This is a genomic window from Paenibacillus sp. B2(2019) (genome assembly GCF_008370385.1).
Lineage (GTDB): Bacteria > Bacillota > Bacilli > Paenibacillales > Paenibacillaceae > Paenibacillus_AQ.
On sequence record NZ_VTZR01000025.1, the window covers coordinates 230,687 to 346,029 of the forward strand.

Below are 115,343 nucleotides of genomic sequence, written 5' to 3' on the forward strand. Positions count from 1 at the left end.
GCTTACTTGTACTCACAGAATTCAGCAGGAATTTGGGGTGCCGCTTGCGTGCTTCGCGCGCATGTAGTACACTCGCTACACATAACTGTAATTTGCTGGGGAGCGATGAAACATGGAACAGGTCGTACCTGTGTATATATTGTCAGGATTTCTGGGGAGCGGCAAAACAACACTGCTGCAGCGCCTACTAGATCATTGGAAAAATCAGGGTTTACGCCCTGCAGTAGTGATGAATGAGCTGGGTGAAGTGAATTTAGATGGATTGCTAGTTGAGCAAACTGTCCCTATGGCAGAACTACTTGGTGGATGCATATGCTGTTCTATCCGAAGTGATCTTAGTACAGAACTCGCAACACTGATCAAGAAGGAGACTCCAGATGTCGTAGTGATTGAGGCAACAGGTGCTGCCAATCCGCTGGAAATTGTGGATGGCGTAACTGAGATTTCATTGTATCAAAAAGTAGAACTGAAAAGCTTGATCACCGTCGTTGACGCCGCGCATCTTCTTGAACTGTATCGCGCACAGCAGGGGGCAACTTATCGTTTGATGCAGGAGCAGATTCGCTGCGCTTCTTTCTTGCTATTGAATAAAATTGACCGTGTAACCGCTGAAGAGGCGGAGGAGGTTAACGCTGTACTGCGGAAATGGAACGCTTATGCACCCATTCTGCCAACTGTGCGTTGTGAGGTGGAACCGGAGGAACTGCTGCGTGATGCAGGTGGAGTTCTTACGGATAAACAGCTGGAAGAGGTTGAGGACGCGCGCGAAAGCTTCTTGCATGATGAAGATGAATACACTATTGGTGGCACGCATACTAGCCACGATCATGTGATGGCGTACACACATTATTTTAAACGTCCAGTAAACAGTGAAGAATTCGAACAGTTCGTTAAGGAATTGCCGCGTGATGTTTATAGAGCTAAAGGTATTGTGACCTTTAATGACACCTCCAGCCGGTTTCTTTTCCAATATGCCTATCGTGAAGCTGATTTTATGAAAATCACACCACAAGGCGAAGTGCCTGACGTTGCCGTATTTATCGGCGAACATTTCTCATCAAATGAACTGCGTACTAGGTTACTGGAGATGGAGGGACGTACCTTCGTTCGTCCTAGTACAGTTAAGAGAAGTCTATAATCAGATCTCTTTGTCAGAAGTTGTAATGGTTCATTCCTAATCTTGTAGGTTAATAGTATCGCATACCCTATAAAAATACAGGAGGTTTAAGGCTATGACCCGAATTCAATATCAGGAGTGCATTGACGCTTGTTTAGAAAGTATGAATGCCTGTAATTATAGCTATGTCTCAAGCCTAAAAGAATATGATCTTGCTTCTCTGCGTGAAAGCATGCGGCTAGATCGTGAATGTGCGGATATTTGTTCATATGCCGTACAAGCGATGACTCGCCAAAGTCCGTTTGTAGCCGGAATTCTCCGTCTGTGTGCCGAAATTTGTGAAGCCTGTGCAGATGAAAGCAGCAAGCATATACATACACATTGTCAGGAATGTATTGATGCCTGCCGTAGATGTGCTGAGGCGTGCCGTTTGATTAGCGATGCGGTTGAAGTATACGCGTAAGGTTGTATACCCAACCTAACTATATAATAAGCAAATGACCAGACCATTGCTGTGGATGTACAGCATGGTCTGTTTTTCTTTTTAGCACAAGGCTAGATTAAATTTCGTTTCTAGAAGAGGAAATATGTAGGGAACTGGAGAATTAACAGTAGATATAAAGCGAACATAAACTTCTCCGAATCACCTGGATGATATCAGTTTATTATAGCTCTGGCAGGCCGAACAGAAGTGGAGGGGAAAGATGAAGCATACACAAGTACCAGAGAGTGAACAATCCAAGGAGTTATTTGCGTATTTTGGACTAGCAGTTTATTATGGTCAAGCTCTAGAACAGCAGTTGACCAATTTGTTATTGCTCACCAAATTATCACAAGGGAAGACGCCCACTGAAGCAGATCTGACTGATTTGTATCAGCGAAAACTCAGCAATTCACTCGGTCAACTCATCAAAGAAATCCAGCATCACTTTCCTTTCTCAGAGCAAGAAACCGCTCAGCTAGAAGAAGTGTGGAAGCAGCGTAACCATATCGTTCATGATTATTTCAAGGAACGGATACAAGAAACGTTCACCCCCGCTGGAAGGGCGAAAATGATTGAGGAGTTAAAACGATTCAAAAATAAAGCAAGAAGGCTAGAGATCAAATTACAAGGTTATTGTACAGAAATGTTCACGAAACTGGGGTTAGAAGAGGAGACTTTACACTAATAACCCTTCTAATCCGCACTCCTCAACAACCTCCGGTCTAAAATGAATCTTAGAAGCTCTAACGCAGCGTGACAGTGCAGATAGAGCTTCGCCTAATGCCGGAAGCATCTCTGGCGTTAGGTGTTCACCCGGTTCCCACCACCAATTCATAATGTTCAATGTTTGGCTCTTTTTATCCATCACCGGTTCAAATCTCGCAATAAAACGATCATTATATAATAAAGGCAGTACATAATAACCATACTCCCGTTCCAAGGCTGGTTTATAGACTTCCCAGCGGTAATGAAATCCAAATAATTGTCGGGTCAGCTCTCGATCCCATATCAAGTTATCGAGTGGAGCTAAGACAGCCGCAAACGAATAACTTGAATGCCTCTCAGCATCTTCAGACTCCTGCTGTATTACAGCTTCTAAAGTTAGAGCGTCCATGCTACGGATGTAGAGTGGAAGCTTAATACCCTCCACTAGAACTTCTCTGAGACTGTCTGCCATTAACAGTCTTTGAATCGCTTCAGTACGTTCCTTGCTCTTTAGACCAGAAATTCCAAGCCATCCGTCGCCAGATTTATTCCATAAAAGTCCGATGCTACCTATTCTACGCAGCACATACCAATCATGAAATTGTTCATCAGTGGGGTTAGGGTCTTCAGTGTTTAAAAGATTATGAGGAAGCAGGCGTTCAGTGAAATCGTAATACCGGCGGGTATGAACACGATGATGAACGACTACTTCCCCCCAAAAGTACATACTTTCCAAAGCGGCCCGGGTTAATCTAGCCGGAGCCCAAGCCCAATCCACCTTATCCTTACCATCTAGATCCAGAGAGGAGAGGGGACCGCGCTTTAATAGCTCTTCACGAACCTGTTCTACTGTAGCCATTACTGGCTCATTGGCCCGATGGTGTGTGGCTGATGCCTCTCTTCTACGTTTAAAATAAGGCCAGTCCTCTGTACAATAAATGGACATGTTCTTGTCCCAGCCATCTATTAGAAGTCGGTCTTGATACAGTAGCTCTTGGGCTTGCTCAGGTGTGAAACCGGGAACTCGTGCTTGGAGGACAAGCTCATGGTTATGGCCTGCGATGTTAAGTGGATCATATTGGATACAGCCTACGTGACGAACATAATCATAAATACTAAGTTTACCTGCAGGGAGAGCGCTCCTAGTTAACTTTTGGTGAGCGAGGAGAAAAAGTCGAGCTTGCTTCTTAGTTATAGTGTATGTACGCATCAAAAGCCTCCTTCACATATATGTATTATTTTTCATTTTACAGAACAAGCGTTCTAATATCAAGTATAGAAAAACCCTGAATCACTGAATGTGACTCAGGGGATCGATTACATCTTCTCTAACGATGGTTGCAAGCTGCCTAACGAAGGTCGGGAGGGTGCACCATTGTTATTATCTATGCTGTTAGAACCAGCACCTACTTGTAGCTGGTACATCCGGAAGTATCTACCGCCGAGTGCCATCAGCTCATCGTGGCTACCGCGCTCTACAATCTCACCATGATGCAGAACAAGAATCTGATCTGCACTGCGAATCGTGGAAAGACGGTGTGCGATGATGAATGTGGTGCGTCCTTTTTTGAGGACTTCTAATGCATCTTGAATGACGCTTTCTGTCTCCGTGTCGATATTGGAGGTAGCTTCATCAAGAATCAGAATAGCTGGGTCGAAGGAGAGCGCTCTGGCAAACGAAATCAATTGCCGCTGACCTGCAGAAAGGGTGCTCCCTTTTTCAATAACCGGTTCATCAAAACCTTGAGGAAGGTGGGCCAGCAATTTATCTGCTCCGACTTCCCGTAAAGCCCGTTCAACCCGTTCGCGTGAGATTCGTTCATCCCCCAGGCTGACATTGGAAGCAATAGTACCAGTGAAGAGGTAAGGGTCCTGAAGAACAATCCCCATGTGATTGCGTAGCCATTGCTTCGGAATATCTGTAACCTTCTGGCCATCAATCGTGATTTCACCTTTCTGTGGATCATAGAACCGGAATAATAAGTTGATGATCGAGCTTTTTCCGGAACCGGTGTGACCTACTAGAGCAACAGTTTCGCCTGGACGTGCTTCAAAGGAAATATCGCGAAGGACGAAGTCTTTTTTATAAGCAAAAGAGACGTTCTTAAACTCCACTTTTCCTTTATAGCGCGGCATGGAACCATCGGTAACATTCTCCCCAGGCTCATCCATAAGAGTAAACACACGACCCGCAGACACCATAGAAGTGTCGAGGTTTGCAAGCTGATTCACCATACCTGTAATCGGTTGGAACAAACGTCCAAGCACATCGACGAAGGCGTATAGAACACCTAAAGATACAAATGTAGAACCCGTAATACTGCCATGTCCGAAATACCAAAGCACCATCACAAAAGAGAGACTGCGTAGAGAGTTCACCAGGTTGTGGGAGGTGAAGGCATTCAGATTCAGCATTTTATTCTGATATTTCAAGTAGTCATCGTTCAGATGCTCAAATTCTTCACCAAGCTGCTTCTGACGGCGGAATATACGAACAATGGACATTCCTTGAATCGATTCATTAATGATAGCGTTGATCTCACTCAGACGGGAGCGGATGATCGTATTGTATTTTGTAGCGATTTTGCGGTAGAGCACGATCCAAAGAATAAGAATCGGGATGATGAACAAGCTGATCAGACCTAGCCGAACATCGAGCAAGAACAAGGCGATGTATACACCAGTAATATTAATAATACCAGTACTGAAATTAGAGAGAACGGCAATAAATAGATCCTTAATCGCCTCGGTATCATTAGTTACACGTGACACTACCTTACCTGCTGGCAAGTTGTCAAAAAAGTAAACTGGAAGTCGCTGGATATGCGCATACACATCTGTTCGTAGTTTTCGGATTACCTGATTCGCCGAAGATTGCAGCCAATAGGTTTTACCGAATTCGGCAAAGATCGAGATGACCAGGAAGATAGCGTACAAACCGACCAGCTGATAAATACCAGGGAGCTCTGGTTTGTAAAAATCAAATAGTTCATCCGCTGAAAGTTTAACCGCAGGATAGATGACTTCATCCTGGCCGCGCGTGATATGCATTTCACCATTACTGAACTTTCGCTCACCATCGGACTGTGTTACGGCTTCATTGATAAAGTAGAAACTTCGTCCCGATTGAAGAATGCGAATTTCTTGACCCTTAGCTTCCCAGGGTTCAAAACGGTCTCCGCGTTTGTAATAAGCGTTGTTATACTGAACCGCCTCATCTGGTGATGTAGTACTAAAATAAGGCTTTTCGATGGCCAACATATGATTGTCAATCATGCTTTTGGCAATAAATGGACCTGCCAGTTCAGCCGCTACCCCGATGGAGAGGAGTAGAAGGGCTGCGATAAAGGTTTTTTTTGCGGTCAATGCGTATTCAAGCAGGCGTTTGCCTGTACTCTTTGTCAACGGTGACACCTCCTAAAAGTTTTGCTTAGTCATAGCTAGTATGTCTTTTAATCATTCGATAAATTATTCTCTACTTGCTGCCGGTCATACTGCTCGCGGTACCAGCCATTCATATCCAGCAGCTCTTGATGGGTACCACGTTCCACGATATGTCCGTTATCAAGTACGACGATCATGTCGGCATGTTGAACAGCAGAGAGGCGGTGCGTAGAGATCAATGTAGTCTTTCCCGCACGCTCTTGGCGAATATTCTCAATGATCTGAGCTTCAGTACGAGCGTCAACAGCGGATAAGGCATCGTCCAGAATCAATACATCTGGATTTGCGATAAAGGCTCTGGATAAGGATACACGTTGTTTTTGTCCACCGGATAAGGATACTCCACGTTCACCAACCAACGTATCTAAACCATCGGATAATGTTCCTAAGTCATTTTGGAAGGCGGCAGCTGTGATAGCTTTCATGATCGTATCATCATCCGCGTTGTCTAGACCAAATTGAATATTCTGACGTACTGATTTGGAGAACAGGATCTGTTCTTGAGGAACATAACCCATCCAGCTGTGTAGCTGATCCAATGAAATCTGTTGAATCGGAACTCCAGAGATGAGAATTTCACCATTACCTGTCGGATATTCACGAAGCAGCTGTTTGAGGAGCGTTGACTTACCGCTTCCCGTACGACCGACTACACCTAGTGTTTGCCCTTGGTTTAAGGTCAGACTGACATTGCTTAGATTGTCAATCGTCGATGAGGGATAACGGAAGGTCACATCGTTAAGTTCAATCCGGGTAGGATTAGCAACTTGAACCGGATTGGCAGCACTTTGAACATCCGCTTTGGAGTTTAGCGTCTCATCAATACGTTCGAGAGAAGCGCCACCACGTTGCATGATGTTAATAAGCTCTCCAATAGCGAACATTGGCCAAACGATCATTCCGAGGTACATGTTAAAGGAGACAAGATCCCCTAGGGTGATCTGATTACGGAACACAAGATAAATCCCATAGGTAAGACCGATAATGTAGCTGAGCCCTACGCAGAACCGAATCGTCGGTTCGAAGAAGGCATCGACACGGGCGACGGCCATGTTCTTGTTGTATACATCTTCTGTAATATCTGAAAATCGCTTCTCATCAAGTCTTTCTTGTACATAAGCACGGATAACTCGCACACCTGAGACAGACTCGAGAACCTGATCATTCATATTTCCGAACGCATCTTGTGCTAAGCTGTAACGATCATGGATCGCTTTACCATAAAAAATCATAGCTATTGCAATTAGTGGTAATGGTAAGACAGCTGCAAGTGTCAGCTTCCAGCTGACAAGAAAACCCATTGCGAATAGTACGACAGTGAGGTAAATTGTAGAATCCACCAGGGTGAGCATCCCGAATCCAACGGTAGCTGAGACAGCTCTGATATCATTGGTTGCCCGAGCCATCAGGTCGCCGGTTCTATTGCGTTCGAAAAACGACGGGGTCATGGTCATCAAATGATTCATAAATCTCGAGCGCAGGAGGCGCTCTACGAGGTTGGAGCCTCCGAATAATTTGTGCATCCATATGTAGGTAATCCAATAAATGACTAGCAGCAAAATGAGGATCATACCGATATACTTGGCTAACGATGCGGTAGTAATAGAACCGCGTACTATGTCGTCAATGGCATTGCCTAGCAGACGTGGGGGGAATAATTCAAGAACACCTACACCAATAAGTAAGATAAGGCCAATCAGGTAACGCCTTTTTTCTCGGCGAAAGAACCAGCCGAGATTACGGAGAACGGAGAACAAGTAAATCCCTTCCTTTCGAGTTAAAGTACTAGCTGTGATGTTGGAAAAAAGCGCAAGTGGTTATCTCAACAGCCAAGAAAAAACGACGTTGTCGTCCTTCAAAGATGACAACCGACAAAAAAGGCATATCATCCGAAAACGGACGATATGCCTGTAATTTACAGCTATCATGCGCACGGTGCTATACAGCACCAGGCATGTGAGAAACCTTCAAGAACTAAAGTTATACGATCAATTACACTCGCAGGGAACTTCAGGATGGTTTCACCACTTGGGCTGCTTCGGTATTCAGTTGATTTGAAATTCCAACAATAGTGATATGATATGGCTGTAACTTCGTAAACACCGCGCTCACCCCTTTCATTGATTTAATAATAACTTTTGGTAATAACTAGTAGACCGTTAGTTATGTTCAGAGTTTATCACTCGGTTCGCAAAGTTGTCAAACTAATTTTTGAGGAGCTTGGGAAAACATTAATTGTATAAAGGTATTTGAATATCGATTCATTTTCAGTATGATTAGACTATACAAAGGAGCTGAGAGAGATGAACATGGAAATTAGTCAACCAGCGGCAGCTTGGTTTAAAAGAGAACTGGATCTTAAGAATGGAGACTATATTCGTTTATTTCCCCGCTATAGCTCGGGAGGTGGACTTCACCCTGGTTTCTCACTGGGTATCGGGACGGAGGCACCAGGACGTCCGGCAATACAAGTTGAACAAGACGGTATTGTGTTCTACATGGAAGAGCAGGACTTATGGTATATGGAAGGTTACGGCTTAACTATTGTGTATTCTGAGGCAGACGATGACATTGAATATAAGTATGAAGCCAAATCGGTGCCTGGCGGAGTACAGGTTTAAATGTCTTAATTTTGTTTTTTTTTACTAATGTGAAAAGCCCTTGCCAAAAGGCAGGGCTTTTTCTAGTGTTAATATAATCAGTGCGAATTGCGAAACGTTTCTTCCTCCATAGCAAAATCGAAATCGTCAATGTCGTATACTTGAACAGGGACTCCACCTTCAATAATGCGTTGAATCAGCTCGAATTGATCTGTAAGAATAGGCACCTTCTCACGTTGTGAGGACAATAGAAGCTCCGTTTCGATAGGATCAAACGTTTCGCCGTAGACAGCGGTATCCATGCTGTTAATGATGGTAATCTTTGATTGTCCGCCTAGTAGAATACCAGAGCTTTTTGCCCAAGGAACAGCCAGACAGCGGTTGATTTTTTTAGCATTAAGTGGCTCTTCAAAATAGGCAATGAGCTCACCAATCTTGAGTTTGACATGCTTGTCATCATCTGGACGGTTCATTAACGGATCATCACTGTCCCGCAGTTCGTATAATTCCATCACGGTCGTATAAGGCACTATATATTCTACAGGGCTGCTCGATATGAGAAGCTGGCCGTAAATCGCCATCATGACGGCTTCCGTCACAAATTGTCTAGACATCTTTATCCTCCTGAAGTTCGGGTACTGCTATCGTACTTATGGACTTAAAAATATAAAAACACTGTAGAGCGCAAAAGTCAACTGTACTTAGCAACTCAGTAAAGAGAAAGGACAGAATATCCCTGTGAAGCAATGGAAATCATATTTTACTTTTGTACGGCCTTACATGAAATGGATTGTGTTTACGCTCTTTATAGGTATGATCAAGTTCAGCATCCCGTTGACACTGCCTATGATTCTGAAATACGTAGTCGATGATCTGCTGATGAACCCTGCCATGAGTGCCCAGGAGCGGGTATCGCAATTGATGCTCATCCTCGGAGGCGCTTTTGTTTTATTCGTAATTGTAAGGGGACCGGTGGAGTATTACCGCCAGTATTTTGCCCAGCTGATCACAAGTAAGATATTGTTCGATATGCGGAATAAGCTATACAGTCACTTACAGCGGTTGTCGCTGCGGTATTATCAGAATACAAAAGTGGGCGAAGCGATTTCAAGATTTATAAATGATGTGGAACAGACCAAAAATTTAGTAGAAGTCGGAATGATGAATGTATGGCTGGATTTATTTACGCTAGTGTTTGCGCTTGGTTTTATGTTTTATTTGAATCCAGTGCTGGCGCTAGTATCTATCGCTGTACTTCCGTTTTACGCCTTTGCGGTAAGTAAACTATATAAACGTCTTAAGGTGTTAACGAAAGACCGTTCACAGGCTCTCGCTGGCATTCAAGGCTATCTTCATGAACGGATTCAAGGCATTTCGATCATCCGCAGCTTCACCATGGAAAAAGTGGATCAGAAGCAGTTCGAAGATATCAACGGTAACTTTCTCAAAAAAGCGATGGCTCAAACTCGTTGGAATGCGATTACCTTTGCGATTATTAACACACTAACGGACATTGCACCACTGCTAGTCATCGGATACGGTGGTTATCAAGTGATTCATGGCAATTTGACTGTGGGAACCTTTGTTGCTTTCTTCGGCTATCTGGACCGGATGTATGCACCGCTGCGTCGATTGATTAATTCCTCGACAGTGCTCACGCAAGCCTCGGCTTCCCTTGAACGGGTGCTTGAGCTGCTGGAAGAGCCTTATGATATCGTGGATAAACCGGGAGCAAGACCTCTGACGAATGCACGTGGTGAAATTGATTTTCATAATGTTTGGTTCAAATACAACGAAGAGAATGATTGGGTACTGAAGGATATTAATTTAAGTATCAAACCTGGTCAGACGGTCGCTTTTGTTGGAATGAGTGGTGGCGGGAAGTCCTCTCTCATAAGCTTGATCCCGCGATTCTATGACATAAGCAAAGGTAGCCTCCAGATGGATGGTCAGGATATACAGGGTTTGACGCAGGAGAGTTTGCGAAGAGCTGTTGGGATGGTGCTTCAAGATAATTTCTTATTTAGTGGGTCTGTACGAGATAATATCTTGTTCGGCAATCCTAATGCTACAGAGGAGCAAGTCCTCTCGGCGGCGAGAGCTGCCAATGCGCATGATTTTATTGAGCAGCTGCCGCTAGGCTATGATACAGAAGTGGGAGAACGTGGAGTGAAGCTGTCCGGTGGGCAAAAGCAACGGGTAGCCATAGCAAGGGTGTTTCTTAAAGACCCAAAGGTTCTTATATTAGACGAAGCTACGTCAGCACTGGATCTGGAATCAGAGCATTTAATTCAACAAGCGCTGCAATCCCTCTCGTCGGAACGAACTACACTAATTGTTGCGCATAGACTGTCTACCATTACACATGCTGATCAGATCGTGGTGCTTGAGAACGGTGAAATCACAGAACGTGGTACACATGAGGAACTAATGGGACTGGACGGAAGTTATGCGAGATTGTTTAACGTACAGCATTTGGATACATGATAAGATCTAACATTATAATAAATTACTTAGGTGGTCTTCTCGGGAGAGAGGGCCATTTTTTTAAATCCATTTGAGTCTTTTTGAATATCACGTGCGTCTAAAAAATATAAGCAACATGAAAGGTAGTGAGAACTTGAATACAACAGAGCTGGAGGAAAAGGCGATAGCGGGTGATGAAGACAGCTTTACTGCATTGATAGACGGGATGCAAGAGCGTCTTTACCGTATGGCGTACTCCTATGTGAGGAATAAGGATGATGCGCTGGAGATTGTACAGGAGACCGTCTATAAAGCGTACATCTCAATTCATAAACTGCAGCAACCTCAATATTTTAAAACTTGGCTCACAAAAATAGCCGTCAATTGTGCCTTGGACTTTATCCGAAAATCTAAAAAAATCGTGTATATGGAGAAAGATCCCGAAGGCAGCTACGCTTCAGAACCCATAGAGGATGTCATTGATCTCCAGGAGGCGCTAAGAGTCCTTGATAAAAGATCAAGAATGGTCATTGTGATGAGATATTTTGAAGACTTGCCCATAAAGGAAATTGCCGGGGTATTGGACATGCCAGAGAGTACAGTGAAAACCGTCATCTATCGGGGATTAGGGAAATTAAAAATTAATATGAAGGGGAGTGAGTACTTTGGATAATCAACTTGAACGTTTACAGAAAGCATACAACGATATTGAAATCCCCGAAGAACTATCACAAGCTTCTCGAAAAGGTATTGAAAGAGGAAAACGCTATAAACAACAGAAAAGAGGAATAAAAATGAGCGGATTAAAATGGACAGGATCAGTTGCAGCAGCAGTTATCATTTCTTTTACAGTGGGTGTAAATACGGTACCCGCCTTCGCGGATAGTATGAATCAAGTGCCCGTTCTAGGTAAGCTGGTAAGTGTATTGAAATTTACGGATGGAAGTGCAGGCGGCGGCACGATTCAGGATGGAGTAGATGTCAATTTCATTTCGTTGAAACATCAGAAGAACAGTGATCAAATGATTTTAAACTTTGCAAATTCGGACAATACACAAGACCTTGCAAGCTCTTATAACGTAAAATTCACTGACAATCCTTATACAATGACCGTAACCGTGAGTGGGGCAAGGAACTTCTCAGCTGTTAAAGATCTTGAGACATTAAAAGAAAGCAAGTATGTTCAAGATGCTTATCCTTTAATTACATTGGATGACTCGATGATACGTTTCAATGTAACCTTCAAAGAGCCAGTTGCTTATGAGGTGAAGGAATATAAGGATCCGGCACAGGTGGCGATTACATTGAAGGATAAGAAGGGTGACGTGGAAGAAGGAACTTCTATCTATTCACTTAGAACAAGCTCAGAGCCTTCCGGCGAGAGTCAAGGTATGGCTGAAGAGATGTTATACGGGTTAGAGAACGTGCGCGTATTAAAGGATCAGAAGGGATTATTTCTAGTGGAAGCTGGGTATTTCAATACGGAAGCAGAAGCTTTGGCCCAACTGAAAAAAATTCAAACAGAGCATGGGGTTGGTGATCTATTGTTTGTAGAAAAACGATCGTCTCAGGAAATTCCACAATCCATTTCTCAGGCTGAATAAAAATAAAATAGAGCAGCGATTCTCTCGATAGTGGAGAATTGCTGCTCTATTTTAGTGTTGAATGGTTGCACCACCGTTTACATTTTTCCAATCAAGAGCGACAAAATACCGGCTGCGATAAGCGGTCCTACAGGGACACCCTTGAACAATGCAACGCCAATCACTGTTCCGATCAGGAGACCCGCAACAACTGTGGGCTGGTTGGTCATAAGGATGGCTCCGCGCCCACCAAGATAAGCGACGAGAATGCCGATCGCAATCGCAAGAAGAGACTTCCAGTGGAGGAAGGACTGACCGACCATCTGTAGCGATATTTTTCCGCTGGCCAAGGGCGTCATGACCCCGATCGTAAGAATGATAATCCCAATGGTTAAACCATATTTCTCAAGCCAAGGGAAGGTCTGCTGCAGGCCAAGAACTCTTAGCAGTAGTAGGACGACCATTGCTATTGTTACAGGGGAATTACTGCTTATAATACCGAGCGCAGCAAGACCAAGCAAAAGCAAAGAGGTCATGTCCATCTTAAACGTTCAACTCCTTATTGTGAGAACTGCGCTTCGCAAGAATGTGATCTGCGATAAGTTTACCATGCCCACGTCCTGTCTCAATAAATACTTCATTCGCATTGCGACCTGAAGCGATTACTCCAGCAACATAAAGACCTGGAACATTACTTTCCATAGTTGAAGGATTAAAAGCTGGCTTATCCATATCGTCATCCATAACTACGCCGGCAGAAGTGAGAAGCACCCGGCTAGGCCGGAAGCCTGTCAAAGCAAGGACGAAATCATTATCTATGGATTTTTTGTCTCCATTATGACTCGTAACTATAACCGAACTAGCCGTAATTTCAGTAACACGTGATTCCAGATGTAGAGTGATTTTACCCTTTTGTACCATCCCTTCAAAGATTGGCCGAACCCAAGGCTTAATATTCGAGGAAATGCTCTCACCACGATAGACCATATCGACTGTAGCTCCAACGCGCATAAGCTCCAGTGCTGCATCTACCGCTGAATTACTGCCACCAATGACAGTAACTTTCATCCCTGTATATGGATGGGCTTCACCGAAATAGTGGGTAACTTTAGGAAGTTCTTCCCCTGGAATACCGATCATATTCGGTTGATCAAAATAACCTGTAGCGATAACGACATTTGCAGTGATTCGTGTGTGATGCTCACCACGCATATTGGACGTATGTACAGCATAGGTTCCATCTTCCAGAGGCTCAATGGATAACGCTTCTTCGTAAGCGGCGATATCTAGACCATACTGCTTCGCAGCCCGGCGGTAATAGACAAGAGCTTCATGGCGGTATGGTTTATCATTGGTCGAGGTGAAAGGAACGTCTCCGATTTCTAATAACTCAGCGGTACTGAAGAATTGCATATTTGTTGGATACAAATAAATGGAGTGAACGATAAAGCTTTTTTCAATAATGAGACTGGACAGTCCTTGGCGCTGGCATTCGATAGCTGCCGAGAGGCCGCAAGGACCTGCACCGATAATAATTACATCTTTCATACAGTGGGTTACCTCCTGATTGTTACTATCTTTTCTTTAAATCCTACCCTAAATTCATTCATTTTGCCATAAGCATAAGATTAAACACAATAACCATTGCAAGCATAATGTTGATTGTTATATAATTAGATATATATCTAATGTGTATCTTGCTATGAAGGTGAAGGAGTGTGATTCCAATGCAGTTAGAAAAAATAGTGAACTATCATAAAGCTTTGGCTGACCCAACACGTCTTCGTTTATTGTTGCTTCTGTCACAAGGAGAAATGCACGGACAAGCGCTGGCTGAGAAATTGAATTTATCACAACCAACGGTAACTCATCATGCAGCGAAATTGCGTGAAGCAGCTCTAATAAAGGAACGACGTGACAAAAATACAGTTTATTTTAAGTTGAATCCAGAATTCATTAGTAGTCGCGCTGAGGCTTCACTTCAGTTTATTTTTTCGAAAGGAGCGAGAAATATGGAAGAGAAATCACCTGAAAATAGTCTAAAGGAGTCTGTGCTGCGTAACTTTTTTTCGAAGGATGGGCGGCTTCGGCAAATCCCGGCACAATATAAGAAGAAACTGATCGCACTTCAGTACATGGTTGAGAAGCTAGAGCCAGGGGTAGTTTATAGTGAGAAGGAAATTAACGAGTTTATTAAGCAGTTCCATGAAGATTTTGCTACCATTCGGCGTGAATTTATTATGCATCAGTTTATGTATCGTGAGAATGATAAATATGAACTTAATCCCCAAGAAATTTGGATGCGTTGGGAAGATGTCAAATAATGATCATAAAGTTGTTAACAATTTGTGTCTGTTGGAAATATGCTGATTAAGAGGGAGGAATTCGAATATAATAGAATTGTAAGCGTTAACAAAGATAGTTTTTCGAAAGGAGACTTGTCTTATGTTTTTTAAACGCACAAAAAAACAACCCCAATCCGATCATATTACCGTTACCTTAACCCAAGTCAAGCAGGCGATCAGACAGTTTGAAGAAGATATGCCTGCGCTCATTAATAGAACAGCTTTAATCCTTGACGACAAAAGAATAGATTTGAGCAGACTAAAACGGTATTTAGGAGGAATTCCAGAGCAGAATTTCTATATGTCACGCGAGACCTATGAAGTTTTCGAGGAACAAGATAAGCTTGTTCCGTATTACCTTGATATGGTTCAGTCCGCTGTAGACAATTACATCAGTGATACAGGTCAGTTGCCACTTGTTGAAGATGCATGGTTACCTGAGGTCCATTATCGTTTGCTAGCCACAGAAAGTTATCTCAAAGAAACCCCTCCTTTCCCACTGTATATCACAGAAGAGGAAATGATGCTGACACATCGTGCGGAGCATTTTGAGTAAATGAATAAATCAAATATAAAGCCTATTAAGACTGTTCAGTAGAAGGGGAGACAGCAGTTCCTTTTTACAGAATGGTCTTTTCATTGTCTTCAAAGGCATAGTACAATAGATTTCTGTAAGTTAAATTTTTATAATCAACAGCATATAAGGGGAATCGCTTGATGAAAGAAGTACAAGCTATATTATTTGATTTGGATAATACTTTAATGGATCGTGACCATACATTTCGCAGTTTTAGTACTCAGTTTGTTCAGGATTTTCTAGGACATTTGGAAGCTGAAGAAGCGCAGAAGGTAGTAGAAGATATGATTCACAGAGATGCTGATGGTTACCGTGATAAGGACGGATTCTTCGTAGAGCTAAGCGAGGTACTGCCTTGGGAAACACCAGTTATGGCTGAACATATTCGTGCATATTATGATGCAAGTTATATCAATCATGGTGCTACGATGAAGGATGCTGTGGACGTTCTGAAGTACTGCAAAGAGCGCGGTTATATACTTGGTCTGGTTACCAACGGCAAAGTAGATATCCAGAACACCAAAATTGATACCCTTGCCCTGCGAGAGTACTTCAAGGCTATTGTCATTTCTGGAGAAGTAGAAATCGCTAAGCCCAATTCTAAGATTTATCAACTTGCATTAGACAGATTGGGAGTTACTGCGGATCAGACATTGTTTATTGGAGATCACCCGGTGAATGATATCTGGGGTGCAGGGAAAGCAGGGCTACAAGGCATTTGGCTGCAAAGAAAACATGCCTGGGACGAGCAATTGGATATACAACCTTGGAAGATAATCTGCGAGTTGAATGAGCTTAAGTCTATTTTGTAATTTTATCAAAATTTATAGTTGACATTATACGGCAGCGCCGTTTATGATAACAGCATCTTATTTCGGAAGGAGACGATGTTTTATGACAGTTTTAAATGTAATGAACTCAACTGTTGTGGATACGTGTCTTCCGGGAACAGCGGCTGCCGAATAAGTTATTCGTGCAGTTTAGCAGGTAAGCTCTATTACGCTTATTAGAGCCGCGGGAACCGTATTGGGTCCGGCGGCTTTTTTGCGTATATAGAATCGATAGGAATTGTAGTTAATTGTCTATTTCTCTATATATCGCACGGGAAAATGAACTTATCCTTGTCTTTAGGATGAGACATTTTCCTGATTATGTGTACACTTTTTGTCCTTTTCGTTCTAGAAGAGTTCATGAAGTGTGACCGCCGCCGGAGTCTTGAATTCCGACGGCTTTTTGTGTTCTCGGGAAATGCTAGCAGTACATGGTAAATAAAAACAAAAACTTAAACAGATCTTTAGGAGGATTCAAATGACTAACATACAGCAATATGGTTGGAATGAAAATTGGAGTTCAAAATGGGATGAAAAGTGGAAGGAGACGGAGGATAAACGGCTTGTTCCCGGAAGAATTGTAGGCGATTTTGGCAGTAAGTATAGGGTGATGACTGATTTGGGAGAGACATGGGGGGAGCTATCAGGCAAGCTGAGACATACGTTTGTCGCTTCAGGTGATTTTCCAGCGATCGGCGACTGGGTGTCTCTTTCAATGCAGGATGGCGGCGAGCATACGATTTTACATGGGATATTGCCTCGGCATAGTGTCATCTCACGCAAGGTAGCTGGTAACACACAAGAGGAGCAGATTGTTGCCTCGAATGTAGACACTTTATTTCTGGTCAGTGCTTTGAATGATGACTTTAATGTTCGGCGGATGGAGCGATACTTAATCATGGCTTGGAACAGCGGGGCCAATCCAGTCATTCTACTGACCAAAGCAGATCTTTGCCTAGATGCAGAGAGTAAAATTGCCGAAATGGAAAGCGCCGCTCCAGGTGTGCCTGTTCATGCGGTTAGTGCACTGCAAGATAATGGCCGTGAGAAGTTGCTGCCTTACATTGGGAGTGGACAGACAGTAGCTCTAACGGGCTCATCAGGCTGCGGCAAATCTACGATGGTCAACTGGTTATGTGGAAAGAATCTTCAGCTTACACAGGATGTAAGAGAAGGAGATAGCCGTGGACGTCATACCACTACCCACCGTGAACTGTTTATTATGCCGGACGGAGGAATCATAGTAGACACACCAGGGATGCGTGAGCTGCAGCTGTGGGAAGATGAGGGTGGATTAGATCTGGCGTTCAGTGATATTAGCAGCTTAGCTGCTGCATGTCGGTTTAGTAACTGTAAACATGAACGTGAGGAGGGCTGTGCGGTACTTGAAGCGGTTCATAACGGTGAGCTCGAAGAGAAGAGACTGCTGAACTACCGAAAGACACAGCGGGAACTGCTGTACCAAAGCACCAAAGAGGTGAAGCTCAAGAGAAAAACCACAGCTTCTTCTAAAGTTCATTCGACAAGGACTAGAGGGTACGGTTGGCGTAAAGAACTTGATGAGTATTAGAAGAACTTTATAGACAGCGACGGAGCCAAGAGTAGTGTTCCAATAGGCTAGAAAGTCAAAAAAAGGGTGACCCTGAGCTCAGGGTCACCCTTTTTTATTAAATTCTCTTATAGCTTGTATTAGAACGAAGCTGCAGTTTCCTTAGCCAATTGTAATCCGTTCTCAATGATTTCAGCGGATTGTGCAGGAAGTTGGTTGTGACCTTCGATGATTACTTGAGTAATATCTTTGATACCCCAAAGGTTAAGGTTACCAACGATGAAGTTTACAGCCATTTCAGCACTTGCTGCAGGACCTTCGGAATAAATGCCACCTCTAGCGTTCAGAACGATTGCTTTTTTACCTGTCAAAAGACCAACTGGACCTTCAGCAGTGTAAGAGAATGTTTTGCCAGCTTGGCAAAGGTAATCGACATAAGTATGCAATACAGCTGGTACAGTCATGTTCCACAGTGGGAAACCGAATACTACTTTATCAGCAGCGATAAACTGTTCCAGATATTTATTAACTACAGCAGCACCTGCTGCTTCTTCAGCTGTTAGTTCGTAACCTTGAGCAGCTTTGTACATACCAGTGATCAGGGTATTGTCGTAGTAAGGAAGTTGCTCTGCGAACAAATCAAGTTCAGTGATTTCATCTTCTGGATTGTTAAGTTTGTAGTTCTCCAAAAATTCATTGTAAAGCTTAACACTTACGGATTGTTCTGCTGGACGGTTGTTTGCTTTGATAAATAAAACATTAGACATTATGATTGCTCCCTTGGATGTGTGTATTTAATATTAACTATAAATAATATAGCATGTATTTTTTTGTTTGTAAATTATTTTTTTGTGATTTTTTTGGGGGGAAAAGAGTATTTTATAAAGGAACAAGAGTTTGAATAATAGAAATCCCGGTTAATAAACTTACAAGGAAACAGGAAAAAATTCCCTATATTCATAAGGATCTGAATGAATTAAAAGGAGCGATGGACATGTCCATTGATCGGTTTATCATTAAGAAATTGGATAGCTGTCACGAAGAGCATACACGCCAAAATTTAGTGAGACTCTTTAAACTTCGAATACAGAAAGCTGAAAAAGCAGAGAATAAGAACTATAAGATTAGCTGATATTGTCCCATACTGGTGTAATCATTCATTACTAAAGCTGCAAAACTTAAAAACAGCAAGTCTCTTTCAGAGACTTGCTGTTTTGTCTGCCAAAGGATAAAAGAAACTTTACAAAAAAACTACCCCTCTATTAATAGAGGGATAGCGCCAATGAATCATTCTCACTATAACTGTGCAATATAGCCTCAGAGCCTTTAATTTCGATACTAATTAATGAATTCAGGCATTTCTGGATAGCATTCTTGCCCTTTTGAATTTTGAGCTCCAACGTACTGTTAAGTAATCTAAGTACTTTTTGAGTGGGCTGTTTATTTTCTGTTGTGAAATACACAGGTACAAGTTTGTTCTGAAATGTGATGAGCATTCTCATTTTGAAGACACCTCGCTAAAAGTATTTCATGTTAATGATAATACCCTTTGTTTCTTAATTTTACCTTAAAATTAGCTTATGATAACATAAAGATTGTTAGATTAATATACATATATATGAAATACAGGAAGGATACAATGATGTGAATGACAATGGATTGGCCGATTTAACGCATTTTTTATTTCCAGATGAAGTAATGGGGCAAGCAGTTCTGGATCAGTTACATACAGGTTTAAACGCAGAACGGATCTGTAGATTGAAATATAAAGAGAAGGAGGAAATGAAGGATCTGTGTCTGCAAATACATAAAGACCGGATACTAGTAATCTGCAATAGTAACCCGGAAACCCTGCCCTATGAATTAAAGGATGAAAGTGAAACGGAGAGCTTTTGTCTTCAGCTGTTCGAATGTGAGAACATGAAGGAGCTCTTTAATCACGGGATTCCGGCATTACTAATGTCAAAAAGAAAATTTGAGGAGCTGAAAAAAAACTCATGCTCATCCACGCTGCAAATGCTCTCAGATTGTTTAGCAGCAGAGACAGGGGATGATGTACATTCCATCCAACTAGCACGGGTAATGAAGTGCTTCATGGCGGAAGGAGAATTACGACTCTGTACGTCCAGTGACAGTGGATGGAGCTTCCAGAAAGCACGCTTCTTAGGCGATCATTCCAGTGGCTGGTTGTTACGAATGAGCAGTGATCCATCCAAAGACTGGCTTATAGCCCTCCCGATTACAAAAGCTCAATTATGTGGGTCAGTAACAAAGTGGGTGTTACATTCTTCCGCATTTCTCACTCCACAATAGCAGTTGAATAAGGAGGGAGGGTAAGTTGATCTGAATTCAAGATCGATTTGACAGCAATCGTCTTTAGGATCTTGGAGTAAGAGAAACCCTCGACATTGGGTTGTAGTACAATAGTTTGTTCTTCTCCAGTAAGGTTATGAACGACGAGCACCTGATCCTGTGTTGTTAGTCGTTCGTAAGCCATAACCCCGGGATTGCCAGAAGCATAGTCACGGATTCCGCCATCCCGGAGCGCAGGAATCTCATTTCTTAGCGCAATAAGCTCGCGATATCTTTCTAGCATTGAACCACTGTCATTCAGCTGGCTCTCAACATCAACGTTTATCGCACCCGCATTATTACGTCCGGCCTCCCAAGTAGTCTGCCCCTCTCCTTGATCAGCTGCACTCCATCTCATAGGCTCTCGAAGTCCTTCATCTGGCTTCACACCGCGCATTCCAATTTCTTCACCATAATAGATAAAAGGATTCCCAGGCAAAGTTAATAGTAGGGCTGCTGCCATTTTTGCATGATTCGGGTTATTGTCTAATTGACTCATGACTCTGTTTTGATCATGATTCGTCAAGAAAGTAGCATCGGTAAATTGGTTATCGGATATTTTGGAATACAATTTATAGGTTCGTTCCAGCGTAAAGGCCGTTCCGCTGTCTTTTTCAGTTTTTACAGAGTTCACCAGTGTTTCTGCTAAGCCAAAGTTAAAGCTTGAGTTAAAAGCTTGATCTAAATAAGCTCCGACAGTGACAGCAGAATTCTCCCAGACCTCGCCAACTATATATGCCTCTGGATTTACTTCATTCATAGCCTTGCGGAACTCCTGCCACCAGGATACATTTTTAGCGGTAGTAGCCTCACTTTTATCACTCAAAAGATCTTCGTAGATATGCTTCGCAGCATCTAGTCGGAAGCCATCCACACCTTGCTCCAGCCAAAATTTTCCGATGTCCTTCATTTCAGTACGAACTTCTGCATTATCGAAATTCAGATCAGGCATGCCTTCCCAAAATCCGCCCAGATAATGACTGCCAAGTATAGAATGCCACGCACTGCCACCGCCAGCAGCGCTGGCTCCATTTGCGGGACGACCTTGATCTTCAGCCCAGACGTACCAATCGCGATATTTGCTGTCACTGTTTTTAGCCGAGTCTACGAACCATGGGTGTTCTTTGGAGGTATGATTCACAACCAAATCCATAATTATTTTTATTCCTCGTTTATGCGCTTCTTTAATTAGCTCCTGCATATCCTCAATCGTCCCATAATCAGGATTAATCGCACGATAATCGGTTACATCATATCCATGATAGCTTGGTGATGGGTTGATGGGCATGAGCCAAATCCCGCCAATCCCCAAATCAGTCGTGGTTTCAGGATTCCCATCATTTAAGTAATCCAGCTTTTGGGTGATCCCTTTTAGATCTCCAATGCCATCGCCGTCTGAATCATAGAAGGAACGAACAAATAATTCATAATAAACAGCGGAAGGTTGTTCATCCGTCTTATTTATCAATGCTTGAGGTGTAGCGGTGCTCTGAATGGAGTCTGCTTTAGGGGAGGGCGTGGCATTGGATGTTTTGTTGCTTTGATTACCAGAACAACCGGACAGCAGTAATGTGGTTAGACTGATGCCCACCAGAGAGCATATTGTGATTTTTTTGGTTTTGAATGTAACACCTTTATACATATGTAATAACTCCTTCTATTGCAAATTTTCTAATTCAAGAAATGGAAAGCGCTTTATTTCCTATAGTACTCGAATGCATCCCCATTGGTAAAACGTTTGCACAGATACAAAAACAGCAAATTAAACGATATTTATCCATTCTTTCAATAAAAGTCGCTAGTATCATGGTTATTCTTGGATTTCCCTAGGTTATTGGAGGTTTTAACCTTTTCGTAGGCATCTGCATATGCTTTAAGCAAGGGCGAAGGACCCGGTAAGAAAGGAGAATGAAGAATGAAGATTAGGAAAAAGCTGTCATTGTCGCTCATGATCATTACTTTATGCTTTTCAGTGCTTGCCGGTTGCGGCGGAAAGTCAGAGTTGGTAAAGGTGAAGATTGGTGAAGTCACCCGTTCTGTCTTTTATGCACCCGAATATGTTGCCTTATCACAAAATTTCTTTAAAGACGAAGGACTTGACGTAGAACTACAGACGATCCCCGGTGGAGATAAAACCATGACTGCACTCCTCTCAGGTGCCATCGATGTTGCATTGGTAGGTTCTGAAACCTCCATTTATGTGTATCAACAGGGTTCAGATGATCCGGTCATTAATTTTGCACAGCTGACTCAGAGGGATGGAACGTTCTTGTTTGCCCGTAAAGCTGACGGAGCGTTTAACTGGGATAAAGTGAAGGGTTCTACCTTCCTGGGGCAAAGAAAAGGCGGAATGCCACAAATGGCAGGTGCGTTTACTTTATCTAAAAAAGGAATAGATCCTACTAAAGACATTACCTTGATCCAAAATATTGACTTTGCTAATATTGCCGGTGCTTTTGCTTCAGGTACAGGCGATTATGTGCAGCTGTTTGAACCACAGGCTTCAATCTTTGAACGTGAGAACCGAGGTGCAGTAGTGGCTTCGTTTGGTGTGGAAAGCGGCTATTTACCGTACACCGTGTTTATGTCTAAGAACAGCTATATTAGTAAAAATGGAGACACGGTACAGAAGTTCACAAATGCGATCCAGCGTGCTCAGCTTTGGGTGAAGGAACATAGCCCTGAAGAAATCGCGGATGCGATTATGACTTATTTTGATAAGACGGATAGAGATATCGTGGTTTCTGCAGTCAAACGTTATAAGGAACAGGATACCTATGCGGTTAATCCAATTATAGATCAAGAAGAATGGAACAATTTGCTTGATGTGATTGATAATGCTGGTGAGCTTAAAGAACGCGTTCCCGCTGACAAAATAGTGAATAACAGTTTTGCTGAGAAAGCTGAGAAGAGCATAACGAGCAGCACTTCAAAATAAGAGAGAACCAAAGATCCTAAATAAGATGTGTAAATTGAAGGAGGGGCTGACAATGCTTCCAGTAGTGCAATTAAAGGGAGTAACGCATGCCTATCTTGGCGACCGTGAAGCTTCACTGGCCGTTGAGGACCTGAACCTTAATGTCGAGCAAGGAGAGTTCGTTAGCTTAGTCGGACCAAGTGGTTGCGGTAAGACGACTCTCCTATCGATTATTGCAGGACTGCTGCAGCCATCTCAAGGCGAAGTGTTCGTAAATGGCCAACCCATAATGGGACCCTCACCAGAGGTTGGGTATATGCTGCAGCAGGATTATCTTTTTCCTTGGCGGAGTATTCTGGATAATGCCATTCTAGGACTAGAGCTGACTGGAAACTTGAACGAAGAGAGCAGAAAGCGGACGTTGGAGCTACTTCGAGAGATGGGCTTAGAGGGCAAAGAGCACGCCTTTCCTACTCAGTTATCAGGTGGGATGCGGCAGAGAGTAGCTCTGGTACGCACCTTGGCAACGAATCCTGGACTCCTTCTACTAGACGAGCCGTTCTCGGCACTTGATTACCAGATCAAATTACAGCTGGAAGATTTGGTCTCTGAGACCTTACGCAGCAGGGGGACAACTGCAATATTAGTTACTCATGATCTATCTGAGGCCATTGCGGTAAGCAGCAGTGTTATTCTTCTACAACGAAATCCAGGGAAGATCCGAAAAGTATTTTCAGTGCCAGAGCAAATCCGGTCAGCACCTCCGCTATTTGCACGTGATCAGCCAGGCTTTTCGGAGCTTTTTCATGAAATATGGAAAGAGATGGAGATTGCAGGGAGGGAAAGCTAATGAAGCATACGGAGCAATCGGGGTTATTAGCTTCCCGTGAACAGTGGCTACAACAATTGCATGGCGATTATAAAAAAACGAAGCACCGCTGGCGCAATAAGGTGATTGTTGTAAGGAGCAGCCTGTTACTGCTGTTTTTTGTTCTCTGGGAAGCTGGCGCAAGAATGGGCTGGATTGATGAGTTATTATTCAGCTATCCAACAAAAATCTTCCGGCAGATCTGGGGAGATATGGTCAGTGGAAGCTTGTGGCCGCATCTGGGGATGACGGTAGGTGAGACTGCGGTAGGCTTTGTACTAGGAACGCTATTAGGGACACTACTTGCTGTGATCATTTGGTGGTCTCCTTTTTTATCAGCAGTGCTTGATCCGTATATGGTCGTATTTAACAGTATGCCGAAGGTGGCGCTGGGGCCGATTTTTATCGTCATGTTCGGAGCCGGATTCACTGCTATCGTTGTTACTACTTTATCTATAACGGTGATTATAACTACGCTTGTTGTGTACAATAGTTTTTGCAGTGTGGATCCGAATCTGGTCAAGGTGGTTCGTTCCTTCGGAGCTTCCAGAGTTCAGGTGTTCTTTAAAGTAATTCTTCCAGCCTCGTTCCCGACGGTGGTCTCCACCTTAAAGGTGAATGTGGGGATGTCATGGGTAGGGGTTATCGTAGGGGAGTTCCTTGTCGCTAAATCGGGTCTGGGTTATCTGATTATTTATGGTTTCCAGGTCTTTAATTTCACGCTAGTGATGTCCAGTCTTTTGATTATCGCGGCCGTGGCTACAGCAATGTATCAATTAGTGGTATATCTTGAGAAGCGGCTGTTATCCCGGCGATGAACCTTATGTAATATTGTGTCCGTACACAAAATCTTGTAACATGTCTATATCTTTACCTATTTATTGGGTTAGTGCTTGTAAGGAGAGATAAGGCTATGGGATTTCGTGTGATAAAAACAGCAGCAGCTACGTTATTATCCGTATTAGTTGCGTCTGCAGTGGGTATACCTAATGCGCAGAGTGCAGGCTTGCTGGCAATTTTGGGTGTAGAGGTTACTTTGAAAAGGAGTTTCCGAACGATAACGGCTCGTTTTTTAGCCTCGCTCGTGGGACTCTTTTTTGGCTGCATCCTATTCTGGCTTCTAGGGTTCCATTACTGGGTGCTCGGGCTGTATGTACTCGTGGGCTTTCCGATGATTGTAAAGTCTGGCTACAAAGAAGGAATTGTCACCAGCTCGGTTATCGTGTTTCGCGTGTTTGGACAAGCTGAACTATCGCTCCATGTCCTGTTGCAGCAAATAGAGCTTCTGGCTATTGGGCTCGGTTCAGCAGGGCTGGTAAACTTGATTTACATGCCTCAGACTGGTGGGGTCATTTATGGGATCCGTAAGGAAGTGGATCGCTATTTTTCGGTTATTTTTACCCAGATGGCCCGAACGCTTCGAGATCCTGCGTATATTTGGGACGGCAAAGAATTAATTGACGCAGATAATACAGTGCAGCGGGGATTAACGGCAGCTACCCGTGAGATGGAGAATCATGTTATTCATCCTGATGAAGCATGGAATGTTTATTTCTACATGCGGAAGGAGCAACTGGAATCGATTCAAAGTATGATGCAGTTGCTTTCTCAAGTGTACCGCCATTTACCGCATGGGGAGATGGTTGCTGAGTTATTTGACCAGCTTAGCGGGGATGTGCTTGCGGAAGAATATACTGGACGAACTGAACATTTACTGGACGAGCTAACAAGAGAATTCGAAGAAATGGATCTGCCAGAGACACGTGAGGAATTTGAAGTGCGCTCAGCTATTCTTCAGTTGTGCAGGGAACTGGCACTTTATTTAAAGATCGCTAAGCGGCATAAAATCCCGGTCAGTTACAAGCCGGAGAAACGTTTGAAGATTCGAAATAAGGCTTAAATTGAGGCTTTAATAAACTGAAGTATTAACTATCTCTGTCAAAATCACGATAAGATATGTATGAGCTAAAAGTTGATCACAGGATATGATTAACGATTTTATGGTGAGTTCAAATAATAGCAGGAAGTTCGGTAGTCGAATTTTCCGCATTGGCAGGTGAGGCGTATGGACAAAGTTATGGAATCATTTATAGGAAAACAGCTTATAGCTAACCTTTTTAATGACAAAGGAGTATTTGTTTTACCCGCATTGACTTTATTAAGTGCTGAGCATATACGATTAATCAATCAACATAAGATCACCCTAGAGTCTCATGACGTCGTACAGCTGGATAGCGCGGAATTTTTCCAACTTGCAATCGATGATTGCACAGCTGCGATAGAGAATATTTTTGAACAGCTTCGTCATAACAAAAACAAACGAATTCCTATGCTTGAAGTTAGAAATGAAGTCATTCCGTTTATTCAGCAGGTAAGCGAAAAAAATGACTTCTACGGCGTATTGGCTGCATTGCAGTCCAAGGATGATTATACATACAGACATAATGTAGCGGTTGGTATTTTATCTACATTGCTAGGTAAATGGCTAAAATTAAAGCCTGAGGATTTGAGTATGCTGACGATCGCAGCGACCCTTCATGATATCGGGAAAATGAGGATTCCGGATGAATTATTAACCCGGCCGGGCCCGTTGACCGCTGAGGAGTATCAGCTTATGAAAAAGCATACGACCTATGGTTACGAGATGATCCGGGACACTATTGGAACCAATCATATGCAAGCGCTCGTCGCCCTGCAGCATCATGAAAGAATGGACGGCAGTGGTTATCCTTTCGGCGTACTTGGGAATCGGATCACTGATTTCAGTAAAATTGTTGCAGTAGCAGACGTGTTCCATGCGATGACATCCGACCGGTTTTATCGTAAAGCTTCACCTCTTTATGAAGTGTTGCTGCAGATGGAAGAAAACGTATTTGGCAAGCTTGACCCTTATATTTGTAGAGTCTTTATTAATAAGTTAATGCAGTCAATGATAGGGAATGAAGTGGAATTGACAGATGGACGGACAGGAAAAATCATTATGATTCTTGCTACTGATCCACTGCGTCCCCTCGTGAATATTGATGACGATTTTATTGACCTGAGCAAACATAGATCTATTGGTATTGTGCGCGTAATCCCGCAATAGCGGGCTTTATAAGGTTTTTTTAACGTTCAGAATGGATATGTATGAGGCTGGACCATTTTTATAATCTACTCATATCTGTACAAATTTTGAAATAAAATGAACTATAAGTCTTCTGATAAGACCCTCTGGAGGGCTTACTCAAATTTATTTATAGACTAACAATCAACAAATGCCTAGAACCTGCATACACTTGATAGTGAATGATTGTATGGAGGAGGTTTAAAGATGTCATTAAGCCATAAACGTCAAACAAGGGAGATCATTACGAAGGCAATTTGCGGCAAAGGTCGTAAGTTCTCTACAGCAACCCATACCGTGACTCCGCCACATCACCCGACTAGTATTCTGGGGGCTTGGATTATCAACCACCAGTACGAAGCGGTTGCCGCCGGGAACGGAATCGAAGTAATTGGTACTTACGATGTAAACATCTGGTACTCGTACGACAAGAACAAGCAGACCGAGGTAGCTAAAGAAACGGTCTCCTATGTGGAGCTCATTCCTCTTTCGTACCTGGACACGAGACACCGCACTTCTACCGTTGAGGTCTCTGCGGAGGCAACGCAGGAACCCAACTGTGTAGAAGCGGGCGTATCGCCAGGCGGAGGCAGTGTGACACTTCGCGTAGAGCGCGAATTCGAAGTGGAGTTGGTGGCTGAGACCAAAGTCCGTGTGTATGTCACTGAGCAAAGCGATGATCCAGAAGACAAGGATTATGATTTTGAAGGTGATAGCTTCGATTACGATGATCTAGACCCTGACAATCTGGATGATGAACTGTAAGGAAGGATACGCCGCCGCTAACTGAGTACTGATGGGTTATGGTCCATTATATGTAGGGAGGGCGGCGGCGTAGAGGGCGAATGCCCTCCTTTTTTTTATTTATTTTTAGAATTAAAACTGGAATCAGAGTGGATGAAGAACAACTTGGTTCATATGAATGGGCAAGAAGTGCTACTGCAGGGCTTTCAATCTTGGGCTGCGATGGATGGAGGGGCAGGAGAATGAATGAGGGGTTTAAGGTGTATTGGGGATTGTCATCAGCACAGAGAGAGTCCAGATTATTTCGGAGCGGGATTGAAGCGACGCTCACTTCGTCTAGTAAGCAGGAACTGTTGCGAATGAAGGGCTCAGAAGCATCTCTGCGGAGAAACCAGACCTCTGGTGAAAGAAATCGCTTAGAAGATACATATGATACTCTGCCTTCCGATAAGGCCCATAAACAGTGCTATAACATACTCGTGTATAATTTGAGCGTTCTGCAGATCACTCCACTAGGAGCAGGCCCAGGTATGCGCGCAGCCTCCGATTTGCTAGCCGGGGCTGTGCGAATGGATAGAGTCGATAGCAACGAATCAATGGGGGCTGCACCTGGAGTATGGCGTGGAGTAATGAAATTACTTCAGCGTATTGCTGTTCGGACTTTGTACAGCTTGGGGCTGGATAGCGGTGAGGTCCTGCTGAGGGCAATGGGGAATAGGAGGTATGTCGTGGAGGGAGTCACTCCACTACTACAGAGTTCCGGCAAATCATTGCCAGAGCCTTATCGTTCCGCAGCATTAGCGCTGGAACGGAGCCTTGCTCTGGAGCAGCCAGGCCGCAGCGGCCTGCTCATGGGCATGGACCCGGAGTTTATCATCCTCCGGGAGTCCACGGGCCGCGTCGTGCCTGCGTCGCGGTACCTGCCCACGGATGGCGTCGCAGGCTGCGACGCCGGACCTCCGGGAACGCGCGGCGCGTTCCCGGTCGCCGAGCTGCGCCCCCAGCCGCGCGGGGAACCACGCGCGCTGCTGGCGCAGCTGATGTCCGCCGCGGCTACGGCGGACCGGCTCATCGCCGACCGCACGCTGCGCTGGCGGGCGGGAGGTATGCCGCTGACGGGCTGGGCCCTCGGCGGCCATTTGCACTTCAGCGGCGTGACGCTGACGGCGCCGCTCTTGCGCGCGCTCGACAACTATCTCGCGCTGCCGATGCTTTTGCTTGAGGACGTCCGCGCGGGAGCGCGTCGTCCTCGTTACGGCGTGCTCGGCGATTTCCGGATTCAGCCGCATGGCGGCTTTGAGTACCGGACTTTGCCGAGCTTCCTGGTATCCCCGGTCATCGCTAAAGGCGCGGTCTATCTGGCTCACCTTATCGTGAGCCATTATGAAGACCTGACGCTACGCCCACTCGACCGGGAAGACCTGCATATCGCCTACTACGGCGGCGATAAATCCCCGCTGCGCGACGCAGTACCCCCTCTGCTGGCGCAGCTACGCTCTCTAGGCGGCTACGAGAAGGCCGCCCAATACATAGAGCCTTTATTTCAGTATATCGCCTCTGAACGAACGTGGGATGAATCTCGCGATATCCGTGAGCTGTGGTGCAGTAAAGTTAAAGCTTGAGCTTATATTTCAAAATATTAGAAAGTATTAGTTTTTCACATATCCCTTATATCTAATATTTCTCGCATAAACGCTTACCGTCCTAATAAGGACGCCGAAGGCGTTTATGCTTGTCTACATGTACATGATGCTCCAAGAGCCGATATCATGAAATCCAAGTCGTTTATATATGACCCCAGCATGAGGGTTGTCATAAAAGAGGCATAAAGATTTCCCTTCAGAGAGTAAGTCTGTGCATAGCTGTGCAACTACGCTTGTAGCTAATCCTTGCTCTCTGAATGCCTGATGAGTGGCAACCCCTACGATCATAGCTGACATGGAATTTTCCGCTGATGTTGAGGCCGTTGTAATCACCTGATCTTCACGTTTCATATAATACGTACGGCCAGTGCCAGTCGCCAATGTTTTACGTAGGCTGGTTCTCGATCCATCCCGACTGCTTTCAAACTCTTCTATTGTATCCGTAAGCGAACAAATCGCTTCCACATCCTGGATGGTTGCTTTAATAATGTTATCAACGGAAGAAGAGTACTGTATAATTTTAGCATTCATTTCCTTTAGCTCAGCAAAGTACAATTGCTTTTCTTGTTTAAAGTTAATTACTCCGTCAAAGGCTTTTACCACTTCGGTTACACCGGAAATCATATGAATATCGTTATCTTGTCGCATGATTGTAGCGAATCCTTCCACATCAAACGGCCCATCCGCGTAAGGAAGATAGCTTCTATAGAAACGTAATAGAACGGCTTTTATCCGACCATCAGATGGATCTATCTCTCCCCACAATGCCATAAAATCCTGTTCAAACCCGAAATTCTCTACATCTCCAATGATGAACAAATTAAGAGCAGGCTCTTTCTGTAGCAATGTCATTAGAAGTTCCCGATCATCCTCCGTAAGTCTTCGTATCATTTGATATTCTCCTTTTATTTTCTTATGATCTAACGCTCTGTGTTAAGATTTTACAATATTAAAATGCAGAAGAATACACCTCTTTCTAATGAACGATGGATGCTTGTAATATATACAAAAGGTACTACCCATTGAGCTTCAGGAATAGTGTCGGATTTCGTGATTTTTTGTCTGAGGATCGAGAAGAATGAACTTCTATGCGGTTGCAGGGTGACTTTGTACGCAAATTTTCTGTTATAATGGAGGACAGCAATAAATAGGCATGGAGGTTGACCATGGCACAATATACGCCAATGATTGAGCAATATTTAAAAGTGAAGGAAGGGGCAAAGGATGCCTTCCTATTTTTTAGACTGGGCGATTTCTATGAAATGTTCTTTGAAGATGCCATTTTGGCTTCCAAGGAGCTTGAAATTACGTTGACAGGTCGCGAAGGCGGGGGCGCAGAGAAGATCCCGATGTGTGGAGTACCTTATCACGCCGCCGAGGGTTATATTCAACGCCTGATTGAAAAAGGATATAAAGTCGCTATTTGTGAGCAATTAGAGGATGCTTCTGTCACAAAGGGAATGGTGAAACGGGATATCGTACGTGTCGTGACACCTGGAACAGTTATGGATGGAAAAATCATTGCCGACAAAAGCAACAATTATCTTGTTTGTGTAACCGAAAGTGATGGGATGATGGCATTAGCTGCATGTGATTTAACTACAGGTGAATTGTATGTTACTTCAGTGTTATCTGGTGCAGAGTGGCTGCGCGATGAGATTGGCATTTATGAACCGGCTGAGATCATCGGAGACCCGACGTTATTGGAGCTTTTACGTAGTGAAACGCCTCTGTTGGCGAAACCTGTTGTGTACACACCTTGGGAGAAACGTGAGGAGGAGCTGGCACGTCGACAATTCGGTGAAGCCGCATGGGTTCGTCTGGAGAAAGAACGTGGACAATGTCTAGCGCTGCTAATCTCCTATCTAAACGAGACGCAACGGCGTTCAATGGGACAACTTAGTCAAATTTCTCCTTATGAACCAGGTAATTATATGATTCTTGATCCGTTCACACGCCGAAATCTGGAGCTAACAGAGACGGTCCGAGAACGTTCTAAAAAAGGATCTCTTCTATGGCTACTAGACCGTACCGAAACATCCATGGGTGCGCGATTGTTACGTCGTAGAATAGATAAGCCGCTGTTGCAGCGCGCTCCGATCGAACGTCGCCTAGAAGCAGTTGATTATTTGTACAATCAGTTTATTGTTCGAGAGGACCTGCGTTTAGCGTTGAAGGAAATTTATGACTTAGAGCGGCTGGTAGGTCGTATTGCCTTTGGTAGTGCGAATGGTCGTGACATGAATGCCTTAAAGCTATCACTGGCACAAATCCCTGCTTTGAAGGAATTATGTATGACTTCAGGATCTGCAACCTTACGCGAGATCGGTGCTAGTATGGATGAATGTGCCGAGATACGGGAGGATATAGATCGAGCAATTGTTGAAGATGCGCCGGTGTCCGTGCGAGACGGAGGGATTATCCGTTCTGGTTATCATGCCAGGTTGGACGAGCTGCGGGAAGCTAGCAGTAATGGTAAACGTTGGATCGCCGAACTGGAAGCGAAAGAACGGCAAGCCACAGGCATCAAATCACTGAAGATCGGCTATAACAAAATCTTCGGTTATTTCATAGAGATCACCAAATCCAATCTGGCTTCGTTGCCGGAAGGGCGTTATGAACGTAAGCAGACACTTGCAAATGCAGAGCGATTTGTTATACCTGAGCTTAAAGAGAAAGAGGCACTGATTCTTGAAGCGCAAGATAAAATGACAGATTTGGAATATAGCCTGTTTACTGAACTGCGTGATCGAATCAGCGGCCAAATTCCGCGACTGCAGAATCTTGCGGAAAAGGTAGCTGAGATTGATGTGTATCAATGTCTGGCAGCCGTCAGTGCCGAGCATCGCTTCGTAAAACCTGTCCTATCGGATGGGTACGATCTTCGACTTGAAGGTGGTCGTCATCCTGTCGTGGAGGCTGTGTTAAAGGACTCGGCATTTATAGCAAACGGAAGTACGCTTAGTAAGGAAGATGGAAATATTCTTTTGATCACTGGTCCTAATATGGCTGGGAAGAGTACCTATATGCGGCAGGTTGCACTCATTTGTATTATGGCTCAAATTGGCTGTTTCGTTCCTGCCACCAGTGCAGAAGTTCCGCTAATTGATCGAATCTTTACTCGTATTGGGGCAGCTGATGATTTGATCGGAGGTCAGAGTACATTTATGGTAGAAATGGCCGACATACAGGTCATGACAGAAAAAGCAACAGCCCGGAGTTTAATTATCATAGATGAGCTTGGTAGAGGAACATCGACGAGTGAAGGCATGGCGATTGCACAAGCGGTAATTGAGTATGTGCACGATACCATTTCTTGCAAAGCTTTAGTTTCGACGCATTTTCATGAATTGGCCCACTTAGAAGAAAGTCTTAATGGGCTTAAGAATTACTCTATGGCCGTACAGGAGAGCGGGGATAAAGTAAACTTCCTGCGTAAGCTTGTTCCGGGAGCGGCAGACAGTAGCTATGGGATTTATTGTGCACGCCTAGCAGGGCTTCCTGAAGGGATCATTGATCGTGCTTACGGTCTGCTTCAGAGTATCGAGCAGGCGGCTCATCCAGGTGGTTCCTCTATTCATTATGGGGGTGGACTAGAAAGTCAGGCCGCTGCAAAAGAGGTCGCAACTACATCTACCCAACAACCCGATAATGTCATCGCAGAAACTTCGGGGATTCCTGCAGACTCCTATTCATCAATAGCAGATGAAGTAGTTCAACTGTCTATCTTTGGCGAGGAAGAACCACGTAAGAATCGGAAAGGTAGTGCAAATCAGTCGGCTGTAGTAACTGAAGTACAAGAGAATCCTGCGATAAAAGAATTCATCACTTCTGTGCGTAACGCAGATCTTATGAATATGACTCCACTTCAGGCTATGAGTCTGCTGAACGACCTGAAGATGAAAGCAAAGGATCTTTAATTATTGATTGCCTAAATAAGAGGTGAATGAAATTGGCCAAAATTCATATATTGGACGAGCATATTGCCAACCAGATTGCTGCGGGTGAAGTTGTAGAGCGACCAGCTTCTGTTGTGAAGGAGCTGGTTGAGAATGCTATTGACGCAGGAAGCACAAGGATTGAGGTTTCGGTGGAGGAAGGCGGTTTACAGAGCATCCGAGTAAAAGATAACGGCTCGGGGATCGAGCCTGAGGATTGCGAGACCGCCTTTTATCGTCATGCCACAAGTAAAATCGCTAATGGGCGTGATCTATTCCAGATCACTAGCCTAGGGTTCCGTGGTGAGGCGCTCCCCAGTATTGCTGCGGTATCCAAAGTCTCTCTTCTAACGGCTACTGCCGATGACGGCAAAGGACGCCTGATTGATATTGAGGGTGGTAATTTAATTCGGAATGAAGATTCCCCTTCGGGCCGTGGGAGCGATCTAGCGGTGCGTGAATTATTTTTTAACACACCGGCACGGCTGAAATACATGAAGAGTATCCAGACGGAGCTTGGTCATATATCGGATGCCATGTATCGAATGGCGTTAGCCCATCCGGGAATCTCTTTTACCTTGCATCATAATGGCAATCAGCTGCTGCACACGCTTGGTAATGGTGATCTGCTGCAAGTGATCGCAGCTGTGTACGGAACCTCCGCAGCTAAGGCTATGTTGCCGATTGCGGCAGAGGACTTGGATTATCGTATTTCTGGTTATATAAGTCGTCCGGAATGGACACGCTCAAATCGAAACGCAGTGACTACCATTGTGGGAGGACGATATATTCGCAGCAATGGTCTGAACGCAGCGATCATGCGTGCTTATCATACTTTACTTCCGATTAACCGCTATCCACTGCTGGTGCTCGAACTGGACATGCATCCTTCACTTGTGGATGTCAATGTTCATCCAGCTAAGCTGGAGGTTCGGTTTAGTAAGGAGAATGAGCTTTACACGTTTGTTGAACAAGAAATTCGTAAAGTATTGTTAGGGCAAAGTTTGATACCGCGCCCGGGTAAAGAAACCATTGGGCCAAAGGGCAGCAGTTCATTTATACAGGAGCAGTTTGCTTTTTCTAAAGGGTCAGTTCCGGCACCCCCACCGTCTGAGTTGGGCAAGGATTCAGTTCCTCAGGGATCTGGTAGTTCCTTTAGTAGACAACAACCATCAAATGTTGAACAGAGCGCCAGGGAGATCAGAAAAGAGGGGCAGATTGATACTCCGATGACTCGTGAAACGGCTCCATCCTACGGGTCAGGATACCAGTCTTCCTCTTCACAAGGACGTCAAAATAATGTGAGCAACAACTATGCTAATGGATATCGTCCGCAAGAAGCTTCATCTCTGCAGAGGCAGATTCCTTCTGCCCAAGCGTTATGGGCACCGCCAGTCGATGAAGAACCTGGGCTTCCTGCCTTCCCGGAACTAAATTATATCGGACAGCATCATGGGACTTATATTATCGCTCAGAATGACGGCGGGCTGTATCTCATTGATCAACATGCGGCTCACGAACGCATAAATTACGAGTTTTTTTATGAGAAGTTCGGTCGTCCTGAAGACGCTTCTCAGGATCTGCTTTTGCCAATTACGCTTGAGTTCACGCCTTCGGAAAGTCGTCAACTTAGTGAACGTTTACATTGGTTTCAGCAGGCTGGAGTGTACCTTGAACATTTTGGAGGACAGACTTTTCTGATTCGATCTTTGCCGTATTGGTTTCCTGAAGGCGAGGAGAAGGCGATCGTTGAAGAAATGGCGGAGTGGGTCTTGAGTGAACGATTGATTGACCTAGCAAAGCTACGAGAGAAATCGTCTATTCTATGCTCGTGTAAAGCCTCCATCAAAGCCAACCAGAAACTAACAGAACAGGAAGTCGAGGCCTTGTTGTCTCGTCTGGCAGCATGCAGACAGCCGTATACTTGTCCACATGGGCGTCCGATTGTGATTTCTTTTTCATCCTATGATTTAGAGAAATTATTCAAACGGGTGATGTAATTGTACGATTAGAAATTTGTTTATAGCAAGACTGGAGGCAACATGATTATAACTACGGGTTATAGCCCGATAATGGATATTGTAGAGCGAGCTCAGAATCTCGCAGAAAGAACGGGCTGTAAATACGCTCCACGCGAGAAATTCTCTATACCCAAGATGGTGGAACACTATGGAGATGAGGATATACTAATTCTTTCTCAAGAAGCCGTTCGTTTACACCGATTAGGGATGGAGCCTATGGAGTTTCACCCAAGCATGGGTTTTGTTCGTGCGAAACGGATTCTAAAGGGTGATATAGAACCGATGCTTGTCGCTGCTCGAATGCTTCCCGGAGATAGCGTACTAGATTGCACAGCGGGTCTAGGTGCTGATTCCTTGCTATTTGCTGTGCATGGTGGTGAGTCCTCAGAGATTACCGCTCTGGAGAGCTCATTGCCGCTGTACGCACTGCTCTTTGAAGGGATGCGGCATTATACCTCTGGGCAAGTAAGGGTTAATGAGGCCTTGCGTAGAATTAATGTCGTTCATAGTGAACATTTGGACTACTTACGTGCTCTACCGGATCGAAGTGTAGATATTGTATACTTTGATCCTATGTTCCGAGTGCCGCTGACCGGTTCTGCTTCGATTTCCCCGCTGCGGCAGTTTGCTAATCGTGCAGCATTATCACTAGAGAGTGTAGCTGAGGCGGTAAGAGTGGCCCGTAAAACTGTTCTTTTGAAAGAAAAGGCTCTGAGCGGCGAATTTGAAAGGCTTGGCTTTACAGAGCTGCTCCGGAGCAACTCCAAAACATCGTACGGGGTGATACACATTGACAACTAAAGAGAGACATAAGGTTCTAGTCTTACTAGGACCAACAGCTGTAGGTAAAACCAGGTTAAGTTTGGAGCTTGCGGCTGCATATAACGCAGAGATTATTTCTGGCGATTCGATGCAGGTTTATCGTGGTATGGATATTGGTACAGCTAAGATCACTCCAGCTGAGATGATGGGAATTCCTCACCACCTAATCGACATTCATGATCCACAGGACCCATATTCTGCTGCTGAATTTCAGGAACAAGGTAGCAGACTAATCGAAGAGATAAGCAGTCGTGGGAAACTTCCATTTATTGTTGGGGGAACGGGTCTCTATATTGAGTCCTTATGTTACGGTTTTCAATTCTCTGAAGCTGTGGCTGACGAAGCTTTCCGTAAAGAACAGGATCAATTTGCAGAAGAACATGGAGCGCTTGCACTGCATGCCAGACTTGAAGCCGTTGATCCGGTCAGTGCAGCGAAATTGCATCCGAATGACCGCCGTAGAATTATACGGGCACTGGAAATTCATCACCAGACAAACACCACACTTTCTGCTTCTCATGCAGCTCAAAAGAAGGAGTCGCCCTATGACTTATGCCTTATCGGTTTGACAATGGACCGGAAAATACTATATAAACGTATTGAGGACCGAATTGATAGCATGCTTGCGGAGGGTCTTGTTGCTGAGGTGAAGGGACTGCTGGAAAACGGCTACAGCAGAAGCCTTGTGTCCATGCAGGGACTGGGCTACAAGGAAATTGCCGCTTACCTCGCAGGGGAACTGACGCTTGAGGAAGCTGTGATACTGCTTAAACGCGATACTCGCCGATTCGCCAAAAGACAGTTGTCATGGTTTCGCCACATGAAGGAAATCGAGTGGATCGATGTCGAAGGTGAGCAAAACTTTTCTGAGAATTTCTCGAAAATACGTGCTATAATAGCAGGAAAGTTTCTCTCAGGTCTTGAATATACTTCTGAACAATATAATTGAACCATTGGGGGTACGTCATATGAACAAGTCCATTAACATCCAAGATACATTCTTGAACCAACTACGCAAAGAAAATATCCCTGCTACAGTATATTTGACCAACGGCTTTCAAATCCGGGGAATTATTAAAGCATTCGACAATTTTACAATCGTTATTGACAGTGATGGACGCCAGCAAATGGTGTATAAGCACGCGATTTCCACTTTTACACCACAGCGCAGTGTGTCACTTATGCAGGACAATAGTAACGAAGAATAACATTAACAAAATTGAAGTGAAACCTTTCTTGTTAATAAATCGTTTGAATAGAGTGTGAGAGAGCAACCTGAGAAGGTTGTTCTTTTCATTCAGAGAAGTCCATACATGATTTATTCAAGGAAGGGAGTCAGGAGGCATCATGTCTAGAGATGATACATCAAGGACGAACAACAATAGAAATAGAGGATCGTCCAGTTCCAATTCAAAACCAAAACCGAAAAGTAAGAAGAAAAAGAAGTTTTTGACTAAAAAGCGTGTGCTGTGGAGCTTGTTCTTTGCTACAGCGTTGGCCATTTTCTGTGCGCTTGGCGGTTATCTGTTCATTATGCTGAATGGGCAAAAACTTCTCCTAGAGAACCAAGACAAGCTGACCGTAAATGAAACTACAAAAGTATATGACCGCAATGCTAATTTAATCGGCGAATTATCGCTTGAGAAAAGTGATCCTGTAGTGTATGAGAAGATTCCACCGTTATTGATCAATGCCTTTGTGGCCACAGAAGATAAACGCTTCTTTGAGCATTCTGGTGTGGATTTATGGTCAATCGGCCGGGCAGCGGTAAAAGATATTGCTGCACGCAGCATGGTAGAAGGTGGTAGTACCATTACTCAGCAGCTGGCCAAAAACATCTTTTTGACACGGGATAAAACATTTTTCCGTAAAGCGACTGAGGTATCCATTGCTGTAGCATTGGAGAACCAGAAATCTAAAGAAGAGATCATTACGATGTACCTGAACCGAATAAACTTTGGGGGTACGATCTACGGAATTAAAGCAGCATCTGAAAGATATTTTGGTAAGAGTGATCTGAATGATCTGAAAGTTTGGGAAATTGCGACACTGGCTGCGATGCCTAAGGGACCGTCTCGTTACAACCCTCTGCGTAACCCAGATCTTTCAAAGGAACGTCGTGCAGTAGTACTTCAGCTCATGTACGAACAAGGTTATATTACGGAGCAAGAGAGAGACGAAGCACAAGCTGTGGATTATAATTATAAGCCACCTGAAAAGAAACAGCGTTATCAAGCTTTTATTGACTTCGCAGTGGAAGAAGCAGAAGAAAAGTTTGGACTATCCGAAGATGATCTGAATATTGGTGGTTACAAGATATACACCACGATGGATAAGCACGCTCAAGAAACCGTAGAAGATGCTTTTGCAGACAGTGATAACTTCGAGAAGAGTGTAGACGACGAACTGGTACAAGGTTCTATGACCATCGTGAATCAAGAGAATGGCGGCATTGTCGCACTTCTAGGTGGACGGAATTATGAGAAAAAAGGCTACAGCCGTGTAAATGGCAGCCGACGTTCTCCTGGTTCAGCCTTTAAACCAATCGTTGCTTATGCTCCAGCACTGGAAACTGGAAAGTACGACAAGTATTCTACGTTAAGCAACGAGAAGCAGTGTTTTTCCAACTATTGCCCAACTAACCTTCACGGATATTCCAAGAGTATTAGTATGAGTGATGCTATACAGAAATCAGAGAATATTCCTTCGGTCTGGTTGCTTAATGAAATTGGAGTGAATACCGGATTTAAGTTTGCCAAGAAATTGGGGATTGGACTGGAAGACGAGGACAAGAACCTCTCACTGGCTCTCGGAGGTATGAGCAAAGGAACGAATACACTGGAAATGGCACAAGCTTACAGTGCTTTTGCAAATGGCGGTGAACTTCGAGAATCATATTCCATTAAATCGATCACTGATAGTAGTGGAGAGACCGTCTTCAAGGCTAATACAACGCCTGAGCGTGTTATGAGTAAGCAAACGGCTTATCAAATGACCGAGATGATGCAAAAGGTTGTAGAGAGTGGTACGGGTAGAAAAGCAAGGATTGATCGTCCAGTTGCTGGTAAGACCGGTACGACTCAAAGTGGATATTCTGGAATCAGCTCGAACCGTGATGTTTGGTTTGTGGGATATACACCTGAATGGACAGCTGCTGTGTGGATGGGTTATGACAAGCCAAGCAAGAAACATCTGCTTAAGAATAGCAGTGGGCTTGCCGCAGCATTCTGGGGTAAAGTGATGGAGGAAGCGTTAAGGGATGTTCCTAAGAAGTCCTTCCCACAGCTAGATAATGAAATCGCTCCTGCACCTACAGAAACACCTGAACCAGCTAAGAATGTTAGTGGACTTACTGCAGCTTATGATCCATCTACGATGACAGTAAATCTGGGCTGGCAGGCAGTTCCTGTTGCGGGTGTAGAATATCGTATTTATCGTAGAGAGACATCCGAGGCTGATTTCGGTTTACTGTTAAATACGGTCACGACTAGTGCAGGAGACTTTAGTGCAATGCCTGGTCTGGTTTACGAGTATTATGTTACTTCCTACGATCCTGCAACCCAAGTAGAAAGTGAACCATCGAATGTGGTTACTGTCTCTGTGCAGGATGAGATGCCAACACCTGAGCCAACCATTGATCCTAATCTCCCGACACCAACCCCTGAGAATGGTGGAGACAATGGCTGGGATAATGGCAACGGTGGTAATAATGGTGGTGGCAACGATGGAAGCGGGAATAATGGTGGAACAGGAACCTTGCCTGAATTCACTACGCCTCCACCGTCAGCAACACCGATACCTACCGCTCCGCCAGATGTACCTTCTGGAGGCGGAAGTTCGGGGAATGACAGTGGTAATGCAACACAAAGCCCTGATCAAGAGGCTAGCAATGTGAATGGTGATTCTTCTGTTCAATAGTGATGCTTTGAATTTATGAAGTTAGCTTTTCTTTTCCTGAGGCTGTCTCAAAAGTAGTGAATGCTACTTATGGGACAGCTTCTTTCTTTTATAACTCCATATTTTTCTAATAGGATCTGTGATAAAAATTTGCTGTATTTTGCCGGATGTTTTGAGTGTATCCTCTAAATGTGGTAAGCTGAAGAAACCATACTGGAGAGGGTAATTTCTATGAAACGTAAATTCGGAGACCGGGCCAACTGGCGCCGGATTACGCGTCGCCATTTTGCCTGCCGCTATGTGGAGAGCCGGGAATTCAGCGGATATATTACGCTTTATACCATCTACGGGCTGAAAGAACCACTGTGGAAGAGCTATGGACGGCATACATATCGTATTGCGGATAAAGGTTATTCCTGGCTGCAATATTTCCCCAAAGACAGTCACTATATTGTGACGGCTATGTTTGACGAACGGCAAAATATCATTCAATGGTACATAGACACCTGCAAGGTGCAGGGCGTCACAGACCAAGGCGTTCCATGGTTTGATGATTTGTATCTGGATGTGGTTGTGCTTTGGAACGGCGAGGTTTACTTGCTTGATGAGGATGAATTAGAGGAAGCGCTGGAGAGGGAAGATATTTCCGAGAGTGATTATAAACTCGCCTGGGAGACAGCCAATACTATTTTACGCGGCATCGATGCTCATGCTTTCCCTTATTTCTCACTATCTTTGAAGCATCGTGCCGAATTATTTCATCATGGAGAATTCAGGAGGAAATAAAGAAATGGAATGGTACGTCTACGGAAGAGGGTCTTCCCCGATTCGGATTGTTTCCAAAAAACGCAGATTCTGGACGAAACGAACGTTGCTTATCGCTTTATCGATTATTGTGATTGCTGGATTGTTGTGGTGTGCTTATGCGTTAAACAATATTAATAAAGCTGCCACGACAGATCCTATGCAAAAGGCGGATGTTGGGATCATTCTTGGTATGTCGATGTGGGGGGATGATCCTAGCCCAGGACTTAAGGAACGGCTGGATTACGGACTGAAGCTTTATCAAGAAGGAATGTTCCCACATCTTATTGTATCTGGTGGTTTAGATAAACCTGATTTACAATACACCGAAGCTCAAGGAATGCGTAATTATTTGGTTGCTAAAGGAGTGCCAGATAGCGCCATTTACGTAGAGAATGAAGCTACCAGCACTTACGAGAATCTTTTGTTTAGTAAAGAGATTATGGCACGTGAAGGTTTGTCTTCAGCAATAATCATTACACATACTTATCATGGGTGGCGGGCTCATGAAATTGCTGACGAGCTTGCATATGTGAATCCTGAGCTGGGACTTACAGAATCCACCGTTCTATCGATGACAAGACATAAAACACGTGAGATTCTAGCCTATACGAAATGGAAGCTTCAGCAGCTATTCCTGTGATTTGTCCAAAAAATCCCGAATCTTCTAATAACACTTCATTTACTGGAATAGACTTGATTAGAGAAGTCAGCCCTGGATAATGAGGTGATACCGATGAGCGGACGCGTAGCAGCGGCCAGTGGACGGGAGGAAGAAAGACCGTCTCGACAAATCAATATTGTATTGCGGAGTCAAGAGCCTCCGGCTATAACTAACCCTTCTGGAGAGAGTCGGCCGGTACCTCCAAAAAATCACGGCCACACTAGCCTGTTCCAAGAGTTAACGCAAGAATTGGAAGGTTTAGTGGGTCTGGACAATATCAAAGAGCTAGTCTTTGAAATCTACGCCTTGTTACAGATTGCTCAAATGCGAACTGAGGCAGGACTTGCAAGCGGCGGGCAAGCTTATCACATGGTTTTTAAAGGGAATCCCGGAACTGGCAAGACAACCGTGGCTAGAATCGTAGCTAAGCTGTTCCAGCGTATGGGTGTACTGACCAAAGGACATCTCATTGAGGTGGAGAGAGCCGACCTTGTAGGAGAATACATCGGTCATACTGCCCAGAAGACTCGCGATCTGGTAAAAAAGGCTTTGGGCGGTATTTTGTTTATCGATGAGGCTTATAGCCTTGCTCGCGGTGGAGAAAAGGATTTTGGAAAAGAAGCGATTGATACGCTCGTCAAGGCCATGGAGGATCATCGCAGTCAATTTATACTTATCTTAGCGGGGTACTCTGGGGAGATGGAGTATTTTTTGATGAGCAATCCCGGATTACCCTCACGGTTTCCGATACAGGTGGAATTTCCTGATTATACGATCGATCAACTGCTGCAAATTGCTGAACTCATGGCAAAAGATCGCGACTATATTTTGATGCCACAGGCGATACTCAAGTTAAAGCAGCATTTGTTAGTAGAGAAGACGGAGAGTCTTCATGCTTTCAGTAATGCGCGGTATGTTCGCAATGCCATTGAGAAAGCTGTTCGGGGTCAGGCTGTAAGACTGTTAAACCAGTATGAAAGTACCAGCCCAGGCAAGCAGGAATTAATGACGCTTCGAACTGAGGATTTCAAATTATGAATTACAGGATACTATCACCGTCATAAGGAGCATGACATACATGGCAATAACAACGCATGATACGGAAACAGATGTACAAGATCGAGCGATATTGGTAAGTCTCGTCACAGATAAAATTAAAAGAACCGGAATTGATCCAGAGCTTTCACTACAGGAATTAGTGCAATTAGCCGAAACGGCTGGTGTTGAAGTTCTGGATGTGCTGCGTCAAAACAAGGAAACACCTGATTCTAGATGGTTTATTGGTAAAGGAAAAGTAGAGGAGCTACGGATGGCTGCTGATGCTCTCGGGGCTAATACAGCTATCTTTGATCAAGAATTGTCCGGAGCCCAAGTACGGAACCTTGAGGAGGCTCTGGATCTTAAGATTATTGACCGGACGCAGCTTATTCTGGATATTTTTGCGGGGCGTGCGAAGACGCGAGAAGGAATTATTCAGGTAGAGCTGGCACAATTGTCCTATCTGTTACCCCGGCTTTCCGGCCAAGGGAAGAACTTATCCAGACTAGGTGGAGGAATTGGTACCAGAGGTCCGGGTGAAAGTAAGCTGGAAACCGATCGCCGACATATTCGTGATCGGATTACGGAGCTGAAACGCCAGCTGGATGAGGTTGTTAAGACTCGTGAGCTACATCGGGAGCGTCGCCGCAAGGCAGGAGCGGTGCAAGTCGCACTTGTTGGGTATACGAATGCAGGAAAATCAACGCTGCTTAAGCAACTAACCGATGCGGATGTCTATATTGAAAACCAGTTGTTTGCCACACTGGACCCTACTTCACGTGTGCTTGAGCTAGCAGGTGGAAAAGAGGTCGTGCTTACGGATACTGTAGGCTTCATTCAGAATCTTCCGCATGATCTTGTCGCATCTTTCCGTGCAACGCTGGAGGAAGTGAATGAGGCTAATTTGGTGCTACATGTGGTGGATGCCTCTTCACCAATGCGTGAGGAGCAGATGGAGATTGTCCAATCCATCTTGCAGGATCTTGGTGCATCTGGTACACCGCAAATCGTACTTTTTAATAAAATTGATCTATGTCAGCCTGAGCAACTGGAAATGTTGCCTACAGGTACAGGGTACTTGAAGATCAGTGCATTTAATCCTGAAGATTTAACACGGATTACCGAAATGATCGCCGATGAACTGGCTGGCGACACACTCAACTTCCGCATTCCCGGAGACCGAGGTGACATTTCTTCCTTGCTCTACAGGGTGGGAGAGGTTCTGGAAACGACATATGATGAGAACGATGTGCTCTATAACGTTCGTCTTAATAAAGAGGATTATGACAAATGGGGTTACATGCTTGCTGATTTTGTGGACCAGCAGTAATCTTGTCAGTCATTCCTAAGGTGGAAATGCTTCGTTTATAGGTATAAAATAATAGCTAATCTAGAAAGCGTCAGTTTACTGCCGCTTTCTGTCATTATGATGGCAAGTAAATGTAAGGAGCGAATAAGAACGAATGGTAGTTTTTGCAGAGGATATTTTGAGCGCGGCAGAGGCCGCAGAAGTTGAAATAGAAGGCGCTGTCAAAGCCCTTGATCGTATTGTAGATAAGAATCAGTGGAAGGTTATAGAAGCGTTCCAGCGTCATCAAGTCAGTGATTTTCACTTTGCCGGTTCAACGGGGTATGCGTATAATGACCGTGGCCGTGAAGTGTTGGATCTTGTCTATGCTGACGTTTTTGGTGCGGAATCTGCACTGGTACGCCCGCATTTCGCTTCAGGAACACACACCATATCAACAGCCCTATTTGGTGTACTGCGTCCAGGAGATGAGCTGCTATACATCACAGGACGTCCGTACGATACCTTACATAAGGTAATTGGTCACACAGGGGATGGGACAGGTTCTCTCGCAGATTTCGGAATTACTTACCGGGAGGTTGCTCTTACTGCAGATGGCAAGATCGATTGGGATGAGGTAGCTCTCGCTATTAACGAAAATACTAAAGTGATTGGAATCCAAAGGTCACGCGGATATGATTGGCGTGCTTCTTTCACAGTGGCTGAAATTGGTGAAATGACTTCGAGGGTAAAGGTGTTGAAACCGGAAGTGATTGTCTTCGTAGACAATTGTTATGGTGAGTTTACCGAAGAGCTTGAGCCTCCACAGGTTGGTGTGGATCTAGTAGCAGGATCGTTAATTAAGAATCCGGGTGGGGGTATTGCTGAGACAGGCGGTTATATTTGTGGCCGACAGGATCTTGTAGAATTGGCAGCTTATCGATTAACCGCTCCTGGCATAGGTGGTGAAGTAGGGGCTATGTTAGGAACAACACGTGGGCTTTATCAAGGGTTGTTCATGGCTCCACACACGGTCGGACAAGCTTTAAAAGGGAGTATTTTTGCTGCATCTGTATTTCAGCGTTGCGGGTTTGAGACAAAGCCAGCGTGGAACGAGCCTCGTACAGATTTGATTCAGGCGGTTTCTTTTGATGGACCAGAACACTTAATTGCCTTTGTTCAGGGCATACAACGCGCTGCGGCTGTGGACAGCCATGTGGTACCAGAGCCTTGGGATATGCCAGGTTATGAACATCCTGTTATTATGGCTGCAGGTACGTTTATACAAGGTGGAAGCTTGGAGTTATCTGCAGATGCGCCTATACGGGCTCCTTATATTGGCTATATGCAAGGCGGGTTAACCTATTCACATGTTAAATATGGCGTTTTGATGGCACTTCAAAGTATGCGTGAAAGAAAATTGCTGTAAGAATATCTCACATACCATTGACACGCTGTATTAGGAAATGTACAATGAGATCAGAAAAAGATCATTGGAAGGTTGGATGAGTCATGGGTGATGAAATCCGCAGAAATATGGCACTATTTCCTATTGGAATTGTAATGAAGCTGACTGATTTGTCCGCGAGACAAATTCGTTATTATGAGCAGCACAGTCTGATCGTACCAGCACGTACGTCGGGGAATCAGCGTTTGTTCTCTTTTAATGATGTTGAGCGCCTATTAGAAATTAAAGCTCTGATCGAGAAGGGTGTTAATATTGCTGGCATTAAGCAAGTAATGAATCCTGTCTCTAAGGAATCCGAGGAAGCTACTGTTATTACCCCTGATACAGAGGTAAGACGTAGAGAGTTATCCGATTCCCAGCTTCACCGAATGCTGAAGCAAGAACTAGTTTCCGGTAAAAGACCGGGACAAGTGTCTCTGATTCAAGGTGAGTTATCCCGGTTTTTTAATAAATAATAATATATAGAAGTTCGAAAGGGAGAGGATCACATGAGCTTTTCTAAAGAGGATATTTTACGCATTGCCAAGGAAGAGAATGTTCGTTTTATTCGTCTGCAATTTACGGATCTTTTAGGTACTATCAAGAATGTAGAGATTCCAGTTAGCCAATTGGAAAAAGCGCTTGATAATAAAATGATGTTTGACGGTTCTTCCATCGAAGGATACGTACGGATTGAAGAATCTGATATGTATCTCTTCCCTGACCTAGATACATGGGTAATCTTCCCTTGGGTGACTGATAGTCGTGTAGCTCGTCTGATTTGTGACGTCTACATGCCAGATGGTACACCTTTTGCTGGAGACCCGCGTGGTATCCTCAAACGTTGTCTGAAGGAAGCTGAAGAAATGGGTTTCACAGCTATGAACGTTGGACCAGAACCTGAATTCTTCCTATTCAAGACAGACGAAAGAGGAAATCCTACTACGGAATTGAACGACCAAGGTGGATACTTTGACTTAGCGCCAACGGATTTAGGGGAAAACTGTCGTCGTGAAATCGTACTGACCCTTGAAGAAATGGGCTTTGAAATCGAAGCTTCCCACCATGAAGTAGCTTCGGGCCAGCATGAAATTGACTTTAAATATGCTGACGCGATTACTGCTGCTGACCAAATTCAAACCTTTAAGCTCGTCGTGAAAACGGTAGCCCGTCAGCACGGCCTGCATGCAACTTTTATGCCTAAACCATTGTTCGGTATCAACGGATCTGGTATGCACGCTCACCAATCCTTGTTTAAAGGCAAAGAAAACATGTTCTACGACGAAAGCGACAAGCTGGGTCTGAGCAAAACTGCACGTTACTACATGGCTGGTATTTTGAAGCACGCTCGTGCTTTTGCAGCGATTACTAACCCAACAGTGAACTCATACAAACGCCTTGTTCCTGGTTATGAAGCACCTTGCTACGTAGCTTGGTCTGCAAGTAACCGTAGCCCAATGATTCGTATTCCGGCTTCTAGAGGTCTTAGCACACGTGTTGAGGTTCGTAACCCGGACCCAGCAGCTAACCCTTACCTCGCACTTGCTGTTATGTTGAAAGCAGGTCTTGACGGAATTAAACGTAAGCTTGATCTTCCAGCTCCGATTGATCGTAACATCTATGTGATGTCTGAAGAAGAGCGCATCGAAGAAGGCATTCCAAGCTTGCCATCCGATTTGAAAGAAGCACTTAGCGAAATGATCCGCAGTCATGTTATTACCGAAGCTCTCGGCGAACATGCTTTGGCTCACTTCTACGAGCTAAAAGAAATCGAATGGGATATCTACCGCACACAAGTTCACGAGTGGGAAAGAGCGCAATATATGACTCTTTACTAGAACTGTTAAACCCTTGACACCATTGGTGTTAAGGGTTTTTTTCTGTGTGGGTAAGGTTTGGAGGTTTTGTGGAAGGTTAATGAGCGCCCCCGTAATGCCCCCTGAAAATGTAGTTTTATTCGAGGATACTTCTCATATGAGCTTCAAATTTCTCCACACTGCTTTCATTTATTTTCTTTGAAATATGTGTGTATGTGTCCGCTGTGATTCTCATACTACCGTGACCTAAACGTTCTTGTACGTACTTCATATCGTTACCAGCCTCAAGTAAAAGGACAGCATGAGTGTGACGAAGAGAATGGATCGGCAGCGCTGAGAGACCAATACGTTTCAAAATTCGCAAAAAAAAATTGAATAGAGAGGATTTCGGCTAACCCGTGACGAAGCCACGGCATGTGTTAAGCCACTTTATATCACAGGTGGACCCGGATGGCGTCCGGAACGTCCGAAAGGCTGGGCAATTCCACCGAAATATCGATGTGCGGAACTTAAAGTTCATGTGGAAGCTACAGAACAACCTATTGCTTATCTTCATGTGCGAAACGCAATACCACCCGTAAGAAGGTGAAGAAGGAAGTATCTCCTTTGAAGCAAAAGATATTCGCTGAACACAAACCAGGAAAGAGTACGGCAGATAGAGGTGAATTTCCGCGAGATTAGATTACTTGAGTCGTTTGAGACTAACGATCTAAAGATCTTCACTGCAATGTTTACTGATGCTCTTAATGGCTATGCTGCACAGGGGGTCTTATCATCCAAATGATCGATTTGAATATTATAAAATTCGTATAACAACGAATTTATTGCATTATTGGTTATCAGGAATGCTGAACAGTTAGCTACAAGAGGCAAATAGATATGAAAAAAGAGCTGTTTTCACAGCCCCTCTGGAATAGAAAATTACTCAGGCATGATCCAAACAATCTCACATATCCGGACAAAGAACTTTCTACCTCTAGTATCTAACACAACATGGTCTGGTTTGACATCAACTACACATCCGCTGACTCCACCACGAGTAGTTTCTAACACAACTTGTTTTCCAATAACAGATTTTAAGGTTTCTACAACATATGGATCAACAGGGTATACCACGATGGATTGTGGCATTTGGTGCATTTGATGCATTGAATTCATTTGGTTCATTGGATAGTTCAACATATTACCTCCCAATTGGTTATACGTCATCGTATGCTGATGCCTAGCCAATGTACTGGGCAGTAACCCATTTTCAAAATAAGGCTAAGCCATTAATCGGTGATAGGCCCAGTAGCGGAATCTCATTTATCTTTAGGAGTTTTGGGTTTACCTGTCTGAGACAAGGCAACACCAAAAACAATTCCTAAACCAATACCTAATGCAATGTTGTGGAATGCAAATCCAAAAGCAACAGCAAAGCATATTCCTAGATCCAAGACGTAAAACTTTTTATTTTTATCCATATGTAACACTCCGATTTCAATTATTTAACATTTGTACGTGGCTTATCAAAATAAGTTTCGTTAGTCCCAGGGAGGGAAAAGACATGGAAACATGGGATAAATACCGTTATGAGTGCGGCAGGAAATACGCTGACGGATGAATAAGCAGCAGATTCTGTTCTGTATCGACTACAACCTTGAAATTATCGCTGATTTTGAACGGGATATACAAGGAGCTGAAAAGCAACTGCTTCAATGCAGGCGAGATTATAACACTCGGAGCACAGATCCGGGCTGGTGAAATGATTGAGTGGCTTGAGAAATCCGGACTGATACCGGAAGACAAAGTAATCATGCATTCATGCTACGAAGCTCGGAAGGAAAAATACAAGGATAAGGTTTGGACGGTGAAGTCGGAACCGTGGGACTTGTGCGGATCAGAGGTAGTGCTGCTGGAAGGTTTTAATGGCGGGTTTGCCACTGAATATCTAAAGAAGGTAGAGGGTTAACCACCCTCTACCATATAAAGGAGAGGACAAATAACCAGTATGTATTGAAAGAACAATTATGCAAACAAGTCGCTCAGCGCCAGGGGTTGGACAAATGTGGAGACTATAATCGGGGGATGCTTGGTGACCTTAAACGATCGATGACGAGATAAATTAAACCCAACCAAGGTATGAAAATTGTCAGTATGACAGCAATAACAATCTTCCATATTTCGGATTTCTTTTTCCACATAACTCTAGCAACAAAAATTGGAACAAGTATACGTAGTGCATATATTCCAATACCAATGAGTATATATTCCATTTCAAATTCTCCTTATGTATTATTTATTCTCTTTTTACTATCGGTTTGAAAAAAAACAATATTAACATTTCTTCAATTTATTTGAAAACACGATGAAGAAATGAGGCAAAGCCATGAAGTCAACCATCATTCAGCCGTGGGCAACACTGATAGCTCTCAATGAGAAGAAGTTTGAAACGCGCGCCCACAAAGCACAGAGGAGCACTCGCTATCCATGCAGGGAAGAAGATTGATAAAGAAGCCTGCGAGGTGCCAGAGATTAAAGTAGCGTTGACTCGGAACGGTTATACAGTGGACAACTTACCGACTGGGGCTTTGGTAGCTACTTCAGAGTTGATAGATTGCTTCAGAATCCGGCGAGATGTGCTGGGCGGAGTGATTGCCTTGGAATCAGACACTCGAAAAACTCAATTCAATACTCTTGATAAAGAGTATTCCTTCGGATGGTTTGATCAAGGACGCTATGCTTGGGAATTGGCAGAAATTAAGCAACTGCTGGCTCCGATTCCAGCCAAAGGGCAACAACGGATTTGGAACTGGGAAGGAGTGCAGTTATGAGTGTTGGTTCATGATTGAAAAGGCAGACATTGCGTATTTAATTTACTCACTAGAAGAGTCACAACAACAGAACGCGCGTTGGAAAGAAGCTGTAAACGGGTTGATGATGGCTGACACAGATGTTCAGAGGGATTTAGCAGAGGCACAGCAGACCATAGCCCGGCAACAGGCGGAGTTGGATGAATATCAAGGGCAAATGAAAATCCTGACCGAGTGGGCGAACGCAGTGGAAATGAATGTTTCTGATTTGATTTCTGAGCGAAATGATCTACAGGAAGCACTTGAAAAGATTAAATCCGCGGCGCCAAATCCTTTTTATCGCATGGCTTCGGATGCTCTGAAGTGAAATAAGGAAGGGAGCAACAAGTCTTGACACAGGTAAAGGATAAGACAAACATTTGCCCCCGAGAGAGGGCAGAGGCGGCATTTATCACGCTTAGTATTGTTAAGTAGACACATAAGGCGTAACAAATGCTATTCGTTTTTCTTCTGTATCAGCTTCTCTATATAAATCCAAACATAGTAAGTAATCCAAAATGCCATCATGGTTGCTAATAATGCATAAGACCTTTTATCGTATGGAAGAGTGAAAGCCAAGATGATCCCTAGAATGAGGAACGGTGGTGAAAGGGTGAAATATTTCTTTTTATGCAATTTATCTATCTCCTTATTATTAATTAGTTATAAGTACATTATCACTATTAACAAATTATAGGAAGTGTGGACATGATCCTATGCGATCTACCATACGGCACAACGCAGAGTCCTAGGGATTCTATCCTGCCGTTTGATCAGCTATAGAAGGCATATGAACGGATCATTAAGGATAACGGGGCAATCGTCTTATTTGCTAAAGCCCCATTTGATAAGGCACTCGCAGCCAGCAATATGAAATTATTTAAATATGAATGGATATGGGAAAAGAACAAGGCAACAGGACACTTAAACAAAGGTCTGATGCCGCTGCAAGCTCATGAAAACATACTAGTCTTTTATAAAAGGCTGCCGACCTATAATGCTCAAATGAGTTAGGGACATAAACCAATGAATGCAGCGACTAACAACCATAAATCATCTGTTTATGGTGATGAAATTCCGTGGTCAAACGAGGCTGGGAAGACTGAGAGATTGCCGCGCAGTGTCTTGTACTATCCGGTATTTAACAACGATGATCCTGAACTAATCCATCCAAATCAAAAACCAGTGGAGTTGTGCGAATACCTCATACGCACCTACACCAACCCTGGGGAAACCGTCCTAGACAATTGTGCTGGAAGTTGTACAACGGCTGTGGCTGCATCAAGGACTGGAAGAAAATATATCGCTATAGGGCGTGATGAACGACATGCTGCAGACGGAATGGAACGGTTGAAGAATATGCAATTAACGTTGTTCTAAGGGGCGAAGGCTATCGTCCGACAGCATAAACCCAGTAACGCGGGGGCCGCACCAGATCATTAAGGGAGTAGGAGTATCCCTCCTCTCCCAAAGGCACAGTAGACGCATACTGCGACATAAAAAAAGATAAAAGTGATTATGCACCCTTATCTTTTTCAAGCAATTCTATTATTCTGTCTAATTTTTTCTCTATGCTAGCATTTTTATCTGAAACCTTGTTTTTAGTAAGATAATCTCTTTTTAACAGTAAAACCAAGGGAATCGCCCAAACAAATGCCAATGGTATTAAAAAAATATATTGCAAGATAACACCTCATTAATAGTTATTGTTTTAGTATAACAAACTAAAACTAAAAAAAAGAACTTATTTGAAGTTATTTACTGCGCAGTACGAAGATACATGACATTAAGGGATAGAGGAGGTTGCAGCACTCCTCTCCCAAAGTTTATGACGCAGTAGACGCATACTGTGAAGCAAAAGTATTTACAACTTAGATTTCTCTTTATACTTTGACCAATTTATCCAAGATAAACTAATAAAACCTAACGCCATAAGCAGAATTTGTATTGGATCTCGATAAAGATCGAATACAATTCCGATGCCAACAGAGAGAGGTATTAATATAAGACAAATAATAGAAAGCCATTTATTAATATTTTGATTTTCCTTCTTTATGTTATTCATGTTTATCCCCTTTCAAAAAAAATGATAATTATTAACAAATGTATTATATCATGCCAACTTAGGTTGATGTCCACATGCTGCACAGTACGAAAATACTGGGACAGAGATGGGTTAATAGCCCTCCTCTCCCACAAGGAGGATATAAATGATGGAGTTGGCTGTACTGAACTTATAAAGGGGCTGAGACACATGGATAGCATGACATTGTATACGTTTTGATTAACATGCTGCATGGAAAGGTAGAAATGGCAACACAAAACGATTCTGAGGCATAGGCATTTAATCGGGATATGAAGGGAGTTCGAATACAAGTGTTCATGAACATGAATCTGATTGCAAGTATAGAGCGTACAGTATCAGCGCTGGATTAATTTAGGGGGCTGAGACCCCAATCAAAGGAGACGATGCACGATGAATACTTATGAAGTATGGGTCCAGTGGAGCGAATGGGATGATCCTTGGTGCAGATGAACAGTACAAGGTGAAAATGCTGGGAAGACTAAGTATTCATTTCGGGAATACCTTCAGGATGGATTGTGGGAAGAGAAGTTCGGTACAGTAGTCAAGAAATTGCGCTGCCGGAAGATCGGCGGTTTCAAGGTCAGTGACTTGTTCACCAATCCAGCGACCTTCCGGGAGATTTGCGAGCGCCGTGCAATTGACTTCGCATATCAAGGAATGAAGATCGAGGTTGACGGGTAATGTGGCGTGATGGTGGGTGGCAATAACTCGGGAAATATTGACGTTTGCTTCGAGGGGAAATACTACGCTGAGAACTGCCATCCCTGGTGGCGTACCAAATACTTTGATCGTAAAGGAAATTTGATTAAAGAATTCTTGGACTAATAGAGGTATAAGGGGGAGAAGAGGATGAAAGAAGTAAATGCAGATTTGTACCATCTGCTCAATGAAAACGAAACTGGCCTATATACTCAGGAATTTCAGAAGAACAAAACGGAATATGCCTACGTTCATCTTGATTTTTCAGACTTGGCGGACTTCGCAGAAGCCGTAGGTACCTATCCGTTTGAAGAGGGCGGCATGAAAGTCACGATGTTTGAGAGAACAATCTGCATTGACTTGAATGACATCATAGAAGGGCAAGGTCATAGCTTGAGTAGTTAAAAAAAATGCTTCGATGAAGACACTTGGGACAGGTACAAAGAGCAGATCGAAAAGATGAAACTTGACTGTTAGGCCGAAGGCCATCGAGTCAGACCGCATAATTCAAGTAAAATGGGGCCGGGTAATCATAGATCTTAACCATTAAAGATATACCAAAGTAATCCATAAGCTACTCCGAAGTAAGCAATCACACCCAGTAAAGAGATGGACAAAAGAATAATGATAACTTTCTTACCGTTCATAAAATTCACCTCTTATTTAATATAGCACGGGTTGAGAGAGGAACAAGCGACTTTGATAATCCGAAAGCGAGGAAATCATAATAAGCGATTGGTACTCAGGAATCAAAAGCAAGGAGATTGAATCTACAGGCGGTGGGCAAGGAAAGATTAAGAGATCACAACTCACGGAGGAAGAGAGAGCAAACCTAGATTCGAAATATCCCAAACCTATTTGGTAAGGCTGTTGAGAGGCCATTTGTGATTAAGGGATCCGTAGAATGAGATACAAGGACACTCAAAAAGCATTGTCGGACGGGCATAGACATTTTATCTTTACTGAAAACCCAGGAAAACCTGTAGAGGTGCTGAAGTGGGGACCGAGTTGGGTTAGATTCAAAGATGCATACAACACATATCCTATCAGTACAAACATGAAGATGTTCTCTATGTTGGTGGAATGTATTTATACAGAAAAAAGCCCTGATGCGTCAGGGCAATAGCAGCTTTTATCCTCGACCAAATTATACCACAAAGGGGAATGAGGATGAACATCGCCAATAGCAAGGCTCCTGCAGTAAAGGTAACGGACTTAGGTCCAGCAACTGCCCTAAACTATCGACTCTCCCTCAATGGCGCGGAGCGAGCATATAGGAAGGCTGATGCTGATGATAAAAAGGTGATTTCTGGAATGGAATCTGACTGTGAGTTTGTCATTGAGTGGCTGAATTCAGGACGGAGACCAGGGAATAAGCGTGGAATTGAACGGCGAGCTGGCTATGAACGGGAAATACTACTGGATCCAATACGAATGCAGGCTTTCGCTAGTGATTCAAAGGCGGGAAGCCCAGCCAATCTTTCAGATGAACAACGGTTCCAATTAGAATATGCACTTAATCAATTAAGCGAACGGGAACGAGAATGCTATACTCTGGCACATGGGCAGTGCATCCCACATTCTGAAATAGCCAAAATGCTCGGCATTACCTACGGAAGCGTTAGCGAATATATTCAACGAGCGCAGCGGAAGATTAGCGATACTGTAGAGGATTCTCTGTTTTTTGTCTAGTAAATGCCCATAATATATAAGTAGACTTCAAAATTATCAGATTATATTTTTTTAACTGAATTTTTATATGGAAATTGCTGAGAGCAATTGTTAAGATTGATTGGCTAGGGATAGCGGATAAGTTGGTCACGCGCGCTTCTCATACTTTGTAAGAGGAAATGTTAGTTCATGAAGTTGCCATATGGTTGTAGCGTCTTGAAATGATGACAGATAATTAATCATTTATGTCTTTTTAAAAATGTAAAAATTGATACTTATAAAGTTTCAGTTTTTCTCTCGAAAAGACATTCACTTTTAATGTCATCTTTTAATCGCTGCCAAACCGGGCGCGCCTATTACAACTGAATAAGCATTAAAAAGGAAAGGACCCTGAGTTTCTGCTCAATGGTCCTTTTTCTTCTCGTATTTTTGTATTGGTGTAAACCTGTGTCTAGGCACGTCCAATTTATACGTACGCACTTACCAACCACAATCAGTTCGCTTCCCTTATTTCTAGAGGGTGAAATAAGGGAATAATAGAACATCCACACCATAACGGAGGCTTGCAACCAAACTTATGTACGATGCACCTTCTAGCTTCACAGCAGATCTTATTTGTAGCTTTATTCTGTTTTTGGCTTGCTATCGGACCCAAATGCAGTTATTGGCCTGAAAAGTACCCAATATTATGCTCTAAAGAAGCAATAACGTTACTGGAGTCCGAAACCCTGCACAAAAGACGATTATTTTGTAAATAACGTCATCTGAGTCCAAAACTCGAAGAAGAGGACTCTCTCCGTTAGTGGAGAAACTAAGTAGACACCAGAAGGGCTGCAATACCAATCGCCACAAGAAATAGCACCTGAGCACATACCGATGATTCCTCGATTATGTGCATTCTCGTCATACATCATTTTAACTTTTCCAATTAGTAGTGGAGAATAATGTTAGAATATCTTATATATAGATATCCAACGCTTTCCTGGGAGGAGCACTAATATGCGCATATTCATATATATAGGACTGGCTTTTTTTGTGATCTCTGGTATATGTATTGGCGGATTTACGACAGGTACTCAGCAAAGAGGGAATTTTTATTCGGAATCCAAAGAAGGCCGTAAAATTAAAAATAAAGTAGCGAATTGGTCTGCTTTAGGAGGGGTTCTTTCCTTGGCTATAGCTGGACTAGTATATTTGTTGTGAGATTTACCACACTCAAGTTCAAGAGTGGTAAAGAGTGCAATACAAGACTTTTTACAAAAACCTTTAGACCCTTGATGTCTTTGCCGTTGAGGTGTTTTTTTATATTTATAGTTCTAGTAAAATGGAATTTAATATAACGGTCACAATTATTCTTATCATCTGACATTATTTTATATTTTTCTTGCAAAGGTATATCTTTCATAGGATAATATGGGTATATTTTCCTAGCAAAAGTTGGAAATGGATATTATCTGAGAGGAAGTAGAATATTGAAAACAAAGAAACCTTTTTTTAAAAAATGGTGGTTTTGGCTCATTATTGTTTTTGTTGTAATTGGGGTGATTGGATCACAGGGGAATGATAGTGAACCTACAGTATCAAAATCAGAACCAGCAGTGGCAAAGGTAGATGATACTGCAGCAACAGAGAAACCGGTCGAAACGGAAAAGCCTACCAGCAAGCCTACAGAAGAGCCAAAGGAAACGATGATAAATGAAGTTGGACAAACCATCACAACTAAGAATTTTAAGCTTACAGTTGAGTCTCTGGAAAAGCCTAAGGGAAATGATTATGTACAACCATCAGAGGGTAATGAGTTTGTAGAAATCGGAATTATACTTGAGAATATTTCCAGTAAAGATTATATGGTAAGCTCTATGCTAATGTTCAATGCATACCAAGACAGCTTCTCCATAAATGAAGATCTCTTGGCTCATACTTTGGATAGTCAAGTAGGAACAATGGACGGCGCTTTAGCTGCGGGAAAGAAAATTCGTGGCAAACTAGCTTACCAGCTTCCTAAGGATTGGAAAGAACTTGAAATCAATACTGATTTTACGGTTTTAAGTTTTAGTTCAGATGGAGAAATCAAAATCGTTCTTCAAAATAAATAGGATATCTCACATATAAGAGTCTCGCCAATGCTGGCGGGGCTTTTTTTATTGTTAAACCTGATAATCTGCATTTACATAAAGTACCAAACCGATTATATTGAAAGAAAAGCGTAATGGATGAGGGGTGTTATATTTGGCGAAGATTTTTAATGAAAATACTGTTTCATTTAAACAAAAGTTATCTCCGATCCCTGAGTTTGCTTGGCATACGAGTGAGAGGTTAGCTGAGATCGCTAATTCTAAACATCTTGTCTTCGACATAAGATCGCTTGATCCAGATAAGTATTCCTTTCCTTATCATTTTCATAGAAACGCTGAAGAAATATTTGTGATTTTGACGGGAAAAGCGATGTTAAGAACTCCAGAGGGTTTTAGTGAGGTTTCTGAAGGTGATGTGATATTTTTTGAAATGGGACCTGAAGGAGCGCATCAACTTTATAATCATACGGATGCCCCTTGCAAGTATCTTGATCTCCGAACGAACCAGGGCATAGATGTTTGCGAATATCCGGACTCAGGTAAAATCAACATTCTCCCCTATCAAGAAATTTATCAGGCGGATCAACAAGCGGACTATTATAAAGGAGAAAAGCAGGTAAGGGAGAAATGGAACGGAATGGAGGATCACACTTGATTCAAGATCGATGGTTCACAGTCACGAAAATTGATCCAATTACTTATGCAATCAGTGAATATGGACATTGGGAAAAGGTGCACTCTTTTTTGTTGTTAGGGAAAGAACAAGCGGTGTTGATTGATACGGGATTAGGCATCGATAATATAAAAAGAATAACGGATCAGTTAACGGATTTACCTATCACTGTCATCACTACACATGTGCATGCAGACCATATAGGCAGTCATGGACAATTTGAGACGATCTATGTTCATAAAGAGGATGAGGATTGGCTAATTAATGGAATACGAGGTTTGACCCTTGCCCAGATCAGAAAAGATATGAGCCGAGATATTACTCTTCCTGTTCCTGAGACGTTTGATCCTAATACGTATACACCTTATCAAGGGAAACCAACAGCTCTATTGCGAGAGGGAGATGTGCTTGATTTAGGCGGGCGTAGATTAGAAATTTACCACACACCGGGTCATTCGCCAGGTCATATTAGCATCTTTGATCATGCCAACGGGTATCTGTTTACAGGGGATTTGTTGTATGATGTTACGCCAATTTATGCTTTTTATCCCTCTACTAGTCCGGCAGATTTAGTGGCTTCTTTAGAAAAGATTGCGCAAATTCCAAATGTATCTCAAGTATTCGGCTCTCATAATACGTTGGGTCTAGATCCAGCTATTTTGCAAGTGGTTATGAAGGCAGTTCGTGAATTACGTGAACGGGATCTTGTTGCTCATGGTACGGGCATTCATCAATTTAACGGATTTAGTGTGCAATTTTAAAATGAATGTTGGATGCAGCGAAAACGGCCCTCTCAAAAGGACCGTTTTTTTGTCTTTCCTTAAGGTTTTCAAAATTTCTAATTGGGAAAGGTAAAGTGAAGTAATAATAGGCGGAAGGGGGGCATTCATTCGGATACGATCGACCTGAAGAACGCATGTAATTGTTGGACTTGGGAGTAAGCTTCTTTGTATTGATTATCGGATTGTTGAATGGGCAATAAGCCTGGCAAGAAGGAAATACTATACACAGGTATTTCATTGCTGTTCATATATATTTTAAGCGTAAGTTCCTCAATAACATCAGCCTCTTCGTCACCGCTATTAACCACATTAATATCCGCACTTGAAGCAGTTGATTTGCTGTTTTGTTGTCTTTTAGATACTTTTGAAAGGGTTAGTGCGTTAACAACAATCTCTGATCCCATTATATTGTCGAACGAGTATAGCTTTGCTATTGCCTTTTTGCTTGTTTTCGGATTGCTGGTACCTATTGCTATTTTTTTATAAGGTTCATTAAGGGCGATCAAGTGAGATTGATTGGGCGGAATGAATGTTTTGGTGAATATAATATTAAAAGATGAGGTTGCGTTTAACAGCTTAGAAAGTTCAGAAGAAGTAGATAGTTTTTTTAATTCTATAATAACGGCACTTAGAATTAAGACTCCTCCTACAATGGCAAACATATACATCAAGAAAATCAGCATGTAATCACACCTCCAATGATCTCAGTAGAGCAAGATTTATTGCTTATTGAAAGATATGCCTGAATTCTCTCTACTAGTATCTGTTAAGAGCGAAAATCGTGGGAATTTAGGAAACGACTACTGATTAGAAAAAGAGAAAGCACCCAGAGATCTGCCGATTTTGCAAGCTGAGTGCAAAATTGGGGCAACTGCTGGAGTGCTTTGTTGAGAGCATTTAAAATAAATATGTCAAAATCATAAGAAATTGAAGGCTGTGATTTGATCAGTATAAACAATTAGCTGTTTGTATTCGATCGGAGATTCATAGTGAGTATAGGGTCTTACAGAAACATCATTAAGGACTACAAAGTTATAGCTGAAATTTTTATCGGGATGTTCCGCACCTAAATAAGATATGTATTCATCTACAATGACATCATCCATTAGAGATTTTAAGTCAAAAACATCCTCTTTATTGGAGGTGGAAGGGGAGATGGTCCCTTGAATACTGCCGAATGAGGTGAGTAAATTTACTTTTTTTCCACTCGCTTGATCGTTATTTAACAATAAGCCAGAGAGTTTAACAAGTGCATCGACTTTAAAATCGACGAGGGTTCTAATTTTTGAGTTGTTCAAAACGAGACACTTCCTTTCAATTTGAAATCCTGTTAACATTATTCGACATATAACCACATAATTCCTATTAGGTCATCAAAAATACATAAATACAAACACGCCCCCTCCAGTGAACCATGAGTGAGGCGTGTTTATCTATAGAGATAGATTTAATTCCTGATCGTTACTCGTGTTCCAATCGGTACAATCGCAGCTAGTGCTAACACATCTTCATTGTACATACGAATACAACCGTGGGATACTTCGTGCCCTATGGATGAGGGATCATTATTTCCATGTATCCCATAGTGAGGCTTAGATAGCCCCATCCAAAAGACCCCAAATGGACCACCTGGATCGGGTTGTTTGTTGATGATTGTGAATTCACCGAGTGGTGATTGAGTTAACATTTTACCGATTCCGACTGGGAAGCCCCTGATCACAATGTCGTTATCAAGAAGATAAAGCATACGCTGCGTCAGATCAACTATAATCCGGTAATTTGGCATTGTGCAACACTCCTTTCTAATTAAGATATGAGCAGGATGCCTAAACGGTTATTCATTAAAAATGGTCATTTTAGCTTATGGGAACAAATGTTCTATGATTGATAAATAGGGTTTGATAACAGTTAAAAAGCTGTTCTGCATTTGCAGAACAGCTTTTTAAAAAATAAAAGAAAGTTTTATTTTTACGATATACCCTATCCTTATACTTCTCGTAGAAACGGATACCGTCCTTTAAAGGGCGGTATCCGTTTTCGCATGGTAGGAGTGCATACTTAGTGGATATCTCGAAATAATCCGATAACTCTGCCGAGAATGGTTACGCGATTAAGGCGAAGAGGCTCGTACGCCGGATTCTCCGGCTGAAGACGTATATGATCACGTTCTTTATAAAAAGTCTTAACGGTTGCTTCATCTTCTTCGGTCATAGCTACAACGATATCTCCGTTATCAGCCGTTTGTTGTTGACGAACAATAACATAGTCGCCATTCATAATCCCAGCTTCGACCATACTGTCACCTTGAACCGATAACATAAATACTTTGTTATCTCCAACATAGTGAGTTGGAAGCGGGAAGTAGTCTTCAATATTCTCAGTAGCAGTGATAGGAACCCCGGCGGTAACCTTACCTACGACAGGAATGCGAGCGACGGTTTGCGCGAAATGATGGACATTCTCGGAATCCTCTTGGCCAAGCAATTCTATCGCACGAGGCTTCGTTGGATCTCGACGGATAAGTCCCTTCTTCTCTAGCCGATCCAAATGACCGTGAACTGTGGAGCTGGAAGCAAGACCAACAGCTTCTCCAATCTCCCGGACGGAAGGAGGATAACCCTTGCTGCGGACTTCGCTACGTATAAATTCCAGGATCGCCAGCTGGCGACTTGAAATCTTTGACATTGGAATCAACCCCATATAGTAATGTTTGGGAAAATTATAACATAGAACTACCGTTCGCACAAACATAAGTTCTAACTATTATAAATATTAATTCGAAAGAGTTAATAAATGGTAGTCTTGTATTGATTGCGTTTCCTTCATCTAAACGATAAGAGTGATTCTTTATATGAAGAATATGGTAAATAGTAACCTCTGAAAAAAAGAGAACAATTGTTCTAAAATAGTATTGAACAAAACACATGTTCGTGTTATTATAATTTCAAAAGTAAGAACAAGTGTTTGGAGGATGATATTCATGTTAAAATACAGTACATACCGTAGCATCTACGATAAAGCCCCAGTGGTTGAATCTTTAGGACATAATCCTATTACCCGTTATTCAGCTCAGATTAAAGAGATTACAGAGTTTTTGCTTGAAGGCTTGATGCGTTTGTTCCGTAGAGATTTTGTTATTAAACTGACATTGATCATCGTGCTCGTACTATCAGGACTTACAGTAGTAGGTAATGTATTTGCAGGATCTACTACTTTAATGAAGGATGAGAAGCGCGTAGTGGTTGAACGTGGAGATACACTTTGGAGTATTGCTCTTGAGAATAAACCTTCTGATATGAAAACGGCTGTATATATAGAAGGAATTAAAAAATCCAATGGCATTAAAGGTAGTCAGATTAATGCTGGAGATATTCTCACTTTACCTATATATTAATATTCTAAGAACATAATAAGAGGACATGAAGAGCTTGCAGGGAGTAAACCTTGACAAGCTCTTTTTCTCATGGCAGAGTTAGAATTAATTTATAAGGGGAGGGAAAGTTTTGAATATTGATGAGTTGGTCGCGCGTATTAACGAATTGGCACGCAAACAGAAGAGCGTAGGCCTTAATCAAGAGGAAACGGCGGAACGCGCCAAGCTTCGTGAAATTTATTTGGGGAATATTCGCAATAACTTCCGAGCACAATTGAATACGATTGAATTGGTCGATAATGATGAGCATGAACAAGGTAACAAGGGGCGTAAGCATTAACACCCTGTTCCTTTTCATAGATATTACTGGATGACTAGGGGGAACGCATATGGCCCGTTCTTGGGAAAGAATGGTTCAACGCAACACGCAGCAAATTAATAAGCAAAGAAAGAAACAGGGGAAGGAAACGATTTACGCATCTAAATCTAAATCTCCTGGTAAGAACAGTGAAACCTTTAAAGGCCGTAACATTGCATTTCCAGTAGTGTTATTAGTGCTTGGTACTATGTTTTGGATGGTTGGTTCAGTGGACCAGGCCAAAGGTAATGGTATGCTAATGAACTGGTTAGGAGTCGTTTTGTACTACTTACTAGCGGCACTTCTGTTCTTCCGACGTCCGTACTTGAAGGTAGAGAATGCTAGACTATCTACTATAAAATTCAACCGCGAACGTTATCTGCCAGCTTCTGATATTGAGAAAATCATCCTTTCGCGTGGAGCTGTTGTAATTAAGCATAAAGGCAAACGCACGAAATGGATTTTTACCAGACTTATGAATCGTTATGATACCAATGCAATGGGGACTCGACTGGAAGCATTCGCAAAAGCTCACCAAATTGAAGTAGTTCACGAATAGAAATTAACCAGCCATGGGAGAGGGAGACCTGTAATGCCAATTTCCGCCGTACTATTTGACCTTGATGATACACTGCTCTGGGATGATCGGAGCGTTAATGAAGCATTTCGTTCTGCATGTGAAGCCGCTGGGGATACGATTGATCCACAAGAACTGGAACTTGCGGTGCGTAAAGAAGCCATTGGACTATATGAATCCTACGAAACGAACCCGTTTACAAAGATGATTGGGATTAATCCGTTTGAAGCACTTTGGGGGAACTTTACTGCAGGTGAACAGCCGGAATTCCGTCAATTGGAGCAGCTTGCACCGGGATATCGTAAAGAGGCATGGCGTCGCGGTCTTGCAGCACTTGGTGTAGAGGACGAAGCTCTTGCTGAGACATTAGCAACCAAATTCGCAGCAGAGCGTAGAAATCGACCTTACATCTATGAAGAAACGATTCAGGTGCTTGAAGAACTGAAGGGGAAAGTGAAGCTATTGCTTCTGACTAATGGATGCCCTGCATTGCAACAAGAGAAACTAGATGGCGTACCTGAAATCGTTCCTTTCTTTGATCACATCGTGATTTCTGGAAGCTTCGGCAAAGGAAAGCCGGATAAGGAAATTTTTCTGCATGCCCTAGAACTTTTAGATATTGCACCTGAGCAAGGAGTTATGGTCGGAGATAAGCTTACAACGGATATTCGTGGTGGGCTGGCAACAGGTTTGACTACAGTTTGGATTAACAGAAAAGGCAAACAGCCAGATCCGGAAATTCAGCCGGATTATGAAATCAAACATCTTGGAGAGCTTCTTTCATTAGTCCAATCTTTATAAAATTGAGTAGAAGAGGCTTTCATTCATTTAAGCTTTAAGAAGGCAGTGAGTTCCTAGGTTACTAGGAGACTTGCTGTCTTTTTTATATCTACATCATATTTAGTATGTTAGATGAGATTTACTAGTATATGATTTAAGTCACAAGAGTTTAGCTGAATTGATGCGAAATACTGAAAAACCAATAATAATGTGTATAATAGATGGAGAATGTATAACATGAATTGGTAGATTCTTAGTAATCAATTCGACTGGGAGGAATCTAAATGAAGATTTCAAAAACAATAGTTCCTTTATTATTAGGTGCAACACTTTTAGTATTGGGAGGATGTTCATCAGACCAAACTAAACATTCTGGCGTACATAATATGAACATGAACATGGACATGTCTATGGAACCTATCAAGGTCGAGTTACATTTGAATCCTGAAGAGGTTGTTGTAAATCAGAAGGTGACCTTTGAAGCAGTGGTGACGCAAGACAACTTGGCAGTAGATGATGCGAAAGAAGTTCTGTTCGAAATTGTGAGTAAAGATGATAGTGAACAGAAAATTGAATTTAAAGGGAAGCTAGTCAGTGATGGAATCTATCAAGCAGAGGGAACACTAACGAAAGAAGGACAATATATTGTTACATCACACGTAACTGCTAGAACTCAGCATTCTATGCCTAATAAAGAACTCTCTGTAAAACCATAATTAAAAGAATAGCAATTCCGTTGATTACAGATAATGCAGAGTGGAAAGGAAGGCTTTTCGAAATTCCTTTATTCTGCTAAACTTACTCTAATGTTTTACTGGGGGGACTATACGTTGGCTAAATATACACTTGAGGAAAGCTTACAACAAAGAATATTAATTCTAGATGGTGCAATGGGCACAATGATCCAACAGGTGCCTCTGACAGGTGAGGATTTTGGTGGGGAAGAATTGGACGGCTGTAATGAAATGCTAGTATTAACTCGTCCAGAAGTAATTCAGACGATTCATGAGCAGTATCTTGAAGCAGGTGCTGATCTCATTGAAACAAATACATTTGGTGCAACGTCTGTTGTACTTGCTGAATATGATATTCCGCAACGGGCTCGTGAAATTAATCTGGTTGCAGCAAAGCTAGCCCGTAATGCCGTTGATAAATATGATACACCAGATCGTCCCCGCTATGTTGTAGGTGCGATGGGTCCTACAACAAAGACACTCTCTGTTACGGGAGGCGTGACTTTCCAAGAGCTCGTTGATAGCTACGAGGAACAGGCAGTGGCATTGATTGATGGTCAAGTAGATGCGTTATTGCTAGAGACCTCTCAGGATACTCTGAACGTGAAGGCTGGAAGTATAGGTATTCGAAATGCATTTGAGAAGACGGGTATCAAACTGCCAGTGATGATTTCGGGAACAATAGAGCCGATGGGTACCACACTTGCCGGTCAGAACATTGAAGCATTCTATATTTCTTTAGAACATCTGAAGCCTATCTCTATAGGCCTGAACTGTGCGACGGGTCCAGAGTTCATGCGTGATCATATTCGTTCACTTTCTGCAATCTCTTCAGCGGCTGTGAGTTGTTATCCGAACGCTGGACTGCCAGATGAGAATGGGCATTATCATGAATCTCCTGATTCTCTTGCGCGTAAAATTGCTGCGTTTGCAGAAAAGGGATGGCTTAACATTGCGGGAGGTTGTTGCGGAACGACACCGGAACATATCCGTGCTATGTCGGAGGCACTTTCGCAATTCCCTCCACGTCCGCTTGCAGGAAATCATCCACCGGCACTTTCTGGGATTGAGCCTATTTATATTGAGAACGACAACCGTCCATACATGGTTGGTGAACGTACGAATGTATTAGGGTCGCGTAAGTTTAAACGTCTAATCGTCGAAGGTAAATATGAGGAAGCCTCAGAAATTGCCCGTGCACAGGTGAAGAGTGGTGCTCAAGTTATCGACGTCTGCGTGCAAGATCCGGACCGTGATGAGATTGAAGATATTAAGTTGTTTCTAGAATTAGTTGTAAAAAAGGTTAAAGTTCCTTTGATGATCGATACTACCGATCCGAAGGTTATTGATCTGGCATTACAGTACTGTCAAGGTAAGGCGATAATTAACTCCATTAACCTTGAAGATGGTGAAGAAAAATTTGAGCTGGTCACTCCATTGATTCATAAGTATGGCGCAGCTATCGTAGTGGGTACGATTGATGAGACAGGACAAGCAATCAAGGCTACGGACAAACTGGAAGTTGCCAAACGCTCCTACGACTTACTAGTGAACAAATACGGATTAGCTGGAGAAGACCTTATTTTCGACACGCTTGTGTTCCCTGTAGGAACCGGGGATGAACAATATATTGGCTCTGCTAAAGAAACTATTGATGGGATTCGTCTAATCAAAGAAGCACTTCCAGGTGTTCATACGATCTTGGGGATCAGCAACGTTTCCTTTGGATTACCGGAAGCAGGACGTGAAGTGCTGAATTCAGTATTCCTCTATGAGTGCACTAAAGCTGGATTGGATTATGCGATCGTAAATACCGAGAAGGTAGAACGTTATGCGTCTATTCCTGCTGAAGACCGTCGTCTTGCGGAGGAATTAATTTATAATACGAATGACGACACGCTTGCTGCTTTTGTAGCCGCCTTCCGAGGGAAAAAGGTTGAGAAAAAAGAGAAAATTTCTAACCTGTCACTAGAAGAGCGTCTGGCTTCATATGTAGTTGAAGGCACCAAAGAAGGACTTATTCCAGACCTTAATGAGGCGCTTACCAAATCAGGACCCTTGGAGATTATCAATGGCCCGCTAATGGCCGGGATGTCAGAGGTTGGACGGCTGTTTAATAACAATGAGTTGATTGTTGCTGAGGTGCTGCAAAGCGCTGAAGTGATGAAGGCTTCTGTTGGTCATTTAGAGCAGTTTATGAAGAAGGATGAGACAGCGGTAAAAGGTAAGATCATGCTGGCAACTGTAAAAGGCGACGTGCATGATATAGGTAAGAATCTGGTGGAGATCATCTTATCCAATAATGGTTATCAGATCATTAATTTGGGTATAAAAGTACCACCTGAGACCATTATCGAAGCGTTTCGTCGTGAAAAAGCCGATGCAATCGGATTGTCTGGACTACTCGTAAAATCGGCACAGCAGATGGTGCTGACTGCGCAAGACTTACGCACGGCTGGGATTGATGTGCCTATTATGGTAGGTGGTGCTGCCTTGACTCGCAAGTTCACCAAAACACGTATCCGGCCGGAATATGATGGGCTGGTATTATATGCTAAGGATGCTATGGATGGACTCGATATTGCTAATCGGCTTATGAATCCTGTTGAACGGGAGAAAATTGCCGAGGAAATTCGAGTGGAAGCAGAATCCGCAGTGGCAGTTGCTCCTAAGCAAGAGCTTCCTACGCTGACTAGAGCTGTACGCTCCAAAATATCTCCAGATGCACCTGTATTTGTTCCACCGGATTTAGAGCGCCATGTCATTCGTAATTATCCATTGGGGCATATTATCCCTTATGTGAACATGCAAATGCTGCTCGGTCACCATCTGGGGCTACGAGGTTCTGTAGAGGCGCAATTAGCTGCTGGTGATGAGCGGACTGTGGAGTTGAAAGGTACTGTCGATGATATTCTACATCAAGCGATGCTGGAAGGTACGATTACTCCTCATGCGATGTATCAATTCTTTCCGGCACAATCAAGTGGTAACGATATTATCGTGTATAATCCACAGAATACAGCCGAGATTCTGCATACCTTTACTTTCCCAAGACAAGGTGTTGAGCCTTATCTCTGTCTAGCGGACTTTTTGAAGTCGGTCGACAGTGGAATGATGGACTATGTTGGATTCCTCGTGGTAACAGCGGGACACGGTGTTCGTGAGCTCTCTACAGCCCTTAAGGATAATGGAGATTATTTACGCTCACATGCGTTACAATCTGTAGCGCTGGAAGTAGCAGAAGGATTAGCGGAGCGTGTTCATCACATGATGCGTGATACATGGGGCTTCCCAGATCCTGCAGATATGACCATGAAACAAAGACATGGGGCAAGATATCAAGGGATTCGTGTATCCTTTGGTTATCCTGCATGCCCAGATCTGGAAGATCAGGGACCACTATTTAAACTGTTATCCCCAGAGGATATCGGTGTTCACCTTACAGAAGGCTTTATGATGGAGCCTGAGGCTTCCGTTTCGGCGATGGTATTCGCTCATCCAGAAGCGCAGTATTTTAATGTAGAGAAGCTGTAATTCTTTCATTTATACACACGGTCTGTAGGGGGATTGTATCCCTTTCAACGGAACCTCCCGTAACTGGGGGGTTTTTTGCTGGAAGAAGGACGTTTAGAATAGATAAGAGATAGTTCAGTCAATAAGAAGAAGGGAGGAAGAGGGATGGAATTATATTTTTTAGGTACGAATGCAGGGGTACCAACTATACAACGCAATGTAACGTCGATTGCATTAAGACTTCTGGAAGAACGCCGTAGCATTTGGATGTTCGATTGCGGGGAAGGGACTCAGCATCAGGTTCTTCGCTCACCGATTCGCCTAGGGAAGCTGGAAAAGTTATTTATTACACATTTACACGGAGATCATCTATTTGGTCTTCCAGGTTTATTATCTAGTCGTGGTTATCAGGGAGGGACATCTCCTTTAACGGTTTATGGTCCCCCTGGATTGAAGGCATACTTAGATATATCCTTAGCTGTGAGCCAATCCCGAATTCCATACAAGATTGAGATTGTCGAGCATACAGGAGGAACGGTATTTGAGGATGATGGTTTTAAAGTGGAGGCAGCATTATTAGAGCATCGTATTGATAGCTATGGTTACCGGGTAACGGAAAAGGATAGTCCCGGGAGCCTCAATACGGAATTACTAAAGAGTTATGGCTTAAAGCCTGGACCGTTATATGGAAAATTAAAAAAAGGTGAAGATGTTCTAACGGATGACGGTGTTCGTATCTGCGCTGCTGATGTTGTTAGAGAACCTAAAAGAGGGCGTATTGTTACGATCTTGGGAGACACAAGACCTTGTTCAGGAGCTTTAGAACTCTCACTTCATGCAGACCTTATCGTTCATGAAGCAACCTTTGCTCATGATCTGGCAGAAATGGCGTATCAATACCATCACAGTACAGCACGTCAAGCTGCAGAGCTAGCCAAGGAAGCCAATGCAGGCCAACTATTGTTGACTCATTTCAGCTCTCGTTACAGTTCGTCTGAAGAGTTGATTCCTTTGCTGGAAGAAGCTGAACTCATTTTTCCAGAGACATTATTAGCGGAGGAATTCGGCACATATCCAATTTATCGAAGACAAAACGGGCAATTGGGGAAATGATTATTTTCCGGGAAAGCGCAGGAAATGACAGTGCTATGCTAAAAAATGCTGGATGAGTCTCTCGTTCGATTTCATTCGACGAAGTGTGTTAGATTTAAAGTAATTACAGCATGAAAGAGGTACGAATGGCTGGAAATCTTGCCGAAAACAATCGGGCAATACCACCAACAAAAAGTATTATTAAACATTCTAAATCCAAGCTGGGCTTAGGTTGAATGTTTATTAATACCATTATTCATTTATCACATTAATTAAATTTCTTATGGAAATAGAGGGATTTATAATGGAACAGATTAAAGGATTATTGATTGACTTAGATGGTACGTTATACCATGGGCATAAAATGATTCCTGGTGCTGATTTACTGATTAAAGGTCTGCGTGAAGCGGGCATTCCTTTTTTATTTGTTACCAACAATTCATCGCGTACAGCGGCTAATGTGGCTGCACATTTATGTGGAATGGGAATCGATGCGAAAGCTGAGGAGGTATGTACCTCATCAATGGCGGCCGCACGTTACATAGCTGAGGAATCACCTGGGGCTGCAGTGGCGATACTTGGAGAAGAGGGTTTGCATGTGGCTTGTACCGAAGCTGGGCTCCGCATCGTCACCGACTCACCCGATTATGTACTGCAAGGCATCGATCGCTCCTTCAACTATACGTCGCTCTCGCAAGCTTCGCGCTGGATTCTGGGAGGAGCAAAGTTTGTACTCACTAACCCAGACTTAATGCTGCCATCAGATGATGGCATTATGCCAGGCGCAGGTACGATCGGAGCAGCCATCGAGGCTGCAAGTGGTGTGAGTCCGGTAGTGATTGGCAAGCCGGAATCTCATTTAATCAAGTTTGCAACAGATCTTCTTAATATCGAGCCTGAACATGCTGTAGTAGTTGGTGATAATATGCGTACAGATATAGCTGCTGGAGTAAATGCGGGCTGTCGCACAGTTCTTGTATTTACCGGATTAACCAATGCAGAAAATCTTGACCACTATAAAAATCTTACCGGAATCTCACCGGATGAAATTTGTGCCGATTTAACTGAACTTAAAACGTTTCTCGGTGTATAATAGCTAGGATCTTATTACTTCACCAACCTAGAAGGGACGATGAGCTATGCCGGAATTTCCGGAAATGGAGAATTATAGAAAGCTGCTTAGTCAGCATATTATAAACGTGCCAATAACTGATGTAATCGTGAACAGAGAAAAATCAATTAATATGGAAACAGAAGCTTTTAGAAATGCATTGATCGGTGCGCGTGTTGTTTTTGTTGAGCGGCGTGCCAAGTATATTTTGTTTCATCTTCATGATGGACGAAGACTACTTTTACATTTGATGCTTGGTGGAATACTTTTTTATGGCACGGAGGAAGAACGGCCGGATCGTAACACACAAGTCGAAATTGCATTTGGAGATCATACCCTTTACTTCATAGGACTTCGCTTAGGGTATTTACATTTGCTGTCGGTTAAGGAAAGCGAAGCCACAATGGGTAAACTTGGACCTGAGCTGCTGGATCGTCGAATGACGCTGGAACGATTCACAGGATTATTAAAGGGACGGCGAGGTGCGCTCAAAAGCCTGTTAGTAAATCAGCATGTGATGGCTGGAGTCGGGAATTGCTACGCCGATGAGATTGCTTTTGAAGCTAGGCTTTTACCTTCTGTACTAGTACAGAATTTAACAACTGAATCTATAGCCCGTCTTTATGAGAGCATCCAAAAAGTACTGACTGAGGCCACTGAAATTGGTGGGTACATGGAAATGCCGTTTATGACTGGGGATACTGTTACAGGTTCATATAATAATCAATGTAAAGTGTATGATCGTGAAGGCGAGTCTTGTCTTCGTGATGGGGGAACAATTATCAAAACAGAGCTGTCTGGACGCAAAGTGTTTTATTGCCCAGACTGTCAGCATGACCAATAGTCTTCAAATAGGGGCTCATGTCAGCATTCGTGGCGGATATGGGAGAGCTGCCCGATTCGCTTGGGAGAGCGGTGCAACATGTTTTCAATATTTTCCTAAAAATCCGCGTAGTTTGAAACTTAAACAGGTAGATGTACGAGATACGAGGGATTGTGCGCTCTTTTGCCAAGACAAAGGGATTACTTCGATTGCTCACACACCCTATGGGATTAACATGGCGGCTGGTGTAGATGATGTTACTCCGCGAAAGGTTTATGTAGATTCTCTCTTAAATGATCTAGAGATTGCAGAAGCTTGTGGTTCATTAGGCATCGTTGTTCATTTTGGACATTTTGGTGGAATGGAGCCGTTACAAGGCTATCAAAATATTATACAATGTATGAATGATGTGCTTCAGTCCTGGGATGGACGTACTAAGCTGCTTATAGAGAATCAAGCGGGCAACCATGGAAATGAAGGAATTACACTTGAAGAACTCGTGAAAGTTCGAGAGCTTAGCCAATTTCCGGAGAAAATTGGATTTTGTTTGGACACCTGTCACGCTTACGCAGCTGGTATCTGGAACCCTGAGCGAACGGAAGCCTTCCTTGAACGAGGAGAGCAACTTGGATTTTGGCGACATCTTGTTGCTGTTCATTTAAATGATTCTAAGTTTCCTTTCGACTCAAGACGCGACAGACATGCTGGAATCGGACAAGGACATATTGGAGAGCAGGGGCTGAAAAGCTTATTGTCCTCCAAGCTTTTACGAAGCTCAGCTGTTGTCATGGAAACGGAGAAGGGTGCGGATGGCAGTCACCGAAAAGAAATTGCTACTGTGCGTGGTTGGTTTGAAGCGGAGGCGTAATTGTGATTCATATCTATATGGATGATCTTCGAAAGGTACCTAAAGGGTTCGCTCTGGCTCGTTCGACGGAAGAATGTCTTCTAATGCTGCGTGAATGCGAGGTGGATATTTTATCACTGGATTACGATATGGGGCCGGGTGATTATTCGGGCGGAGAAGTTGCCAGACGGATCGTACTGGAAGGACTATTCCCCCGAGAAATCTATTTGCACACTTCCAGTTTGTGGGGGCGAAAAGAAATGTATGAGATCTTATATACTGCTAAACCTGAGGGGATGCTTTTGGTAAATGGTCCCCTGAGTTCTGATAAGCTTCGCGTTATAGCTGAGGAGACGGATTTGAAATGAAGGCAATGAATGAAGTGGAATTACTAGAGGTGCTCAAGAGTTCAGGAGAACCGCTTGTAGTATTCTTACACACTCCACTGTGCGGTACTTGTAAGGCTGCTGAACGGATGTTAGAGGTGGCGGCTCATCTATTGCCTGCTGAACTTCAAATGGTTGCAGGCAATGTGAACATGCTGCCGAATTTGGTACAACAATATCGTATTACGAGCGTTCCTGCACTACTTGTAGCTTCTGCAGAACGGGAAGATGATTCGAAAGTTTATTATTCCATGGTTTCAGTTGAGCGAGTGCTGGAATACATAAGGAGTGTTATATCATAATCATTTCATTACAACATTTATCTCTCCGCAGGGAAGAAAACTTAATCTTGGACGATGTGTCGCTAGAAGTTAAAGAAGGTGAGAACTGGGTCATTTTGGGACGGAATGGCTCCGGTAAAACCACAATTTTAGAGATGATGACTGGTTATTTGTTTCCTAGCAAAGGGACTGTAGAAGTGCTGGGTTATAAATATGGACAATGTGATATACGTGAGGTTCGTAAAGAAATTGGCTATATCGGGCCTTCCTTGATGGAAAAGATGTCATTAGAAGATCCGGTGTGGGAGGTCGTAGCAACAGGTGCTTACGCTTATTTGCGTTTCTACGAGACGATCCCCTCCGAAGTAAAAGAGAAAGCAATCAGCATGCTGGAAGATATGAATCTAGGCAATATGGCATTTCATCCTTTTGGGACCTTGTCACAGGGGGAACGTAAAAAGGCTATGCTGGCAAGATGTCTTATGGCTGACCCTAAGCTATTAATTATGGACGAGCCATGTGCCGGCCTTGATCTATATGAAAGGGAAAAAATGCTGGCTGAAATAGACAAGCTGAGACAGCGTAGTGTTTCTGTAGTATACGTAACTCACCATGTGGAAGAAATTGTCCCGCTTTTCACGCATGTTGCATTAATCCGTGAGGGTAAGTTAGCTGGATCTGGACCGAAAGAAGAAGTATTAACGAAAGAAATGATCTTGGCCACTTATGATATTCCTGTTGATGTTGAATGGGATAGCGGTCGTCCCTGGATTAAAATTAGACCTGGAGGCAAAACGATTTGAACGATTTAAGACAAGATACCGAAGAGCAGAACATTGCTCCGGAAGAAGAAGTGTATTCCCGATATATTTGTACAGCTAATCACGGATTTGCGCCTTATGCGCAAGAAGAGCTTCGCCGTTTATTCGGTGCTGTGAAGAGTACCTTGTTACTACCAGGAGAAATCTTTCTGGCTACATTGCAATCTGAACCAGAGGAAGTAACGCGCCTACTCACACAGAATCTTCCCATTTTCCTGCGTCATATACAACCTGTTCAGTTTCAGGATGAAGGAACCATGGAAGCTCTACAGCGTTTGGCGGTGTATTTAAGTCGCCACACTGAGCTTGAGGGTGAGAAGGTATCCCTGAACGTTCGAAAAGGTGATCCTTCCTTCTGGCAGGACAGTCCAGGAGAACTTCGTGAATGGCTCCAAGAGCAATTGCAGAACTTAGGCGCAGAATTTACTGTGCAAGATCCAGCCTGGGTTATTTCAGTCTACGCAGACGGGAATGCCTTATATGCAGGTGTGTCCAGACCAGAAGCTAATTTATCTAGCTGGAATGGCGGTGCCATCCGTTTCCGTAAGGAAGATGGACAAATCTCACGTGCCAAGTTCAAACTAATGGAAGCCGAGAAGGAATTTGATATTCCTTTTTACAGCTTCCGTAATGCGTTAGATATTGGTGCTTCTCCAGGTGGGTGGACTTCTTTCTTACTGGAACGTGGAATGAAGGTTACAGCTGTTGACCCTGCGTTAATGCATGAGTCCCTACGTAATTATCCGGGCTTGAAAATCCTTCGTAAAAACGCAGGAGAAGTAAAATTCCGGGACAATGAATTTGATCTGCTCGTGTGCGATATGAGCTGGAGTCCTAAGCTGATGGCGAAGCTAGTAACCGGGTTACTCCACAGTCTGTCACCGGGTGGGACAGCCATTGTGACCGTAAAACTGATGCATAAGAAACCACTTGCGATGATCAAAGAAATTATTGCGATGTTTGAAGGGGAGCGCATGCAGATACAGCGTGCAAAGCAGCTATTCCATAATCGTGATGAAATTACACTTTATATGATTAAGTACTAAATCAAACATATTCTAAATACTAAGGGAAAGCATCCCGTTATTAACGTGACCGTATTTTGCGGTAAGAACGTTAATGGCGGAAGCTTTCTCTTTTTTTTTGCGAAAAGGGGGAGTTAGTTTGTATTTTGAGACGAAGCTTAAGATTGGACAGGTTATTGATGACAGATACAGAATTACGGGCCTGATTGGTTCAGGTGGGATGAGTATTGTTTATCTTGCGGATGATTTGCGTCTAAAGGGTAAACGATGGGCTGTAAAAGAAAGCTTATGCTTAGATGAGCTGCATTCTGACATCCAAGCGGAAGCCGATATGTTAATTACACTAGACCACCCACGATTGCCGCGTATTGTCGATTTCTATCTTCCAGATCGAGAAGGGTATTCCTATTTAATCATGGACTATATAGAAGGTGTGAGCTTGAGTCAGCTAATGAAGGATAATCCCGGACCTTTGCCAAGTGACTTCATCATTCAGGCGGCTAAACAGCTTTTAGAAGTCCTTCAATATCTGCATAGTCATCAACCACCGATTATCTATCGTGATCTAAAGCCTTCAAATATCATGTTGACACTGCAAAAAGAACTGATGTTAATTGACTTTGGGATCGCACGAAGCTACAAACACGGTATCTCTGAAGATACGGTTAAGCTTGGTACGGTTGGCTTCGCGGCACCTGAGCAATATGGAAGTGGGCAGAGTCAGCCGGTATCCGATTTATATGGACTAGGTGCATTAATTCTCTATATGGCAACTGGAGGGCAATGTAGTCATTGGGAGTCTGGGATGGAGGATCGGCTTTTTAACCATATGCCAGCTGGCATTATTCCAATCATAAGACGCTTATTACGACATCACGCTGAGGAGCGTTATCAGAATGCAGAAGCAGTCCTTCAGGCACTAATTCGTGTGGAATCCGAAATGGATAGAGAAAATGATTTTACTATTTCAGTCCCACGTTCTCTCGAAAAGCGAAAAGCGATGGTCATTGCCATACTTGGAGTTGCTTCAGGTCTTGGAACAACACATACTTCATTCGCAGTGAGTAGCTTACTTGCGCAGAAGGGGGCAACTGCATGGGTTGATTTTTCTCCTGATTCATCGGTTTATGAACGCATTCGCAGCATGTTACATACACAGATTACAACTGTTGCATCCGAGGATGAGATATCTGCTTTTTCATGGAAAGGGGTGCATTATTGGAAACGTCCTATTCACGGAAAAATGGCTGATTTGCTGAGAGGGGATTATCAATTTGTAGTGTTGGATCTTGGCGTTGGGGAATATGAAGGGGTGCTTGATGAGTTCAAATATAGCGATATGCCGATTATAATTACTTCTGGTGCAGATTGGCGACTCGAAGATTTACTAGTGTGGCTTAGGCGTAAAAGGTTACAGCCTGAAACGAATTGGAGGGTGGGGTTACCACTCGCAGAACCCTCAACTGTACAACTGTTGCAAACCGCTATAGGTACAGATAAGATTTATGGACTACCTTTTCAGCAAGATCCATTCAAGCCTAAGGGGAAGTTGGTAGAAGTGATCAATGAAATGTTTGAGGGAGTATTAGATGTACCCAGTAAGGGGAAAAGCCGTAGTTTTTTTCAAAAGAAAGGCTGAATAAAGCGGTTCTCTATGCTTCCTCTTTTCACTCAACTAACTTTTAGTTCAGTGTTGCATTAAAGTGTGTTAAAATATATATTTATACGTGTTTTGAAAAATATAAGAAAGTATAAGTTTTACACTATACTTTATCTTTATATTTCTTGCATGAACGCTTACCGTCCTATAGGGACGCCGAAGACGTTTCTGCTTGTTACGCATTATTTAAGTATAGACAGGAGCTTGCGGAGAATTTATGAGTTTACTTAGTGTAGAAGACGTTTCCCACAATTTTGGGGATCGGACGTTGTTTAAAAATGTTTCTTTCCGGTTGTTACCGGGTGAGCATGTAGGAATCGTAGGAGCAAATGGCGTAGGAAAATCGACGCTTATGAATATTTTGACTGGAAAACTGTTGAAGGATAGTGGAAAAGTAGAGTGGACGCCTCGCGTCCGTTACGGTTACTTGGATCAGCATACGATCTTAACGCCAGGGAAAACCATCCGTGATGTATTGAAGGACGCTTTCTTGCCACTTTTAGAGCTGGAACAGGAAATGCTAACTATAACTGAAAAGATGGGCGACGCTTCTCCTGAAGAGTTAGAGATGTTACTCGAGCAAATGGGGGACATTCAGGAACAGCTGGACATCGGAGATTTTTATCTTATTGATGTAAAAGTGGAGGAAATGGCAAATGGTCTTGGTCTTTCCGTTATTGGACTTGACCGTGATGTCGCTTCACTAAGTGGGGGTCAGCGCACAAAGGTTCTGTTGGCGAAGCTTCTGCTTGAGAAACCGAATGTACTATTGCTGGATGAGCCTACTAACTATTTGGATGTTGAGCATATCGACTGGTTAACAAACTATTTGAAACAATATCCATATGCATTTATATTGATCTCTCATGATACGGAATTCATGAATAAAGTCGTAAATGTTGTCTACCACCTGGAGTTCGGTAAACTTACTCGATACACTGCGAACTACGAGAAATTCCTGAATATGGCCGAGATGAATAAGATCCAACACATAGATGCTTATGAGAAACAACAGGATTTTATTAAGAAACAAGAGGATTTCATTCAGCGTAACAAAGCTCGTGCTTCCACATCTGGACGGGCGAAGAGCCGTGAGAAACAGCTGGATCGTATGGATCGAATTGATCGACCAGAAGAAGCTGCAAAACCTACCTTTAAGTTTAAAGAAAGTCGGGCCAGCGGGAAAACAGTTTTCGAAGGCATTGATTTCGAGATTGGTTACGACCGTCCGCTTCTACCTATGCTGAACATGACCATTGAACGTGGAGAGAAGATCGCTATAACTGGTTGCAATGGTGTCGGTAAATCGACGCTACTGAAAACTATTCTTGGCGTGATTCCAACATATAGCGGTAAAACTTATCTAGGAGATTATCTGAACTCAGCATACTTTCAACAAGAAGTGAAAGCAGCTAATCTTACACCTATTGAGGATGTCTGGAATGAATTTTCTAGTCTAACTCAGAATGAAGTGCGTGGACATCTAGCTCGCTGTGGTCTGAAAAATGAGCATATTACCCGACCGCTTAGCATGCTGAGTGGTGGCGAACAAGCTAAGGTCCGTCTCTGTAAGCTGTTGATGCGTGAGAGCAACTGGGTTCTGTTCGATGAACCTACAAATCACCTTGATGTTATTGCCAAGGCTGAGCTGAAGCGGGCATTGCAAGATTATAAAGGTACAGTCCTGCTCGTCTCCCATGAACCTGATTTCTATGAAGATTGGGTTACGAAAATTTGGGATGTTGAACAGTGGTCAGCAGTACAAGTATAGAATCATTACACTCCCGGGGAATAGCGGACGATCTGCTGTTCTCCGGTTTTTGGATACGGGGAGGGAAACCGAATGATTCATACAGATGGTCGTGAAGATCGTTATTCTCGTCAGGTGCGATTTGCGCCATTTGGAGCAGAGGGACAAGAAGGGCTCGCGCAGTCTAGTGTTTTAATAGTGGGAGCAGGTGCGCTTGGTACAGGGATTGCAGAGACGCTGGTACGCTGCGGGGTAGGTAAAATTATTTTAGCTGACCGTGATTATGTAGAGTGGAGTAACCTTCAGAGGCAACAGCTCTTTACTGAGGTAGATGCTATTGAACGTATGCCTAAGGCTGCTGCTGCGCAGAGCAGACTTCAACAGATTAATTCTGAGGTCGTTATTGAAGCCTATGTTATAGATGTTCGTGCCGAAGAGTTGGAAGGGCTTGTTTCAGGGGTTGATCTGATCATGGATGGTACAGACAATTTTGATACTCGGCTCATTATTAATGATATGGCGCAAAAGCACGGTATTCCTTGGATCTATGGTGCATGTGTAGGCAGTTATGGAATAACCTATACGATTTTGCCAGGAGAAACTCCATGTCTCCATTGTCTTCTAGGTACAGTACCGCTAGGAGGTGATACCTGTGATACCGCAGGTATACTTCCGCAAGCAGTACAACTAGTTACGGCAAATGCAACGGCAGAGGCGCTGAAACTACTAGGTAAGCGTAAAGAACAATTAAGAAACAAACTGTTAACGTTTGATGTGTGGCGGAATGAATACCATGAAATTGGAGTGAAAGCTGCCAAAAAGAAAAACTGCCCTTCTTGTGGGAGTCATCCGATCTATCCCTATCTAATGGCAGCGAATACCGAACGAGGCGATGTTCTTTGTGGAAGGGATACAGTACAAATTCGCCCTGCGAGACCACAGAAGCTTAACTTGCAGGAAACTGCGGACCGTTTGTCTCGTTTAGGAAGCGGAAGCGTGGACAGCAACGCTTATCTGGTTTCTTTTATAGAAGGGCCTTATCGGTTAGTAATTTTTGCTGATGGTAGAGCGTTGATTCATGGGACAAAAGATATTGCTGCTGCTCGGAGCTTTTATCATCGATATTTTGGATAAAGAAGCTGTAAATAGGTGTTCAGGCCATTTCTAAGGAATGGTCTTTTTGTTTTTCGGGAATTCTATACGTACCGCAGTGATGCTGGTGCAAGTCATATGGATATGGGGGAACTTTGTGATTGAGCAAATAATATGGTATATGGCTGATAGCAGTAGTAGAGAAGAAGATCGAACCGTTATAGAAAGTGTGCTACAAGATATAGGACTTGAAGCAACAAAAAGCGAAGATCCCGAGGATCTCCGCTTATCCATATCAAAAGTAGAACCGGTACTGCTGCTTGCTGAGTTATGCGAGGTGGGGACTTGGGAAGGCTGGGACATAATTTCCGCTGTAAGAGCTGAGGGGATGATACTACCGGTAATGGTGATTTCCGGTGAACAATCTGAATCTGGAACTGGGGCAGTTTCGGCGTTCTCAGCCGGGGGTAATGAATATATGACAAAGCCTTTACATACCGGTGAATTCAAACATAGAATTCTAAATTTGTTAACCCTTACTGGACGGCGTCGAAATTTAAATCAAATACTGAGAGTCGATGGTTTAATGCTCGATCCCAGCCGCAGATTTGTAAGTCGCGACGGGATCGAGTTAAAAATGACACCCAAAGAATTTGATCTATTGTATTATCTCGCTGCGAACCAAGGAATGATATGCTCTCGCATCGAGATACTTAAGGAAGTATGGGGTTACCAATTTCACGCAGATACCAATGTTGTAGATGTTTACATCAGACATATCCGTTTGAAAATGGATAAAGGTCACCGGAACAAGTTGATTCACACCGTTCGCGGAACAGGATATGTAATGAGGGCGCCCGAAGGCGGCACCACATCCTGAGACTATTTCTCTATTATAGTTAGAACTCTACTACAGAGTCGTTGTTTACAGTACGCGGCGAGCCTTTAAATATGTTTTTTTCCAAGTACCGGAGTTAAGATCGGAAATCGTAACACCAGGTTTGCCGTAAGTGTGCAGAATTTTACCATTGCCGGCATAAACAGCAACGTGAGTTACGTTTTTACCAGTTGCTCTGCTACCGCTGGAGAAGAATACAAGATCGCCTACACGAAGATTCGCTTTAGATACGGCTGTTCCTTCTTTAGATTGAGCTGCAGCCGTACGAGGCAGTGTTACGTTATATTGTTTAAAGATGTATTTTGTAAATGAAGAGCAGTCAAAAACTTTAGTAGTAGAAGTGGATGCACCGAACTTGTAAGGCACTCCCATATATTTCTTCCCGAGATTCACTACACTTTGACCTTTAGATACGGAAGCTGCTTCAACTTTCGTTGCGCCTACGCCTGTTGCCATCATTGTACCCAAGCCCATTGTAGTAACCATTCCTATAACAATCGCTTTTTTAATCCATTGTTGTTTGTTCATGTTGTATTACCTCCAAGGTGTTAGTCTTTGTTGTTGTGTTTGTCTGTCTTGCTTGCCTGATTCGTAGTATAGCAGGTTATCTATGACATAAAAATTGGAAGAGGTGCAATAAAGTGAGGCTGGGTATGGGTTGTAAGCGTTTTATTAAAAATTCATTAAAAGTTACAAAAAATTAATAATTTGATGTAATAGGATCTTAAAAAAGCCGGGAAACCCTTGGTACAAAAGAGTTTTCACGGCTTTTTCGAATTTGAGATAAAAGTTACAATGATGTTTCTAAACTATAAAAAAGTAGCATTTTTACGTTAAACATGATCTCTATGTATCTAGTCTTTACTCTGAATGATCAGCAACAATCCACTTCGAATGGTAACCGTCCCTGAGGATGAAACCAGTTTGTTACTCACACCAAGTGATTGTCCAAGCTTTAGTGTAGCGTCAGTCAATGGATATTGAAATCCTTCTAAGGTAATACCCGATACTTCTGGGGTTAAAGGCAGTAAAGAAACGTAGGTATAGCCTAAATCTTTGATAACTGCTTGGGATCCTGTAAGGGTTATATAGTTATGCGTGTCCATGACGTAGCAGTTGATTTGACGTTGTAGGGCTCTTGTCATCATTTGAATGCTAGCCAGGGAGTGGTCAATTCGAGTACCTGTAACACCTAATAGTAGAATAGAATTGGGTTGCTGATCCATCGCAATATCTAGCGCCATCTCGCTATCTGTCAAATCTTTGTTCACGGCATCACAGGTGATAGTCTTCTTACTTTTGGATTCAATATCTTGAAGCGCTTCAGGCGAAACGGAATCAAAATCACCTACTGCTATATCTGGTGTATATCCGTGTGAAATGAGAAATAGCGCTCCCTGATCCGCACCGATAATAAAATCATCTTCATCTAATAGGTTGAAATATTCTGGAGACAGTTCTCCACCTGCAAAAATTACGACTCGTTTGGATGACATAACATCCATTCCTCCTCTTAAACCTCTTGTTGAGTATCCTGTCCAGTATAATGCAGATCGAAAGGTTGCACAATTGACCTCGAGAACGCTAAAATGAGAGTGTGCGATCTTTTGAGTATAAATTCACATATAATTAGGTTTAACAACGGGAGGTGAACAAAATCGTAAGAGTACTGTTTGTATGTCTGGGTAATATTTGTCGATCACCAATGGCGGAGGCTGTTCTGCGGCATAAGATTAATGAAAGAGAACTATCTGATAAGATTCTTGTAGACTCAGCGGGAACTGGAGATTGGCATATAGGAAAAGAGCCGCATGAAGGAACAAGACGTATCCTTGATCAGAACGACATTAGCTATGAGAACATGTTAGCGCGGCTAGTCGACAGTGAAGATTTTCAAAAATTTGACTATATCGTCTGCATGGACAAGTCTAATGGAGAGAATGTTCGAAAGATTCCAGGCGGGAAAGACGCCGAGCTAATGTTCTTCATGGATTTAATGCCTGAGGAGGAGCTGCGCGAAGTGCCGGATCCGTATTTTACAGGTAATTTTGAACAGGTATATGATTTGATCAACGCGGGCTGTGACATATTGCTGGAAAGAATGATAAGAGAAAAGCTGTAACCCATTCGGATTACAGCTCTCTCTGAATGATTCATATGGTAAATCGAGGGAAATTGCTGGATTTAACTGTAAGCGCAATCAAGTAATCTACATACTGTTCTTTAGATGTTCACTATTTACTACTATCAATAGGTCATAATGCGTTTAAAAAATAGAGTAGAGATTCTGGTAGCTCTTTCTGCCAGAAGCCCCAGAGATGAAGTCCGTCTTTCTCTCGGTAGGATACGGTTGCTCCGCGTGATTCAAGCAATGTTTTTGTTTCTCGATTCATCTGAACAAAATCATAAATGCCAGTATCCGTTTTGTAGTCTGTTTCCTGCAGACCAACGACCATATTAATGTTGAGCCAGGAGAGATCCTCTTCTTTAGCCAGCATGTCGCGGGATTCAGGATAGAATGCACCGGAAAGGCTGATGATACGTGTGAAGATCGCAGGATAAGCAAGTGCAAGATGGAGCGATACACTGCCCCCAAGGGAGTCACCTGCTAAGATTCGTTCGTCCGGAGTACGGCGCACAGGATATTTTTGTTCAATGAAGGGAATAATCTCTTCGGAAAAGCAAGATAAGTACTGCTTGAATCTGCTGCCAAAAGGAGCGTATTCTTGAGTGCGAACAGCGACGTCTACTTCGACACCAACAATGATGAAGGGCTCCACGTCTTCTTCTATAATAAGACGTCCAGCGAGTGTAGCGATGCGGCCAAAGTTAAAGAACTCTTCGCCGTCTTGGCAGTACACCACTGGGTAGCTCAAGACTTCGTTGTAGCCGGGAGGGAGATAGATGCGTAATTTACGTTCCTCCTGCAGATGTTTACTCCAAAGCGTTTCTTTTACAATTGTGCGTTTCAGAAAAACAGAATCGCTCATAGTTGCCACGTCACCTTTCTTGTCGAATTTTGCAATACACAACGGTATGCTCTAAAATGAATAGCTGAGTAACTGTGTGATTAATCATTTACTTGTTCCAAAAGCTTTAAACTGTTATATAAAAATAAATCACCTGTTATACATACAAAATTTAAAGGAATATAAATTTTATAAGTATTTCTTTGACGAAAGTAACCAAACAGGTGTATAATAATATTATAACAGAGGCAGCTGATATTCAAATTTTTTTATTGAGGTGAAGATAATGAGTAAAGTTCCTTATGAAGTGTATACAGAGGACGTCGAGGCTCTAACGGTACTTTCCCCGGATGGAGAAATTATCAACAAGGATAAAATGCCTGATTTAACCGACGATCAACTGAAAGAAATTATGTATCGTATGGTATTTACCCGTACTTGGGATGATCGTGCAGTAAATCTTGGTCGTCAAGGCCGTCTTGGTTTCTACGCACCGGTATCCGGTCAAGAAGCTACTATGATTGGTAGCGAGTACGCTTTGGAGAAAGAAGACTTCTTATGCCCAGGCTACCGTGATATTCCGCAGCTAGTATGGCACGGACTTCCATTGTACCAAGCATTCTTATATTCCCGTGGACACCAACATGGTGGAGCTATTCCTGATGGCGTTAATGTATTGATGCCACAAATTATCATCGGCGCGCAAATCCTGCACGCTACAGGAATTGCAATGGGCTTTAAATTGAAGAAACAAAAGAGTGTTGCAATTACTTACACTGGTGATGGCGGTTCTTCTGAAGGCGACTTCTATGAAGGCTTGAACTTTGCTGGTCGCTTTAAACTGCCTGTTATCTTCTTTGTTCAAAACAACGGTTACGCGATTACGACTCCATTCGCAAAACAAACAGCTTCCAAATCGATCGCCCACAAAGCGGTTGCAGCTGGTATCCCGGGAATTAAAGTTGACGGCATGGACATCTTTGCAGTAATCAGTGCTGTTCGTGACGCTGCTGAGCGTGCACGTAATGGCGAAGGTGCTACATTGATCGAAGCTGTAACTTACCGTTTCCGTCCACACTCCCTTTCTGACGATGCAAGTAAATATCGTTCGAAAGAAGAAGAAGGACAATGGAGCGAAAAGGATCCAATCAACCGTCTTGCCAAGTATTTGGAGAAGAAAGGTCTTTGGACTGAAGAAGATACGCTGCGCGTGAAAGACGAAGCGAAAGCTACTGTTAACGAGCAGATTAAAAAAGCTGAACAAACCGAAAAAATGACTATACCTGGCTTGATCGACAGCATGTTCGAAGTAACACCTAAACATCTGGAAGAGCAAAAAGCCGATTTTGAATAAGGGGGATATCAGGCAATGGCACAAATGAATATGAAAGAAGCGATCCGCGACGCGATGCGCGTTGAACTGAATCGTGACCCTAACGTTCTTATCTTCGGAGAGGATGTTGGTAATGTAGGTGGCGTTTTCCGTGTAACGGAAGGGCTGCAAAAGGAATTTGGCGAAGATCGTATTTTTGATACTCCACTAGCTGAGTCCGCTATCGGTGGTCTGGCATTTGGTCTTGGTGTACAAGGCTTCCGCCCAATTGCAGAAATTCAATTCGTTGGTTTTATCTTTGAAGCACTTGATCAGATCGTTGTTCAAGCGGCACGTCTGCGCTGGCGTTCTGGCGGTAAATATAATGCTCCAATCGTATTCCGTACTCCTTTTGGTGGCGGAGTTAAGGCTGCTGAGCTTCATACAGATTCACTCGAAGGTTTGATTGCGCAAAGCCCGGGTATTAAAGTAGTAATTCCTTCAAACCCATATGATGCTAAGGGACTTCTTATCGCGTCTATCCGCGACAATGACCCTGTATTCTTCATGGAGCATTTGAACCTTTACCATGCATTCCGTGCTGAAGTGCCAGAAGGTGAATACACTGTTGAACTTGGCAAAGCTAACGTAGTACGTGAAGGTGCTGATGTATCTATCATTACTTACGGGCTGATGGTACATACAGCTACCAAAGCAGCCGAGCAACTCGAAAAAGAAGGCATTAACGTTGAAATTATTGACCTTCGTACAGTAAGTCCAATCGACATCGACACTATTGTAGCGTCTGTGAAGAAGACTAACCGTGCTATCGTAGTACAAGAAGCTCAAAAGAGCTCCGGTGTTGCTGCTGAGGTTATTGCGCAAATTAACGAAAAAGCATTGCTGCACTTGGAAGCACCTGTTCTTCGGATCGCAGGTCCGGACACAGTATATCCATTCGCACAAATTGAAGATACATGGCTTCCAAACCCTGCGCGTATTATTGCAGGCGTGAAGAAAGTTTTGGATTTCTAAAATATTTTTTCTATGAGAAACGGTTGTCATCCTTTATGGATGACAACGTCGTTTCTTCTTCTGAATTCTAACCATAAGGTCAGTCCCAATTTCACAAGGAGGTTTTCAAAGTGGCAAAGTTTGAATACCGATTCCCTGAACTAGGTGAAGGTTTGCATGAAGGTGAAATCATCAAAATGCATATCAAAGCCGGTGACAAGGTAACGGATGATGATATCGTAATGGAAGTTCAAAATGATAAGGCGGTAGTTGAGGTGCCTTGTCCAGTGAACGGTACCGTGTTGGAAGTTTTGACTAAAGATGGCCAAGTTTGCCGTGTTGGTGAAGTTGTAGCTATTATCGAAGCTGAGGGCGACGTGCCTGAGCAAGAAGGTCATGCTGCTGAAGAAGCTCCAGCTGCACCTACACCTGCTGCACCAGCTCCTGCGAATGCTAAATCAGCGAACTTTGAATATCGGTTCCCAGAACTGGGTGAAGGTCTGCATGAAGGTGAAATCATCAAAATGCATATCAAAGCCGGTGACAAAGTAACCGATGATGATATCATCATGGAAGTTCAAAATGACAAGGCAGTAGTTGAAGTTCCTTGTCCAGTGAACGGTACTGTGTTGGAAGTTCTGACTAAAGATGGTCAAGTATGCCGTGTTGGCGATGTTGTAGCTATCATTGCTGCAGAAGGTGACGTTCCTGAACAAGCAGGTCATGCTTCCGCAGAAGCAGATGCAGCAAAAGGAAGTGCAAATACCACTTCTTCCCCTGCAGCAACTAGCCCATCTGATGCTAAACAAGGTGGATCTGTTAGTGCAGCACCAGCGCCTGACCGTGATGTGTTGGCTACACCAAGCGTTCGTAAATTTGCTCGTGAGCAAAAAGTGGATATCTCTAAAGTGAACGGAACTGGAAAAGGCGGCAAAATCACTCGTGAAGACGTTGAAGCATTCTTGAAAGGTGGTTCAGCACCTGCGGCAGTGGCAACTCCTGCAGCGGCAGCTTCTGAAGCTCCTAAGGCTGCTAAAACTGAAGCTAAAGCAACATCTGCAGCAGCGAGCGGTAATGTTAGTCTTGAAGAAGAACGTGTACCATACAAGGGCATTCGTAAAGCGATCGCCAATGCAATGGTTAAATCGGCTTACACTGCACCGCACGTTACAATTATGGACGAAGTAGATGTTACTGAACTGGTAGCATTCCGTACACGTATGAAACCAATCGCTGAGAAAAAAGGCGTTAAGGTTACTTACCTTCCGTTCATTGTTAAAGCATTGGTTGCAGCTTCCCGTCAATTCCCAGCGCTTAACGCTATGATTGATGAAGAAGCAGGCGAGATTGTTTACAAGAAATACTACAACATCGGTATCGCTACTGATACACCAAACGGCTTGATCGTTCCAGTTATCAAAGATGCTGACCGTAAGAGCATCTGGATGATCGCTAGCAGCATCACTGACCTTGCAGTTCGTGGTCGTGACGGTAAATTGTCTGCTAACGAAATGAAGGGCAGCACGATATCCATCAGTAACATTGGTTCTGCTGGCGGTATGTTCTTTACTCCAATCATTAACTTCCCTGAAGTGGCTATCCTCGGAACTGGCCGTATCAGTGAAAAAGCAGTAGTTAAGAATGGTGAAATCGTAGTTGCTCCTGTAATGGCGTTGTCACTCAGCTTTGACCACCGTATTATCGATGGTGCGACTGCTCAAAACTTTATGAACTACATTAAATCGCTGCTCAATAATCCTGAGCTGCTGGTTATGGAGGTATAATTATGGTAGTAGGAGACGCTTCTCTAGATATTGACACATTGGTCATTGGTGCAGGTCCTGGTGGGTATGTGGCGGCAATTCGTGCCGCCCAGCTCGGCCAAAAAGTCCTCATCGTGGATAAATCGGAACTCGGCGGTGTGTGTTTGAACCGTGGATGTATTCCTTCTAAAGCACTGATTGCTGCTGCACATCAGTTCGAATCTGCTAAGCATGGTGAAGTTTTCGGTGTTACTGCTGAGAACGTTAAAGTGGATTTTGCCAAAACTCAAGAGTTCAAAAACGGCGTAGTTAAGAAAATGACTAGCGGTGTGACAAGCTTGATGAAAGGCAACAAAATTGAAGTATTTAACGGCGAATGCATGTTTATCAGCGACACAGAAGCACGTGTGTTCAATGATCATGAATCCCCACGTTACCGCTTCAAACACTGTATCATTGCAACAGGTTCCCGTCCGATTGAACTGAAACCTTTCCCATTCGGTGGACGCATTCTGTCTTCGACTGAAGCTCTTGAGCTTCCAGAAATTCCGAAGAGCATGATCGTAATCGGTGGTGGTTACATCGGCGCTGAGCTTGGCCAAATGTACTCCAAATTCGGTACTAAAGTAACAATCATCGAAGGTTTGGATACTGTACTTCCAGGCTTTGATAAAGATATGACTCGTCTTGTTGCGAAAAACATGGCTAAAACTGGCATCGAAATCGTAACTAACGCTAAAGCTGAAAGTGCTGTACAGAACGACAAGGAAGTTACCGTGAAATATTCTGTTGGTGGCGAATCCAAAGAAGTTACTGCGGATTACTTGCTTGTAACTGTAGGCCGTCGTCCTAACACTGATGGTGAACTTGGACTAGACCTGATCGGTCTTGAGCTCGACGAGCGTGGATTGATCAAAGTCGATCACCAAGGTCGCACAAGCATTCCTAACATCTTCGCTATCGGCGACGTTGTTCCAGGTCTGGCGTTGGCTCACAAAGCTTCTTACGAAGGTAAGATTGCCGCAGAAGCGATTGCAGGACTTACATCTGTTGTTGACTACAAAGTCATCCCAGCAGTTGTGTTTACAGATCCTGAATGCTCAAGCGTTGGTTTGACTGAGAAAGAAGCGAAAGACAAAGGCTACAAAGTGAAAGCTGGTAAGTTCCCATTTGCAGGGAATGGCCGCGCCGTATCTTTGAACAGCCCAGAAGGTTTCATCAAAATTGTTGCTAACTCCGAAAACAACCTTGTGCTTGGTGCACAAATCGTTGGTATCGAAGCTTCTAACTTGATCGCTGAACTTGGTTTGGCAATTGAAATGGGCGCAACACTTGAAGATATCGCTTTGACTATTCATGCGCATCCAACCCTTGGCGAAATCGTCATGGAAGCTGCTGAACTGGTTGAAGGTCATCCTATTCACGTAATGAAATAATTTCTCTACCCAATTGCTCTAGCAGGCACTGAAAGGCGGAACGCATTTGCGTTTCGCCTTTTTGAGTTTTCCACTTTTTTGAAAAAAGATATAATGGGAGGAGATGAAACAATTTGAGCGAATACACTATAAAATCATTCATCCGTATTTTAAAAACTTATATAGGGAGGACAAATGATGAAACCCAATAAGTTAAAGCCTGGTGATGAGTTGCGAATCATCTCACCTGCCAGAAGTCTGTCGTTAATAGCTGCTGAACAAAGGAAAATTGCCAAAGAACAGCTACAAAAATTAGGCTTTCGGATATCATTTTCTGTAAATTCCTTTGAGAAGGATGATTTTGTTTCCTCATCGATCGATTCTAGAATAGAGGATTTGCACGAAGCTTTTTTAGATCCGAATGTTAAAGGGATTCTTACGACCATTGGAGGCTTTAATAGCAATCAATTGCTACGTTATATCGACTATTCCATCATTGCAGAGCATCCTAAACGATTATGCGGGTATTCGGATATTACTGCTTTAAGTAATGCAATCTATGCTAAAACAGGATTAGTTACATATTCCGGACCACATTTTTTAGCTTCGCAATGCTTCACGACAATGAATATACCACCGAATATTTCCGTAAGCTGATGATGGACAACAAAGAAATAGTGGTGAGGCCTTCGAAGCATTGGAGTGATGATGAGTGGTATCTGGATCAGGAGAACCGTGTATTTATCAGAAATGAAGGCCCGTTTATTATCAATGATGGAGAAGCGAAAGGGACAATTATCGGTGGGAACCTTTGTACATTAAATCTTTTGCAGGGAACGGAGTATATGCCAAGTTTAAAAAATTCGATATTATTTCTTGAGGATGATTATGAGTCATCGCCTGCAACCTTTGATAGGGATTTACAATCGCTGATTCATCAACCAGATTTTCAGCATGTTAAAGGATTGGTTATTGGCAGATTCCAACAAGGATCACGTATGACTAAAGAACTGCTGATCAAAATCATAACTTCGAAAGAAGAGCTATCAGACATTCCTGTCATTGCAGACGTGGACTTTGGACATACATCCCCTATGATTACTTTCCCTGTAGGTGGACAAGCCTCACTTCGTGCTTATGGGGTTAGAGTAGAGTTAAGGATATCGGAGTAGTGAGTTCCTCAAATTATTAAATAAATTTAAAAAATATCTTACCTTCTACAAAAATCGGATTTTTCAGATATAATATATGAGGTGAAATATTACGGAGGTGCAGTAAATTGAACAATGAGTTAGAACAAACCTATTTGAATTTTTTACAATATATTTTAGATAATGGTGTAAAAAAAGAAGATCGTACCGGAACGGGTACTATTAGTGTATTTGGTTATCAAATGCGATTTGATTTATCAAAAGGCTTCCCATTATTTACAACAAAACGGACGCCGTTCCGTTTGATCGCAAGTGAATTATTATGGTTTATTAAAGGCGACACAAACATTCGTTATCTATTGAAAAATAATAATCATATTTGGGATGAATGGGCTTTCAAAAGATGGGCTGAATCAGACGAATATACAGGTCCAGATATGACTGATTTCGGGAATCGTTGTTTAATTGATGAAGACTTCAATCAAGTTTATCAAGCAGAGATGAAAGCATTTTGTGATCGTGTCTTAGAAGATGATGCGTTCGCAGCGAAGCATGGTGACCTAGGGAATGTTTATGGTAAGCAATGGCGAAATTGGACATCTTCTACGGGTGAATCCATTGACCAATTACAAGATGTAATTCATCAGATCAAAACAAATCCTGATTCTCGTCGTTTAATTGTAAGCGCGTGGAACCCGGAAGACGTTATAAATGCTGGGGCAAAAGGGAGTAAAGCAGCGTTACCACCTTGCCACGTTATGTTCCAGTTCTATGTTGCAAATGGTAAATTAAGCTGTCACTTGCTGCAACGCAGCGCTGACTCTTTTCTTGGAGCTAACTTCAATATCCCGTCTTACTCCTTACTTACACATTTAATTGCACATGAGTGTGGTCTAGAAGTAGGCGAGTTTGTATATAGCATTAGTGATGCACATATCTATTCAAACCATGTTGATCAAGTTAAAGAGCAATTATCAAGAGATTTAAGACCATTGCCAACATTGGTTATTAATTCAAATAAGAAATCACTTTTTGATATCGAGCTGGAAGACCTTATCATTGAAGGATACAATCCGCATCCTTCGATAAAAGCGCCGATCGCAGTATAAATTAATGGTTATCAAGATTTTTGATCTATATAGGTAGGAAGGAGCGTGTTTCATGAGTATTAGCTTAATATGGGCAATGGGCACCAATCATGTTATTGGAAAAGATAATGATATGCCTTGGCATTTACCGCTTGATTTTGCTTATTTCAAAGCGGAAACACTGGGGAAGAGAATGCTTATGGGCCGAAAAACGTGGGATTCGCTCGGAGGGAAGCCTCTAAAGGGCAGAACAAGCTTAATTATGACTAGAGATACTGATTATGCTCCTGAAGGTGCAGAGGTTGTACACACGCTTGAGGAAGCTCTCAGCGAGGGTAGAAAAGACGATGAGCTGATGGTGATCGGCGGTGCGGAAATTTATAAGCTGATGTTGCCGTATGCTGACAAGTTGATGTTAACGCAAATTGAACAGGATTTTGAAGGAAATACACGGTTTCCTGATATTGACTGGAGTGTGTGGAAAGAGGTTTCCAATAAGAAGGGAATTCGTGATGAAAAGAATCCGTATGATTACCGTTTTCTTGTTTATGAACGTACGGAATAGCAATAAAACGTTTTCTCTGACATAACATGTGAAATAGTACAAAAAATCAGTAGATTAATCCATTACTGTGCAAAAGTAATGAGTGCTACTATAATTAAAATTAGAAATGATAATCTACAGGTATAGAATGTGCAGGTACTTCATTGCGCTGCTCACGACCATACGAAGCCGCAATATGCTACAATGTACTATACTTCAACACGAAGAGAACGGATGGGGGAAACGTAAACATGTCTACACCTACAGGTTTTATGGAGTATAAACGGCAGCTCCCAGGTGATCGGGATCCTGAGCAGCGGGTAAAAGACTGGGAGGAGTTCCACCATCATTTATCCGAGGACGAGCTTCAGACACAAGGAGCGCGCTGCATGGATTGCGGAACGCCGTATTGTCATACAGGAATTGATATGGCTGGAGGAACCTCGGGTTGTCCAGTTCATAATCTAATTCCAGAGTGGAATAATTTGGTGTACCGCGGACTCTGGAAAGAAGCCCTGGAACGTCTGCATAAGACGAATAATTTCCCTGAGTTTACTGGAAGTATTTGTCCTGCTCCTTGCGAAGGCTCTTGCACAGTGGGTCTAATTGGACAGCCGGTGACCATTAAGACCATTGAGTTAGCTATTATTGATAAGGGCTTTGAAGAAGGCTGGGTTGTACCTAATCCTCCAGAGAAACGTACAGGCAAAAAGATTGCAATCGTAGGCTCTGGACCTGCTGGACTCTCAGCAGCAGCTCAACTTAATAAGGCTGGACATAAAGTAACTGTATTTGAACGCAGTGACCGCATCGGCGGACTGCTGACATATGGCATTCCCACTATGAAACTCGATAAGAGAGTTGTTCAACGTCGTGTAGATTTATTAGCTGCAGAAGGTATTAATTTTGTAGTGAATACAGAGATTGGCAAGGATATTCCTGCTCAACAGCTAGTGGATGAATATGATGCGGTTGTTCTGTGTGGTGGAGCTACAAAGGCGCGTCGTTTTAACGTTGAAGGCAGTGAGCTTAAGGGTGTTATGTACGCCATGGACTATTTAAATGGTACGATTAAGAGCTATTTGAATTCCAATCTTGAAGATGGCAACTATGTATCTGCTGAAGGTAAAGACGTGATCGTCTTGGGTGGCGGTGATACTGGATCTGACTGTGTTGCTACAGCACTTCGTCATGGCTGCAGCAGTATCACTCAATTTGGTACACATGAAAAAGCACCTCTTCAGCGTGATCCGATTGCTAACCCTTGGCCACAATTCCCGAATGTATATAGCCTAGACTACGCGCAAGAAGAAGCTAAAGCCATATTTGGGGATGACCCGCGTGAGTTCTCTATCATGACTACTAAATTTGTTGGTGATGATGAAGGTAACTTGAAAGAGCTGCATACTGTACAGATCCGCCGGATCGTGGATGAGACAGGTCGTAAGATCTATCAGCCTGTTCCAGGTACCGAAGCTGTATATCCTGCTCAATTAGCTTTGATAGCCATCGGTTTTGATGGGCCAGAACAAGATATTATTCAAGAGCTTGATCTTGAGACAGATCGTCGTTCCAATGTGAAAGCTCGTTATGGTAAATTCAATACGAACGTGGATAAAGTATTTGCTGCTGGCGATATGAGACGTGGTCAAAGCTTGGTTGTATGGGCCATCAACGAAGGACGCGAAGCTGCGCGTGAAGTGGATAAATACCTGATGGGTTCAACCGTTCTTGTTTAAAACGTTAAGATAATAATTGTCTAATAAGCCGTTTCAAAAGCAGTTTACCTGCTGGAGAAACGGTTTTTTAAATAAAGCGATGCTTGACGTAGATATCAGTATCATATAAATTAAATACATTATTCACATGATAAAAGCATTGACCAAGGATCTACGATTCAAGAAGCGTTAGAACAGAGAGGGAACCCACCGGGTGAAAGGTTCCTCAAACACGTGTGAGTGGTATCCTACCTTGGTAGCTGTAGCGATAGTATCTACTAACCCGCTACCGGAATCGACCGTTATCCGATTTGAGGATTGCCAAATCAGAATGGATTGTATGTTGAGCTGGCAGTTGAATAAGGGTGGTATCACGACACATTCGTCCCTGACGAATGTGTCTTTTTGCATTTAGAGAGATAATTTCTGGGGAGGGTATTTAAGATGCGACAAAGCAATTTATTATTAACAACACTGCGTGAAGTGCCTTCGGAAGCGGAGACAAACAGTCATCAGCTACTGCTGCGTGCGGGGTATATCCGTCAATTAGCTGCTGGAGTATATACCTATTTACCACTTGGACGGCGGGTTCTGCGAAAGATAGAAGCGATTGTGAGAGAAGAGATGGATCATTCCGGAACGCAGGAGATTTTAATGCCATCCATGCAGCCTGCGGAACTTTGGAAGAAATCAGAACGTTATGATGTTTATGGTAAGGAGTTGATGACTTTTAAGGATCGTCATGAGCGGGAATTCATTCTCGGTCCAACGCATGAAGAAGTAGTAACCACACTTGTGCGGAATGAGATCAGCTCCTATCGTAAGCTTCCTGTTACCGTGTATCAAATTCAGACTAAGTTTCGAGATGAACGGCGACCACGTTCTGGATTGCTAAGAGGAAGAGAGTTCTTGATGAAGGATGCGTACTCTTTTGATATAAGCTCAGAAGGACTTGATAAATCATACCACCAAATGTTCGATGCTTATCACCGGATATTTAAGCGATGTGGATTGAAGTTCAGAGCTGTTCATGCAGATTCTGGTGCAATTGGCGGAGAAGGGGGCAGCCATGAATTTATGGCACTAGCTGATATCGGGGAAGATACGATTGCGGTATGTTCCTCTTGCGATTACGCAGCCAATCTGGAACAGGCAGAAGCTGTGCGTCCTGTTAAGAAGGAAATGAATTTCGAAGTACCAGCGATAGAGAAATTCCATACTCCAAATTTACGTACAATTGATCAATTAGAGCAGGAGTTGGAGATCCAGCCAGAGCAGATTATGAAAACATTGATCTACGAAGGTAGCGGACAATTCTTTGCTGTAGTGGTTCGAGGAGATCATGAAGTTAATGAGATAAAAGTGAGTAAATATATCGGAGCAATGGAGATCAAGCTTGCTGACTATGAAGCTGTGAAAACCTTAACGGGTGTAGAGAGTGGGTTTGTGGGGCCTGTGGGACTTCAATTAACTGTACTAGTTGATGCCGCAGTTGCTGAGATGACGGAAGGTACGACGGGAGCAGGAGAAAAAGATTATCACTTCCGTAATGTTGTACCTGGTAGAGATTTTGGGCTTGAGCATGTGGGGGATTTTCGCAATGTAGCGGAAGGAGAAGCTTGTCCACATTGCGAGGATGGCGTTCTTCATTTTCATCAAGGCATTGAAATCGGACATGTCTTTAAATTAGGTACCAAATACAGTGAGAAGCTTGGAGCTTCCTTTTTAGATCGTTCAGGCAAAAGTCAGCCTATGATCATGGGTTGTTACGGAATTGGAATCTCGCGACTATTGTCCGCAATTGTAGAACAGAATCATGATGATCAAGGAATAATGTGGCCAGTTGCATTAGCACCTTATCAGGTTCATATTTTGATGATGTCCATAAAGGACTCGGAGCAACTGGAAGTTGCAGAGGAGCTTTATAATCAACTTACTAAGCTCGGTATTGAGACGCTGCTAGATGATAGGGATGAACGTGCTGGCGTTAAATTTAAGGATTCAAGTTTGATTGGTATACCCGTAACGCTAGTAGTCGGTAAGGAGGCAGCACAAGGTAGGGTGGAGTATCTAGAAAGAGCCTCCGCTGCGGGTAAAGAAGTCTTAGAAAAGTTCGAAGCAGTTTCTCGTATCCAAGAATTCTTTTCGCAGCTGAATTAAACTTCTATAACTCAAACTGAAAGCCATTGTTCAGGGCGGGAAAGTGCTGGAGGTAACTTTGTGAGATCATCACCTATTGCCGCATTAATCTGACCCTGAGTTAGAAAAATGCTCTCTGATAGATCAGCGCCCCTAAGATCAGTGTCACGGAAATCTGCACCAATAAGATCTGCACCTCTAAGATTAGCGCCTTTAAGGTCAGCGGCAATCAAATAGGCTCCCCTCAGGTTGGCACCCCTGAGATCTGCATTTTTAAGATTTACTCCGACAAGGTCAGCACCACGGCTGAAAGTTCTCGATGCTTTTTTAAGTTTACGACGAGCCTCAGTACGCACAAGTTCACTGACTTGCAGCAGTAACAGATTAATCTTTGCTCGATGAGCGTCAACATTCACCTTCTGTAGAGAATCAGGGTTAAGTAAAGTGAGTTGTTCCGTCTCATCGAGTGCTGTTTGCAGCTCAACATGTATTGAATGGGTTATATCTAAGTCCAATGATTCATTTAAGTACCATAGCAATTCGTGCAAATGCCACATCGTCGGAAATACCTCGAACATTTGCTTTGCAGTTTTTGGATTCTTCCGCCAGTCCTCACCGGTATAAGTAACCTGAGAAAGCTTTTGCCCAGCCCCAAAACAGTCATATACAGTACAACCACGAAATCCAAGCGCTCTTAAATCTGTATGTACACCACAGCGAAAGTCTGATTGTAGGTTATGGCACGGCTGGCCAGCTGCTTTATCCATAGCAAAATCCACTGAAGCTGAAAAAGGTAGTGCGGAACAGCACAAACCGAAGCAGCTCTCACATTCTGCTTTTAAATAGTGACCGTTTTTGTCCTTATAAGGTTCTGTAAATTTGTGATTTTCAGACACGTTTTGATTCCTCCGATGTATAAAACTCGTTTACCAAACTATTCTAATTCATAGAAGAGACTAAGGGAAGTCTGAATTTTACCTAGGCCTACTAACCAATCCATTAAAAAAAACCGAGGTTAATGGTATAATAGAATACTGGACGCATTTTGGACTTAAGAACGAAAAGGTAAGGAGCGATTGTTTTTGAAGACACTCATTATTGCGGAGAAACCGGATATGGGGCGGAATATCGCCGCCGCAATAGAACCGAAGGCCAAAAATTACCGTTCCTATCTTGAAGGGGAGCAGTACATTATTACTTGGGCAATAGGGCATCTAATCGGTTTGGCCGAGCCGGATGCTTATGATGTTAAATACAAAAAGTGGAATATTAATGATCTGCCCATTATTCCAGACCAGTTCAAACTGGTTCCTAATGCGCGGACAATCGACCAGCTCAAGGTAATTGGAGATCTTGCGAAACGTAGCGATCTTCTAGTGAATTCATGCGATGCCGGGCGAGAAGGGCAGCATATCTTTTCACTCATTCAACGACATTTGAAGCTGGAGCATCCTGTGAAGCGGTTGTGGATCTCGGATCTGACGCCAGAGACCATTCGCAAAGGATTCCAGGAGCTGAAGGATGGATCGGAGTACGAGAATCTAACGAAAGCAGCAAAAGCTCGCAGTGAAGCGGATTGGCTCATCGGCATGAATGGATCACGTGCTTTTACTACAAAGCATAATGTGCTGCTGTCCGTGGGTAGGGTTCAAACTCCCGTACTCGCGCTGATTTACGACCGTCAGAAGACGATTGAGGCGTTCTCTTCCCTAAAGTTTTTTGAGGTGGAGGGACATTTTACTCAGAATGAAATGACCTATAAAGGAATGTGGCAGGGGGATCGGCTGACTGACGGGGATAAGGCGGAGGCGCTAGCTGCCAAGGTCAAAGGAAAACCGGGCCGGATTGAGTCTTACGAGGTTAAGGAAACAAAAGAGTATCCAAATAAGCTGTACGATTTAACGCTGCTGCAGCGTGAGGCGAATGGAAAGTACGCTTTTTCCGCAAAAAAGACGCTTGATATTGCTCAAGCGTTATATGAAAAACATAAGGTGATCTCTTATCCGCGGACGAACTCCAACTATGTTACAGAACAGAATATTCCTGAGATGCATAAGACGTTATCTGCGCTGCAAGGGACGGCTTATGATGAGTGGGTGAAGGGTGCGAATCGCAATCTCGTTCATAAAGGGAATAAATTCATCTGCAACCCCTCGAAGGTTGAGGATCACCACGCGATTTTGCCTACATATCGTAAAGCATCAGGACTTAGTGCAGATGAAGGAAAGCTGTATGATTTAATTGTGCGGCGTTTTTTGTCTCAGTTCTATCCGGCAGCGGAGTATAAAGTGCATACGGTGATGACCGAGGTAGAAGAGGAAAAGTTCAAAACCACAGTCAAGGAATTATTAAGCCTCGGCTGGAAGGTTATTTACGCGGACCAGAAGAAGGATAAAGCGAAGACTTCCAAGGGTAAGAACAAGGATGACGAAGAGGACGAAGAGATCGAAGTCAACGAACCATTTTCTATTGCTCCGGCAGAAGAAGTGGTTTGTAGTGAGGCTATTGTTAAAGAGAAAGATACTCAGCCACCCAAGCATTACACAGAAGGTACGCTGCTTCGAGCGATGGAAAGTGCCGGAAAGCAGATTGAGGATGAAGAGCTTCGCGATGCTATGAAGGATTCAGGGCTTGGAACTCCGGCTACCCGTGCAGCAACGATAGAACGGCTGAAGAATGTCGGATACATCGAAATGCAGGGCAAAAAAATTGCCATCACACAAAAAGGACGAACAGCCATTGAGCTGATTCGTGGAGCGGGTATTGAGCTGTTGACTTCACCGGAAATGACCGGACAATGGGAACGTCGTTTGAACGAAATATCGAGAGGAACGGCGTCGGACGGGCAGTTTATGGAGAATGTAAAAAGATTCGCCTGCATGATCGTAGACAAAGTACGAGTACAATCCCGGGCGTCCAAAACCTCTTTTGAAGGGGAGACGCCTTCTGTCAATACAATTGCTAAAGGGCGAAGTGCTGGAAGTACATCTCGTAAAACCACCGACAAACCTGCCGTGCCGCGAAAGCGCAAGGCAAGTAGTGAAGAGGAATCTGCCAATTCAGGGCCTAAGGTCATTGGAAACTGTCCGCGTCCCGGCTGCGGTGGAATGATTTTTATGGGAAAAAAAGGCTACGGCTGCTCTCATTACAAGGAAGGTTGCAAATTCGTGATCTGGAAAGAGAATCATGGTCGTACACTCACGGATGCACAAGTGAAGGCGTTGATTGAGAAAGGTCGGACGGGCAAGCTAAAGCTTACTAGCGAAGACGGTACGCCTCTTGAAGGCAAGTTAGTACTACAGAATATGGATACAGGCCAATTAACGGTAGAAACATAGTCGATCAGAAAGATTGTGTGTACGGCAAAAAGGTGTCTTTAGCCATGTAGGATACGTGGCAGAGACACCTTTTTTATGCTAGTTCGCTAATTATTCAGTGGCTTTAGCCAGCTGCGCCTCAATCGCTGCAGTTAGCCCTTCGTAAGAGGAGTCTGGAAGCAGGACACCGTTCACCATAAATTTAGGTGTTCCGTTGACTCCGTACGATCCCGCGATCTTGAAGTCTTCTTTGACGTCGATCATGTAGGTATGATTCTTGAGATCTGTTTCGAATTGTGCGTAATCAATACCTTCAATGTTATCTTTGACGAAATTTTGAATGAACTTCTGTGTGGCCCATATTTTGCTCTCATCGCCTTGATTGGCGTACAGCTTATGGAGATATTCCCAGAACTTCTCGTTGCTTTGCCTATAAATGGCTTCACCTGCACTTGCAGCAAGATAGGAATCTCGATCCAGAAAGGCAAAGTTCATGAAGAAAAGCTCAACTTTTCCGGTATCCACGTAGTCCTTAACAAACGTATCCAGATATTTCTCCGTCCAGTTTTTGCAGGCAGGACATTTGAAATCTGCAAATTCGATGACTTTGATTTTGGCATCAGGACTACCAAGATGAGGTTGCTTTTCATATTTCAGCCCATCAACAACAATGCTCCCCTTCACATCAGTGTAGTTCGGTAAACCCTCTGTACTGTCCGTCTTGTCATTTAGAATGAAGACAATAACAGCGACAAGGATTACAACAACTATACCTAAGAGCATGGGAAGCATTTGTTTGTTAGTTCGAGAATAGTTGGACTTCACTTTCTTGTTCATATCTCATCTCCTACCTCATTTAGGAATTATACAAAAATAGTATAATCATCCCAAAGGTAGAGTAGATATGTCATTTGTAACAATGTCTGAGGTTACTTTGCACCTAGAGTTTCTGCAGGGTAGCAGTACGAATAACAGGAGGCACCTCATGGATGGAGGAAATGGTCTTCACTGCTTGTTGCATTTCTTGCTCCAGTTCAATAAGGTTATAGCTCCATTCATTCTGTTGCTTCAGATAGATACTGTTAATGCCTGCGGTTACTGCCGGAAGTACATCTGTACGTAAAGAGTTACCAATCATCCAGGTGCGTTTGCGGTCAAAGCCTTGCGTAGTCAAAATATTTTCAAGTGCCTCAACATTTTTATGTTGACGAATATAGATCCGGTCATCAAAGTAAGCATCTAGCTTCATTTGCTCAATTTTACGTTGTTGGATCGTATCGTCTCCACCTGTATACAGGAATAAATGGTGACCATCCTGCTTCAGAGTATCCAGCGTTTCAACCATGCCAGGGTAAGCTTCGATTTCTTGATCATAGACGCTTAATCCAAGCTTGTGTAACTGTTGCTCTTGAAAACGGTCCGTCGGACGATTATATTTGGCGCAGAAATAGCGGTAGGTAGCGATTAGGGATTTAGGGAAATTATCGCTGGCAAGACCACTTGTGTTGACCGTGTGCACGTCAATTTCTATTTGTTTGTTACGTAATTCACTGGTGCTTGGGCCAAATTCATTAAACCAATCTGTCATTAGCTCAAAATATTGCCCTAAAATCAGATCGAAATATTTGTTGCAGTGGACTAGTGTATCATCTAGATCGAAAATCACCTGTTGTGTCATGTATTTCATATCTCTCACTCCTTGGATCTGTATCTGTATAGTGTTCTATAGGTAAATATAAGACTCTAGGAACATTTGAAGCTCTGATGCACCGTCAGGGCGAATACTGAAACGTTCATCTTGTTCACCTCTAAGATGGATGCGGAGTAGGCCGGCTACTCGTAGAATCATAAGGTGATGCATCAGCATTTCTCTGGATTGATTAAGATCAGATTGCATCTCCCACAACGACTTGGGTTCATGTGCGACATAGCGAAGCAATCGAAGTCTGGTGGGGTCGGATAGTGCCTTGGTCATGCGCAAAAGCACCATAGGTGGTTCATTTTCGTCTTCTAAAGGTACATCTACAGGATATTGTACGATCACCATGGTTTTGTAGAAGCAGTAGGTGTTAATCGGACGATTATGAACAGTTGGTAGTAATACAATCGTTTTTAGATCCGTGATCTCCTCGAAAACTACACCGCCAGATGCGTATTCAATTAGAGAAATGGGGTCCATTTTGCTTTCAAGCATTTTTTTCTCAGAAGCATCTTCAATTAATAGCGGTAATATTTTGTGCTCCACATGGCGGAAGTATTGCTCGTACCAGAGACGCAAGAGTGGACTATAGCTGCTCCGAATCCGAAAAGCATCTTCAATCGTAAACTCATGAATGAGCGGAGCGATTTGCTGATAACATTCTTCTATGGAGGCTAAATCCAGATCGTCTAAGAAATGCTGCACTGAAGTTGCGGGTCCTCGAATGTAAACCCAGGCATATAGCACATCATAATCCGTAAAAGGCCACTCGGCGGCTTGCATTAAAGCTGTTACCATATGAGGAGAAATGCGATCTTCCACATCACTTATCCAGTGGGGACCAATGTCCAAATTGGAGATCCATTTTCTAGTTACATATAACATAAAACTGTCCAGCAGTTCATAAACCGGCGATACGTCGATCTTTAATTCGTACTCCATGTCTCATGCACCCCCAGGAAATCCGTAACATCTTCATATTATCTCTTGTTTTGAAGAGGGTTGTCCACTATAATGTTCGGTGTTTGCCAATTGGCGTTAGAACAAATTAGCGTTATTAATCATAGGGGGATATCATCTGTGTCAGACCGGCCAAAATTATCTATTCGAAGTAACAGCAAAATGAATTTCATGATTCTTATTACCGCTACTATAGCGGCTGGACTCAGCCAAGGAATGCTGCTTCCCGTATTATCCATTCTATTGGAGCAGAAAGGAGTTTCCTCTTCGCTTAATGGACTTAATGCAGCTGCTTTATACATAGGATCATTCGGAATGACCTTGATTGCTGAAAGAGTTCTCGGAGCGATTGGGTTCAAAAAATTGATTGCTGGCGGGATAAGCTTAGTCTTAGTAAGCTTGCTTTTATTCCCCTTTTTTCCTGGAATCAAAATATGGTTTGTGTTACGTCTACTTGTAGGTGTTGGTGATGCAGCTATCAATTATGCCGCCCAGCTATGGGTGCTGCTAATGACGCCTGCCGAGCATCGCGGACGAAATCTTTCTCTGTATGGGATGTCCTATGGTCTAGGCTTTAGCTTGGGGCCACTTGGAATTAGTCTGCTGCGCTTTGGTCAGGCAACACCCTTTATTGTTCTAGCTTTTCTTTTTTTGCTGGTCCTAATACTAGCCGTTACAATGCTTCCGGATTCACGTCCAGATAAAGTTGAGAGTGGAGAAAGTCAGGTACGCCGGTTTGGACGTTGTTACAGTCTAGCGTGGTTCGCTTTAATTCCTGCACTCCTATATGGTTTCATGGAAGCAAGCTTAAACAGTAATTTTCCAGTGTATGGCCTCCGGATCGGATACAGCACGGATCAAATTGCAGCCTTATTGCCTTTTGCGGGCATAGGGGGACTGTTGTTACAATTCCCGCTAGGACTGTGGAGCGACCGTTTTGGCCGAAAGAAGGTATTGATTCTTACTGGGATTGGAGGCGGGATTGCCTTCGCATTACTGCCATTAGCAGGTGACCACTTCAAAGTGACTATGGTGCTGTTGATGATTGCTGGTGGACTTGTAGGCTCCTTTTTCTCGTTAGGGCTTAGTCTGGCTGCGGACATTTTACCACGACATTTACTGCCTGCTGCAAATGTGGTTGCTTCTTTTCATTTTAGTATAGGCAGTATTATAGGTCCAGGTATCGGCGGTTTGCTCATGCAAGTCGGCTGGGGCGGGGGGATTTTCGGCTTGATGGGCGCTTTATATATCGCCTTCGGATTGCTTGGGTTATTTTTCTCGCCACGGCAAAAAATTTGAGGTAAGATAAGAACGAGTGCTCGCATGGAAATTCATCTGGCTTTCAGAGTACACTATAGATTATAGATAAAGACAGGGAGAGGCTGAACTATGATCACAGTTGAACACTTAGCCAAGGCAGTTGGGGAAGATAAGAATCCAGTTCTACAGGATATAGGGTTTCAATTAGAACCGGGTGAGTTCGTAGCAATACTTGGAGCTAGCGGTAGCGGTAAGACCACTTTACTGCGCTGTTTAGCGCTGCGTGAGAAGTGGGATAGAGGGAATTTTAGAGTGGACGGTACAGATATAATGGCGAGTGCCTTTACAGGTAAAAGAAAAATCCGCCGCGAGTGGGCATACCTGGAGCAGAATGCAGAGCTCAATCCTAACCGTACTGCATTGAAAAATGTACTGATCGGCCAGTCTTCACAAACGCCGTTATGGCGAATGGTCACTGGGATGGTACGTTCAGATGATTATATGGGTGCAATGGATGAACTGGACGCCCTTGGCCTCCTGGATAAGGCGAAGATGAAGACTAGTCAACTTAGTGGTGGAGAACGACAGCGTGTAGCGGTTGCAAGAGCATTGACTCACGGCGCTAAAGTGATCTTAGCGGATGAACCGGTTACGGGATTAGATCCTAAATCCGCGGAGAGCGTCTTGGAAACATTGCGGAAGCTGTGTAAAGAAACCGGTCTTACGGTTGTAACGGTATTACCGATTGAATTAGCGGAACGTTTTGCTACACGTCTGTGGGTACTAGAAGATGGCAGAATTAAGCATGATATAAAGGGGCGTAGATTAACGTTCCAAGAACGTGCAAATCTTTAAATATAGGACACGGATAAGGAAAAGAGTGATGAAGTTGAATATGAGAAGCCTTAGGTGCTTTGTAGCTGCAACGCTGACGTTATCCGTACTGTCGGGTTGTACTTTCATCAGTGATCCTGTTTCAAAGATGAAATCCCCACAATTGTCTGCTGACAAAGCAACACTTATGGCTGCTATTAATTCACTTATGCCAGCAGGTTCCACGTTGATTCGTCCGACCAATGACGAGGATAGTACCATCTTTACTGAGGATCTCAATAAGGATGGGATTTTGGAGACGCTTGTGTTCTATAAGACTCCTGGAGAAGCTGTATTGATTCACGGATTGATCCTGGAGAAACAGGGCGATACCTGGGTCAAGAAGCTTGTATTCGATGGTGACGGATCTGTGCTGGAGTCGGTTGATATAAGGGATTTGACGGGTGATGGGAAGCTGAATATCGTTACAGGCTATTCACGAGAAAAAGAAAAAGGCCTGGTTGTCTATAGCTATGCCAGCGGTTCTTTGGAAGAAGTGTTATCGCTTCCGTATACAAAATATATGATTGATGATCTTAATGGGGATGGAATTGAAGACATCACCGTTGTTTATTTTAAACGAAATGAATTTGTAAACATTTCGATCTATCAGTATAATGATGGATTTAAGGTTCTCGATAAACTGGATAATATCGACCCTTATTTTAATAATTATTACAATATTGTTGCAGGAAAAATCTCAAAGGATAAAGAAGGAATCGTATTGGATGCTGCGGTAGATTCTCAATCTGCCTATACCTCGATTGTTCTTATGGAGAACAATAAGCTGCATGTGGTTCTACCAGGCGATGCGCGGACTTATAAGGATCGTCGGATTGTAAGTGAAGATATTGATCATGATGGCATTATTGAAATTGGATTGCTGGAGGCACCCAAAGGATGGGAGTATTTCGATCCAGCTGAGATTCCATACTTTACCTCCTATTATAAATGGGATGGAAAAGACGGTCTGACCTTCACAACCCAGCTATATCATGATCCATCGGATCGCTTTAATATTAATTTTTCTCCGGAATGGCACGAGAAGGTGACGGTTGATACGAAATCGGTTCAGGACAAGAACCTTAAGTTCATCATGTCTGATACCGGTGAGACGGTTGCTGAGGTTTCTTTCTTTTCTCCTTCTGAATGGGATCGTGTGAAGAATGACGGTTGGGATCTGCTTGCTCGTGATGCAGCTAAGATTATCGCCTACCGTGGTAAGTTAGAACAAAGTACAACAATGGAAGGAAGCAATAAAATTGCTCCCCCTATAGAAAGGAAGGGAATAGATGAGTAAAGTACTGATTCTGGAAGATGAGGAGTCCATTCGTAGTTTTATTGTCATTAACTTGAAGCGGAATGGGTTCGAAGTGATAGAGGCTGCGGATGGGCATGAAGCTCTTCACAAGTTAACCACGATTCCTGATATTGATATCGCTCTATTGGATGTAATGGTTCCAGGTATTGATGGATTTGAAGTATGTAGACGGGTCAGAGAAACCAATGAGCGTTTGGGTATTATTTTTCTGACTGCCAAGGTTCAAGAGCAGGATAAAGTGTATGCCTTATCCGTAGGCGCTGACGACCATGTTAGTAAGCCGTTCAGCCCGACAGAACTGATTGCTCGAATTCAATCGCTGCTGCGTCGAGTGAATGTTCATCGTGAACAGTCAGCGAAAGTTTCTTTCGTTTCAGGGCCATTTACCTTGGATCTTATTTCCAAGCATTTCAAACGTGATAATGAAGCCATTGAACTGACGCCAACAGAGTTTTCATTGATCCAATTCTTTCTCGAAAAAGAAAATACGCCGCTCAGCCGCGATCTTCTGCTGGATCATGTGTGGGGCAAGGAGTATATGGGTGATCCCAAGATTGTGGATGTGAATATTCGTCGTCTGCGTCAAAAGATAGAGAGCAATCCGTCAGAGCCAGAATTTTTGCAAACGGTATGGGGACACGGATATAGATGGAAAGGCCAAGTACAATGATTAAGAAGGGGATGCGCAGACAAATCGTTCTACACTACATTCTTGTAGTTTTTTTGGCGCTTCTCCTCGTAGAAGTTATCTTCCTGCTTGCCATCAGAACGTATTATTATGACAGTGTGTACAGCAAGATAAAAAATCACATTACCACTGGAGAGTCATTCTTCTATAAATACCAGTTGAATGGCGAGAGCAATTCGTATCAACTGCAAGAGCTGCTGGAGCGGTTTTCGCTGAATAATACCGAACTAGAAATATTGACCTTGAATGGCGATATGATTACTAGTTCAACCGGCTTTCAGCCTGACCGTACGATTACAACCAGTGACGTTCCTGAAGCGGTAGGGGGCAGTATTGGCCGCTGGGTAGGACGCCAGAGTGGTACTAACGAGAGTGTTATGGCTGTGTCCAAGATGCTGCAGGTTCACGGACGTGATACGTATATTCTAAGATATCTTACTTCACTTGAGGGCATCAACAACGATTTGCTTAATCTTACGTTACTGTCAATTGGAATAGGTGCAGCTGTTATGGCTGTTGTTATCGTGTTCAGCTTCGGACTTGCCAATTCAATCGTAAAGCCGCTCAATAACATTACGGCGGTATCAGCCCAAATGGCTAAGGGTAGATTTAATGTGCGGATTAAGGGGAATTACAAATTTGAGATTGGTGACTTGGCTTCAACGCTGAATTATATGGCTCAGGAAATTGTGCGCAGTAATCAGATTAAGGATGATTTCATCTCGTCCATTTCCCATGAGCTTCGGACACCCCTTACTAGTATCAAGGGCTGGAGTGAAACCTTGGTCTCTGGTGGCTATGATCCGGAGGAGACGAAGCTTGGAGTCAGCATCATTTCCAAAGAAAGCGAACGCTTGATTGGACTAGTAGAGGAGATTCTAGACTTTTCAAAGCTGCAGCAGAACCAAATGAAGCTGTCCATTGGGATTGTTGACGTGAAAGTGTTACTACAGGAGACTATACTTAATATTTGGGCCAAGGCAGAGAAGAAACGGATTCACTTGCTTCTTGAATGTGAAGATGGGATCTATGTTAAAGGGGATGCCAATCGTCTAAAACAAGTGTTCTTGAATCTGGTAGACAATGCCGTGAAGTTTTCACATGAGGAGTCCAGTATAGAATTGTCTGCGAAGAGAATTTCCGCTACAGAGACTGCTATCATGGTTCGTGATAGTGGGATTGGGATTAGTGAAGCACATATCTCCAGAGTTAAGGACCGTTTCTTTCAAGTGGATGCACTCAATGGAGGAACAGGCTTGGGGCTAGCGATCTCACAGCAGATTGTAGAACTTCATAATGGGACACTTGATATGGTAAGTGAGCTTGGAAAAGGAACGGAAGTTACCGTCATCTTGCCTCTTACAGAACCACAGCCTGAAGTTAACTCAGAAGGGGTAACTCAAATTACAGCTACCTTTCCAGAATTAGATGATTGGGAGGCATGACGTGTGATGGGAGTGACGACGAATTCGATTAGTATAGTTCGTGGAGAGCCAGATCGGGTTTGCGACATCTTGAGACTGCTGCAGGAAGCAGCAAATTGGATGGAACGAAATGGGATTAAGCAATGGACCCCCGGCCAATTTAACGAGAATGATATCACAGGCTATTTCGCTGATCGGCATGTTTATCTTGCGATTGACGATGAAACAGTAGTTGGAATGTTCACGTTACAATTCAGTGATCCTCAATACTGGGGTAGCAAAAACGATGAGTCTTATGCATATTTGCATAGATTAGCTGTAGCGGGTTCACACCGCAGTCAGGGACTTGGTCAGCATATGCTTAAATATGCTGCGGTGCGAGCCAAAGAACTTGGCTGCAGAGGACTCAGATTTGATACCGTCGCACATAACATTAAACTCAATCGTTATTATCAGAGCATGGGTTTTCATTACATGGGTACTAACGATATGGGAAATGGTCGTTTAGTGAACCTGTATGAGCATTTTGAGGAACAACCTGATTCCGATCGTCTGATTCTTAGATTTATTTCTGAATCGGACTTTGAGCATCTGAAACGATGGAGTGTCTCACCTGAGTATCTGAAGCAATGGGCTGGACCTTCACTAACTTTTCCTCTTGACGATGACCAGCTTACTAAGTATTTAGATGGGGCTAATCATCCAGCGAATTCTGACCGCCTTATTTTCTGTGCGGTGCATGAAGCTACTCAGCAGGTCGTGGGACACATCAGTTTTTCAGCCATAGACCGGGCGAATCGATCTGCACGTATTGGCAGAGTAGTAGTAGATTCTGATTATCAGGGTAGAGGCTTTGGAACAAGGATGATGAATGAAATGCTCCGGATCGGATTTGAGAGCTTGGAAATGCATCGTATTTCTCTGGGAGCTTTTGCTTTCAACACTGTTGCCCTGAAAACCTATGAAGCATTGGGCTTTAAGCGGGAGGGTGTAGAGCGCGAATCAGCGCTGTTTGGGGAGCAATATGTAGATTGTGTGGAAATGAGCATTTTAGATCGAGAATGGTTAGCGCTCCATGAATCATAAAGGTTAACTTCTAACAACCGAAGGGGCTGTTGCTCTGGTCATGATCGACCAGGACAACAGCCCCTTTTTATAAATATAAGAATATATAAGTTTCACACTATACATTATCCTTATATTTCTCGCATAAACCCTTACCGTCCATTTGGGACGCCGAAGGCGTTTTTGCTTGATAAAGTATTTATATATATAATGGTGTTTATGAAGGGAGAACTTCCCGTAGACGTCCTGTCTTCTCATAAACATCCTGAAACAGACGGGAGGGTTGGTTTCGAACCGCTGGCTTAGGAGCTACGGTCTCATTGGGCCCAACAACTACAATATTATTAATACTTCCCTTGACGACAGCACCATCCTTAATAATGGCACCTTCACCAATAATGGCATTTTCGATCTGAACTCCACGTCCAATGCGAACACCAGGCATAATAACACTTTGTTTGATCTGGCTCATTTTGCCAATTTCCACACCATTGAAGATGACAGAACGTTGTAAGCTGCCTTCTTGCGTGCAGAATTCATTCACGAGAGAGTCCGTTGATGGAATCTGAACACGTGGTTTATGAACAGCAAGCTTAGTCCGGCGACTCCGGCTATACATCGGCCAATGAGCTTTGTCGAGCTTCATGCCATTGTTTTTTTGCAGAAGATCCATATGTGCTTCCCAGAGACTACCCACAGTACCTACATCTCTCCAGTATCCTTTGAAGCGGTAAGCGAATAAATCATCATTCTGATCAAGCATCGTTGGTATAACGTCTTTACCAAAGTCATGACTGGAATTCGGATTAGCTGCATCCCGCAACAAGTGCTCCTTCAGATAAGCCCACTCAAACAGATATATACCCATAGAAGCTAAATTACTTTTAGGTACTTTTGGTTTTTCCGCAAACTCAGAGATTTTTAGTTCATCATTTACGTTCATCACTCCAAAACGACTAGCTTCATCCCACGGCACCTCCATTACGGAGATCGTAGCTTTAGCAGCCTTACCTACATGATAATCCAGCATTTTGCGGTAATCCATATGGTAAATATGATCACCGGACAGAATGAGTACATGCTCTGGATTGCGGCTGTCAATATATTCAATGTTCTTATAAATCGCATCAGCAGTTCCTGTATAGCTGTCTCTGCCTTCAACACCGGAAGGAAGCAGGGTTACACCTTTATCCTTTTGACTATGTAAGCCCCAAGGTTCACCTTCACCGATGTGTTCATGCAAGGATTCAGCTTCATATTGAGTCAGAACACCTACTGTGTCAATTTTAGAGTTTACACAATTACTTAACGGAAAATCAATAATTTTATACTGTCCACCGAAAGGGACTGCAGGCTTAGCCATACTGGAAGTCAAGGGAGCCAGTCTGCGGCCTTCCCCTCCTGCCAAGAGCATGGCGATACAATCTTTTTTGTTATTCATTTGTTATCCCTCCCATTTATTTTGTCAATGCTTGATATATAAACTCACGACAAGCACTTGAAACGACATAGGTGAAGTATATTGCTGTGTAAAAAGAAAAATTACATTTAATATTTCTTTATCAGAAAATCTTTTGTTTTCATATCAAATCATTTTCAAAATGGTAATATTCGGTTAATGTAATAGATAAAAGCATTCAAAAAAGGTGGTGTAGAATTGGCTGAAATAGCAACAATCGATACCTTTCCGTCAGCTGCTGATATTTATTTGTTCCATGAGGGCACCAATTATCGCAGCTATTCTATGCTGGGTGCGCACACTGCCGCTGAAGAAGGCGTTACGGGCGTGCGCTTTACCGTGTGGGCTCCTCATGCGACATATGTAGGACTAGCTGGTGATCATAATGGCTGGGATGGAACGCAGGACATGGACTCGTTATATAAGATACCCGATTCAGGATTTTGGAGTCGTTTTTTTCCGGGAATAAAGCTGGGAATTTTTTACAAATACAGAATTGTTGCCAGTGATGGCTCCAGCTTTCTAAAAGCGGATCCATTTGCCTTCAAAGCTGAGGTTCGCCCGGCGACTGCATCCGTTGTTACGGATCTCAGTGGTTATCGCTGGGGAGATGCTGCGTGGCGTCGCAAGAGTAAATCTCCATATCAACAGCCAATGAACATTTATGAGATGCATTTTGGAACCTGGCGTCAAAAAGAAGATGGAGAGTTCTACACCTATCAGGAAATGAGTGAGCTCTTAATTCCGTATTTGGTGGAAATGAACTACACCCATGTAGAGTTTATGCCGCTTGCTGAGCATCCATACGATTTGTCATGGGGCTATCAAGGGACAGGGTATTTTGCGGCAACCAGCCGTTATGGTGAACCCCATGAGTTGATGTATTTGATCGACCACTTGCACCAAGCTGGAATTGGCGTCATTTTGGATTGGGTTCCGGCCCATTTTGCAAAGGATGCACACGGTTTAAGAATGTTTGATGGTTCGCCACTTTATGAATATGCAGATCCAATGTTGGCCGAAAAACCTGGCTGGGGAACCCTTTCGTTTGACTTCAGCAAGCCAGAGATTTCCTCGTTCCTCATTTCTAATGCACTCTTCTGGTTTGAGTATTATCATATTGACGGGATGCGTGTAGATGCGGTTACCAGCATGCTTCGTCTCGATTTTGAAAAACAAGCTCATCAATATCGACGCAATGTGAATGGTGGTCTGGAGAATTTAGAGGCCATCAAATTTATTCAGAACCTGAATAAGGCGATATTTCAGTACTATCCTAAAGCATTAATGATGGCAGAAGAATCCAGTGCTTGGCCTGGAGTTACAGCGCCAGCTCATGAAGGTGGTCTCGGATTCAACTACAAGTGGAATATGGGGTGGATGAATGATACTTTGGGCTACATAGAGCATGATTTCTGGGGGCGCCCTCATCATCATAATTTATTAACATTTCCAATATGCTATGCTTATGCCGAAAATTATGCATTACCGTTATCTCATGATGAGGTTGTACATGGCAAGAAGTCGTTACTTGACAAAATGCCAGGTTCTTATGAGCAAAAGTTCGCAGGACTTAGGCAACTGCTCGGTTATCAAATATCCCATCCCGGAAAGAAGCTTCTGTTCATGGGAGGAGAATATGGTCAATTTATCGAATGGAAGGATCAGGAGCAGCTGGATTGGCTACTGTTGGACTATGATAGCCATCGCGGCATGCTAGCTTACACTGCTGCACTTAATAAACTGTATCGCTCGGAGAAAGCCCTGTGGGAGCTTGATCATTCCCAAGAGGGTTATCAATGGATTGATGCAGATGACAATGAACAAAGCGTAATTTCATATCTGCGTAAAGGCAAGAAGCCTGGAGATACGTTGCTGTTTATCATCAATTTTCAGCCTGTCCAGCGTCAACAGTATCGTATAGGTGTTCCACGCCCAGGGACTTATGAAGAACTTTTTAGCTCAGAAGATGTAGCTTTCGGAGGTTCGGGTATACACAACTTGCCTCAGAAGAGCAAAAAGGTAGAATGGCATAATCAGGTGAACAGTATAGAGCTAACATTACCGCCTCTTAGCTTCCTGGTGTTTAAGAAAACGTCACGAGTGGGTAAGAGTAAAGAGGCAAATGAGTCATAGATTAAAGAACGAATAGAGAATCCGTACACTTTAAAGGGGGAAATAATCATGAAAGTTTTATTTGCCGCAGCTGAAGCTCATCCATTTATCAAAACGGGTGGTCTGGCCGATGTCATTGGGGCATTACCTAAAGCGCTGAAGGGTGCCGGGGTGGATGTACGAGTGATTTTGCCTAAATATCGTGGGATTCCAGAAAAGTTCACTTCAAAATTGGAGCATTTAACAGAAGTGTATGTGCCAATTGGCTGGCGTAATCAATACTGCGGGATCGAACAGGTGGTTTATGACGGTATCCCTGTTTACTTTATCGACAATGAGTATTATTTTGGACGGGACGGAATCTACGGATACATGGACGATGGAGAGCGCTTCGCGTTTTATAATCGTGCGGTGCTGGAGTGTCTGCCAGCTATTGATTTTCAGCCGGACGTCTTGCATTGCCATGATTGGCATGCGGCTGTAATCCCAATGCTGCTTCAGGGTCATTATCGACACAATCCATTTTACAGCGAAATGCGAAGTGTATTTACCATACATAACCTGTTGTATCAGGGTGTGTTTCCTTATGAGGTACTTGGGGAGCTATTGGGTCTGGACAGCAGTTATTTTGGAGGCGTGGAGTATTACGGGAATGTGAATTTCTTAAAAGGTGGCATTGTATACAGCGACCGTGTCACCACAGTAAGTCCAACCTACTCGGAAGAAATTCGAACACCTTATTATGGTTACGGACTGGATGGATTGTTGAATGCGCGAGCGGATGTTTTGAGCGGTATTGTGAATGGAATAGATACAAAAAGTTATAATCCTGCAACAGATACAAGTCTTGTTACCCGTTATCGTTCTAATCTGGCGAAGAAAACGGAGAACAAATTAGCCTTGCAGGAGGAATTAGGACTACCTGTGGATGCTAATATTCCGATGGTGGCTATGGTAACTCGTCTTGTGGATTCCAAAGGTTTAGATTTGCTTACGCGTGTATTGGATGAGCTATTGTATAAGGATGACATTCAATTTGTTCTGCTTGGAACGGGGGATGAGTCCTATGAGCGGTGGTTTAAGGAAGCGGCTTGGCGTTATCCGACAAAGCTATCTTCACAAATCCTCTTTAATGATGCACTCTCACGCAAAATATATGCTGCTAGTGATATCTTTCTTATGCCTTCCAAGTTTGAACCTTGCGGGATCAGTCAACTTCTCGCTTTACGCTACGGAAGCATACCTGTTGTGCGGGAAACTGGCGGCTTGAATGACACCGTTCAAGCTTATAATGAAGAATCCGGTGAAGGGAACGGCTTTACATTCAGTAACTACAACGCCCACGATATGATGTTTACACTTCGCCGGGCGATCTCATTATACAAGCAGCCTGAACATTGGAAAAAGATTACGAAAAACGCATTCGCTGGCGATTATAGCTGGAATGTATCGGCGCAACAGTACATTGATATTTATAATGAAATTACGGAATAAGGATTCATTAGATTCCGTAATAGGTTAATAAGGGAGTGCACTGAAGTATAACTCATACTTTAGTGCACTCCTTTTTTTGATGAAAATTAGGGGCGATTTGCCGCATGATTTGGTTAAGTTAGGGAATAGTAAAAATGTATAAAATTATATAAAATTTGAATAAATGTTGAATAATATGTTTCAGAAGAATGAATTCTTTGCTTTGAAACCCAATAAAAGGAAGTTATTGTCACAATTATGCCTTTGCATATTCATGCGTTTTGATTTATAATAAGTCGGTCAAAGAGACAACTTGGATTTTTTTCATACGAATAGGGGAGATATAGAAATGAACAAATGGGGTAAACTTAGTTTAGGTATGTTATTAGCAGTAGGCCTGTTGTCAGGCTGCGGTCAAAATAAAAATGATAGTGATACCGCTGCAAGTGGAAATGCAACTAACGGTGGGGCTACTAAGAAGCTTACTATGGGCACAAGTGCAGATTTTCCTCCGTACGAATTCCATAAAGTAGTAGACGGTAAAGATACTATCGTGGGCTTCGATATCGATATCGCTAAGGAAATTGCTGCTGATATGGGTGCAGAACTTGTAATTAAGGACTTGCCATTCGACTCACTATTGAACGAATTGTCCAGCGGAAGAGTAGATATTGTAATTTCTGGACTTAGCCCGACGGAAGAACGTAAAAAAGCTGTTGACCTTTCAGACATTTATTACAAGGCTGAGCAAGCGATTGTTGTGCGCGAAGCGGACAAAGATAAATACGCCACTATGGATGCTGTAAAAGGTACCAAAATTGGTGTGCAGACTGGATCCATTCAAGAAGAAATTGCTAAAGGGATCGAGGGAGCGAAAATCACTTCGCTTGGTAAAATCTCCGAAATCGTTCTACAATTGCAATCCAATCGTGTAGATACTGCTATCATTGAAGGGCCCGTCGCCAAATCATTCGTTAAGAATGTTCCTGGTCTTGTAATTACTGATGCTAAGCCAGAAGTTGAAGATGACGGTTATGCTATTGGTATTAAAAAAGGAAACAAAGAGCTACTGGATCAAGTAAACAGCACACTGACACGTTTAAACTCAGAAGGTAAAATTGATGAGTACGTAACGGCAGCTAGTGAGCTTGCAGATAGCACGAAGTAAAGAAACAACGGATATTTTTAAAGTCTGCTAAAGTAAATTGTATGTGTATACAGAAAATAGCGACAATAAGCTATTTTCTATTTTTTTGGAGATGGGAGGATAGGTTATGGACATTACTTTATTTAAAATGGCTTATGATTATCGTGATTTTTTCCTAACCGGTTTGCAGTATACCTTGCTGCTTGCTGTTCTAGGCGTCTTCTTTGGTTTTATTCTAGGGATTATTGTTTCCTTGCTACGTATGTCCAAATGGGGTGTGCTTCGCTTCTTGGCAACAGCCTGGGTAGAATTCCTTCGTGGTACACCTATGCTTGTACAACTGTTTCTGATCCATTATGGATTGGCTACATTCGGGATTGAATTTACACCGATTCAGTCGGGGGCAATCACTTTATCCATTAACAGTTCTGCTTACCTTGCAGAGATTTTCCGTGCTGGGATACAAGGGGTAGATCGTGGACAAATGGAGGCAGCCCGTTCGCTTGGAATGAAGCAAGGGATGACTATGCGCCATATCATACTCCCGCAGGCACTCAAGAGTGTTCTTCCGGCAATCGGAAATGAATTTATCACCATTATCAAGGAATCATCGATTATTTCTTTTATCGGCGTTACAGATTTGATGTTTCAAGCACGTACGGTTACAACGATTTCTTACGATGGTATGACACCACTTGTAATTATCGCATTTATGTACTTTGTGCTGACATTTACGCTATCGAAGATCCTAGGTAGACTGGAAAGGAGGCTGAATACCGATGATCGCCGTTAAGAATTTGCAAAAAAATTACGGGAAGCTGGAAATTCTCAAGGGAATTGACTTGGAGATTCATAAAGGTGAGGTCGTCGTCGTTATCGGACCGAGTGGATCGGGTAAAAGTACCTTTCTGCGCTGTTTGAATCTCCTGGAGCAGCCAACTGGTGGCGAAATCACTTTTGAAGGTGAATCTATTACCTCCAAAAAGCACGATATTAATGTCACACGTGAGAAGATGGGAATGGTATTTCAGCAGTTTAACCTCTTTCCTCACAAAACAGTTCTGCAGAACATTACACTAGCACCGATTAAGGTGAAAAAACAGCAGCAGTCCGAAGCTGATAAATTCGCAATGGAGCTGCTCAAGACTGTAGGCCTTGAAGATAAAAAGGACGCATATCCTGCTCAACTGTCCGGAGGACAGAAGCAGCGGATCGCGATTGCCCGTGCGCTAGCGATGCAGCCTCATGTGATGCTCTTTGACGAGCCAACCTCAGCCCTTGACCCAGAGATGGTCGGTGAGGTGCTGGAGGTTATGAAGAAGCTTGCAGAAGATGGTATGACAATGGTCATTGTTACGCATGAGATGGGCTTTGCACGCGAAGTGGGCGACCGTATTCTATTTATGGATGGCGGCGTGATTGTAGAGCAGGGTACACCTGCACAAGTATTCGGAAATCCTCAGCATGTACGTACACAGGATTTTTTAAGTAAAGTGTTATAAGTAAGTCAAATCGAAGCGGCGCTCGGGCAAGTTATCCGGGTGCTGCTTTATTTTTTTAACAGTTGCATAATTTGAGGATATAATGGACTGAGTTCATTTATTTATGTAAACCATGTATAATAGATGGTCAATCAACTTGAAAAGGAGTACATACATAATGAGAGATGATCTGCGCCGGATAGGCATTATCGATATTGGTTCTAACTCCATACGTCTTGTAATCTATGATACAACGCCGGAGGGAGGCTATAAGATCATCAAGGAGTGTAAGTACTCTGCACGTCTTAGTGAGAAGATTACGAAGGAAGGTCGACTGGAGCAGAAGGATATGGAGACAATCATCCCAGTCTTGCGCCAGTTTAAGGAGATCTGCAATGCTTTTGATGTAGACACCATTCGTGCGGGCGCTACAGCGGCAATCAGAAATGCTGCTAACTCCAGTGAAATTATTGCCTTTTTGTCAGAAGCTTCAACCATACCAATTGAGGTTATCAGTGGTCATCAGGAAGCTTACTTTGGCTTCTTAGGTGTCATAAATGCATTTAATGTTGAAGATGGTTATGTCATCGATATTGGTGGCGGGAGTACTGAAATCACACTTTTTCGCGGGCGGCGTTATCAACATAGTATTTCCTTTCCGTTCGGAGCGGTGAATACCAATCTTATGTTTGGTCAAGGCGGGAACTGGAATGGAGAGCAGATTCAGAAGCTCGAGACCTATGTTCTGGGGAGATTGGTAGAGCATGATTGGCTTAACGCAACAGCAGGTCTTCCACTGTTTGGTCTGGGAGGTACGGTTCGTTCTCTAGGTAAGCTGGATCAAAAGACTAGAGCATACTCATTACCTAACTCTCACGGTTACACCATGGCCAGTGAGACGATTGAGCATTTTATGAACACATTACCTTCAATGCCTTATGATA

At 43.2% G+C, this 115,343-nt stretch carries 110 protein-coding genes and 2 pseudogenes (1 of these 112 cut by a window edge); 85 read left to right on the top strand and 27 right to left on the bottom strand.

Going from position 1 to position 115,343, the window contains the following annotated elements; genetic code table 11:
* Nucleotides 1-112: 112 nt before the first annotated feature.
* The 3 genes from PAENI_RS26175 to PAENI_RS26185 all read left to right on the top strand — a co-directional run bounded on the left by PAENI_RS26175 (nucleotide 113) and on the right by PAENI_RS26185 (nucleotide 2,286).
* A complete protein-coding gene (locus PAENI_RS26175; RefSeq protein WP_149647270.1) occupies nucleotides 113-1,138 on the top strand; it encodes a CobW family GTP-binding protein in 1,026 nt (341 codons plus the stop codon).
* A 94-nt stretch (nucleotides 1,139-1,232) separates the two neighbouring features.
* Nucleotides 1,233-1,580 (top strand): four-helix bundle copper-binding protein, encoded by a 348-nt coding sequence (locus PAENI_RS26180; protein WP_042128424.1) that lies wholly within the window; start codon nucleotides 1,233-1,235, stop codon nucleotides 1,578-1,580.
* Nucleotides 1,581-1,821: 241 nt separating this feature from the next.
* Nucleotides 1,822-2,286 carry a hypothetical protein gene (locus tag PAENI_RS26185; RefSeq protein ID WP_042188942.1) on the top strand — a complete coding sequence of 155 codons (465 nt, stop codon included), beginning with the start codon at nucleotides 1,822-1,824 and terminating at the stop codon, nucleotides 2,284-2,286.
* Here PAENI_RS26185 and PAENI_RS26190 read toward each other — a convergent pair.
* From PAENI_RS26190 to PAENI_RS26200, 3 genes are all read right to left on the bottom strand, one after another.
* The gene (locus PAENI_RS26190) at nucleotides 2,278-3,516 is read right to left on the bottom strand and encodes a winged helix-turn-helix domain-containing protein (RefSeq protein ID WP_149647271.1); all 1,239 of its coding nucleotides are present in this window, start codon (nucleotides 3,514-3,516) and stop codon (nucleotides 2,278-2,280) included. The genes PAENI_RS26185 and PAENI_RS26190 overlap by 9 nt on opposite strands.
* 107 nt (nucleotides 3,517-3,623) lie before the next feature.
* A complete protein-coding gene (locus PAENI_RS26195) occupies nucleotides 3,624-5,711 on the bottom strand; it encodes an ABC transporter ATP-binding protein (protein WP_149647272.1) in 2,088 nt (695 codons plus the stop codon).
* A gap of 47 nt (nucleotides 5,712-5,758) precedes the next feature.
* On the bottom strand, nucleotides 5,759-7,507 hold the full coding sequence (locus PAENI_RS26200) for an ABC transporter ATP-binding protein (RefSeq protein ID WP_149647273.1): 1,749 nt from the start codon (nucleotides 7,505-7,507) through the stop codon (nucleotides 5,759-5,761).
* Between the two features lie 546 nt (nucleotides 7,508-8,053).
* Between PAENI_RS26200 and PAENI_RS26205 the strand changes: the two genes are divergently transcribed.
* Nucleotides 8,054-8,371: a HesB/YadR/YfhF family protein gene (locus tag PAENI_RS26205; RefSeq protein ID WP_149647274.1), complete on the top strand. Its 318-nt coding sequence runs from the start codon at nucleotides 8,054-8,056 to the stop codon at nucleotides 8,369-8,371.
* A 77-nt stretch (nucleotides 8,372-8,448) separates the two neighbouring features.
* On the opposite strand, the gene PAENI_RS26210 is transcribed toward PAENI_RS26205, so the two are convergent.
* Nucleotides 8,449-8,964: a hypothetical protein gene (locus PAENI_RS26210; protein ID WP_042128412.1), complete on the bottom strand. Its 516-nt coding sequence runs from the start codon at nucleotides 8,962-8,964 to the stop codon at nucleotides 8,449-8,451.
* A gap of 124 nt (nucleotides 8,965-9,088) precedes the next feature.
* On the opposite strand from PAENI_RS26210, the gene PAENI_RS26215 reads away from it, so the two are divergent.
* The 3 genes from PAENI_RS26215 to PAENI_RS26225 all read left to right on the top strand — a co-directional run bounded on the left by PAENI_RS26215 (nucleotide 9,089) and on the right by PAENI_RS26225 (nucleotide 12,420).
* Nucleotides 9,089-10,837 carry an ABC transporter ATP-binding protein gene (locus PAENI_RS26215; RefSeq protein ID WP_076298844.1) on the top strand — a complete coding sequence of 583 codons (1,749 nt, stop codon included), beginning with the start codon at nucleotides 9,089-9,091 and terminating at the stop codon, nucleotides 10,835-10,837.
* Between the two features lie 133 nt (nucleotides 10,838-10,970).
* Nucleotides 10,971-11,489, top strand: coding sequence for a sigma-70 family RNA polymerase sigma factor (locus tag PAENI_RS26220; RefSeq protein ID WP_149647275.1), 519 nt, complete (start codon nucleotides 10,971-10,973; stop codon nucleotides 11,487-11,489).
* On the top strand, nucleotides 11,482-12,420 hold the full coding sequence (locus PAENI_RS26225) for a DUF4179 domain-containing protein (protein ID WP_149647276.1): 939 nt from the start codon (nucleotides 11,482-11,484) through the stop codon (nucleotides 12,418-12,420). Before PAENI_RS26220 ends, PAENI_RS26225 begins: the two co-directional genes overlap by 8 nt.
* A gap of 77 nt (nucleotides 12,421-12,497) precedes the next feature.
* Here the strand turns inward: PAENI_RS26225 and PAENI_RS26230 are convergent, their stop codons facing one another.
* Nucleotides 12,498-12,941, bottom strand: coding sequence for a DUF441 domain-containing protein (locus PAENI_RS26230; protein ID WP_042188929.1), 444 nt, complete (start codon nucleotides 12,939-12,941; stop codon nucleotides 12,498-12,500).
* Nucleotide 12,942: 1 nt separating this feature from the next.
* Nucleotides 12,943-13,947, bottom strand: a complete 1,005-nt coding sequence (locus tag PAENI_RS26235) for a YpdA family putative bacillithiol disulfide reductase (RefSeq protein WP_042188927.1) — start codon at nucleotides 13,945-13,947, stop codon at nucleotides 12,943-12,945.
* Nucleotides 13,948-14,126: 179 nt separating this feature from the next.
* On the opposite strand from PAENI_RS26235, the gene PAENI_RS26240 reads away from it, so the two are divergent.
* The 4 genes from PAENI_RS26240 to rsgA all read left to right on the top strand — a co-directional run bounded on the left by PAENI_RS26240 (nucleotide 14,127) and on the right by rsgA (nucleotide 17,721).
* Nucleotides 14,127-14,723: a DUF2087 domain-containing protein gene (locus tag PAENI_RS26240; protein ID WP_149647277.1), complete on the top strand. Its 597-nt coding sequence runs from the start codon at nucleotides 14,127-14,129 to the stop codon at nucleotides 14,721-14,723.
* A 121-nt stretch (nucleotides 14,724-14,844) separates the two neighbouring features.
* Nucleotides 14,845-15,300 (top strand): DUF3939 domain-containing protein, encoded by a 456-nt coding sequence (locus PAENI_RS26245; protein WP_076283499.1) that lies wholly within the window; start codon nucleotides 14,845-14,847, stop codon nucleotides 15,298-15,300.
* A gap of 161 nt (nucleotides 15,301-15,461) precedes the next feature.
* On the top strand, nucleotides 15,462-16,133 hold the full coding sequence (locus PAENI_RS26250; protein ID WP_149647278.1) for an HAD family hydrolase: 672 nt from the start codon (nucleotides 15,462-15,464) through the stop codon (nucleotides 16,131-16,133).
* 496 nt (nucleotides 16,134-16,629) lie between these two features.
* Complete coding sequence (rsgA, locus tag PAENI_RS26255; protein ID WP_149647279.1) at nucleotides 16,630-17,721, top strand: ribosome small subunit-dependent GTPase A; 1,092 nt, start codon at nucleotides 16,630-16,632, stop codon at nucleotides 17,719-17,721.
* Between the two features lie 119 nt (nucleotides 17,722-17,840).
* Here the strand turns inward: rsgA and PAENI_RS26260 are convergent, their stop codons facing one another.
* Both PAENI_RS26260 and PAENI_RS26265 read right to left on the bottom strand, forming a co-directional pair.
* A complete protein-coding gene (locus PAENI_RS26260; protein WP_042188917.1) occupies nucleotides 17,841-18,467 on the bottom strand; it encodes an FMN-dependent NADH-azoreductase in 627 nt (208 codons plus the stop codon).
* Nucleotides 18,468-18,962: 495 nt separating this feature from the next.
* Nucleotides 18,963-19,202 carry a hypothetical protein gene (locus PAENI_RS26265; protein WP_042128392.1) on the bottom strand — a complete coding sequence of 80 codons (240 nt, stop codon included), beginning with the start codon at nucleotides 19,200-19,202 and terminating at the stop codon, nucleotides 18,963-18,965.
* Between the two features lie 142 nt (nucleotides 19,203-19,344).
* On the opposite strand from PAENI_RS26265, the gene PAENI_RS26270 reads away from it, so the two are divergent.
* Nucleotides 19,345-20,013, top strand: a complete 669-nt coding sequence (locus PAENI_RS26270) for a hypothetical protein (protein ID WP_149647280.1) — start codon at nucleotides 19,345-19,347, stop codon at nucleotides 20,011-20,013.
* Here the strand turns inward: PAENI_RS26270 and PAENI_RS26275 are convergent.
* Nucleotides 20,000-21,694, bottom strand: a complete 1,695-nt coding sequence (locus tag PAENI_RS26275) for an alpha-amylase family glycosyl hydrolase (RefSeq protein ID WP_149647281.1) — start codon at nucleotides 21,692-21,694, stop codon at nucleotides 20,000-20,002. The genes PAENI_RS26270 and PAENI_RS26275 overlap by 14 nt on opposite strands.
* Nucleotides 21,695-21,967: 273 nt before the next feature.
* Here PAENI_RS26275 and PAENI_RS26280 point away from each other — a divergent pair, with 273 nt between their 5' ends.
* The 7 genes from PAENI_RS26280 to PAENI_RS32035 all read left to right on the top strand — a co-directional run bounded on the left by PAENI_RS26280 (nucleotide 21,968) and on the right by PAENI_RS32035 (nucleotide 29,309).
* Entirely contained in the window at nucleotides 21,968-22,990 is a 1,023-nt protein-coding gene (locus PAENI_RS26280; RefSeq protein WP_149647282.1) for an ABC transporter substrate-binding protein, read from the top strand.
* Between the two features lie 52 nt (nucleotides 22,991-23,042).
* A complete protein-coding gene (locus PAENI_RS26285) occupies nucleotides 23,043-23,819 on the top strand; it encodes an ABC transporter ATP-binding protein (protein WP_149647283.1) in 777 nt (258 codons plus the stop codon).
* Nucleotides 23,819-24,655, top strand: coding sequence for an ABC transporter permease (locus PAENI_RS26290; RefSeq protein WP_149647284.1), 837 nt, complete (start codon nucleotides 23,819-23,821; stop codon nucleotides 24,653-24,655). Before PAENI_RS26285 ends, PAENI_RS26290 begins: the two co-directional genes overlap by 1 nt.
* A 95-nt stretch (nucleotides 24,656-24,750) precedes the next feature.
* Nucleotides 24,751-25,737: an aromatic acid exporter family protein gene (locus tag PAENI_RS26295; protein ID WP_042188904.1), complete on the top strand. Its 987-nt coding sequence runs from the start codon at nucleotides 24,751-24,753 to the stop codon at nucleotides 25,735-25,737.
* Nucleotides 25,738-25,914: 177 nt separating this feature from the next.
* A complete protein-coding gene (locus PAENI_RS26300) occupies nucleotides 25,915-26,925 on the top strand; it encodes an HD-GYP domain-containing protein (protein ID WP_262495745.1) in 1,011 nt (336 codons plus the stop codon).
* Between the two features lie 225 nt (nucleotides 26,926-27,150).
* On the top strand, nucleotides 27,151-27,708 hold the full coding sequence (locus tag PAENI_RS26305) for an outer spore coat protein CotE (RefSeq protein ID WP_036687755.1): 558 nt from the start codon (nucleotides 27,151-27,153) through the stop codon (nucleotides 27,706-27,708).
* A gap of 707 nt (nucleotides 27,709-28,415) precedes the next feature.
* A complete protein-coding gene (locus tag PAENI_RS32035) occupies nucleotides 28,416-29,309 on the top strand; it encodes a putative amidoligase domain-containing protein (protein ID WP_188114696.1) in 894 nt (297 codons plus the stop codon).
* A 114-nt stretch (nucleotides 29,310-29,423) separates the two neighbouring features.
* Here the strand turns inward: PAENI_RS32035 and PAENI_RS26315 are convergent, their stop codons facing one another.
* The gene (locus tag PAENI_RS26315; protein WP_149647287.1) at nucleotides 29,424-30,221 is read right to left on the bottom strand and encodes a GNAT family N-acetyltransferase; all 798 of its coding nucleotides are present in this window, start codon (nucleotides 30,219-30,221) and stop codon (nucleotides 29,424-29,426) included.
* 275 nt (nucleotides 30,222-30,496) lie between these two features.
* On the opposite strand from PAENI_RS26315, the gene mutS reads away from it, so the two are divergent.
* The 13 genes from mutS to glnA all read left to right on the top strand — a co-directional run bounded on the left by mutS (nucleotide 30,497) and on the right by glnA (nucleotide 47,087).
* A complete protein-coding gene (mutS, locus tag PAENI_RS26320; protein WP_149647288.1) occupies nucleotides 30,497-33,250 on the top strand; it encodes a DNA mismatch repair protein MutS in 2,754 nt (917 codons plus the stop codon).
* Nucleotides 33,251-33,282: 32 nt separating this feature from the next.
* Complete coding sequence (gene mutL / locus PAENI_RS26325) at nucleotides 33,283-35,268, top strand: DNA mismatch repair endonuclease MutL (protein ID WP_149647289.1); 1,986 nt, start codon at nucleotides 33,283-33,285, stop codon at nucleotides 35,266-35,268.
* A gap of 42 nt (nucleotides 35,269-35,310) precedes the next feature.
* The gene (locus tag PAENI_RS26330) at nucleotides 35,311-36,090 is read left to right on the top strand and encodes a class I SAM-dependent methyltransferase (protein WP_149647290.1); all 780 of its coding nucleotides are present in this window, start codon (nucleotides 35,311-35,313) and stop codon (nucleotides 36,088-36,090) included.
* Nucleotides 36,080-37,060: a tRNA (adenosine(37)-N6)-dimethylallyltransferase MiaA gene (gene miaA / locus PAENI_RS26335; RefSeq protein ID WP_149647291.1), complete on the top strand. Its 981-nt coding sequence runs from the start codon at nucleotides 36,080-36,082 to the stop codon at nucleotides 37,058-37,060. Before PAENI_RS26330 ends, miaA begins: the two co-directional genes overlap by 11 nt.
* Before the next feature lie 19 nt (nucleotides 37,061-37,079).
* Entirely contained in the window at nucleotides 37,080-37,319 is a 240-nt protein-coding gene (gene hfq / locus PAENI_RS26340; RefSeq protein ID WP_042128368.1) for an RNA chaperone Hfq, read from the top strand.
* A 139-nt stretch (nucleotides 37,320-37,458) separates the two neighbouring features.
* Nucleotides 37,459-40,029: a transglycosylase domain-containing protein gene (locus tag PAENI_RS26345; protein WP_149647292.1), complete on the top strand. Its 2,571-nt coding sequence runs from the start codon at nucleotides 37,459-37,461 to the stop codon at nucleotides 40,027-40,029.
* 210 nt (nucleotides 40,030-40,239) lie between these two features.
* A complete protein-coding gene (locus tag PAENI_RS26350; RefSeq protein ID WP_076283512.1) occupies nucleotides 40,240-40,794 on the top strand; it encodes a ribonuclease FAU-1 family protein in 555 nt (184 codons plus the stop codon).
* 4 nt (nucleotides 40,795-40,798) lie between these two features.
* Nucleotides 40,799-41,455 (top strand): YdcF family protein, encoded by a 657-nt coding sequence (locus PAENI_RS26355; protein WP_149647293.1) that lies wholly within the window; start codon nucleotides 40,799-40,801, stop codon nucleotides 41,453-41,455.
* 93 nt (nucleotides 41,456-41,548) lie between these two features.
* Nucleotides 41,549-42,514 carry an AAA family ATPase gene (locus tag PAENI_RS26360; RefSeq protein ID WP_042188887.1) on the top strand — a complete coding sequence of 322 codons (966 nt, stop codon included), beginning with the start codon at nucleotides 41,549-41,551 and terminating at the stop codon, nucleotides 42,512-42,514.
* Between the two features lie 40 nt (nucleotides 42,515-42,554).
* On the top strand, nucleotides 42,555-43,844 hold the full coding sequence (hflX, locus tag PAENI_RS26365) for a GTPase HflX (RefSeq protein ID WP_042188885.1): 1,290 nt from the start codon (nucleotides 42,555-42,557) through the stop codon (nucleotides 43,842-43,844).
* A 133-nt stretch (nucleotides 43,845-43,977) separates the two neighbouring features.
* Nucleotides 43,978-45,231, top strand: a complete 1,254-nt coding sequence (locus PAENI_RS26370; protein ID WP_076283514.1) for a methionine gamma-lyase family protein — start codon at nucleotides 43,978-43,980, stop codon at nucleotides 45,229-45,231.
* A gap of 83 nt (nucleotides 45,232-45,314) precedes the next feature.
* Nucleotides 45,315-45,725 (top strand): MerR family transcriptional regulator, encoded by a 411-nt coding sequence (locus PAENI_RS26375; RefSeq protein ID WP_042128355.1) that lies wholly within the window; start codon nucleotides 45,315-45,317, stop codon nucleotides 45,723-45,725.
* Nucleotides 45,726-45,758: 33 nt separating this feature from the next.
* Nucleotides 45,759-47,087 carry a type I glutamate--ammonia ligase gene (gene glnA, locus PAENI_RS26380; RefSeq protein WP_042128352.1) on the top strand — a complete coding sequence of 443 codons (1,329 nt, stop codon included), beginning with the start codon at nucleotides 45,759-45,761 and terminating at the stop codon, nucleotides 47,085-47,087.
* Nucleotides 47,088-47,202: 115 nt separating this feature from the next.
* Here glnA and PAENI_RS32040 read toward each other — a convergent pair.
* The 3 genes and pseudogenes from PAENI_RS32040 to PAENI_RS32045 form a co-directional block, all read right to left on the bottom strand.
* Nucleotides 47,203-47,457, bottom strand: a pseudogene (locus PAENI_RS32040) (tyrosine-type recombinase/integrase); the annotation flags it as partial.
* 530 nt (nucleotides 47,458-47,987) lie between these two features.
* Entirely contained in the window at nucleotides 47,988-48,206 is a 219-nt protein-coding gene (locus PAENI_RS26390; protein WP_316502943.1) for a DUF2642 domain-containing protein, read from the bottom strand.
* A gap of 161 nt (nucleotides 48,207-48,367) precedes the next feature.
* On the bottom strand, nucleotides 48,368-48,529 hold the full coding sequence (locus tag PAENI_RS32045; protein WP_188114697.1) for a glycine zipper domain-containing protein: 162 nt from the start codon (nucleotides 48,527-48,529) through the stop codon (nucleotides 48,368-48,370).
* Between the two features lie 176 nt (nucleotides 48,530-48,705).
* Here PAENI_RS32045 and PAENI_RS26395 point away from each other — a divergent pair, with 176 nt between their 5' ends.
* The 3 genes from PAENI_RS26395 (at nucleotide 48,706) to PAENI_RS26405 (ending at nucleotide 50,225) form a co-directional block, all read left to right on the top strand.
* Nucleotides 48,706-49,017 carry a hypothetical protein gene (locus PAENI_RS26395; protein WP_262495746.1) on the top strand — a complete coding sequence of 104 codons (312 nt, stop codon included), beginning with the start codon at nucleotides 48,706-48,708 and terminating at the stop codon, nucleotides 49,015-49,017.
* Between the two features lie 475 nt (nucleotides 49,018-49,492).
* On the top strand, nucleotides 49,493-49,879 hold the full coding sequence (locus PAENI_RS26400; protein ID WP_316502945.1) for an ASCH domain-containing protein: 387 nt from the start codon (nucleotides 49,493-49,495) through the stop codon (nucleotides 49,877-49,879).
* Between the two features lie 10 nt (nucleotides 49,880-49,889).
* Nucleotides 49,890-50,225 carry a hypothetical protein gene (locus PAENI_RS26405; protein ID WP_149647296.1) on the top strand — a complete coding sequence of 112 codons (336 nt, stop codon included), beginning with the start codon at nucleotides 49,890-49,892 and terminating at the stop codon, nucleotides 50,223-50,225.
* A 128-nt stretch (nucleotides 50,226-50,353) separates the two neighbouring features.
* On the opposite strand, the gene PAENI_RS26410 is transcribed toward PAENI_RS26405, so the two are convergent.
* A complete protein-coding gene (locus tag PAENI_RS26410; protein WP_081382781.1) occupies nucleotides 50,354-50,533 on the bottom strand; it encodes a hypothetical protein in 180 nt (59 codons plus the stop codon).
* Between the two features lie 390 nt (nucleotides 50,534-50,923).
* Here PAENI_RS26410 and PAENI_RS32325 point away from each other — a divergent pair, with 390 nt between their 5' ends.
* A complete protein-coding gene (locus tag PAENI_RS32325) occupies nucleotides 50,924-51,277 on the top strand; it encodes a DNA methyltransferase (protein ID WP_223179008.1) in 354 nt (117 codons plus the stop codon).
* A gap of 136 nt (nucleotides 51,278-51,413) precedes the next feature.
* Here PAENI_RS32325 and PAENI_RS26420 read toward each other — a convergent pair whose 3' ends face one another.
* On the bottom strand, nucleotides 51,414-51,581 hold the full coding sequence (locus tag PAENI_RS26420; protein WP_231573285.1) for a DUF4083 family protein: 168 nt from the start codon (nucleotides 51,579-51,581) through the stop codon (nucleotides 51,414-51,416).
* 802 nt (nucleotides 51,582-52,383) lie between these two features.
* Between PAENI_RS26420 and PAENI_RS32330 the strand changes: the two genes are divergently transcribed.
* The 8 genes from PAENI_RS32330 to PAENI_RS26460 all read left to right on the top strand — a co-directional run bounded on the left by PAENI_RS32330 (nucleotide 52,384) and on the right by PAENI_RS26460 (nucleotide 57,862).
* Nucleotides 52,384-52,524: a hypothetical protein gene (locus PAENI_RS32330; protein ID WP_223179009.1), complete on the top strand. Its 141-nt coding sequence runs from the start codon at nucleotides 52,384-52,386 to the stop codon at nucleotides 52,522-52,524.
* Between the two features lie 8 nt (nucleotides 52,525-52,532).
* Nucleotides 52,533-52,664, top strand: coding sequence for a hypothetical protein (locus PAENI_RS32770; protein ID WP_262495747.1), 132 nt, complete (start codon nucleotides 52,533-52,535; stop codon nucleotides 52,662-52,664).
* Between the two features lie 168 nt (nucleotides 52,665-52,832).
* The gene (locus tag PAENI_RS26435) at nucleotides 52,833-53,087 is read left to right on the top strand and encodes a hypothetical protein (protein WP_149647299.1); all 255 of its coding nucleotides are present in this window, start codon (nucleotides 52,833-52,835) and stop codon (nucleotides 53,085-53,087) included.
* A 765-nt stretch (nucleotides 53,088-53,852) separates the two neighbouring features.
* On the top strand, nucleotides 53,853-54,374 hold the full coding sequence (locus tag PAENI_RS26440) for a sigma factor-like helix-turn-helix DNA-binding protein (protein WP_262495748.1): 522 nt from the start codon (nucleotides 53,853-53,855) through the stop codon (nucleotides 54,372-54,374).
* A gap of 978 nt (nucleotides 54,375-55,352) precedes the next feature.
* The gene (locus PAENI_RS26445) at nucleotides 55,353-55,556 is read left to right on the top strand and encodes a DUF5316 family protein (RefSeq protein WP_149647301.1); all 204 of its coding nucleotides are present in this window, start codon (nucleotides 55,353-55,355) and stop codon (nucleotides 55,554-55,556) included.
* A 269-nt stretch (nucleotides 55,557-55,825) separates the two neighbouring features.
* On the top strand, nucleotides 55,826-56,449 hold the full coding sequence (locus tag PAENI_RS26450; protein WP_149647302.1) for a DUF4352 domain-containing protein: 624 nt from the start codon (nucleotides 55,826-55,828) through the stop codon (nucleotides 56,447-56,449).
* A gap of 133 nt (nucleotides 56,450-56,582) precedes the next feature.
* Nucleotides 56,583-57,083 carry a cupin domain-containing protein gene (locus tag PAENI_RS26455; RefSeq protein WP_188114698.1) on the top strand — a complete coding sequence of 167 codons (501 nt, stop codon included), beginning with the start codon at nucleotides 56,583-56,585 and terminating at the stop codon, nucleotides 57,081-57,083.
* Nucleotides 57,056-57,862 carry an MBL fold metallo-hydrolase gene (locus PAENI_RS26460; protein ID WP_149647304.1) on the top strand — a complete coding sequence of 269 codons (807 nt, stop codon included), beginning with the start codon at nucleotides 57,056-57,058 and terminating at the stop codon, nucleotides 57,860-57,862. The genes PAENI_RS26455 and PAENI_RS26460 overlap by 28 nt, the downstream gene beginning before the upstream one ends.
* Nucleotides 57,863-57,987: 125 nt before the next feature.
* Here the strand turns inward: PAENI_RS26460 and PAENI_RS26465 are convergent, their stop codons facing one another.
* From PAENI_RS26465 to lexA, 4 genes are all read right to left on the bottom strand, one after another.
* Nucleotides 57,988-58,566 (bottom strand): hypothetical protein, encoded by a 579-nt coding sequence (locus PAENI_RS26465; RefSeq protein ID WP_149647305.1) that lies wholly within the window; start codon nucleotides 58,564-58,566, stop codon nucleotides 57,988-57,990.
* Between the two features lie 234 nt (nucleotides 58,567-58,800).
* Nucleotides 58,801-59,181 carry a hypothetical protein gene (locus tag PAENI_RS26470; RefSeq protein WP_042188853.1) on the bottom strand — a complete coding sequence of 127 codons (381 nt, stop codon included), beginning with the start codon at nucleotides 59,179-59,181 and terminating at the stop codon, nucleotides 58,801-58,803.
* 149 nt (nucleotides 59,182-59,330) lie between these two features.
* The gene (locus PAENI_RS26475) at nucleotides 59,331-59,669 is read right to left on the bottom strand and encodes a L,D-transpeptidase (RefSeq protein ID WP_042188851.1); all 339 of its coding nucleotides are present in this window, start codon (nucleotides 59,667-59,669) and stop codon (nucleotides 59,331-59,333) included.
* A gap of 272 nt (nucleotides 59,670-59,941) precedes the next feature.
* Nucleotides 59,942-60,568 carry a transcriptional repressor LexA gene (gene lexA / locus PAENI_RS26480; protein ID WP_042188849.1) on the bottom strand — a complete coding sequence of 209 codons (627 nt, stop codon included), beginning with the start codon at nucleotides 60,566-60,568 and terminating at the stop codon, nucleotides 59,942-59,944.
* A 295-nt stretch (nucleotides 60,569-60,863) separates the two neighbouring features.
* On the opposite strand from lexA, the gene PAENI_RS26485 reads away from it, so the two are divergent.
* From PAENI_RS26485 to PAENI_RS26570, 18 genes are all read left to right on the top strand, one after another.
* Nucleotides 60,864-61,277 carry a LysM peptidoglycan-binding domain-containing protein gene (locus PAENI_RS26485; RefSeq protein WP_076283534.1) on the top strand — a complete coding sequence of 138 codons (414 nt, stop codon included), beginning with the start codon at nucleotides 60,864-60,866 and terminating at the stop codon, nucleotides 61,275-61,277.
* Nucleotides 61,278-61,386: 109 nt separating this feature from the next.
* Nucleotides 61,387-61,596 carry a DUF896 domain-containing protein gene (locus tag PAENI_RS26490; protein WP_042188845.1) on the top strand — a complete coding sequence of 70 codons (210 nt, stop codon included), beginning with the start codon at nucleotides 61,387-61,389 and terminating at the stop codon, nucleotides 61,594-61,596.
* A 49-nt stretch (nucleotides 61,597-61,645) separates the two neighbouring features.
* Nucleotides 61,646-62,173, top strand: coding sequence for a hypothetical protein (locus tag PAENI_RS26495; protein WP_149647306.1), 528 nt, complete (start codon nucleotides 61,646-61,648; stop codon nucleotides 62,171-62,173).
* Between the two features lie 33 nt (nucleotides 62,174-62,206).
* A complete protein-coding gene (locus tag PAENI_RS26500; protein ID WP_149647307.1) occupies nucleotides 62,207-62,992 on the top strand; it encodes an HAD family hydrolase in 786 nt (261 codons plus the stop codon).
* A gap of 263 nt (nucleotides 62,993-63,255) precedes the next feature.
* The gene (locus PAENI_RS26505; RefSeq protein ID WP_149647308.1) at nucleotides 63,256-63,687 is read left to right on the top strand and encodes a FixH family protein; all 432 of its coding nucleotides are present in this window, start codon (nucleotides 63,256-63,258) and stop codon (nucleotides 63,685-63,687) included.
* 174 nt (nucleotides 63,688-63,861) lie between these two features.
* Nucleotides 63,862-67,239, top strand: coding sequence for a methionine synthase (gene metH / locus PAENI_RS26510; RefSeq protein WP_410477495.1), 3,378 nt, complete (start codon nucleotides 63,862-63,864; stop codon nucleotides 67,237-67,239).
* 144 nt (nucleotides 67,240-67,383) lie between these two features.
* Nucleotides 67,384-68,331, top strand: a complete 948-nt coding sequence (rnz, locus tag PAENI_RS26515) for a ribonuclease Z (protein ID WP_149647310.1) — start codon at nucleotides 67,384-67,386, stop codon at nucleotides 68,329-68,331.
* Nucleotides 68,332-68,614: 283 nt separating this feature from the next.
* Nucleotides 68,615-69,403 carry an HAD-IIA family hydrolase gene (locus tag PAENI_RS26520; protein WP_149647311.1) on the top strand — a complete coding sequence of 263 codons (789 nt, stop codon included), beginning with the start codon at nucleotides 68,615-68,617 and terminating at the stop codon, nucleotides 69,401-69,403.
* 46 nt (nucleotides 69,404-69,449) lie between these two features.
* Entirely contained in the window at nucleotides 69,450-70,265 is an 816-nt protein-coding gene (locus PAENI_RS26525) for an Fpg/Nei family DNA glycosylase (RefSeq protein WP_149647312.1), read from the top strand.
* Nucleotides 70,255-71,112 carry a deoxyribonuclease IV gene (locus PAENI_RS26530; protein WP_149647539.1) on the top strand — a complete coding sequence of 286 codons (858 nt, stop codon included), beginning with the start codon at nucleotides 70,255-70,257 and terminating at the stop codon, nucleotides 71,110-71,112. The genes PAENI_RS26525 and PAENI_RS26530 overlap by 11 nt, the downstream gene beginning before the upstream one ends.
* A 2-nt stretch (nucleotides 71,113-71,114) precedes the next feature.
* Nucleotides 71,115-71,459, top strand: coding sequence for a cyclic-phosphate processing receiver domain-containing protein (locus PAENI_RS26535; RefSeq protein ID WP_149647313.1), 345 nt, complete (start codon nucleotides 71,115-71,117; stop codon nucleotides 71,457-71,459).
* Nucleotides 71,456-71,779, top strand: coding sequence for a thioredoxin family protein (locus tag PAENI_RS26540; protein ID WP_149647314.1), 324 nt, complete (start codon nucleotides 71,456-71,458; stop codon nucleotides 71,777-71,779). Before PAENI_RS26535 ends, PAENI_RS26540 begins: the two co-directional genes overlap by 4 nt.
* A complete protein-coding gene (locus tag PAENI_RS26545; RefSeq protein WP_149647315.1) occupies nucleotides 71,779-72,561 on the top strand; it encodes an ABC transporter ATP-binding protein in 783 nt (260 codons plus the stop codon). Before PAENI_RS26540 ends, PAENI_RS26545 begins: the two co-directional genes overlap by 1 nt.
* On the top strand, nucleotides 72,558-73,625 hold the full coding sequence (locus tag PAENI_RS26550) for an SAM-dependent methyltransferase (protein WP_149647316.1): 1,068 nt from the start codon (nucleotides 72,558-72,560) through the stop codon (nucleotides 73,623-73,625). Before PAENI_RS26545 ends, PAENI_RS26550 begins: the two co-directional genes overlap by 4 nt.
* A 118-nt stretch (nucleotides 73,626-73,743) precedes the next feature.
* Nucleotides 73,744-75,243 carry a serine/threonine protein kinase gene (locus tag PAENI_RS26555; RefSeq protein WP_188114699.1) on the top strand — a complete coding sequence of 500 codons (1,500 nt, stop codon included), beginning with the start codon at nucleotides 73,744-73,746 and terminating at the stop codon, nucleotides 75,241-75,243.
* A 238-nt stretch (nucleotides 75,244-75,481) separates the two neighbouring features.
* On the top strand, nucleotides 75,482-77,035 hold the full coding sequence (locus PAENI_RS26560) for an ABC-F family ATP-binding cassette domain-containing protein (protein WP_149647318.1): 1,554 nt from the start codon (nucleotides 75,482-75,484) through the stop codon (nucleotides 77,033-77,035).
* 72 nt (nucleotides 77,036-77,107) lie between these two features.
* On the top strand, nucleotides 77,108-78,148 hold the full coding sequence (locus PAENI_RS26565) for a ThiF family adenylyltransferase (RefSeq protein WP_149647319.1): 1,041 nt from the start codon (nucleotides 77,108-77,110) through the stop codon (nucleotides 78,146-78,148).
* A gap of 115 nt (nucleotides 78,149-78,263) precedes the next feature.
* The gene (locus PAENI_RS26570) at nucleotides 78,264-78,986 is read left to right on the top strand and encodes a response regulator transcription factor (protein WP_188114700.1); all 723 of its coding nucleotides are present in this window, start codon (nucleotides 78,264-78,266) and stop codon (nucleotides 78,984-78,986) included.
* 45 nt (nucleotides 78,987-79,031) lie between these two features.
* Here PAENI_RS26570 and PAENI_RS26575 read toward each other — a convergent pair whose 3' ends face one another.
* Nucleotides 79,032-79,532: a C40 family peptidase gene (locus PAENI_RS26575; protein ID WP_042188819.1), complete on the bottom strand. Its 501-nt coding sequence runs from the start codon at nucleotides 79,530-79,532 to the stop codon at nucleotides 79,032-79,034.
* Nucleotides 79,533-79,858: 326 nt separating this feature from the next.
* Nucleotides 79,859-80,500: a thiamine diphosphokinase gene (locus PAENI_RS26580; RefSeq protein ID WP_149647321.1), complete on the bottom strand. Its 642-nt coding sequence runs from the start codon at nucleotides 80,498-80,500 to the stop codon at nucleotides 79,859-79,861.
* Between the two features lie 161 nt (nucleotides 80,501-80,661).
* On the opposite strand from PAENI_RS26580, the gene PAENI_RS26585 reads away from it, so the two are divergent.
* Nucleotides 80,662-81,126, top strand: a complete 465-nt coding sequence (locus tag PAENI_RS26585; RefSeq protein ID WP_149647540.1) for a low molecular weight protein-tyrosine-phosphatase — start codon at nucleotides 80,662-80,664, stop codon at nucleotides 81,124-81,126.
* 133 nt (nucleotides 81,127-81,259) lie between these two features.
* Here the strand turns inward: PAENI_RS26585 and PAENI_RS26590 are convergent, their stop codons facing one another.
* Nucleotides 81,260-81,994: an alpha/beta hydrolase gene (locus PAENI_RS26590; RefSeq protein ID WP_149647322.1), complete on the bottom strand. Its 735-nt coding sequence runs from the start codon at nucleotides 81,992-81,994 to the stop codon at nucleotides 81,260-81,262.
* A gap of 265 nt (nucleotides 81,995-82,259) precedes the next feature.
* Here PAENI_RS26590 and pdhA point away from each other — a divergent pair, with 265 nt between their 5' ends.
* From pdhA to PAENI_RS26635, 9 genes and pseudogenes are all read left to right on the top strand, one after another.
* Nucleotides 82,260-83,327, top strand: a complete 1,068-nt coding sequence (gene pdhA, locus PAENI_RS26595; protein WP_042188812.1) for a pyruvate dehydrogenase (acetyl-transferring) E1 component subunit alpha — start codon at nucleotides 82,260-82,262, stop codon at nucleotides 83,325-83,327.
* 15 nt (nucleotides 83,328-83,342) lie between these two features.
* Nucleotides 83,343-84,320 (top strand): alpha-ketoacid dehydrogenase subunit beta, encoded by a 978-nt coding sequence (locus tag PAENI_RS26600; RefSeq protein ID WP_042188810.1) that lies wholly within the window; start codon nucleotides 83,343-83,345, stop codon nucleotides 84,318-84,320.
* A 110-nt stretch (nucleotides 84,321-84,430) separates the two neighbouring features.
* A complete protein-coding gene (locus PAENI_RS26605) occupies nucleotides 84,431-86,083 on the top strand; it encodes a 2-oxo acid dehydrogenase subunit E2 (RefSeq protein WP_149647323.1) in 1,653 nt (550 codons plus the stop codon).
* Between the two features lie 2 nt (nucleotides 86,084-86,085).
* Nucleotides 86,086-87,498, top strand: coding sequence for a dihydrolipoyl dehydrogenase (gene lpdA / locus PAENI_RS26610; RefSeq protein WP_042188806.1), 1,413 nt, complete (start codon nucleotides 86,086-86,088; stop codon nucleotides 87,496-87,498).
* 177 nt (nucleotides 87,499-87,675) lie between these two features.
* Nucleotides 87,676-88,649, top strand: a pseudogene (locus tag PAENI_RS26615) (S66 family peptidase).
* Nucleotides 88,650-88,756: 107 nt separating this feature from the next.
* On the top strand, nucleotides 88,757-89,737 hold the full coding sequence (locus PAENI_RS26620) for a thymidylate synthase (protein ID WP_149647324.1): 981 nt from the start codon (nucleotides 88,757-88,759) through the stop codon (nucleotides 89,735-89,737).
* Nucleotides 89,738-89,789: 52 nt separating this feature from the next.
* The gene (locus PAENI_RS26625; protein ID WP_149647325.1) at nucleotides 89,790-90,281 is read left to right on the top strand and encodes a dihydrofolate reductase; all 492 of its coding nucleotides are present in this window, start codon (nucleotides 89,790-89,792) and stop codon (nucleotides 90,279-90,281) included.
* Nucleotides 90,282-90,511: 230 nt separating this feature from the next.
* Complete coding sequence (locus PAENI_RS26630) at nucleotides 90,512-91,999, top strand: glutamate synthase subunit beta (RefSeq protein ID WP_149647326.1); 1,488 nt, start codon at nucleotides 90,512-90,514, stop codon at nucleotides 91,997-91,999.
* Between the two features lie 423 nt (nucleotides 92,000-92,422).
* A complete protein-coding gene (locus PAENI_RS26635; protein ID WP_149647327.1) occupies nucleotides 92,423-94,138 on the top strand; it encodes a proline--tRNA ligase in 1,716 nt (571 codons plus the stop codon).
* A gap of 11 nt (nucleotides 94,139-94,149) precedes the next feature.
* On the opposite strand, the gene PAENI_RS26640 is transcribed toward PAENI_RS26635, so the two are convergent.
* The gene (locus PAENI_RS26640; RefSeq protein WP_262495749.1) at nucleotides 94,150-95,013 is read right to left on the bottom strand and encodes a pentapeptide repeat-containing protein; all 864 of its coding nucleotides are present in this window, start codon (nucleotides 95,011-95,013) and stop codon (nucleotides 94,150-94,152) included.
* A gap of 186 nt (nucleotides 95,014-95,199) precedes the next feature.
* On the opposite strand from PAENI_RS26640, the gene PAENI_RS26645 reads away from it, so the two are divergent.
* Complete coding sequence (locus tag PAENI_RS26645; protein WP_149647328.1) at nucleotides 95,200-97,455, top strand: type IA DNA topoisomerase; 2,256 nt, start codon at nucleotides 95,200-95,202, stop codon at nucleotides 97,453-97,455.
* Nucleotides 97,456-97,545: 90 nt separating this feature from the next.
* On the opposite strand, the gene PAENI_RS26650 is transcribed toward PAENI_RS26645, so the two are convergent.
* From PAENI_RS26650 to PAENI_RS26660, 3 genes are all read right to left on the bottom strand, one after another.
* On the bottom strand, nucleotides 97,546-98,271 hold the full coding sequence (locus PAENI_RS26650) for a DsbA family protein (protein ID WP_149647329.1): 726 nt from the start codon (nucleotides 98,269-98,271) through the stop codon (nucleotides 97,546-97,548).
* A gap of 103 nt (nucleotides 98,272-98,374) precedes the next feature.
* Nucleotides 98,375-99,121, bottom strand: coding sequence for an HAD family hydrolase (locus tag PAENI_RS26655; protein ID WP_042128270.1), 747 nt, complete (start codon nucleotides 99,119-99,121; stop codon nucleotides 98,375-98,377).
* Nucleotides 99,122-99,157: 36 nt separating this feature from the next.
* Nucleotides 99,158-100,075: an ArsR/SmtB family transcription factor gene (locus PAENI_RS26660; RefSeq protein WP_149647330.1), complete on the bottom strand. Its 918-nt coding sequence runs from the start codon at nucleotides 100,073-100,075 to the stop codon at nucleotides 99,158-99,160.
* Nucleotides 100,076-100,237: 162 nt separating this feature from the next.
* Between PAENI_RS26660 and PAENI_RS26665 the strand changes: the two genes are divergently transcribed.
* The 6 genes from PAENI_RS26665 to PAENI_RS26690 all read left to right on the top strand — a co-directional run bounded on the left by PAENI_RS26665 (nucleotide 100,238) and on the right by PAENI_RS26690 (nucleotide 106,745).
* Nucleotides 100,238-101,392, top strand: a complete 1,155-nt coding sequence (locus PAENI_RS26665) for an MFS transporter (RefSeq protein WP_076283781.1) — start codon at nucleotides 100,238-100,240, stop codon at nucleotides 101,390-101,392.
* Between the two features lie 90 nt (nucleotides 101,393-101,482).
* Entirely contained in the window at nucleotides 101,483-102,208 is a 726-nt protein-coding gene (locus PAENI_RS26670; RefSeq protein WP_149647331.1) for a phosphonate ABC transporter ATP-binding protein, read from the top strand.
* Nucleotides 102,209-102,248: 40 nt separating this feature from the next.
* Nucleotides 102,249-103,526, top strand: a complete 1,278-nt coding sequence (locus PAENI_RS26675) for a hypothetical protein (protein ID WP_223179010.1) — start codon at nucleotides 102,249-102,251, stop codon at nucleotides 103,524-103,526.
* Nucleotides 103,519-104,217 carry a response regulator transcription factor gene (locus PAENI_RS26680; RefSeq protein WP_149647332.1) on the top strand — a complete coding sequence of 233 codons (699 nt, stop codon included), beginning with the start codon at nucleotides 103,519-103,521 and terminating at the stop codon, nucleotides 104,215-104,217. Before PAENI_RS26675 ends, PAENI_RS26680 begins: the two co-directional genes overlap by 8 nt.
* Nucleotides 104,214-105,680, top strand: coding sequence for a sensor histidine kinase (locus tag PAENI_RS26685; protein ID WP_149647542.1), 1,467 nt, complete (start codon nucleotides 104,214-104,216; stop codon nucleotides 105,678-105,680). The genes PAENI_RS26680 and PAENI_RS26685 overlap by 4 nt, the downstream gene beginning before the upstream one ends.
* 6 nt (nucleotides 105,681-105,686) lie before the next feature.
* A complete protein-coding gene (locus PAENI_RS26690; RefSeq protein ID WP_262495761.1) occupies nucleotides 105,687-106,745 on the top strand; it encodes a GNAT family N-acetyltransferase in 1,059 nt (352 codons plus the stop codon).
* Nucleotides 106,746-106,941: 196 nt separating this feature from the next.
* On the opposite strand, the gene PAENI_RS26695 is transcribed toward PAENI_RS26690, so the two are convergent.
* Complete coding sequence (locus PAENI_RS26695; RefSeq protein ID WP_149647334.1) at nucleotides 106,942-108,165, bottom strand: glucose-1-phosphate adenylyltransferase; 1,224 nt, start codon at nucleotides 108,163-108,165, stop codon at nucleotides 106,942-106,944.
* A 216-nt stretch (nucleotides 108,166-108,381) separates the two neighbouring features.
* Here PAENI_RS26695 and glgB point away from each other — a divergent pair, with 216 nt between their 5' ends.
* From glgB to PAENI_RS26725, 6 genes are all read left to right on the top strand, one after another.
* Nucleotides 108,382-110,319 carry a 1,4-alpha-glucan branching protein GlgB gene (glgB, locus tag PAENI_RS26700; protein WP_149647335.1) on the top strand — a complete coding sequence of 646 codons (1,938 nt, stop codon included), beginning with the start codon at nucleotides 108,382-108,384 and terminating at the stop codon, nucleotides 110,317-110,319.
* 48 nt (nucleotides 110,320-110,367) lie between these two features.
* Entirely contained in the window at nucleotides 110,368-111,792 is a 1,425-nt protein-coding gene (glgA, locus tag PAENI_RS26705) for a glycogen synthase GlgA (protein ID WP_149647336.1), read from the top strand.
* A gap of 328 nt (nucleotides 111,793-112,120) precedes the next feature.
* Nucleotides 112,121-112,939, top strand: a complete 819-nt coding sequence (locus tag PAENI_RS26710) for a transporter substrate-binding domain-containing protein (protein WP_042188769.1) — start codon at nucleotides 112,121-112,123, stop codon at nucleotides 112,937-112,939.
* Between the two features lie 106 nt (nucleotides 112,940-113,045).
* Nucleotides 113,046-113,711, top strand: a complete 666-nt coding sequence (locus PAENI_RS26715; protein ID WP_042128253.1) for an amino acid ABC transporter permease — start codon at nucleotides 113,046-113,048, stop codon at nucleotides 113,709-113,711.
* Nucleotides 113,698-114,420 carry an amino acid ABC transporter ATP-binding protein gene (locus tag PAENI_RS26720; protein WP_042188767.1) on the top strand — a complete coding sequence of 241 codons (723 nt, stop codon included), beginning with the start codon at nucleotides 113,698-113,700 and terminating at the stop codon, nucleotides 114,418-114,420. Before PAENI_RS26715 ends, PAENI_RS26720 begins: the two co-directional genes overlap by 14 nt.
* Nucleotides 114,421-114,577: 157 nt before the next feature.
* Nucleotides 114,578-115,343 carry the 5' portion of a Ppx/GppA phosphatase family protein gene (locus tag PAENI_RS26725; protein ID WP_188114702.1) on the top strand. Its footprint extends 764 nt past the window's final position, so 766 of the gene's 1,530 nt are visible here — the first part of the coding sequence; it begins with the start codon at nucleotides 114,578-114,580; its stop codon lies beyond the right edge, outside the window.

Excerpts from the sequence above, each read along its gene's own strand:
- PAENI_RS26175 (WP_149647270.1), top strand. The coding sequence starts at position 113 with ATGGAACAGGTCGTACCTGTGTATATATTGTCAGGATTTCTGGGGAGC.
- PAENI_RS26180 (WP_042128424.1), top strand. The coding sequence starts at position 1,233 with ATGACCCGAATTCAATATCAGGAGTGCATTGACGCTTGTTTAGAAAGT.
- PAENI_RS26185 (WP_042188942.1), top strand. The coding sequence starts at position 1,822 with ATGAAGCATACACAAGTACCAGAGAGTGAACAATCCAAGGAGTTATTT.
- PAENI_RS26190 (WP_149647271.1), bottom strand. The coding sequence starts at position 3,516 with ATGCGTACATACACTATAACTAAGAAGCAAGCTCGACTTTTTCTCCTC.
- PAENI_RS26205 (WP_149647274.1), top strand. The coding sequence starts at position 8,054 with ATGAACATGGAAATTAGTCAACCAGCGGCAGCTTGGTTTAAAAGAGAA.
- PAENI_RS26210 (WP_042128412.1), bottom strand. The coding sequence starts at position 8,964 with ATGTCTAGACAATTTGTGACGGAAGCCGTCATGATGGCGATTTACGGC.
- PAENI_RS26230 (WP_042188929.1), bottom strand. The coding sequence starts at position 12,941 with ATGGACATGACCTCTTTGCTTTTGCTTGGTCTTGCTGCGCTCGGTATT.
- PAENI_RS26235 (WP_042188927.1), bottom strand. The coding sequence starts at position 13,947 with ATGAAAGATGTAATTATTATCGGTGCAGGTCCTTGCGGCCTCTCGGCA.
- PAENI_RS26240 (WP_149647277.1), top strand. The coding sequence starts at position 14,127 with ATGCAGTTAGAAAAAATAGTGAACTATCATAAAGCTTTGGCTGACCCA.
- PAENI_RS26245 (WP_076283499.1), top strand. The coding sequence starts at position 14,845 with ATGTTTTTTAAACGCACAAAAAAACAACCCCAATCCGATCATATTACC.
- PAENI_RS26250 (WP_149647278.1), top strand. The coding sequence starts at position 15,462 with ATGAAAGAAGTACAAGCTATATTATTTGATTTGGATAATACTTTAATG.
- rsgA (WP_149647279.1), top strand. The coding sequence starts at position 16,630 with ATGACTAACATACAGCAATATGGTTGGAATGAAAATTGGAGTTCAAAA.
- PAENI_RS26260 (WP_042188917.1), bottom strand. The coding sequence starts at position 18,467 with ATGTCTAATGTTTTATTTATCAAAGCAAACAACCGTCCAGCAGAACAA.
- PAENI_RS26265 (WP_042128392.1), bottom strand. The coding sequence starts at position 19,202 with ATGAGAATGCTCATCACATTTCAGAACAAACTTGTACCTGTGTATTTC.
- PAENI_RS26275 (WP_149647281.1), bottom strand. The coding sequence starts at position 21,694 with ATGTATAAAGGTGTTACATTCAAAACCAAAAAAATCACAATATGCTCT.
- PAENI_RS26280 (WP_149647282.1), top strand. The coding sequence starts at position 21,968 with ATGAAGATTAGGAAAAAGCTGTCATTGTCGCTCATGATCATTACTTTA.
- PAENI_RS26285 (WP_149647283.1), top strand. The coding sequence starts at position 23,043 with ATGCTTCCAGTAGTGCAATTAAAGGGAGTAACGCATGCCTATCTTGGC.
- PAENI_RS26290 (WP_149647284.1), top strand. The coding sequence starts at position 23,819 with ATGAAGCATACGGAGCAATCGGGGTTATTAGCTTCCCGTGAACAGTGG.
- PAENI_RS26295 (WP_042188904.1), top strand. The coding sequence starts at position 24,751 with ATGGGATTTCGTGTGATAAAAACAGCAGCAGCTACGTTATTATCCGTA.
- PAENI_RS26300 (WP_262495745.1), top strand. The coding sequence starts at position 25,915 with ATGGAATCATTTATAGGAAAACAGCTTATAGCTAACCTTTTTAATGAC.
- PAENI_RS26305 (WP_036687755.1), top strand. The coding sequence starts at position 27,151 with ATGTCATTAAGCCATAAACGTCAAACAAGGGAGATCATTACGAAGGCA.
- PAENI_RS26315 (WP_149647287.1), bottom strand. The coding sequence starts at position 30,221 with ATGATACGAAGACTTACGGAGGATGATCGGGAACTTCTAATGACATTG.
- mutS (WP_149647288.1), top strand. The coding sequence starts at position 30,497 with ATGGCACAATATACGCCAATGATTGAGCAATATTTAAAAGTGAAGGAA.
- PAENI_RS26330 (WP_149647290.1), top strand. The coding sequence starts at position 35,311 with ATGATTATAACTACGGGTTATAGCCCGATAATGGATATTGTAGAGCGA.
- hfq (WP_042128368.1), top strand. The coding sequence starts at position 37,080 with ATGAACAAGTCCATTAACATCCAAGATACATTCTTGAACCAACTACGC.
- PAENI_RS26345 (WP_149647292.1), top strand. The coding sequence starts at position 37,459 with ATGTCTAGAGATGATACATCAAGGACGAACAACAATAGAAATAGAGGA.
- PAENI_RS26350 (WP_076283512.1), top strand. The coding sequence starts at position 40,240 with ATGAAACGTAAATTCGGAGACCGGGCCAACTGGCGCCGGATTACGCGT.
- PAENI_RS26355 (WP_149647293.1), top strand. The coding sequence starts at position 40,799 with ATGGAATGGTACGTCTACGGAAGAGGGTCTTCCCCGATTCGGATTGTT.
- PAENI_RS26360 (WP_042188887.1), top strand. The coding sequence starts at position 41,549 with ATGAGCGGACGCGTAGCAGCGGCCAGTGGACGGGAGGAAGAAAGACCG.
- hflX (WP_042188885.1), top strand. The coding sequence starts at position 42,555 with ATGGCAATAACAACGCATGATACGGAAACAGATGTACAAGATCGAGCG.
- PAENI_RS26370 (WP_076283514.1), top strand. The coding sequence starts at position 43,978 with ATGGTAGTTTTTGCAGAGGATATTTTGAGCGCGGCAGAGGCCGCAGAA.
- PAENI_RS26375 (WP_042128355.1), top strand. The coding sequence starts at position 45,315 with ATGGGTGATGAAATCCGCAGAAATATGGCACTATTTCCTATTGGAATT.
- glnA (WP_042128352.1), top strand. The coding sequence starts at position 45,759 with ATGAGCTTTTCTAAAGAGGATATTTTACGCATTGCCAAGGAAGAGAAT.
- PAENI_RS26390 (WP_316502943.1), bottom strand. The coding sequence starts at position 48,206 with ATGCACCAAATGCCACAATCCATCGTGGTATACCCTGTTGATCCATAT.
- PAENI_RS32045 (WP_188114697.1), bottom strand. The coding sequence starts at position 48,529 with ATGGATAAAAATAAAAAGTTTTACGTCTTGGATCTAGGAATATGCTTT.
- PAENI_RS26405 (WP_149647296.1), top strand. The coding sequence starts at position 49,890 with ATGATTGAAAAGGCAGACATTGCGTATTTAATTTACTCACTAGAAGAG.
- PAENI_RS32325 (WP_223179008.1), top strand. The coding sequence starts at position 50,924 with ATGAATGCAGCGACTAACAACCATAAATCATCTGTTTATGGTGATGAA.
- PAENI_RS32330 (WP_223179009.1), top strand. The coding sequence starts at position 52,384 with ATGAAGTATGGGTCCAGTGGAGCGAATGGGATGATCCTTGGTGCAGAT.
- PAENI_RS26435 (WP_149647299.1), top strand. The coding sequence starts at position 52,833 with ATGAAAGAAGTAAATGCAGATTTGTACCATCTGCTCAATGAAAACGAA.
- PAENI_RS26440 (WP_262495748.1), top strand. The coding sequence starts at position 53,853 with ATGAACATCGCCAATAGCAAGGCTCCTGCAGTAAAGGTAACGGACTTA.
- PAENI_RS26445 (WP_149647301.1), top strand. The coding sequence starts at position 55,353 with ATGCGCATATTCATATATATAGGACTGGCTTTTTTTGTGATCTCTGGT.
- PAENI_RS26460 (WP_149647304.1), top strand. The coding sequence starts at position 57,056 with ATGGAACGGAATGGAGGATCACACTTGATTCAAGATCGATGGTTCACA.
- PAENI_RS26465 (WP_149647305.1), bottom strand. The coding sequence starts at position 58,566 with ATGCTGATTTTCTTGATGTATATGTTTGCCATTGTAGGAGGAGTCTTA.
- PAENI_RS26475 (WP_042188851.1), bottom strand. The coding sequence starts at position 59,669 with ATGCCAAATTACCGGATTATAGTTGATCTGACGCAGCGTATGCTTTAT.
- lexA (WP_042188849.1), bottom strand. The coding sequence starts at position 60,568 with ATGTCAAAGATTTCAAGTCGCCAGCTGGCGATCCTGGAATTTATACGT.
- PAENI_RS26485 (WP_076283534.1), top strand. The coding sequence starts at position 60,864 with ATGTTAAAATACAGTACATACCGTAGCATCTACGATAAAGCCCCAGTG.
- PAENI_RS26495 (WP_149647306.1), top strand. The coding sequence starts at position 61,646 with ATGGCCCGTTCTTGGGAAAGAATGGTTCAACGCAACACGCAGCAAATT.
- PAENI_RS26500 (WP_149647307.1), top strand. The coding sequence starts at position 62,207 with ATGCCAATTTCCGCCGTACTATTTGACCTTGATGATACACTGCTCTGG.
- PAENI_RS26505 (WP_149647308.1), top strand. The coding sequence starts at position 63,256 with ATGAAGATTTCAAAAACAATAGTTCCTTTATTATTAGGTGCAACACTT.
- metH (WP_410477495.1), top strand. The coding sequence starts at position 63,862 with ATGGGCACAATGATCCAACAGGTGCCTCTGACAGGTGAGGATTTTGGT.
- rnz (WP_149647310.1), top strand. The coding sequence starts at position 67,384 with ATGGAATTATATTTTTTAGGTACGAATGCAGGGGTACCAACTATACAA.
- PAENI_RS26520 (WP_149647311.1), top strand. The coding sequence starts at position 68,615 with ATGGAACAGATTAAAGGATTATTGATTGACTTAGATGGTACGTTATAC.
- PAENI_RS26525 (WP_149647312.1), top strand. The coding sequence starts at position 69,450 with ATGCCGGAATTTCCGGAAATGGAGAATTATAGAAAGCTGCTTAGTCAG.
- PAENI_RS26530 (WP_149647539.1), top strand. The coding sequence starts at position 70,255 with ATGACCAATAGTCTTCAAATAGGGGCTCATGTCAGCATTCGTGGCGGA.
- PAENI_RS26540 (WP_149647314.1), top strand. The coding sequence starts at position 71,456 with ATGAAGGCAATGAATGAAGTGGAATTACTAGAGGTGCTCAAGAGTTCA.
- PAENI_RS26560 (WP_149647318.1), top strand. The coding sequence starts at position 75,482 with ATGAGTTTACTTAGTGTAGAAGACGTTTCCCACAATTTTGGGGATCGG.
- PAENI_RS26565 (WP_149647319.1), top strand. The coding sequence starts at position 77,108 with ATGATTCATACAGATGGTCGTGAAGATCGTTATTCTCGTCAGGTGCGA.
- PAENI_RS26575 (WP_042188819.1), bottom strand. The coding sequence starts at position 79,532 with ATGAACAAACAACAATGGATTAAAAAAGCGATTGTTATAGGAATGGTT.
- PAENI_RS26580 (WP_149647321.1), bottom strand. The coding sequence starts at position 80,500 with ATGTCATCCAAACGAGTCGTAATTTTTGCAGGTGGAGAACTGTCTCCA.
- PAENI_RS26590 (WP_149647322.1), bottom strand. The coding sequence starts at position 81,994 with ATGAGCGATTCTGTTTTTCTGAAACGCACAATTGTAAAAGAAACGCTT.
- pdhA (WP_042188812.1), top strand. The coding sequence starts at position 82,260 with ATGAGTAAAGTTCCTTATGAAGTGTATACAGAGGACGTCGAGGCTCTA.
- PAENI_RS26600 (WP_042188810.1), top strand. The coding sequence starts at position 83,343 with ATGGCACAAATGAATATGAAAGAAGCGATCCGCGACGCGATGCGCGTT.
- lpdA (WP_042188806.1), top strand. The coding sequence starts at position 86,086 with ATGGTAGTAGGAGACGCTTCTCTAGATATTGACACATTGGTCATTGGT.
- PAENI_RS26625 (WP_149647325.1), top strand. The coding sequence starts at position 89,790 with ATGAGTATTAGCTTAATATGGGCAATGGGCACCAATCATGTTATTGGA.
- PAENI_RS26630 (WP_149647326.1), top strand. The coding sequence starts at position 90,512 with ATGTCTACACCTACAGGTTTTATGGAGTATAAACGGCAGCTCCCAGGT.
- PAENI_RS26635 (WP_149647327.1), top strand. The coding sequence starts at position 92,423 with ATGCGACAAAGCAATTTATTATTAACAACACTGCGTGAAGTGCCTTCG.
- PAENI_RS26650 (WP_149647329.1), bottom strand. The coding sequence starts at position 98,271 with ATGAACAAGAAAGTGAAGTCCAACTATTCTCGAACTAACAAACAAATG.
- PAENI_RS26655 (WP_042128270.1), bottom strand. The coding sequence starts at position 99,121 with ATGAAATACATGACACAACAGGTGATTTTCGATCTAGATGATACACTA.
- PAENI_RS26660 (WP_149647330.1), bottom strand. The coding sequence starts at position 100,075 with ATGGAGTACGAATTAAAGATCGACGTATCGCCGGTTTATGAACTGCTG.
- PAENI_RS26670 (WP_149647331.1), top strand. The coding sequence starts at position 101,483 with ATGATCACAGTTGAACACTTAGCCAAGGCAGTTGGGGAAGATAAGAAT.
- PAENI_RS26675 (WP_223179010.1), top strand. The coding sequence starts at position 102,249 with ATGAGAAGCCTTAGGTGCTTTGTAGCTGCAACGCTGACGTTATCCGTA.
- PAENI_RS26680 (WP_149647332.1), top strand. The coding sequence starts at position 103,519 with ATGAGTAAAGTACTGATTCTGGAAGATGAGGAGTCCATTCGTAGTTTT.
- PAENI_RS26685 (WP_149647542.1), top strand. The coding sequence starts at position 104,214 with ATGATTAAGAAGGGGATGCGCAGACAAATCGTTCTACACTACATTCTT.
- PAENI_RS26690 (WP_262495761.1), top strand. The coding sequence starts at position 105,687 with ATGGGAGTGACGACGAATTCGATTAGTATAGTTCGTGGAGAGCCAGAT.
- PAENI_RS26695 (WP_149647334.1), bottom strand. The coding sequence starts at position 108,165 with ATGAATAACAAAAAAGATTGTATCGCCATGCTCTTGGCAGGAGGGGAA.
- glgA (WP_149647336.1), top strand. The coding sequence starts at position 110,368 with ATGAAAGTTTTATTTGCCGCAGCTGAAGCTCATCCATTTATCAAAACG.
- PAENI_RS26710 (WP_042188769.1), top strand. The coding sequence starts at position 112,121 with ATGAACAAATGGGGTAAACTTAGTTTAGGTATGTTATTAGCAGTAGGC.
- PAENI_RS26715 (WP_042128253.1), top strand. The coding sequence starts at position 113,046 with ATGGACATTACTTTATTTAAAATGGCTTATGATTATCGTGATTTTTTC.
- PAENI_RS26720 (WP_042188767.1), top strand. The coding sequence starts at position 113,698 with ATGATCGCCGTTAAGAATTTGCAAAAAAATTACGGGAAGCTGGAAATT.